Consider the following 90,601-nt stretch of genomic DNA (forward strand, 5'->3'; position numbering starts at 1 on the left):
AACTTACTAAATAATTATAAATGATGAATGATGAATGATGAATGATGAATGATGAATGATTCATTTGATAACTCCTATTTTTCATAGTGTTTTTTCCATTCTGTAACTATTTATTTACCACGTAATCTGATATTCAAAAGCCCGCATCTCGTAACCCGATCGCAGTTCATATATTTTTTGTAATTTTGCGGCTGAAATAAAGGGGTGCTTTAACAGGCTGAGATTATACCCAATGAACCTGGAACAGGTAATGCTGTTTAGGGAATTGAAAATGTACCAATGAAACAGTATAACAATATACCAATTGCTAGACTGTTAAATTAATAAAATTGTTACATTATTGCTCAACCCCTTTTATTCATTAAATGTTAAAGATTTATAGAATGAAAGGATTATTTTTTTTAGGGCTTAGTGTAGGCTCAGTGGCTTTTATACAGGCTCAGAATAAAGATTCCCTAAAGGTGAGGGAAATTGAAGCAGTCAACTTTACCAAGAGGCTTCCGGTAGCAAAGGAAATCATCAATGTACAGAAAGATCTGGACAGTAAGAATCTAGGACAGGATCTTCCTATTCTTTTGAAAAATCAAACTTCCATTATTTCGACGTCAGATGCCGGAAACGGAGTAGGATATACCGGTTTCAGAATCCGTGGTGTTTCAGGAAGTGCTATCAATGTCATGATGAACGGTGTTCCATACAACGACTCTGAAAGCCAGGGAACCTTTTTTGTCAACGTTCCGGATTTGACAAGTTCTGCTTCACAGATTGTCATTCAGAGGGGAGTAGGAACTTCCAATAACGGGGTTTCTGCCTTCGGAGCAAGTATTAACGTACTTTCTAAGGATCCTGAAGAGAAATTTTATTTTAAAACGGATGACAGCTACGGATCATTTAATACTTATAAATATTCAGCAGAAATAGGTTCCGGGAAATTCTGGAAAAACCGACTTTCCGTGATGGGAAGATATACTCATATTCATTCTGACGGCTATATCGACAGGGCTTCATCCAACTTACATTCTTATAATTTCACTGCTTTATTTGAAGAAGGGAATACAAAATTACGTTTAATGGCTTTTGGCGGAAAAGAGAAAACGTATCAGGCATGGAACGGGATTGATCGTAAAACCTGGGAGACCGATCCTAAATTCAATATTTCAGGAGCCATTTATGATGCCAACTGGGAGAATATTGTAAGTTTCTATGATAATGAAACGGATAACTACAGACAGAACCATTATCAGTTGCTTTGGGAACAGAAATTCAACGACCGCTGGAATCTGGAAACCACGTTCCACTATACAAAAGGAAAGGGATATTATGAAAACTACAAGCAGGGAGATCCTTTTTCAAGATATAACCTTCCCAATATAACAGAAGGAGGAGAAACGATAAAAGCTTCAGACTTTATCAGAAAAAAATGGCTGAACAACGATTTCTACGGAATGGTTTCTACATTGTACGGAAAGTTTGAAAATTTAGATTTGAACTTTGGTGCTGTGGTCAATCAGTATTACGGAAGACACTATGGAAATGTAACAGGAGTATTTTTTCCTCAGATTGATGAAAGCGAATATTACAGAAATCGCTCTGTAAAGAATGAGGTGTCTGGTTTTGCAAAAGCTTTATTAAGATTGAATAATTTTGAATTCTTTGGTGATTTGCAGCTCAGAAAAATCAATTACAACACAAAGATTCTGACGGCTGGTGATGGTGAAGGAGCAGATTTAAGTAAAAACTGGCTGTTTTTTAATCCAAAAGCCGGAGTAAATTACAGAATTGACGGAGGTAAAATATTCCTTTCCTACGCCCACGCCCATCGTGAACCTACCAGAGATGACCTGATGGCCAATAATGATGTAAAAGCAGAAAAGCTTCATGATATTGAAGCCGGTTTTGAAAAACAGTTCGGAATTGTTTCATTGACGGCCAATGTTTATTATATGTATTATGTCAATCAGTTGGTTCTGAACGGAGAGCTGAATAACGTAGGAGCATTTATCAGAACAAACTCAGGGAAGAGCTACAGAAGAGGTATTGAGATTGGTGCTTTGGCAAAATTATCCAAACAATGGGAGGTTTCCGGTAACGTAACATTAAGCCAGAACAGAAACCAGGATTTCAATATTCAGAATGGAGATGTGCCTAAGAGCCTTGGAAATACCCAGATTTCTTTTTCCCCGAATGTTATAGCCAATTTAGGCTTGAAATTTAATCCTACAAAAAATTTCCAGTTTGCGTTAATGAATCAGTATGTTGGAAAACAATATCTGGACAATACCGAAGATGCCAATCTTCAGCTTAAAGATTATTTCCTGACAGATTTCAATGCGCAGTACCAGTTTAAAATTGCCAATAATGAAATTGCATTAAAGCTATTGGTGAATAACCTGTTCAATAAGAAATATGTGAACAATGGATCTGTTTATGATGGGCAGCCTTATTATTTTTCACAGGCAGGAACGAACTTTATGTTTGGAGTAAGCTGGAAAATTCAGTAATTGACAAATCGGTGTTTGCTTTTTAGTAGATTTACCATTTTTAAACTTAAAAAAAGCAGTTTAAATAACAGTATATCTGTTTTAATACAGAATAATCAAAAGACTGTTCCGGCAGTCTTTTTTATATCCATTAAATATTACAAAAAGTCCCGAAAAAGTTATAAATTTGCTGCCAAATGAATATTTCAGCATATATTTTAGAATACTTAAAACAATTTGGAACTGCCACAGTTCCAGGCTTTGGGGTGTTTTCACTGAAAAATTCTAAGGCAATTATCAATTCTGAAAACGGAAGCATCTTACCTCCGGCCAGCCAGATTGAATTTGCCATAGACTATGAAGTCCGGGCTGAAGACCTTACTGCTTTTATTGCAGAACAAAAACAGATGTCTCTGGAAGCTTCAAGAAGTGATCTTAAAATTCAGACTGATTTTTGGAAGAAAAAACTTCAGGCCGAACAGGTTCTTGACATTCAGAATCTTGGAACCGTTTTCATTGAAGAAGGACATACCCATTTCAAGGGAAAAAGAATAGAATCCGGACGTCCGGACTTTTACGGATTGGAAGAAATCAGATTTTCAGATATCAATAACGGGGAAAAAGTAAATGCTTCTGTGAATCGTGAAAAGGATTTTAAATTCAAAAAAACAATTCTTTGGCTTTTCCTTCTGATTATCCCGGTTCTTGGAATTGTATACCTGGCGTTTACCCAGCAGGAACTTCTTTTCGGAAAAAAATCTTTCAATAATGTTTCAGTACAGACCTCTACCCATAGAATCGTAAAAGATACGGTGAAGATGAAAGTACATACTCTGGAAACACCCGTTACAGATTCTTTGAAAAAAGATTCATTAGTAAAACCCGCCGGAAAAGAAAAACAATCTGCTCCGGTTGTCCCAAACAACACTAAGACTAGATGGCAAAAATAAAAAAAGCGTCAGAATCTCTGACCATTATGACCAATATCGTTCTTCCGAACGAAACCAATTCTTTAAGAAACCTTTTCGGTGGTGAGCTTTTAGCAAAAATGGACCGTTGTGCGTCTATTTCAGCAGCAAGACACTGCGAAAGAAGAGTAGTAACAGCTTCAGTAAACCACGTATCTTTCAACCATCCGATCCCGGAAGGCGGTGTTGTGGTGTTGGAATCTAAAGTTTCCAGAGCATTTTCTACTTCCATGGAAGTGTATGTAGATGTATGGTTGGATGATCCAATCAACCAGAAGAAAGTTCATACGAATGCCGGGATTTATACTTTTGTTGCAGTAGATGAATTCAACCGTCCGATTCCTATTCCGGAAATGATTCCTGAAACAGATGAGGAGAAAGAAAGATTTGCAGCGGCATTCCGTAGAAAAGAACTTTCATTGATCCTTTCCGGAAGAATGAAACCTTTGGAGTCTGTAGAACTTAAAAAACTATTCCAGGAGCCGCAGGAGTCTAAGAAAGATAAAAAGTAACCTTATATACTTTATCAATAAAAATGCTTTTAAACTTTGCTGAGTGCTAACGACTTTGCGAGCTTAAAAGCATTTGTTTTTTCAGAAATTTGCGAACTTTGCGGTAGAATAAAATTGTAATCATTTAGGAATCTGTTCCTATCTCTAAAATCATTTATAAAAAATGAAAATACTTCTTTTAGATAAAAACCATCCTCTCATCACTGAACAGCTTTTGGCTAAGAATTTTATCCTGGAAGAGGATTTTACATCGTCTTATGATGAGGTTTGCTATAAAATTGAGAACTACGACGGAATTATCATCAGAAGCCGTATTCCATTAGACCGGAATTTTCTGGAGAAAGGGAAGAATCTGAAGTTCATTGCAAGAGTAGGGGCCGGAATGGAAAATATTGATATTCCTATTGCAGAAAAACTGGGAATTCAATTGATCAATTCTCCTGAAGGAAACAGAGATTCCGTGGCAGAACACGTTGTGGGAATGCTTCTGGTGATCTTGAACAGACTTTTTATTGCTTCCCAGGAAGTGAAAAACGGGATCTGGAAGCGTGAAGAAAACAGAGGAGATGAGCTGTTGGGAAAAACAGTGGGATTGATTGGCTATGGTAACATGGGAAAAGCTACTGCAAAAAGACTTTCAGGGTTCGGATGTAAGGTGATTTTCCATGATATTCTTCCTGATCTTTCAGATGAATATGCAACACAGGTTTCACTGGAAGAACTGAAACAGTCTGCAGAGGTCGTAAGCCTGCATATTCCTTTAACTTCAGAAACCCACTATCTTATTAACGAAGCTTTCATTGCAGAGATGAAAAACGATTTTTATTTTGTCAATACTGCAAGAGGAAAAAATGTGGAAACTAAAAGTTTAGTAGAAGCATTGAAGTCAGGGAAAGTAAAAGGTGCATGTCTGGATGTTTTGGAATATGAAAAATCTTCTTTCGAGAACATTGAATCGGAAAATGAAGACCTGAAATATCTTCTTGAATCAGAAAAAGCCATTGTTACACCTCATATTGCAGGATGGACCCACCAGAGTAAAGAAAAACTGGCTCAGTTTATTGTAGATAAAATTGTAGCTTCACACTGTTAAGTTGTTTAAAAAATAAAATATAAAGGCGGATTTACAAAAAGTAAATCCGCCTTTTATGATGATTTTGCCCTTCCATATTTTACTTTTCCATCCATTTATGTTAAATAATTCATAATATCCCCATCATACTTATTATTTATTTCGAGTTTTATTAAATTGCCGCTCATTTTTGAATCTCATGACGACGCGTAATTTTGTACTTATTTTAACTGTTCTATTATCAATATTTTCCTGTAAAAAAAAGTCTGAAGCCAAAGAAGTTTCGGCTGAAAATACAACCAATCTGCCCAACTATGGAAATGTAGATCTGAGTGATATTTTTACAAAGGGTGACGGACAGCTTTTGAATAGACAAACTACCGTAAGTTATATAGATCAGTATTACAAAAAGATATGGGAAGGAGGAGACCTTAGTGGTGGAATTCTTGTTGCCAAAGGTGATGAAATCCTGTATGAAAATTACAGAGGTTTCGGAAGAGAAGGAAATCAGATGCCGATCGACAAAAATACACCATTGCATGTCGCTTCAGTTTCAAAGACTCTAACGGCAATGGCTATGATGAAACTTATAGAGGCCGGAAAAATAAAATTAACGGATCATCTTACTCAGTTTTTTCCGGGGTTTCCATACCCGAATGTTACTGTTCAGACTTTGCTGGATCAAAGAAGCGGTCTTCCGAAATACGAATATTTTATTACCAAAATACAGCCTGTCCCGGCAGAACTGTCAAAACCTTTCATTACCAATGAAGATGTTTTGAATATGATTATTAAGTATAAACCAGATCTGGCAAGAGATACGGATACAGGATTCATGTATTGCAATACGAATTTTGCTTTATTGGCTTTATTAATTGAGAAAGTGACTAAAACTCCTTTCCCTCAGGCGATGAAAGAAATGGTTTTCACACCATTGAAAATGAATAACACGTACATCTTCCAGGAAAAAGATATCCCTACAGCTTCGCAGTCTTTCTATTATGGAGGAAATAAGTTGTATCCTTTAGACAGACTTGATCTGATTTACGGAGATAAAAATGTGTACACGACACCAAGAGATTTATACAACTTCTCAAAAGCAATGTTTTCGAAAAATTTCCTGAAACCGGAACTGATGCAGATGGTATTCACTCCTTACAGCAATGAAAAAGCAGGAATGAATAATTATGGATTAGGATTCAGAATGAAAATATTCGATAATGGCGAGAAGCTGACCTATCACAACGGATGGTGGCATGGCACCAACTCGGTATTTGCCCATCTTTTAAAATCTAAGGTTACCATTGTAGCTATTGGAAATAAATATTCAAACAAAGTATATACGGCTCTTGCATTGTCTGGTTTATTCGAAGATTTCCCTTTGCAGAAGGAAAAGCTGCATACCGTTATGCACGACAATAAAGATACTTTGAATTCCGGACAGGAAGTTTTTGGAGAATAATGTTTACTTTTGCCTAAACATTTTCATGAAAAGGTTTCTTTTATTACTCATTATCTGTTTTCTTGTACATTCATGTGCAAGAGTAGGATCTCCTGTCGGAGGGCCTAAAGATACTCTGGCACCAAAGTTTTTAAGCTCAAACATTGATACAACAAGAATCAATGTCAAAAGAGATATTCGTGAACTCCGTCTGGATTTTGATGAATATGTGACATTGAAGGATATCAATAAAAACCTGATTATTTCACCTCCTATTAAAGGAATAACGAGAATACTTCCATCGAATATTGCCAACAAATTTGTTCTGATTCAGTGGACAGATACCCTTCAGGCCAATACCACCTATAATTTCAATTTTGGAAATTCAATTGTTGATAATAACGAATCTAATATACTAAGGTATTTCAATTTTGCTTTTTCCACAGGAGACAAATTGGATGATTTGTATATCAGTGGTGAAGTAAAGGATGCCCTCGATACTAAAAAGAAAACCGGAACTACAACAGAAAATAAGCTAGTGGTAGGATTGTATCAGGTAAAAGATACCATGGATTACAAGAAAAAGCCTTACTATATCACTAAGGTAGATGAAGATGGATATTACGAATTAAATTATCTGACTCCCGGAAAATACAAAATTATTGCTTTTGAAGATGAGAACGGAAATTCAATGTATGATCCTGGAAAAGAAAAAGTTGGATTCCAGAAAGATCCGGTGAATGTTGAGAAATCCATTTCAGGATTAAACTTAAAGGTATACCCTTCCAAAAAACCGGTGAAGTATGTAGAAATGAAAGAGATAGCCGGAGGAGTTCTGATGACCTTTGAAGGAAATCCTGATGAAGTAAAAGTACAGTCGCTGAACGAGAAATTAAAGGATGTCAAGATAACACACAATCCGAAATCAGACTCGGTGAGAATCTGGTTTGATGCTGTAAAGGATAATGTGGGGCAGGAAGCAAATGAAAAGCTGATCTTCACCCATAATAAAGGTCCGAAAAAAGACAGTGCCTACAGTGTTTCTTTATTTTACAGATATAATAAGAAGAATGCTATGGATGTCATTAGTGATAACGACGGAACCTCTATCGCTCCAAAGGCAGATTTAAAAATTGCATCAAACTATATTGTTGATAAAATTGATCCTTCAAAATGGACTTTAAGAGCCAAAGGAGACAGTTTAACAACTTTACCGTTCACTGCTAAAATCTCCGAAACAAATCCTTACCAGATTCATATTCAATCCGACTTTGTGATGGGCAAAAGCTATGAACTTACAGTTCCTAAGGAAACCGTATCTTCATTTTATGCCAAAAACACCCAATCAAAGCGTTTTGACTTTGATGTCGCCAAAGTAGATCAGTTTGGAAGTGTTGAGTTCTCTGTTTCCAATGCGCCGGAAGCAAATTATTGGATTCAGTTAATGGATTCTGACAAGGTAGCTTATCAGAAATATACTAAAGGAGATAAGGTAAAGTTTGATATACTCAGACCTGGAGAATATATTGTAAGGATTCTGGTGGATAATAATGGAAACAAATATTGGGACGAAGCAGATTTCGCGAATGATATTTTTGCTGAAGATGCTTATATTTTCTATAAAAAAGTTATTGTCAGAGCCTTATGGGAAACAAGAGAGGATTGGGATCTGAAAGATACCAGAACACTTGATAGTCCGAAATCACCAACTGTAACAACGCCAGCTCCGGCACCTGCCACTCCATCTCCGTCAGAAACTCCGGTGTCTGCAGAACCTGCAGCAACGAAGCAAGTGCAGAAAAAAGAATTTAAATCCGGCAATGCTGTTTTAACTCCAGCTAAGTAAGCAGATGAAGACGGCTAAGAAAATAGTATTCTGGACATTGGTGGCGTTTGCCCTGATTCAGTTTTTCCCTGTTGACAGGGTGAATAAACCCGTTGATTCTGCGGTTAACTTTGTTGATTCAAGGAAATCACCGGAAAAAGTAAGAGCGTTGCTTAAAAACGCCTGTTATGACTGCCATTCCAATGAAACGGTTTATCCGAAATATGCTTTTATCGCACCCATTTCATGGTCTGTAAAAAGCCATGTGAATGAAGGCAGGGAACACCTTAATTTTTCTACCTGGGGAACTTATAATAAGGATTTGAAGGAGAATATGCTGACTAAGTCTATTCAGACCATTCAGAATAAAACAATGCCGATGCCCGGTTATATTGTTTATCATAAAGAAGCCAATCTTTCAGAAGCTGAAAGAGCATTGCTGATTCAGTATTTTGAAGAAATGCTGAAGACTAAAACCTATTAGTTTCCACCATAAAAAAACTCCCGCAGATTTTACAAACAAGCATATTGTTTAAACAATAATCTGCCTGATCTGTAAAATCTACGGGAGAATATTTTACAAAAATTATTTCTTTATATAGCTCTCGAAAAATCTCTTCTGAGAATCGAAAGCGATATCTTCAAGATCCAGATCCTGTAAAGGAATCCAGACTGCTTCTGAGATTTCAGAGAGTTCAAGACTTACCTCAAATTTTTCCGGAACATTGTATTCATAAAAGAGATCGATTGTATTATAGTCAATTTCCTTATATTGATAAATGTTGGGAAGGCTGGTAATGTATTTCAGGTTAGAAATATTGATATCAAGCTGAAGTTCTTCAAAAAGTTCTCTTTTACAGGTTTCCTCTGCACTTTCTTTTGGATCAACAAATCCTCCGGCCAGGTCAAGTTTTCCTTTTTTAGGATCTCTGTTTCTTCTGGTAAGATAAATTTGGTCTCCACATCTGATGACAACTGCTACAGCACCTGCCACATTATTATACAAAGTAAAACCACATTCCGGGCAGCTCCATTTCTTTTCACCATCCCAGTGTAAGGACTCTTTGCCGCAGCTTGGGCAATATTTCAATAGTTTCATTGAGCAATATTAATATTTCTCGGGTGATAACTCAAAATAACATCCCTTAATTCTTCTGTTTTCAGGTGCGTGTAGATCTCCGTTGTTGTAATACTGGAATGTCCCAGCATTTCCTGAATATAACGTAAATCTGCTCCATTCTGTAATAAATGGGTTGCAAATGAGTGTCTGAATGTGTGTGGAGATATTTTTTTGTTAACCCCTGCTTTATCTGTAAGTTCTTTAATAATAAGAAATACAATTACCCTGGACATGGAAGTCCCGCGGCTGTTTAAAAACAGAGTATCTTCATATTTCTTATTGATTTTACCTTTAGAACGAACCTCTTTGATATAACTTTCAAGCAGATCAGCCGTATAATCAGCTAAAGGAACAAAACGGGTTTTGTTTCCTTTTCCGTGTACCTTGATATATTGCTCTTTGAAGTTGATATTGGATATCTTCAGATCGATCAGTTCGGAAACACGAAGTCCGCATCCATATAGTACCTCTATGATGCATTGGTTTCTTTTTCCAAGATCTGTATTGACCTCAATAGCAGCAATAATTTTGTTGATATCAGGCAGGCTTAAAGTATCAGGTAGATATAATCCCAGTTTAGGGCCTTCAAGTAACGCCGCAGGATTGTCTTCACGATATTCATCCTCCAGCAGAAATTTGAAGAAAGCTTTGATGGAAGATATCCATCTTGCCTGTGATCTCTCACTGAATTTCTGTTTGGAAAGATTGAAAATGTATTCCTGCAGGTTTTCGTAACCGATGGAGTCTGGACCGACGTTTTCCAGATCCTCTTCTGCGTAATCTTTTAATTTTTTAATGTCCCGAACATAGGCGTCGAGCGTGTTTTCTGAAAAATTTCTTTCGAAACGAAGAAATATTTCAAAATCTTTGATCTTTTCATCCCAAGTCATTTGTGCTTATTTTTTTAGTTCACAGTCCGATATTTGTTCTATTTCAATGTTATGGTTTCTCAGGAACGATATTCCATCGTCATCCGAATACTCATTAATATACACCAGTCTCGTAATCCCCGCCTGCAGAATCAGCTTGCTGCATTCTTTGCAGGGAGACAGCGTTAAATATAACGTTGCTCCTTTTGCAGATTGGGTAGAGGCCGCCAGCTTTAATATAGCGTTGGCTTCCGCATGCAATACGTACCAGTGTGTTTTCCCGTCTTCATCTTCACAGCAGTTTTCGAATCCCGAAGGAGTCCCGTTGTAACCATCTGAAATAATCATCCTATCTTTTACGATAAGAGCTCCCACCTGTTTTCTCTTACAGTAGGAGAGTTTTGCCCATTCCTGAGCCATTTTTAGATAAGCTTTATCAAACTTATTCATACCGCAGCATTGTTTTTTTTTCGAAATAATTTGGATTAAAATCTTTTAGAAAGATTTAGAAGTTAGGTTTTCTCTTCTCTAGAAACGCAGTAACTCCTTCTTTCTTATCTTCCATTTCAAAAAGTTCTCCGAAATATTTAATTTCAGTTTCAAAACCTTTCTCCGTATCAGATAAATTCACGGCGTTTATAGCCTTCGATATTGCCATTGGTGAATTGTAGGCAATCGTGTTTGCTAATTCTCTCGTTTTGGTTAATAATTCTTCAATAGGGTAAACTTCGTTCACCAGTCCGATCTCTTTTGCTTTTTGAGCAGGGATCATTTTGGCAGAGAAGATCATTTCGTTGGCAATACCTTTTCCTACAAGCTTGGGAAGCCTCTGAGTTCCTCCATATCCCGGAATCAATCCAAGTGTTACTTCAGGAAGTCCTAATCTGGCGTTTTCCGATGCATATCTGATGTGGCATGCCATAGCAAGCTCCAAACCTCCTCCTAATGCAAAACCGTTTACGGCTGCAATGACAGGTTTAGACATGTTTTCAATTTTGTTGAACAATGTATTTTGTCCGTTTCTTGCCAATTCTTCAGCTTTTTCCTGTCCGAATTCACTGAATTCCTTGATGTCAGCTCCCGCTACAAAAGATTTTTCTCCACTCCCTGTAAGGATAATTACTCTGCATGAAGTATCAGCATTAAGCTCATCCAGTGCGGTACTGATTTCCTGAATCGTTTTTGCATTTAAAGCATTTAAACTTTCAGGTCTGTTTATGGTAATGATAGATAATTTATCTTCTTTTTTTAATAATATGTTCTCGTAACTCATTTTTCCACTTTAAAATATCATCCTTTGCAAATTATGAATTTTTTACAAAAAAAAGGAAAAAATATTATTTTTTTTTCCTTTTTTTTAATTTATCATTCAATATGATTATTTGGAATGATTCATCATATTTGCATCAATATTGACATTTAGTTGAGAAGCCACTTTCATGCCAAGCTCAATGTTGGCGCGGAAAAAGTGACATAACTGCCGGTTGATAATCTCATCTCTTTTCGGCCCTGTGATACCACTCATGCTGCCTACAATATTTTTGATCAAATGATCTCTGTCCTCAGCATTCATTGCTTTTGAATACAAAAGCCCCGGTTGGGTATAGTGATCACTGTCATTGTCATTTCTGTTGTAGCTGGCAACATGGGCACTGTCCAGCTCGTATTCGTAGTTTTTATATGATGAATCCGGCTTGATGTCATCAAAACTGTTCGGGTGATAATTCGGTTTATCCTGATAGTGGCTTGAATCTGCCATAAAACCGTCTCTTTGGTAATTGTTGACAGCAAAAGGACATCTATTCACTTCCAGCTGATGAGCGTTAACTCCCACTCTGTAACGGTGAGCATCAGGATAGGAGAATAATCTTCCCTGCAGCATTTTGTCTGGTGAGAAGCTAATTCCGTTAATTAAGCTGCTAGGTGAAAAAGTAGACTGTTCCACATGGGCGAAATAATTAACAGGTATTTCGTTAAGCTCCATTTCGCCTACTTCAATCAGAGGGAAATCATCGTGGAACCATACTTTGGTTACATCAAACGGATTCCATCTGAAATCTTTTGCCTGTTCTTCTGTCATTACCTGAATGTACATCGTCCATTTAGGGAAATCCCCGTTTTCAATAGCATTGCAAAGATCTTCCTGAGCAAAATCAGGGTTTTCTCCGGCCATTTTTACAGCTTCTTCATCTGTGAAATTTTTGACACCCTGTTTTGTTTTAAAATGAAATTTCACCCACACCCTTTCATTTTTATCATTGATCATGGAAAACGTATGAGATCCGAAACCATGCATATGTCTGTAACCATATGGAGTTCCTCTGTCTGACATTAAGATCAGAACCTGATGAAGCGATTCCGGATTTAAGCTCCAGAAATCCCACATCATTGTGGCGCTTTTTAAATTGGTTTTCGGAACTCTTTTCTGAGTATGAATAAAATCCGGGAATTTTTTTGCATCCTTAATAAAGAATACCGGTGTATTGTTTCCTACAAGATCCCAGTTCCCGTCTTCAGTATAAAATTTTAAGGCGAAACCTCTTGGATCCCTTGCGGTGTCTGCACTTCCTTTTTCACCTCCCACCGTGGAAAATCTTGCGAACATTCTGCACGAGTTTCCTACTTTTGAAAACAGTTTTGCTTTCGTGTACTGGCTGATATCATGCGTTACGGTGAAAGTTCCGTACGCTCCGCTTCCTTTGGCATGCACAATCCTTTCAGGAATTCTTTCCCTAACGAAATGCGCAAGATTCTCCTGAAGAATAAAGTCCTGCAGCAATACCGGGCCTCTTGGTCCTACCGTCTGTGAATCCTGATGTTCAAAATAAGGTGCGCCGTTACTTAAGGTTAATTTTTTAGAATCCATATAATTGATGATTTGAATAATTGTTTCTTTTTCCTAAATCCAGTGTAAAGGTAATGAATATCAAATTTACTTGAATTTTTAATTGCTAATAGCAAAAACGTTATATCTTTGTAATAGATAATATTAATCAAATGAACATTCAGCAACTGGAGTATCTTATCGCTGTAGATAAGTATAAACATTTTGGTAAGGCCGCTCAGGCGTGTTTTATTACCCAACCTACGTTAAGTGCCATGATACAGAAATTTGAGGATGAACTGGATGTAAAGGTTTTCGACAGAACTACCCACCCGATCCGTACCACGGATGTAGGTCTTCAGATTATTGATCAGGCAAAGGTAATTATCGAGTCTGTCAATGAGCTGAAAAACAAAGCCAACCTTTTGAACAATATTTTAGGAGGTACCATCAATCTGGGAATCATTCCTACCGTTTCTTCTTTCATCCTGCCAACGGAAATTTTCAAATTCCTTGAAGATAATCCGAAAATTCAGATGAATGTAAAAGAAATGACAACTGATAATATTATTAAAGCTCTGAAAGCAGGAGAACTGGATGCGGGAATTATCTCTACTCCTTACGATACGGCTGATGAGTTTTATCAGGATTTCCTGTTCAACGAGGAGCTCATGATTTACAGCTCCAATACAGAGGCTAATAAAAAGAATTCTTACATCATTCCGGAAGATCTGAATGTGGAGAAAGTATGGCTGCTTGAAGAAGGAAACTGCCTGAGAAATCAGTTTGAAAATATCTGCCACCTGAAAGAAAATACCCTGAAGCCTAAAAATTTGGATTTCCTGGCTTCCAATATCCAGACTCTGGTACACATGGTTGATAAAGTAGGAGGAATAAGTATTCTTCCGGAACTGGCATTGAGCCAGCTTTCAGAAGAGCAGAAGAAAAATGTCTTCAGATTCAAAAAGCCTTTCCCTTACAGAGAAATCAGTATTATTTATTATAAGCCTACATTTAAGCAAAAGATTATTGATGAATTGTCACATTCTATCAAAACTTCTTTAGAGCTTAAGCTGAATTACCACGAAAGTCCGAAAGAATTTGTAAGCATTAAGCCTCAGTAATCGAAATGCTTTAAAGTGATAGAAATCATCAATTTAAATAAAATTGTAATTAGTAAACAAAATTTTTGAGTATTAGGAAAATAGTACTTAAATTTGCTGACGTTTATTACGAGGAAAAATTTGACCTGATTGCAACCTCTATAAAAAAATGCTAAAACAGTATTCTTTTTTCTGGGCAATTTCATTCATATTTTTCGCAAACACTATTTTAAATCTTTAAAAACAAAAGAATTATATGTCTTATTTATTTACATCTGAATCAGTTTCAGAAGGACATCCGGATAAAATTGCCGACCAAATTTCCGATGCATTAATCGACCATTTCTTAGCCTATGATAAAGATTCAAAAGTAGCATGTGAAACTCTTGTAACTACCGGACAGGTGGTATTGGCAGGAGAAGTAAAATCAGATGCTTACCTTGATGTACAGACTATTGCCAGAGAAGTAATCAACGGTATCGGATATACAAAAGGAGAATATATGTTCAATGGAGACTCGTGTGGAGTTATTTCTGCAATCCATGAACAGTCGCCAGATATCAACCAGGGTGTTGACAGAGCAGTAAATGATGAGTCTTTTGAAGCTAAAGCAAATGCACAGGGCGCCGGAGACCAGGGAATGATGTTCGGGTATGCCACTAATGAAACGGCTAATTATATGCCGCTTGCACTGGATCTTGCCCACACGATCCTTAAAGAACTTTCTGCTATCAGAAGAGAAAATAAGGAGATCACTTATCTTCGTCCGGATGCAAAAAGCCAGGTAACGATTGAGTATTCTGATGATCATAAGCCTATCAAAATTGATTCTATTGTAGTTTCTACTCAGCACGATGATTTTGGTACGGAAGAAGAAATGTTGAACAAGATTCGTGAGGATATTAAAAATATTCTGGTTCCAAGAGTTGTTGCACAGCAAACTGAAGAAATCAAAGCTTTATTCAACGATCAGATCAAATATCACATCAATCCTACAGGGAAATTTGTAATCGGAGGACCTCACGGAGATACCGGCCTTACAGGTAGAAAAATCATCGTAGATACTTACGGTGGTAAAGGAGCTCACGGTGGTGGTGCTTTCTCTGGAAAAGATCCTTCTAAAGTAGACAGAAGTGCTGCGTATGCAACAAGGCATATTGCTAAAAACCTGGTGGCGGCAGGAGTAGCGGATGAAGTTCTGGTACAGGTTTCTTATGCCATTGGAGTAGCTGAGCCTTGTGGTTTATATATCAATACTTACGGAACTGCAAAAGTGGACCTTCATGATGGGGAAATCGCGAAAAAAGTTTCTGCTATTTTCGATTTAAGACCTTATGCTATTGAGCAGAACTTAAAATTAAGGAACCCTATTTATCAGGAAACAGCTTCTTACGGGCACATGGGTAAAGAGCATTATGTAGCTGATAAAACTTTTAATAAAGGTCATAAGAATGAGATTACGTTAAAAGATCTTGAGTTCTTTACCTGGGAGAAACTTGACAAAGTAGAGGAAATTAAAGCCGCTTTTGGAATTTAATTTCTCTTTAAAGAATAATAATGAACTGCTTTATCTTTGGATAAGGCAGTTTTTTTTAATTTTACACCTTAATAATATAGAAAGATGATGAATTTTAGAACTGTAGTTGCCGCCCTGTCTCTGTTTTTGCTAAGTACATTAGTAAAAGCTCAATATACCATGCATAAAATGATCAGTGTCGGGTATACTTACCAGAATCAAAGTTTTGGTGAAGTAGGAGGGAAATTACTTTTTCTTAAAAATGATGATGTAATTTACAGATTGGGAGGTTCTGCCATGATGGGATCTGTGGATTCCAAATTTGCTATTATGCCGAAACTGCAGGCAGATGTACTTCTTAATTTTGAAAAGAATGTAGACTTCTATCACTCTTATTATTTTTTAGCAGGCGTTGAAGGGACCAATAAATACATTGCTCCTAAAATAGGAGTTACCTTATTCGGGATGCTGGATCTCACCGGAGGATATGCTTTTCCTGTTGGAGATACCCGTCTGAACGGAAAAGAGATGAAAGGGCTTAATATTAATTTTACATTAAATATTCCTACCGTATTCATTCATGATATATTTAAATGATTTTTTTTAGATTTTTCTCTATAAAATTTAATAATAGGTTAACAGTTATTAAAAAATTATTATATTTACATCATAATAATTTGTACCGCCTATAGAAGAGACTCTACTCTAGAACTGTTTTGTTTACACAGCAAAGGCCAGAAGAAATATCTGGAGGAATACCTGTCTGCAAATATTTATATTGAGAAGAGTTATGAAATCAAAATCGGATAGTTTACTAATTTCCCTTTACCAGAAAGGTGATGAGGCGGCCTTGTCAACCCTCATACACCGACATCAGAGAGAGCTTTTTACATTCATTTTTTACAAAATTAATGATGAAGATTTGGCCAATGATATCTTTCAGGATACATTCATGAAAATCATTGTGATGCTAAAAGAAGGACGCTATAATGAAGAAGGTAAATTTATTCTTTGGGCGAAAAGAATTTCTCACAATTTAATCATCGATCATTTCAGATCAAAAGCAAAGAATATCAAAGTTTCGGAAACTACTTTTGAAACTGATGAATATTCTATTTTTGATTTAATCAGAGAACCGTCAGAAAATATTGAAGATCAGCTGGTAACCAATCAGATTCAGGAGGATCTTCTGAGGATGCTGCAGTTTTTGCCGCAAAATCAACAGGAAGTAATCAAACTGAGGTTTTTCGATGGTTTAAGCTTCAAAGAAATTGCAGATCATACAGAGATGAGTATTAATACAACTTTAGGAAGAGTACGATATGCACTGATCAACCTGAGAAAAATCATGGACGAAAATAATATAATATTAACGAGATAAATAATATTTCAGAAAATTTCACGTTTTAAAGAAAACATACTTCGCCTATGAAAAAAAATGATTCTTTAAAAGTGAAAACTTTGAAACCTAAGAAACAAACAATTGATTTTTTGCTGAATTTTTCTAAAAGCCTTGAGATTGTGAAAAGCAAGAGCAAAAATTATCCTATTACAAAAAATTAAAATTATTAACTTTGTGCTGTATGAAAATGCAGCACGTTTTTTTTGACCTGGATAATACACTCTGGGATCATCGCAGAAATGCCTATCTCACCATCAAAGATCTTTTTGAAAAACAGGAAATTACTTTAAAGTATCATATTAACTTTGAAGAGTTTCATTCTGTGTATCACGACATCAACGAAGAGTTGTGGGAAAAGATCAGGGACGGGATTATTGGCAAAGAGTATCTGAGAGAACACCGTTTTTATGATTCATTCAAACATTTCGGAATAGATAATAAAGAGCTTGCCCTTTATTTTGAAGAACATTTCCTGGATAATATTGTGAGCCATAACGAACTGGTAGAAGGAGCAGAGGATGTTCTGGAATATTTGAAAGCTAAAAACTATACATTACACATTATTTCCAATGGGTTTCAGGAAGTGACGGAAAGAAAATGTACGCTTTCCGGAATCGCTCCTTATTTTACAACAATTACCAGTGCAGATGCCGTGGGAGTGAGAAAGCCTAATCCATGGATTTTTGAATACTCGCTGGGACTTTCTGAAGCCAGAAAAGAAGAAAGTATCCTGATTGGTGACGACTGGATTGCAGATGCCATGGGAGCAACAGACTTCGGAATGGATGCTATTTTCTTTGATGTCTATAAAGAAGATAAACAGAAGGAAGGTTTAAAAGCCATTACCCATCTTCAGCAGATTAAGGAATACTTATAAAAAATGAAAGACATTAAAGTCTATACTGTAAAAGCCATTAAGATCATCTTAGTGGTTTTTTTTTTGCTTTTTAAATATTTTCTAAAAATTAATGCAGACATCTGTAATCATCTGTGGTCAAATTTAAACTTTACCGTATTTATTTTTTACCGAAATCATTTTCCCAATTCTTTCCCAAATTGATTAGGAAATTTGCTCCATAATACTAACAGAAAAAATTAAATCGTATGAAAAATGTAAAGAAAATCACCGGAGTATTAATGATTGTTTTTTTATTAATCGGAGGCTTAGTTTCCGCACAAGACAGAGCAATCACAGCAAACCAGTTACCCAAAACAGCTAAAAACTTTCTTGCAATTCATTTTAAAGGCATCCCTGTAAACTCTGCAATAGAAGACAGAGAAATTTATGGAGTAGATGAATACAAAGTATATCTGACTAATGGAATGAAAATGGAGTTCGACAGCAGCGGAAACTGGAAAGAAGTGGATGGTAAACACCAGAAAATCCCATATGGTTTCATCCCTGCATCGATCAGAAATTACAGCACAAAGAATTTTCCCAATACCTACATCATCAAGATCGAAAAGAAAAGATGGTCTTATAAGGCAGAACTTTCCAATGGACTGGAGCTTGAATTCGACCGAAACGGGAATTTTAAAAAAATCGATGATTAACATTTAACCGAATACAAACACTCAATATTAATTACTATGGTCAACTGGAATGTAATAAACAGCAACGGAAGAAAGATTTCTTCTGCTCAGATTAGAAAGAATATGGTTTCATTTATGACAAGGAATCATCCTTGCAGCATCATTGACTCTATTGAAAAAAAATACAGTGCCTATAAAATTCATTTAATGAATGGTCTGTGTCTTGTTTTTGATGCAGACGGCCGGCATGTGAAATCAAATTAGATGATTCATGAAAAAGAACCTGAAGGAAGGAGGTAGAGAGAATTTCCATTTTGTAGATTTCTTATCGGTAATTTACCATATCACCCTTATATTGATGATATTATCGTAGACTTTCAGATGTGTATCTCTATCTAAGGCTTCCTCCTTATAATTTCCTATATTTGATATAAGTAAACCATGCAGCAGAGCATATAGATCCGGAATATGAAGATTTTAATAGTAGAAGATGAACCCGAACTGAAAGATACCGTACAGAAATTTCTGGAGGCAGAACACTTCATTGTAGAGTATGCAGAAAATTACAGTGGCGGACTGGAGAAAATTATTTCTTACGAATACGACTGTATTTTACTGGATATCATGCTGCCTGATGGAAACGGAATCGATCTGCTGAAAGAGATCAAAAAAATGCACAAGAAAGATCCTGTGATCATCCTTTCTGCCAAAGACTCAGTAGATGATAAGGTGGCCGGGCTGGAAATAGGAGCGGATGACTATCTTGCAAAACCTTTCCACCTTGCGGAGCTCATGGCCAGAATCAGGTCTGTGATCAGAAGGAAAAATCAGGATGGAGAAAATATCATCCGCTACAAAAATATCAGCATTGACCCGGAGAACAGAACGGTGAAAGTAGGTGATGAAGAGCTTGTTCTTAACCGTAAAGAATATGACCTTTTGTATTATTTTGTTATTCATCCGGAGAAGACCTTACAGAAAACAACACTGGCGGAAGCCATCTGGGGAGATTATATCGATCAGGCAGACAGTCTGGATTTCATTTATTCCCAGATTAAAAATCTTCGTAAAAAGCTGAAAACCCTACATGCAGAGGCCGATTTCCAGGCGGTGTACGGAATAGGATATAAATTGATCTGATGAAAACTTCATTAAAATATTACACGATAAAGTACCTGATCATGATCCTGCTGCTGATTATAGCAGTGTGGGCAGGTCTTTTTTATGCCTACATTCTGGATGAAGTACACGATAATGTAGATGATGGCTTAAGAGATAGAAAAATACAGATTATTAAAGCTGTTTATCTTAATCCTCAGCTTTTGAAGAATAATGAATTTGGATTCAATGAATTTAAAATCAATCCGATCAAAGCCGGAGATTATCAGAATAAAAGCAGGTTGTACAATAAGATGTATTATATGGAATATGATGATAAAGATCAGCCTTACAGGGTTCTGGAAGCCGACTTTATTGATCAGTTCAAAGGGCATCAGCGGCTTGTTATCAGGACTTCAACGGTAGAAGAAGACGAATTGATATACGATCTCACAACAGCCTTAATAGTACTTTACATTCTTTTGGTGATAAGTATCGTAGCTGTTAACGGATATCTTCTTAATAAGGCGATGAGACCGTTCTATCAGATATTGGATAAACTTAAAAAATATCAGTTTGGAATTCCTTTTTCCCAGGAAAAACAGAGCTATAAGATCACCGAGTTTGAAGAATTAAATGTAGAAATCAATGAAATGATTGAACGTAATGAACTGGTTTTCTATCAGCAGAAACAGTTTATTGAAAACGCTTCCCATGAACTTCAGACCCCTTTGGCTATCGTGATCAATAAAATTGATCTTATGATTCAGAATGATGATTTAGATAAAAAGAATCTCAATTTTCTTACTGAAGTGAAAAACGACCTGAGAAGAATGGTTGGACTTAATAAATCCTTACTCATGCTTTCCAGGATTGAAAACAGCCAGTTTAATAAAACTTCAGACGTTGATTTTAACAGAAGGATCACCCAGCTTGTTCAGAATTATGAAGACTTTATTGCCTTCAAAAAAGTAGAGGTCAGCATTATTGAGAAAGGAAAATTTGTTGCTGATTTTAATCAGGATCTGGCAGATATTCTTTTATCCAACCTTCTTAAAAATGCAGTTAAATATAACCATCAGGAAGGAATTTTAAACATTATCGTAGAAAATAACCGGATAACATTTCAAAACAGCGGAAGTGCTGAACCTTTAGATAAATCCAGAATCTTTAACCGTTTCTATAAACAGGGTTCAGATCATACTTCTACAGGATTAGGGCTGTCTATCATCAAAACCATTATTAAACAATATCCAGGCTGGGATATTAATTATGAATATGGAGATCAGATGCATTACTTTATTCTGACAAAGAATAATGTCCATTAATAATACTTTATATCAATAGAAAAAGCCTTTCAAACGAAAGGCTTTCTTATGTTTAAAACTCAGATTAAAATCCTAAGCTTGTTCTTACTCTTTTCAGCGTTTCCAGCGCTATAGGTCTGGTTTTCTCTGCTCCCTGTTGAAGTTTTGCTTCGAGCTCATCGAGATTGTTCATATAATAAGTGAACGTTTCTCTTTCCTTCTCAAAACGTACCAGAATAAGATCCAGAAGTTCTTTCTTAGCATGTCCGTATCCGAAGTTTCCGGCAAGATATTTTGCTCTTAATTCTTCAGTCTGTTCAGGCGTAGCAATCAGCTGATAAATCTGGAATGTTTTGTCCGTATCAGGATCCTTAGGTTCTTCTAAAGACTTAGAATCTGATTCAATGCTCATCACCTGTTTTTTCAGCTCCTTTTCAGGTAAGAAAATGTTGATGATATTTCCTCTTGATTTTGACATTTTCTGTCCGTCTGTCCCGGGAACATATTTAGTGTCCTCCTGAAGTTCAGATTGTGGAAGAACAAGAATTTCACCCATCTGGTTGTTGAATCTTGAAGCTACATCTCTTGCAAATTCCAGGTGCTGAAGCTGATCTTTTCCTACAGGTACAATTTCAGCATCATACAATAAAATATCTGCAGCCATCAGAATAGGGTAAGTAAACAAACCTGCATTTACATCCTGAAGCCTGTCTGCTTTATCCTTAAATGAATGAGCTAATGTTAATCTTTGATAAGGAAAAAAACATGATAAATGCCAAGAAAGTTCACAGGTTTCAGCGATATCACTTTGTCTGTAGAAATATGTTTTTTCAGTATCTAATCCACAAGCAAGCCAAGCCGCAGCAATCTCGTAGGTATTTTGTCTTAAAGTCTGCGCATCTTTTATCTGGGTAAGTGTGTGAAGATTCGCAATAAATAAAAATGATTCATTTCCTTCCTGCTTGGATAGTTCGATAGCAGGAATAATGGCCCCTAATAAATTTCCAAGATGAGGTGTTCCGGTGGCTTGAATGCCGGTAAGAATTCTTGACATTTGTTTACAATTTATATTAAAAATTAATGAACAGCAAATTTACGAGGTTTGCCGGGAATAATGAAAGATAAAAGATAAAAGATAAAAGATAAAAGATAAAAGATAAAAGATCTTGTCATTTAAAATTCAATAGGGGGGATAACTCTGAGCGGAGCCGAAGAAAGCCCAGCCATCTTAAAATACAATATCCATTGGCTTTGCCAAGATCTACCAATCCGGATAATCTATCTATCTTTCCCCAATCATCTGAAAGCTCTTCGCAATCCGTGGAAAAATATTAAGGAATAACAATTTTTTCCCCTCCAAATTTCGGTTCTACTCCAAAAAGAAGATCCCAATAGGCTTTAGCTTTTGCCAGATACTCTCTCAAATTGGTTTTTAAGCCCGCATACTTATTCACATCCTCTGCGTTATATCCAAAGGCATCCATTCCATTTTTTCTGGCCAGAAAAACAGCTCTTTCATTATGGAATTTCTGGGAGATAATGACCAGTTTCGTTTGACCGAAAATGTCTTTTGCTCTTATTACAGAATCCAGTGTTCTGAATCCGGCATGGTCTAAAATAATTTTATCATGATGAACTCCTTGCTGCATCAATGCCAGCTGCATATCTTCGGGCTCATTATAATCTTTGGTGCTATTGTCACCACTAACGATGATGTATTGTATTTTTCCGCTTTTGTATAAATCGGCAGCAGCCTTAATTCTGTTGTAGAAATAAGCATTTGGGGTTCCGTTGTTCAGAAGTTTTCCGGTTCCCAGTAATAAGCCGGTTTTTGATTCCGGTACATCAGCAATATTGTTGGAAAAAAATGGTGCACTGTCTTTTTTGATACTGTAATTTGCCCAGGCAACAAAAATAATTCCTGCAACCATAAGAAGCAGGAAAAATTTAATAATATTTTTGATTATTTTATTCATCTGAAAATAGATCTTTTAAAATTCCAAACCGTTTGGAAAAGCTTTTTTTCTGAATATTAATAAGAACGCAGCCCCTACCGTAATAGCAGAATCGGCAACATTGAAAATATATTTGAAGAACTCAATATGTTTTCCTCCGATCAAAGGCCAGCTGTCAGGAACGTACCAGTCTACTACAGGAAAATGAAGCATATCCACCACACATCCTTTCATAAAGGTGGAATATCCGTGCCCGAAAGGAACGATTTTAGAAATGCCGCCATAGCCAATCCATCGGTCAGTGCTGGCATCATAAACAGTTCCGCTGTCGAAGATCATTCCGTAGAACATTCCATCAATAAGATTTCCGATAGCTCCTGCAAAAATAATCGCCATTGGAACTAAAAGATAATTGGATGCTCCTTCTTTCAGCCATTTTCTGAACATATAGATCATCCCTCCGATCAGGAATACTCTTAAGATAACCAGAAAATATTTTCCGATAATTCCTCCGAAATGAAATCCGTACGCCATTCCAGGATTTTCAACAAAAGTTTTGTTAAAGAAACCATTGATGACAGGAATACTCTCATTCAGTTCAAAATGAGTTTTGATATAAATTTTTGAAGCTTGGTCAATGAACAACACTAAAAATGTTATTGCTAAGATCTTTTTCATTACTGTCCTTTAGGTTTTGAAGGCTTTGATGCCGGCTTTACATTTTTATTATCGCTTGCTTTCCTGACTACTTTCTGTCCATTGAATGAGCTCTTAACATGAGCTTTTTCAAATTTAATCCCCATTTCCTTCAGAACACTTTTCAGTGCACTCAGCTCCATAGAATTTTTAGGATGTACTATGATAGATTCCATTTCTTATATTTATTTTTTTACATTTTGGACAATTCATCCAGCCTTTTTCTGTCTTTCTCAGACAAATCATTCACTCCGTTTTTGCCCATCTTACTCAAAAGTCTGTCGATTTCTTTCTCCCGCTCGCGTTTATCAGAATTGAATTGATCATCAATGGTATAATTATAATTTTTTTTCTGATCAGGGAAGAATCTGCTTCTGATCCATTCTCTGTTGAAAAATAATATAACTGCGGTAATGATCACTCCCAAAATTAATAATTCGTTCATGGGTATACATTAAAAATTAGGTTTATAAAGTATCCGTAAATACGTTATAAACCCAATGTTATTTTACAAACCTTACGGTTATTTTTGCATGTTTTTCGCTTCGATGCTCAGCGTAGCGTGAGGAACGGCTAAAAGTCTTTCCTTAGGAATCAGCTTTCCTGTTACTCTGCAAACACCATACGTTTTATTTTCGATTCTGATCAAAGCATTTTTAAGATCACGCACGAATTTTTCCTGTCTTCCTGCCAAAATAGAATTCTGTTCTTTGCTCAACGTTTCTGCTCCTTCCTCAAAAGCTTTGAAAGTAGGAGACGTATCATCAGTACCATTATTCTGGTCATTGATAAAACTTTCTCTGATAAGCTGAAGATCCTTTTCTGCTTTTTCTATTTTTTCTTTAATGATCGCTTTAAATTCCTGTAAATCAGCATCGCTGTATCTAACTCTTTCGTCTGACATATTCTTTCTCTTTTTTAATAAAATTATGAAATGGAATTTGAAATATAATAACTACAGGTTAATTTTTTTCAACATTTATCTTAAAATTAACCTCATCTATTTCGATTTCGTTAAAATTTAAAAGTGAAGATACAATTTCTATTTTATTTGACAAGACTTCGGAAGAAATATATTCCTCATTTTTCTTAATCTCATTCAGGAAAGGAGAACTTTCTTCCAATGTGATCGAAATTCTGTCTGTCAGTTCAAAGTCTTTATCTTTTCGCAGGTTCTGAATTCTGTTGATGAATTCTCTTGCGATCCCTTCAGATTTTAACTCATCGGTTAACGTCAAATCTAATGCCACAGTTGTTTTTCCATCGGAAGTTACTGTCCATCCCGGGATATCTTTTGTAGAGATTTCCACATCATCAAGAGTGATCTCATATCCCTGAACGTCTATTCTTCCTTCTTTTTCAAGACCGGCAATCTGTTCTGCACTAAGATTAGCAATCTCTGCACCTACCACCTTCATATCTTTTCCTAATTTAGGACCAAGCGCTTTGAAGTTCGGTTTTATCTGTTTTACAATTAAATGGGATGCTTCTTCAGCATTGATTAACTGTAATTCTTTCACGTTCACTTCCTGCTTGATCAGATCTGCAACTGCAAGAATCTGCTCTTCTGTTTTAGAATCCAGTACAGGAACCAATACTTTTTGTAAAGGCTGACGAACTTTTACATTTTCTTTCTTTCTCAATGAGAAAACCATACTTGTAATGTTCTGTGCCAAATGAGTCTTTTCAACCAGATCCTGATCGATTAAACTTTCATCAGCCACCGGGAAGTCTGTAAGGTGTACAGATTCACAGTTTTCCTTACCTGTTACTTTATTTAAATCCTGATACAACTGATCCATGAAGAACGGTGCAATAGGAGCGGATAATTTTGCTACTACTTCAAGACAGGTGTATAGAGTCTGGTAAGCGGAGATTTTGTCATCAGAATAGTCTCCTTTCCAGAAACGTCTTCTGCATAATCTTACATACCAGTTACTCAGGTTATCGTTCACAAAAGTACTGATCGCTCTTGCTACTCTTGTCGGCTCATAATCTTCGTAGAATGCTTTCACCTCCTTGATCAGAAGATTAAGCTCAGAGAGGATCCATCTGTCGATTTCCGGACGGTTTTCCACTTCTTTTTCCGAATAGTTGAAGCCATCCACATTCGCATACAAAGCGAAGAATGAATAGGTATTGTAAAGGGTTCCGAAGAACTTTCTTCTTACTTCGTCGATTCCTTCAATGTCAAACTTCAGGTTTTCCCATGGGTTGGCATTGGAGATCATATACCAACGCGTAGCATCCGGTCCGTATACAGCAAGTGTTTCAAACGGATCTACTGCATTTCCTAAACGTTTTGACATCTTCTGTCCGTTCTTGTCCAGAACAAGACCGTTACTCATTACATTTTTATAAGCAACTGAATCAAATACAGCCGTTCCGATTGCGTGAAGCGTATAGAACCATCCACGCGTCTGGTCAACACCTTCTGCGATAAAATCAGCCGGGAATGCTTTATTATTGTCGATTAATTCTTTGTTTTCGAAAGGATAATGCAACTGGGCATAAGGCATAGACCCTGAATCGAACCAAACGTCGATCAGGTCGCTTTCACGCTTCATTGCTTTTCCTGAATCAGAAACCAATACCACTTTGTCAACCACGTTTTTGTGAAGATCCACAAGCTCATAGTTAGACTCTGCCATATTTCCGATGATGAAACCTTTGAACGGGTTTTCAGTCATCAGCCCTGCTGCAATTGATTTCTCGATTTCGTTATAAAGTTCTTCTACAGAACCTATGATTTTTTCTTCTTTCAGATCATCTGTTCTCCAGATCGGCAATGGAATACCCCAATATCTTGAACGGGATAAGTTCCAGTCGTTTACATTTTCCAGCCAGTTAGCAAAACGTCCTTCACCCGTAGCTTTTGGCTTCCAGTTGATGTCTTTGTTTAAATTAACCAGTCTGTCTTTTACAGCAGTCATTTTCACAAACCATGAATCCAACGGGTAATACAATACCGGTTTATCTGTTCTCCAGCAGTGTGGATAGGAGTGAACATATTTCTCTACTTTGAAAGCCTTGTTCTCCGTTTTCAATAAGATGGCAAGTTCTACATCCCATGATTTCTCAGGAGCAGTTCCTTCGTCGTAATATTCGTTTTTGATATAAGTTCCGGAGAATACCTCAGGAACATTTTCTCCTTTGATGAATTTCCCTTGTAAATCTACCAATGGTACAAGATTATCATTTTCATCTTTTACCAACATCGGTGGAACCTCAGGCTGAGCCATTTTAGCAACTCTCGCATCATCGGCACCAAAAGTAGGTGCTGTGTGAACGATACCTGTACCATCCTCAGTTGTTACGAAATCTCCCAGGATTACTCTGAATGCATTCTCAGGGTTGTCATTAGGTGTAAACCACGGAACTAATTGCTCATATCTTGTATCAACAAGCTTTTCTCCTGTAAATTCTTTTAGTATTCTAAAAGGGATTACTTTCGTTTCCGGAGTATAGTTGGCAAAATCTTCATCTGTACCTTCTGCGTATTTTTTACCGAAAACTTTAGGTAAAAGAACGCTGGATAAAACTACTGTTACAGGTTCAAATGTATATTGATTGAAAGTTTTAACTAAAACATATTCAATATCTCTCCCTACGGTAAGAGCTGTATTGGATGGAAGTGTCCATGGCGTGGTCGTCCATGCAAGGATATGAACATCTCCGTCAACATCATTGAATAATGCTGAAGAGTCTTTTTTCACTTTAAACTGAGCCACAACCGTTGTGTCCGAAACATCACGATAGGTTCCGGGCTGATTTAGCTCGTGAGAAGAAAGTCCTGTTCCTGCTTTTGGAGAGTAAGGCTGGATGGTGTAGCCTTTGTACAACAAATCTTTGCTATACAACTGCTTCAACAACCACCAAACGGTTTCCATATATTTTGACTTGTACGTGATGTACGGATCATCAAGGTCTACCCAATATCCGATTTTCTCCGTAAGGTTATTCCATACATCGGTATAACGCATTACTGCTTCACGACATGCTTTGTTATAGTCTTCAATAGAGATTTTTTTGCCAATATCTTCTTTCGTGATTCCTAACTCTTTTTCTACACCCAGTTCCACAGGAAGACCATGCGTATCCCAGCCTGCTTTACGGAAAACCTGCTTTCCGTTCTGAGTCTGGTAACGGCAGAAAATATCTTTCAATGCTCTTGCCATTACGTGGTGAATTCCAGGCATACCGTTTGCTGAAGGCGGACCTTCGTAAAAAACAAACTCAGGATTTCCCTGACGAATCTCAACACTCTTATTGAAGGTTTTATTTTGTTTCCAAAATTCCGCTACATTCTCTGCTACGTCAATAAGGTTGAGGTTTTTGTATTCTTTAAATTGGCTCATTGTAAATATCTCAATATCGTTGATTAATTAAGTCTGCAAATTTACTAAAATTTGTCGGTTTATAATATATGTTTTATTTAGGTAATTTCTATTAAAAAGTTCAATTTCAGAAATATAAATGGAGAAAGTGAGAAAAAGTGAATGGTGAATGGTCAATAAGTGAATTTTTCGGGTTGTATTTGATGTGAAATTTAATACAATTTATTCAATAGGAGCGGACAATTATCCTGAGCATAGTCGAAGGAACCCCCCTTAAATAATAAAAACAAATCCACCGGCTTTAGCCAACACCTACAACATAATCATCTGTGAAAATCTGTGAAATCTGCGGTCAAAAAAATAAGCATAACTTAAAAATTCGTATATTTAATTAGACGTATAAACCCAAATGCTGTATGAAAATCTTTTATTACCTGATGCTTTTGGTTTGTTTTATCAACACAGGCATTGTACAAGCTCAAAATAATTATCCACAAAATTATTTCAGAAACCCACTAAATATTCCCATGCAGCTTGCTGCCAATTTTGGTGCTGTGCGGACCAATCACTTTCACATGGGATTGGATCTGAGAACCAACAGCCAGGAAAATCTTCCGGTTCTTGCAGCCGCAGAAGGTTATGTGAGCAGAATAAAAGTAGAGCGGTACGGATTTGGAAATGCAGTGTACATCACTCATCCCAACGGCTATACCACGGTATATGCCCACCTGAATAAATACTTCAGTAAACTGGATGAATACGTAAAGAAAAAACAATATAAAGAGGAAAAGTGGGAACAGGATATTACTTTTCAGCCCGGACAGTTTCCTATGGAGAAAGGACAACAGATTGCTTTGAGTGGAAATACCGGAGGTTCGGCGGGTCCGCATCTGCACTTTGAAATAAGAGATACCAAAACAGAGGAATGCTTAAATCCGTTACTTTTTGGGTTTGCCATTCCTGACAATATTGCCCCGATTATTAGCGGATTGTATTGGTATGACAGACGTTTCAGTACTTATGAACCCGGTGCAAATAGTATTGCCGTAAAAAAAGCGGGAAATGCTTATACGGCTAATCTTGTTCAGGTGAGTTCTCCGGAGATAAGTTTTGCCATTAAAGCTGTAGATAAAGCCAATAAAGGATTTAATCTTGGTATTTATCAGACAGAACTGTTTATGGATGGCAATCTGATGTACAGTTTTAAAATTGATAAAATACATTACGACGATACCCGGTATATCAACGGCTGTATAGACTATACAAAATTCATCAGGGATAAAATGGGAATTCAGCACCTGTCTGATTTACCGGGAATGAAACTGCAGAATTATAGCCTTTCAGACTTAAGTGGGGTTATCAAACTTCAGGATGAGAATGTTCACACCATTGAAATCGTTCTGAAAGATGCCAAAGGAAATACAAGCCGCTTAACAACAAAAGTTCAGTTAAGTAAAACTTCAGAGAAAGTATCTCCAACAGGAAAAACGGTGATGCCTGATGAAGGGAAAACAATTGCAACCGGAAATGCGGAAATCAGCTTCAGTAAAAATGCCATCTATGATGTCGTAAATTTCAATGCTTATGAAAAACCGGATACAGATCCGGATGCTGTTTCAAATACCATTGTTTTGCATAGTCCATACATTCCCGTTCAGGATGAATATACTTTAAAGATAAAACCGAAAAGAAAATTAACCAATACAGAAAAAGACAAAGCTGTTATCCTCCTTGATTATGGCAGTGATAAAACCGTTGTCAAGGTAAAATGGAATGGTGACTGGGCAGAAGGGAAATTCAACAGATTGGGTACGGCGAAATTAGTGATTGACAATAATCTTCCATCCGTTTCATCAGGCTGGGCAGAAGGAGCGTTGGTTAATAGCAGTTCATTACTTTTAAAGGGAACAACGAAAGTGGGTGATATTGTATCATTTCGTGCCGAACTGGATGGTAAATGGCTGAGGTTTGCAAGAGTAAAAGATAATTTTGTCTACATTTTTGATGAAAAATGCCCGAAAGGAAGTGGTTCTCATAGTTTAAAAGTAACAACTATCAATACTGCCGGGAATACCAATACACAAACTTTTACGTTTAGGAGATAATTCATCTTTTAATACTTGAATCTTTAAATCTTTTAATTTTAATTAGATAAATTTGCCTTTTAAAAAATTAAAATCATTGGAATTTCATCCGTCAATCGAGAAAGCAGGGATTCAGGAAATCAAAATATTTCAGGAAGAAAAACTTCATGAGCTTTTGGCTTATCTTGAAGCTCATTCGCCGTTTTATCAGAAACTGTTCAAAGAAAATAATATTACTATAGAGGATATTCGTACTTTGGAAGATCTTCAGAAGATTCCTACCACCACAAAGAATGATCTCCAGCAGTATAATCATGATTTTTTCTGCATAACACCGGATAAAATTGTGGATTACAGCACCACTTCCGGAACATTGGGAGATCCGGTGACTTTCGGATTGTCCGACAGTGATCTGGAAAGGCTTGCATACAATGAAGCGATATCTTTCGCATGTGCAGGAATTCAGAAAGGAGATGTTGTGCAGATGATCACCACCATAGATAAAAGATTTATGGCTGGACTTGCCTACTTTTTGGGCTTACGGAAAATGGGTGCCAGCGTAGTAAGAATGGGACCGGGAATTCCTGAACTGCAATGGGATTCTATCTTCAGATACAAACCCAGATATCTGATCACTGTTCCTTCTTTTCTGTTGAAAATGATTGATTATGCGGAAAAACATGGATTGGATTATAAAAATTCCGGTGTTTACGGTGCTGTTTGTATTGGAGAAAGTATCAAAAATCAGGATTTTACAGATAATATTCTTTCACAGAAAATCAAAGAAAAATGGGACATCAAACTCTTTTCCACCTATGCCTCTACGGAAATGAGTACTGCCTTTACAGAATGTGAATTCCAGATCGGAGGACATCACCATCCGGAACTGATTATTACAGAAATTCTGGATGACGATGGCAATCCTGTGAAAGAAGGAGAAAGCGGAGAACTTACGATTACGACTTTGGGAGTGGAGGCCATTCCTTTGTTGAGGTTTAAAACCGGAGATCTTGTAAAAGCCCATTATGAACCATGTCAGTGCGGAAGAAATACAATGAGATTAGGACCTGTTGTAGGAAGAAAGCAGCAGATGATCAAATATAAGGGAACAACATTGTATCCTCCTGCCATGAATGATATTTTGAATGATTTTAATAATATCTTATGCTACCAGATTGTGATTCAGGCCAACGAAATCGGACTTGATGAGATTATCATTAAACTGAGTACAGAAGCAGATCATGAAGGGTTTGTCAATGAAGTAAGAGACCACTTCCGTGCAAAACTGAGAGTAAGTCCTAAAATTGAAATCATAGACTTTGATATTCTTTCTAAAGCAGTTTTTAATCCAAACAGCAGAAAACCGATTAATTTTATTGATTTACGTTGATCTGCTTTTCTTAAAAATTAATATTATTCTTTTTATTTTACACTTATTCCGGCTTAAATTAGCCGGATTTTTTCTTACTAGATCAATAAAATGTCTTTTTTACGAAAATCCGTTATTTAGAGTCTTATTGAGTAATTTTACGGGAATTAAACATAAAAAAATGGAAAAAAAATTAATTCTGATGGCTGGCTTAACTATAGGCCTTGCATTCGTATCATGTAAAAAACAAGGTAATGAACTTGAAAAAGAACTCTCGGCAGCACATGCTAAATTGAAATCTGATCATAGCAAATTAGAAACAGCTCATTCGGTAATGGAAAAAGAACATGCTGCTTTTACCAGTATTCATCACCTGCAGAATGAACCTGCTACCAGTGAGCATAACAAAATTGAAGCTTTGCATAAGAATATTCTGCAGCAGCATGCAGACCTGCTTTCCAGGCATTCTGAAATTATAAAAAAGCATGATGAATTGGAGAGAAAGCATGCAACTGAAAATTTTGACATCAATCAATTGAAAGCTGATCATGATCAAATGATGAAAGAGGATGAAGAACTGATAAGGGAGCATACAAAAATGACAGAAGATCATACAAAAATGATGGCAGAAGATGCTAAGATAAAAAAAGAAGATAAATTGAAATAATTTTGTACAAAAACGGTCTGAACTTTCAGGCTGTTTTTTTACGGTTACTTATCAATAAAAGTAAATATCTTTGGGCGCTTAAATAAAAACTAATTTAAAAAATATGAGAAAATTATTGTTATTGCTGTTCATGGCAATTGGAGTGGTAGCTTTTGCCCAAAATCAAATTAAAGTTGAGTCCGGAAATTTTGATTTTTTAAAAGATCAAAACGAAGTGAATGTTCAGTTGGTGTTTGATAATGCAGCCTATCAGGAGAAGAACATGACGGAAGCTCAATACCTGGAAAACAGGAAAGCGGATATTACAGCCAAAAAAAGCGAAGCTGTATGGAAAAACTGGATTTATCAGTGGGGACAGTTTAAAAATTCTGAGTATTTGGACTATTTCCTTAAAGGCATAAATGGGAAATCCAAAAAAGTAGTTTTCAAAAAGGATGCAAAGACAAAATACACGCTGATTATTGATGCAAAATGGATTTATGCCGGCTGGTATGGCGGAATGATAGGTTCTCAGGAAGCAAAATTAACAGCAGATATGAAGTTTGTGGAAACTGATGATCCTTCGAAAGTAGTGATGAGATTACAAGCAGATAAAATAGGAGGCAAGCAAATGAATAAAGAATTTGCATGGGAATACGGAAGAATAGCTGCAGCCTATGAAGTTACCGGAAAAAAATTGGGAAAGGAAATCAAAGAAGTTATAAAATAAACAAAAACGGTCTGAATTTTTCAGACCGTTTTTATTATGCTTGATTTTGCTGCTCCTGTTTTTCCAGCTTGATCAGGTTCGCAAGGTTTTTAATTACCGTATCGTGCTTTCTCACAAAAGGATTGTCTTTATTCCAGACATAGCCTGCTAAAACAGCACAGATCTTTTTCTTTACATCCGGATTTTCTGGCTGATGGAAGAATAGCTCCTGCAGATTTCCGGTATACCATTCTTTTACATAGGTGGTGAAAACATCCACTCCGTATAAAATGTAGTCTGTGTATTCCCTTTGCCAGTCGATTTTTTCTCCGTTTAATTGTCTTAGCGCCAGTTTTGCGGCCAGCATTCCGGATTCTGTGGCAAAAGCCATTCCGGAAGAAAATACCGGATCAAGGAATTCAGAGGCATTTCCTGTTAAGGCAAATCCGTCTCCAAATAAACTTTTAACCGAACAGGAATAATCTTTCAGATGTTTAGGTTCAAAAAGGAAATCTACGTTTCCAAAACGTTTTACATAATATTCAGAAAGAGAAATCGCTTTTCTTAAAGCTTCCATTGTATCTCCGTTTTCAGACAATTTGTCGATATATTCAGTAGGCCCTACAATTCCTAAACTTGTGTTTCCGTTGGAAAAAGGAATTACCCAAAGCCATACTTCAGTTTCAATGATGTCAAAAGAAATTAAAGTTCCTTCTTCTCCCGGTTCTCTGTTGATATCATTTACATGAGAGAAAATCGCAGAGTGAGGTGATAATTTTGAAGGTTTTTCAAGATCAAGCAGGCGAGGCAGTACTCTTCCGTATCCGCTGGAATCGATAACAAACTTAGCGTGGATCTCTTTTGTTTCTCCATCCTTGTTTCTTACCGTAGTTATAGAATCTGTCCCGTCAAATTTGATATCTATCACTTCAGTTTCAAACTCAAGATCAATTCCTTTGTTAATGACTTCCTGAGCAAGTGTATTATCAAAATCAGCTCTTGGAACCTGCCAGGTCCAGTCCCAGCCTTCCCCGAATTTGTTGCTGAAATCAAAAATGCAGACTTCCTCACCACGAAGGAAACGAGCCCCAAGCTTTTTTTCAAAGCCCATTTTGTCTAATGCAGGGAAAAGTCCGGCCTCCTCAAAGTGGTCCATTACCCTTGGAATTAAGCTTTCTCCAACTACGAGTCTGGGGAATTTTGTTTTTTCAACTACTTTTACGCTGACGTTATTGTTCTTCAGGTACGAAGAAGACACGCATCCGGAGGGTCCGGCTCCGATTACAAGAACGTCAACAAATTCTTTGCTCATCTTTGATTTTTTATTTTAATAATAACTTTTATCTTTGCCGCAAAATTAGTGACAAATAATTAATATTTTACAAAATTATCAACTATTACTTTTAATTGATGAAAATAAATAACTTTTTAGAACTGAAAGACTTTCAAAAAATTATCATTGAGAATGAAAAAATAGAACTGGATGAATCACTTTTATCAAGAGTGGATAAAAGTTTTCAGTTTTTAAAAGAGTTTTCAAAAAATAAAGTAATATATGGTGTGAACACCGGTTTTGGGCCCATGGCTCAGTTTAAAATCAGTGATGAAGACACCCACCAGCTTCAGTATAACCTGATCAGAAGCCATTCTTCAGGAATTGGAAATCCTTTACCTGCGGAAGAAGTAAAAGCGTGTATGCTGGCAAGATTGAATACCTTATCTTTAGGGAATTCAGGAGTGCACCAGTCTGTTATTTATCTGCTTCAGGAGCTGATCAACAGAGATATTACCCCATTGATCTTTGAACATGGAGGCGTAGGAGCAAGCGGAGACCTTGTTCAGCTGGCTCACCTGGCTTTGGTATTGATTGGAGAAGGAGAAGTTTTTTACAATGGAGAAAGAAAATCTACCAAAGAAGTTTTTGAAACAGAAGGCTTAGAACCGATCAAAGTAGAGATCCGTGAAGGACTTGCTTTAATGAACGGAACTTCCGTAATGTCAGGAATTGGTATTGTGAATGCTTATAAAGCGAATCAGCTTGTTGATATTTCCCTTAGGCTTTCCTGTGCGATCAATGAGATTGTACAGGCTTATGATGATCACCTGTCAGAAGCGTTGAACGGAACCAAAAGACATTATGGGCAGCAAAAAGTGGCAGAAAGAATGCGTTCTCATCTGGCAGACAGTAAGTTGATCAGAAAAAGAGAAGAGCATCTTTATACTCATTTTGAAGAGCAGGAAAAAGTATTCAAGGAGAAAGTTCAGGAATATTATTCTTTACGATGTGTTCCTCAGATTTTAGGTCCGGTATTGGATACATTGGAATATACAGAGAAAGTTCTTGAAAATGAGATTAATTCAGCGAATGATAATCCGATTATCAATGTTGAAGACCAGCATGTTTACCATGGAGGAAACTTCCATGGAGATTATATTTCTCTGGAAATGGACAAGCTTAAAATCGTGGTGACAAAACTGACCATGCTTGCAGAAAGACAGTTAAACTACCTTCTGAATGCGAAAATCAATGAAATTTTGCCTCCTTTTGTCAATTTAGGTAAATTAGGTTTCAATTTCGGGATGCAGGGAGTACAGTTTACGGCAACTTCTACTACGGCAGAAAGCCAGATGCTGTCAAATTCTATGTATGTTCACAGTATTCCAAACAATAACGATAATCAGGATATCGTTAGTATGGGAACAAACGCTGCGGTAATTTGCAGAAAAGTCATTGAAAATGCTTTTGAAGTATTGGCGATTGAAGCGATTACCATTATTCAGGCTGTGGAATATCTTGGATTCCAGGATAAGGTTTCATCCTCTACAAAAGAACTGTATGATGATATCAGAAAAATTATTCCTGCTTTCTCAGACGATATGGTCATGTATCCGTATCTGGAGGAAGTAAAGAAATACCTGAAAGGAATGTAACTACTGGTTGCCATCAATTGTCTTTTAAAAAAGGCTTCCAGCATCAACTTAAAAAACTAAAAACGATATAAACACTAACGCATGAAATGTGCAATTGTAACAGGTGGCTCCAGAGGAATCGGGAGGGCAATCTGTATAAAACTGGCAGAAGAGAAAAACTATCACATCCTTATCAACTACGCTTCAAATGAAACGGCAGCCAAAGAAACATTGGCTAAAGTGGAAGAATTGGGTTCTACCGGAGAAATTCTTAAATTTGATGTAGGAAACACCGAAGAAACACAAGCTGTTTTAACGGAGTGGCAGGAGAAAAACCCTGATGCAGTGGTGGAAGTGATTGTCAATAATGCCGGAATCACAAGAGACGGCCTTTTTATGTGGATGCAGAAAGAAGACTGGAATAATGTGATCAATACAAGTCTTGATGGTTTCTTCAATGTGACCAATTTCTTTATTCAAAAGCTTCTTCGTAACAAATACGGAAGAATCATCAATATGGTTTCTGTATCCGGAGTAAAAGGAACAGCCGGCCAGACGAATTATTCCGCTGCGAAAGGAGCTTTGGTAGGAGCTACAAAGGCTCTTGCTCAGGAAGTTGCCAAAAGAAATGTTACGGTAAATGCAGTTGCGCCGGGTTTCATCAAAACGGATATGACCCAGGAGTTTAATGAAGATGAGCTTAAAGCAATGATTCCTGCCAACAGATTCGGAGAAGCAGAAGAAGTGGCAGATCTTGTCGCATTTTTAGCATCTAAAAAATCTTCCTACATAACAGGTGAAGTGATTAATATTAACGGAGGAATTTACTCATAAATAATCTAACAATATACCAATGTACCGGTGTACCAATGTTGATTGATATCAATGAAAAGATTGTTACATTACTAGACTGATACATTGTTAAATTCAATATAAACAAATGGAAAATAGGGTTGTAATTACCGGAATGGGAATTTATTCCTGCATCGGGACGTCTTTAGAAGAGGTCAGGGAATCCCTATATCAAGGAAAATCCGGTATTGTTTTAGATCAGGACAGAAAAGAATTTGGTTTCAGGTCTGGCCTCACAGGAGTAGTTCCGAAGCCTGATCTTAAAAATCTTTTAAACAGACGCCAGCGTATCAGTATGGGAGAAGAAAGCGAATATGCTTATCTTGCTACCCTGGATGCTTTAAAACAGGCGAATCTGGATGAAGAATTCTTAGAGGCTCATGAAGTGGGGATCTTGTACGGAAATGACAGTGTTTCCCAGGCAGTCGTAGAATCTATCGATATTGCAAGGGAAAAGAAAGATACAACATTGATGGGATCGGGAGCGATTTTCAAATCAATGAACTCAACAGTAACGATGAACCTTTCAACGATTTTTAAGCTGAAAGGGATTAATCTTACCATCAGTGCAGCATGTGCAAGCGGTTCTCATTCTTTAGGGCTGGCTTATATGATGATTAAAAATGGTTTCCAGGATATGATTATCTGCGGCGGAGCTCAGGAAACCAACAAATATTCCATGGCGAGCTTTGACGGATTGGGAGTGTTCTCAGCCAGAGAAGATGAGCCTGCAAAAGCATCAAGACCTTTCGATGCAGAAAGAGACGGATTGATTCCAAGTGGCGGAGCAGCCAGTCTGATTGTTGAAAGTTTGGAATCTGCCCAAAGAAGAGGCGCTCCGATTATTGCTGAAATTATCGGATATGGTTTTTCTTCCAACGGAGGTCATATTTCAACTCCTAATGTAGATGGGCCGGCTTTGGCAATGGACAGAGCCTTAAAACAGTCAGGATTAAAAGCTTCAGACATCGATTATATCAATGCTCACGCAACTTCTACTCCAATTGGTGATGCGAACGAAGCGAAAGCCATTTATGAGATTTTCGGCAGTGAAGTTCCGGTAAGTTCTACCAAATCTATGACCGGACACGAGTGCTGGATGGCAGGTGCAAGTGAAGTTATCTACTCCATTCTGATGATGCAGAACGATTTTGTTGCTCCCAATATCAATCTGGAAAACCCTGATAATGAAGCACAAAAGATAAATTTAGTTGCAAAAACAAAAAATCAAAAAATTGATGTATTTTTGTCGAATTCTTTTGGGTTTGGGGGAACCAATTCTGCACTAATAGTTAAAAAATTTGATTAAAAACATGGAAAGGGAAAAAATTGTTGCTATTGTTAATGATTTTCTGGTAAACGAATTCGAGGTAGACGGAGACGAAATCAGTAACGATGCCAACCTTAAAAATACACTGGGCTTAGACAGCTTAGATTATATCGACATGGTAGTCGTGATCGAATCCAATTTCGGCGTGAAATTAGGAGAAGCAGATTTCAAAAAAATGGTGACATTTGATGATTTCTATACAACGATTGAACATAAGATTGCTGAAAAAAACGTGTAGTTATTGAGTCAATCTTTATTCTATAAAATGTGCCAATGTAACAATATCACAGTGATCCGGTAACGGACACTTCAAAAAGGTATTATTACATTGGCTCTCTGTTATATTAAATTCTAGATATGAACAAGTGGAAAGGTAAATCTAAAGGAACAGTACTCGGATACAGAATATTTGTCTGGTGTATTAGAAATATCGGGATCAGAAGTTCATATGGGGTGCTGTATTTTGTAGCCGCTTATTATTCCCTGTTTCAGAAGAAAAGCAATCAATACATTCTTTATTATTTTCAGAAAAGATTGAACTATGGATACTGGAAATCCAAAGCTTCCATCTTTAAAAGCTATTTTACCTTCGGAAAAGTTCTGATTGATAAAACAGCTATTTCAGCAGGACTCAGAGAAAAATATACCTATGAATTTGACGGTATTGAAAACCTCAGAAATCTTTTAGCTGCTAAAAAAGGAGGTGTGCTCATCAGTGCCCATATCGGTAATTTTGAAATTGCAGAACACTTTTTTGCAGATATCGACTTCGACTGCCAGATCAATCTGGTAACCACAGATCAGGAAGTGACCGTGATCAAGGAATATCTGGAAAGTGTTGCGGTAAAAAAGAGTAATATTAAGTTTATTTACGTGAAGGAGGACATGTCTCATATCTTTGAGATCAATCAGGCTTTGTCTAATAATGAACTCATCTGCTTTACCGGAGACCGTTATTTTGAAGGTTCCAAATATCTGGAAACAGAACTGCTGGGTAAAAGTGCAAAATTTCCGGCCGGCCCGTTTTTGATCGCCTCAAGGTTAGGCGTTCCCGTAGTATATGTCTATGTGATGAAGGAGAATAATCTTCATTACCATCTGTACGCAAGAGTGGCACAGAATATCAAAAACCGTGATTCACAGGGACTTTTACAGTCTTATGTTCAGAATCTTGAAACCATGGTGAAAAAATACCCGCTTCAATGGTTTAATTATTTTGATTTTTGGGATGATGTTGATTAATTTTTCTATTTTTATCCCGAAAAACGAATAAAAACTAAAAAACCATTAAGATTTACCGAGATTTAAGAGAACCCATAAAATTTCTATGCTTACTTTACCAAAGTAAACTTTAAATATCTTAAATTCCCTGTTTCTTAATTATTAAAAGCACATTCTCTTTTGAAGAAAGCATACGACATACTTGTAATCGGCAGTGGATTGGGAGGTCTTGTTTCGGCTCTTATTTTGGCGAAAGAAGGTCTGAAAGTATGTGTTCTCGAGAAAAATAACCAATATGGCGGAAATCTTCAGACTTTTTCAAGGAATAAGCTTATTTTCGATACAGGAGTCCACTATCTGGGAGGTTTATCCAAAGGGCAAAACCTGAATCAGTTTTTTTCCTATCTGGAAATCATGGATGACCTTGAACTTCAGTTGATGGATGAAGATGGCTATGACAGAATCAGTTTCGGTGATGATGAAATAGAATATCCTCATGCACAGGGCTATCAGAATTTTGTTGAACAGCTTTCAAAATATTTCCCCGAAGAAAAAGAAAACCTTGAAAACTACTGTGAAGAAATTCAATATGTATGCAGCCAGTTTCCAAGATATCATGTAGTAGGAAAGGACAGTTACAACGAAGAAATCCTGCACCTCAATACTAAAAGATTCATTGAGTCTGTTACCCAGAATAAAAAATTGCAGTCAGTTTTACTGGGTTCCAACTTTTTATATGCCGGAGACTCGGAGAATGTTCCCTTTTATGTACATGCTCTGACGGTAAATTCTTACATTCAAAGTGCTTACAAATGTGTGAAAGGAGGAAGTCAGATTTCTAAACTTTTAATCAGAAAACTCCGGGAATATGGAGCCGAAGTACACAAGCACTCGGAAGTTTCAGAATTTGTTTTTAATGAAAATAATACACTGACTTCTGTAAAGACGAAAGCAGGAAAAGAATACGAGGCAAAACAATTTATATCAAATATAGAAATACGCTCCACCATCAAACTGATAGGCGAGGAAAGACTGAAAAAATCCTTTCTGAACAGGGTTTTAAGCTGGAAGCCTGTTTCTTCGTGTTTTAGTATTTATCTGGTTTTAAAACCTCACAGTCTTCCGAATTTCAATTACAACAGATACCACTATTCATCGGAAGATCAGGTCTGGAATGCATCCCAATACCAAAAAGAGTCGTGGCCGGAAACTTATATGCTTTCATCTACCCCTTCAAAACATCATCCTGAATTTGCAGAAAGTCTTACCGCGATTTCTTATATGGATTTTGATGAGGTTAAAGAATGGGAAAATACATTCAATACAGTTGCGGATGAGCATGAAAGAGGAGAAACTTATGAAAGGTTTAAGCTTGAAAAGACTGAGAAAATGCTTGATGCCCTGGAAAAGAAGATTCCCAATATAAGACACGCTGTTAAAACACTCTATACTTCTTCTCCCTTGTCTTACAGGGACTATATTGGTAATTTTGAAGGAAATATGTACGGATATATGAAAAGTTCAGAGAACCCTCTTAAAACAATGGTTTCCCCACGTACGAAAATTGACAATCTTTTTTTGACGGGACAATCCGTGAATATGCATGGCATCTTAGGTGTTACGATCGGAGCCTTTAATACCTGTGCCGAGATTATTGGAAAAGAAACGATAGACATGCGGTTGACACAAATGATTAATAAAAACTAAAGTGAAAAAAACTAAAACCATTTATACATCCGTTCAAAGAACCTTTCTTTATCTCACTCTTTGTTTTTTCTTCATATCCTGCGGAATATCAAAATCTATCCGGCATATTCCTGAGGTAAAACAATATGCTCTGGAGGTTCCAAAAATTACCAGAATCAACGACAGCACTTTCAGCTATAATCAGAATTATCTTACCAAAAATAAACAACAGCTCTGGGAACTTTATATTAAAGGAAATCCTTTACAATTAGGATATAATAATGGAGCATTGACACAAAGCCTAATGCAGAAGCAGGAAAGCATTTTCTTTTCAAAAGTGGAAAGTTTTGTCCCTTCAAAATTCAGACAAAGGATATTAAGGGGCTTTTTAAAATGGTATAACAGAAAAATGTACCTCAATGTAAGAGAAGATTATCAGGCAGAATTATATGGTTTGTCACAATATTCCTCGGATCAGTATGATTTTATTGCTCCCAAATATTTAAGAAGCCTTTATCTGCACGGAGCTCATGATATAGGACATGCGATGCAGGATCTGGCCATGGTGGGCTGTACTTCTCTTGCCGTATGGAACGAAAACACCGAAGATGGGGATTTGCTGATCGGAAGAAATTTTGATTTTTATGTAGGCGATGATTTTTCAAGGAACAAGCTGGTAGAATTTGTTCAGCCAGATGAAGGAATTCCTTACATGTCGGTAAGCTGGCCGGGAATGATTGGTGTGGTTTCAGGAATGAATAAGGAAGGAATTACAGTAACCATTAATGCGGGGAAATCAAAAATTCCTTTAACAGCCAAAACCCCGATTTCCCTTGTTACAAGAGAAATTCTGCAGTATGCTAAAAATATAGAAGAAGCCATTGCGATTGCTAAAAAAAGAAAAGTATTTGTTTCGGAATCTATTCTGGTGGGAAGCGCTGCAGACAAAAATGCGGTAATCATTGAAGTTTCGCCTAAGAATTTCGGTGTATATAGCGTGCAGAATACCAGCAGAGTTCTTTGTACCAATCATTTTCAGTCGGAAGCTTATAAAGATGACAAAAGAAATCAGAAACATATTGAGGAAAGCCATTCTGAATACCGTTATGAAAGGCTTCAGGAGCTTTTGCAGGAAGAAAAGAAAATAACACCGGAAAAGATGGCTTCCATTTTAAGGAACAGATCCGGTTTAAAAGATGAAAGCATCGGTTACGGTAATGAAAAAGCACTCAATCAGCTGCTAGCTCACCATGCTGTTATATTTTCGCCACAGAAAAAACTGGTTTGGGTTTCTTCCAATCCGTATCAGCTGGGAGAATTTGTTTGCTATGATCTGAACAAAATCTTTTCAGACAAAGGATTGCAGCCTGATGACCTTTCAAAATCAGGTTTAAATATTCCAAGAGATCCATTTGCGGATTCTGAAGAATTTCAAAACTATGAGTTGTCTAAAATGTACGGGAAAGAAATCAGTGAGGCTGCTGGCAATAAAAATACACTGCTGACGGATGATGTTATTCATTCCTATCAGGCTATGAACCCCGATTTCTGGCTGATCTATTATCAATCCGGAAAATACTATTTTAGCAAAAAAGAATATTCAAAGGCAAAAATGGAGTTTGAAAAAGCGCTGACTAAAGTAATTACGACGGTTCCGGATAGAAAGAATGTAGAAAAATACCTGAAGAAAACTTTAAAGAAACTGAAATGATCCCCAAATATATAAAACTGCTGTTCTGTATTCCTTTTGTTATTATCATCTGTTATTCTGTGTATTTGTGCACCGTGTACAGCTCAATACCTGAAACCATCATTATTCACGGTTACGGAAGTATGAAAGACAGCTATGGGAGTAAAATATTTCTTGTGTTTCCCATACTGATGAATCTGGCTGTTCTTGTGTTTATCTGGTTGATTATCAGAAGACCTGATAAAATAAAATTTACCTTTGAAATGAAGGAAGAGGAAAGGGAAAAAACATATCATATCACCCAGCTCGCTTTGGTTATTATTTCGATATTTGTTACCATCATGATGACGCCACTTTCATTTTCTGATGTGGTTTTTAAATAATTAATTATGAAAAAACTTTTAACCTTATTCTTTATCGTATATTTTCTGCCAGCTTTTTCTCAGGATAGAAAAGAGATTGGAAATATTTTCATTAAAGCTCTGCTGGTTGATCAAAATATAGAAAAAGCACATTCTTATTTTGATTCTTCCGTAGCGGGACAAATTCCGGTGGAACAGCTCAAAGCGATTCCGCAACAGCTCCTGGGCCAGATTGGAGGATTGAAAAAGATCCTTGAAGTAAATAACGAAGGAAACACCTATTATTACTATTCTGAATTTGAAAAGGAAAAACTGGATATTCAGCTTACTTTCAGTGAGAATAATAAATTGCTGGGTTTCTTCCTGGTTCCTCACAAAACATTTGAAAAAAGAGATGAGAAAACCACATTGAAAATAAAAAGTGATGCTATTGAGCTGAACGGAACATTATTAATTCCACCTTCCAACAATAAAAAGAGGTTGGTTATTTTCGTTCACGGCTCCGGACCTCATGACAGAGATGAAACTATTGGAGAAAACAAGCCGTTTAAAGACATTGCAGAATATCTTTTAAACAACGGAATTGCTTCCTATCGATATGATAAAAGAACATATTCTTCCCCTGAAGCATTCACTGAAAAGTCTACTGTAGAAGAAGAGACCGTCAATGATGCCGTAAACGCAGCTCTTTATTTTAAAAACAGTTCTGATTATAAAGGATATGAGATCGTTATTCTGGGTCATAGCCAGGGAGCGTATATGATTCCAAAAATTGCAGAAAAGGCACAGGTTTCAAAATATGTTTTTATGGCTGGGAATGCAAGAGCGCTGCAGGATCTTCTTGTTGAGCAATATGAATATCTTCATACGATGGATCCGGCTAAAGTTACAGTCGAAGCTGTTCAGGAAATTAAAAAGCAGGTTGCTTTTTTAAACTCATCCCAATTTAACTTACATTCTCCTGCATCAGAGCTTCCTTTGGGCCAGTCTGCCGCATATTGGAAGTATTTGAAGGATTATAATCAGCTTAACGAAGTTAAAAAAATCAAAGCTCCGATGTTTTTCGCACAGGGAGGAAGAGATTATCAGGTGACTGAAAAAGATTTTAATCTTTGGAAAGAAACATTGAAAAATGATAAAACAGCTGTTTTTAAATTTTATCCTGCATTAAGTCACTTATTTATTGAAGGTTCCGGAAAACCATCTCCAAAAGATTATGAAATAAAAGGAAAAGTGGATGAACAGTTTTTGAAAGACATTACAGATTTTATTCTGAAATAAATACAATAAGATTATTGCTATAATGAGCCTGGAACTTTGTTCCGGGCTTTTTTAATTGTTTTCCGGGCTTACCTTATTCAGAAACAGAAAAGAGGTTATTCCTGCAATGACCGAAAGTGTTGTGCTTAAGATAAAGCTGCCAATCACATATTGCAGAAGATTGTTCTTGATCAGTTCGAAATTTAAATCCTGACTTAGAATATCGCTGTTTCCACTTACAAAGGGAGCTCCCAGAAACAGAGAAGCGGCAATAATAAAAGGGATAAAAGGAGGAAGGCTCACATTGGAGGCTACAAATGCAAGGACTTTATTAAGCTTAAAAAGTACAGATAAACTGATCACCAGAAGAGTCTGGAATCCCCAGAAAGGAGAAAGTCCTATAAACACTCCCAAAGCTATGGAAAATGCTTTTGTTCGGTTACTTCCGTCACTTTCTAAGACATCTTCCTGGATGAATCTTTTAAAGCTTTTTTTTTTGAAATTATTCACGAAATTTCTCGGAATAATATAAAGTAGAGTAATCGTTACCAGTATGGTGTTCAGAATACTGATTCTTGTAAAATCTTTGAAAGGTCTGAAATGCGAAACCCGCTCTGCCGGATCATACAAAACTTTGATCGGAACATTTTTTACCGGAACATGTCGCCAGGCAGTTCTTACAATGATTTCAATTTCAAATTCAAACTTAGGGGTAAAATATTTCTTTGGAATTTTATGCAAAGGATAAAGTCTGTAGCCGGACTGTGTATCTTCCAGCCTGATACCGGTTTCAAACCAAAACCAGAAATTGGAAAAACGGTTTCCGAAACTGCTTTTCTTAGGAATGCCATCCTGAGACATATTTCTGTTTCCGATCAGAAGAACGTCTTCTTTTTCCTGAAGAAGAGCTTCTACAAATACCGGAATATCATCCGGATAATGCTGCCCATCCGAATCAATGGTGATGGCGTAATCATATCCTGATTTCTTTGCTGCTCTGAAACCTGTTTTTAGGCCGTTTCCTTTCCCTTTATTCTCCGGTAAGGAAATTACAGTGATCTGAGGATATTGAGCAAGGATCTGAGGCGTGGAATCTGTAGAACCATCATCAACCACAATAATACTTCCGGTGTAGTTGAGAACACCGTCAATAACCCTCTTCAGGGTTTTTTCATTATTGTAGGTAGGGATTAAAACGCATATCTTCTTTTCAGAAATGGCGTCCTGTACTTCAGCAAGCAGCATTTTTTTATTTTAAAGTGGCTCTTTCCGCCTCTGTCATGGTTTTAGATTGCATTGCAAACCTTTTGATATAGCCCTTCAGAGCTGTATTCTGTTTGCTGTAATTATTCAGCAGGAAAGCTTTATCATCCTTCAGGCTCCCGCGGTATCCTACGATCTTAGGAATATTTTCCTGAACACTCATTCTGATCAGACGAAGTTCTGCATTATTAGGATTACTTTTAATAATGCCTTCAAGACTTGTAGCGCCTGTCTTTACCAGAGCTTTTCTGTTGCTTTTAGCAATTTTCGCCTCCATAATCTTTGCTGCTGCTTTATATCCGACAGTTACAGCATCAGAACCTGATTGTTTTTCCGCAGTTTCAATAAAGCTCGCAGTATTGGTAGTGGATTCGTTCGCCTTAGCATAGCTGTTTCTCAGCGTTTCAAGGTCAGATTGAAAGAAAAAAACAAATGCTGCTATGAATGATAAGATTAGTTTCATGATGATATTTTTTTATAGCTTACAGACAATTTCAATGCAATAGTCTCGCCAAAAGAAGTGGTGTTTTTTACTTTAACATCGTCTTCATTTTCAGTAATATCAAGCTGAAGTACCAGATCAGGGGTTTCAAAGGGATTGATAATTGCCATGAACTTTACATTCGAAGCGGTTTTCAGGAATAATTTTGAACCCGTCAGTTCCTCAGTAAGTTCTTTAATGATCTGCATCATACAAACACCGGGAGTCACCGGATTTCCAGGGAAGTGTCCTTTGAAAATATCGTGGTCTTTATTAAGATGAATATGAGCAGTAAACTTTCCGTCTTCTGCTTTATCGTATGATGTTAAAGTATAAAAGTCTGTAAGAATCGTTTGCATGATCTTATTTTTTTAAGATTAAAGTATAATCAATTTCTTTCCAAAAAATAGATATATCCATAGATTTGAGGGCAGAAATTACTCTGTTTCGGTTATTTGAAATAGTTTTATGTTGATCTTAAAGTCCTTGTGCTGCAGGTTTAAGCTGTCTGCGAAGATAGGTTTTTTTGCATCAAAAGTAAAATCGATTTTCTCTTTGTTGTTTTTCGTATAGATAATCTGCTTCAGCAAATTACTTTCTTTGTTGAAAAACAGATAATAGCTTTTATTTTCGATTTTTGAAAGGTAGATTTTAGCATTTTCGTTTTCAAAACTTTCACTGACCGGATATTTCCTTTTCAGAAGCTGTTGAAAGTCGTTTTTCAGGAAATTGATGACTATTTTTTTATCCAGGTCAGGAAGCACATAATTCAGTCTGAAATCATTATCAGAGACTTCAAAATCTATCAGTTTATTCCCGAAATCAGAAGTTAAGGCAACACGATGCGTTGTTTCATTCAGTTTTTTGATGATCAGAATACCGCTTACATGGTTTTTATAAATATCCATCTGGCATTTGTAAACATAATCTTCACCGGAAGAGAAATATAAGTTTTCCACCATCTTTTCAGAAGAAGAGACAGGTTTTGCTTCTGTTAACTTATAGGTTTTACAGGAAACAGCCAGGATCAGAATCAGGCTATAAAGTAAACTCTGACGCAGGAATTGAAGCATTGATCTTGGTATTTTTGAAAACAATATTCGTAGTATCTCCGGAAGCCTCCGTCATATTGACCTGTGAAACTGTCGACTGGTTCTTAGGGAAAAACAGTTCGATCTGTTTAATATATTTCAGCAGCTGAGAAGTTTTTGGGATAAACTTCGCCACATTGTAATTTCCGTTCTTAAAATAGGTAACGGTGAACTCAGGATCATTGAACATGGTTCCGTTCGAACTTCCTACAATAAGTTTATTGATTTTTTCAAATGTTTTGCTCTTGGCATCTACAGAAGATTTTTTCCCCTGATCGTTGATGAAGATTTTATTGCTTTTAAAAACAATGCTGTACTGATAAGGTTTTGTATATTTCCAGCTCAGCATATTGGGTGTTTGCAAAGACATTTTCCCATAAGTAACAATGCTTTTATCCAGAAAATCCATTTTTTTGGTCTGGGTAAAATCACTCTGCAACGTTTTAATTCCTTTTGTATCAGAAGAAACTTTCGATACAAATGCTTTGGCTTCAGCTCCTGACATTGCTGTGTTTTGAGCAAAAAAGAAACCGGAAACCAGTAAGAATGCTCCGAAAGCAATATTTTTAATCATTTCTATTTGAATTTATCACTGTATCAACAGTAAAGGTTGAATATTTTTTATCCTTCAAAAATACTAATAAATTGGCCAGCACGCGAAATGTCTTTTCCGAAGTGTCATGAAGCAGAATAATACTCCCATTTTTCAGGCCTTTTGTCACTCTGTTGTAGATTTTCTTTTCGTCATCAATGATGGTGTCCAATGACCGGACATTCCAACCGATGCTTACTTTATTCGTTTTTTTAATTGCTTTCGCAATATTGGGATTCGTTACCCCGAACGGTGGTCTGTAGAGGCTGGTGCTGATATTTCCCACATTTTTTATGACTTCATCACATTTTTCAATCTCTGTAATCATTTTTGAAGTCGATAAAAACCCTGTAGAATTGGAATGTGATAACGTATGATTTCCTATAGTATGTCCCTCTGCAATGATTCTCTGAAACGTCTCAGGGTATTTTTCAATCTGTTTTCCGATACAGAAGAAAGTTGCTTTTATCTGATGTTCTTTAAACAGGTCTAAAAACTTTGGGGTAAATTCAGTAGGTCCGTCATCAAATGTAAGGGCCACTTCTTTTATTCTGGTACGCTTATGAGTAATACTGTTCACAAAATATCCCAGTTCAATGTCAAAAGAACCCCAGACAACTACTGCAGAAAAAGCAAAAAAACAAAACAGATATACCCAAATACTTCCGTGGAACGCATAAATAAAAACGTTACAGAAAAGGTAGAACAGGATGAAGGGATAATGTTTCATTGCTGATTGTTTTATTACAAGTTTTATAGTCGTAATATTTATTGTATACCATTGTCACTCCATAGGAGTCCAGACTAATTTCTAATTTAGATTCCACGCTTCACTGCGTTTCGCTCTGAAGGACAAATAGACCGTATAATTTTCAATTTCAACAATTATGCCTTTTCCAATAACACCAGGCTGTGATCATCACCCGCCAGATGGTTGTAAAGAAGTATATTCTTTATACTTTCCTTTTTTTCTGCATTGATCATCATTACTTCCGGAATCTGCTGTTCCTTCAGGATATGACAGGCCATAAAGGTGGAAAACCCGCTTGCCGTATTAAATTCTCCACTCAGATGTTTATAATACAGCTGTGCTGAATCAGGAAACAGTTCCATTGCTTTTGTATAATACATATCTGATTGTGCATCTCCACTGAATCCTAAAATAACCGCATCAATATCATGAGTGGAAAGATTGTTTTGAACCAGGAAATTCTGGATAAAATCCTTTACTTCATTCAATTCAACCTTGTTGCTGATCTGGATATTCTTAAGCTTAGCGTAAGAGTTTTCGGTCTTATCTTTTCCAATTACAAAAAAGCTGGCTCCTTCGCCCCAGATTACGCCATTGGTATTAGAATTCAAATAATCTGCAGGAAGATCTGCTTCTTTTTTGATCGTATTATTTAAGCAGTAAAGTTCCATGGTTCTGTCCGTCTGTTCGTCTGTAGAACCTACCAGAACATTTTCTGCTTCTCCGTCATTGATCTGAAGCTGAGCGTCCAGTAACGAAAACTCCAGTGAAGAAGAAGTATTTACATACGTGAAGTTGTAAGCATGACACTGTAATCCCAGAGCAATCTGTCCTGCTACCGTATTATGGGTAGACTGGATGAAAAAGGTAGGCGTAAGAAACTCTTCATGATTATCAATCACATTTTTTAGGAACTTTTCAGAATCCTGAGAGCAGCCCATTCCGGTTCCTACAATGATAGCATCCGGTTTTTCAATTTCAGCTTCCTTCAATGCGTAGTGAGATGCTACGGAGCTCATTTTTACGGTTTTAGACATTCTTCTGATCATCGCAGGCGGAATGAACTCTTTGTAATTAGGTTCTATCGCTTTAATGATGTTTGAAGAATTTTTAACAGTAAGGTTCTGAAGAATATTGTCGTTTAAAGTGTCCTGAACCGAGATACAGGATGCACTGTTGATGTATACTGCACTCATGATTTTGAGAAAATTAAGGTGGAACAGTTTCCTCCAAATCCAAATGAATTGGAAAGCACATGATTGATGTTTTTCTCTTTCAATTCGGTAACAGGAGTAAGGTCAAACTCTTCCATTTTTGTTTTAAAATTCAGGTTCGGGAAAATCACACTGTTTTGCATGGTTAGAATTGAAAATACGGCTTCAATTCCTGCTGCTGCGGCCAAAGTATGTCCTGTAAATGCTTTTGTGGAGCTGAATTCAGGCACCTGGTTTTCTCCGAAGATTCTTATCATGGCAATTCCCTCAGATAGATCGTTATTAGGAGTAGCCGTTCCGTGAACGTTGATATAATCTATATGCTCTTTTTCCACGCCGGAAATTTTCAGAGCCTGCTGCATCGCTAAAAATGCACCCTGCCCATTTTCTGAAGAGGCAGTCTGATGGTGGGCATCATTAGCATTTCCATATCCGGAAAGATAAGCGAGAACCTTTTTGTTTTCTTTTTTGACCATTTCTTCAGATTCAAGGACTAAGAAAGCCGCAGCTTCCCCAAGATTCAGCCCTTTTCTGTTGTTGTCAAAAGGAGTGTTGTAGGAATCCGTAAGAATCATCAGGGTATTGAATCCGTTCAAAGTAAATTTTGAAAGAGAATCTGTTCCTCCTACAATCACACGGTCCAAAACCCCGTTTTTGATGAGCTTTGCGCCCATCATAATAGCATTGGCTGCTGATGAGCAGGCTGTACTAATGGTAGAAACCATCCCTTTTAATCCCAGATAACCGGCAATCGCCAATGAGGAATTTCCGGCATCGTGTGCGTCAATATACTTTTGCTTTTCAGGGAAGTCTTCGTAAGAGTAGAAGTATTTTTCAGTGATATCCATTCCGCCTACACTGGTAGAAGAAATCAAGCCGGTTCTATAACCATTGATATCTGAAATTCCTGCACTTTCTACAGCTTCCTTTGCAGCGATCATTCCCAATAAAGAAGTTCTTGTTACGTTATTGTCTTCATCAAGCTGAAGCTGTTGTACAAGTTCTTCATTGGATAATTTTATTTCACCCGTTTTAATGGCTCCGGCGTGGCGGGTTTCAAACATTTCAATATCTGAAATTCCATGTTTTCCGGTTTGCAATGAAATAAAATTTTCCTCCACATTGTTTCCGATGGAGGAAATGATGCCCATTCCCGTTATGGCAATTTTTTGACTCATGGTATTCAATAATGTAACAATGTAACAATCGGATAATTTACCAATAATTGATACATTGTTACACTGTTAGATTTTTATATTAATTTATTTTGTTCTGTTGTCCTCGATGAATTTTGCCATCGTATCGATAGATTGGAAAATCTCTTTTCCTTTTTTAGGATCTGCTAATTTTATTCCATAGTCTTTATCAAGAAGAACGATAAGTTCCAGAGCGTCGATAGAATCTAATCCTAATCCACCTCCGAACAATGGATCAGTATCTTTGATTTCTTCTACAGATACATCTTCAAGGTTAAGAACTTCGATAATTTTGTGTTTCAATTCTGTTTTTAAGTTTTCCATAAATAGTATTTTAATGTAACAATATATCAATGTACCAGTTGACCAATGGTTGTTATTGCCTTTAGCATTGGTACATTATCAGATTGGTACATTGTTAAATTATAATGTGAGCAAATATACAAAAGCTTTGTAATTTTCCTGATACAATTCCACCCAGCCGCACAATACTTTGTCGGCTTTTCCGGATAGAAGAATCTGTTCAGAATAGTCATTCAAAAATTCTTCATCAAAATCATCCAGTACGAAAAAAGCATTTTCTGTCTGCATTTTGTGTTTAATGCTGATTTCTCCTACACAGATGTTGGGTAAAGTATACACAAAAACGGCAGGACTTGGATAGAAATTATCCTGATCGTTGATGCTTTCCTGATATTTGAAATCCGTATCCAGACTGGAAGATCTGTTGGCAAAAACAATGGCTGTTCTGCTGTGATCATCATCTTTCAAAATGGTTTCGGCGGAAAGAAAAGCCAGCTTGCTCAGGTTATCCATTTTATGAAACTTTGGATAGCTGAGGTCTAAACTTTTATAAGCTTCTTTGGCAAATTCCTGAAAGGTTTTGCTTGGGCTTTCAAAAATAAGATTTCCGTCAACGGTTATTTTTGAATGTCCTATGGTACAGGTATTTATTTTCTTCATCACTTTCAGTTTAACATTTTTCCAGTACAACAGCTGCATTACAACCTCCAAAGCCAGAAGCGGTCTTTAGAATGTATTTAATTTCTGCAGTTTGGTTTTCTCTGATGATATTCAAAGGTTGGGTTACTCCCATTTCTTTAAAATTCTTTGAGGGGATCAAAGTATTGTGAAGAGCTCCTTCCATAGAAATAATACTTTCCAAAAGACCGGAAGCACCCAGGCAATGTCCGTAATAGCCTTTCATACTGTTGAGCGGAATATGTTGGAGATCCATTCTGTTGAAGGCAATAGCTTCCATTTCGTCGTTATATAAAGTTGCCGTTCCGTGGGCAGAGATAAAATCAATCTGTTCCGGAAAAACCTTTGCTTCAGTCATCGCATTTTTGATACTGGCATATAAACCATCCCCGGTTCTTGAAGGTCCGGAAATGTGATTGGCATCATTCACTGCTGAATCTCCAAGGACTTTAAACCTGGGTTTTTCGTTTTGTGAGATTGCTTCGTCACTTTGTTCCTCGCAATGACATGAGGTGATATAAATTGCGGCTGCTGCTTCACCAATATTAATTCCGTCTCTGTTTTTATCATAAGGTTGGCAAGGCCCTGATCCTATTGCCTGAAATGAATTGAATCCTGAGATAACAAATTCAGAAAGCTCATCACCTGCAATCACAAAGGCATCTTTATATTTTCCTGCCTGAATCATATTTTTAGCCACAGACATTGCCATTACTCCTGAAACACAGGCGTTAGAAACGATGATCGGTTTGGTTTTAAATCCAAAGAAATAAGCAATTTTTTCTGCTAATTTTGATAAATAAACACCTTCCGGTAATTCCGGCTGGTTTTTTAACAGACTGATATTTCCTTTTGTTGTGGAAAGGATGAAAGCCGTATTTTCCGAAACGGTATGTTTTTCAACAAGAGGTTGTAAGCTTAAAAGAAGCATCTTCTCCAGTCTTGTGAAATCAGTTGTATGCTGAGCGAAGAATCTGTTGAATTCTTCATTCAGTTTTTCAGAATCAATCATAGAAGCATAAAAAGCCTCCTGATTGTTTATGATTGTATGTGAAGCGACTCCCGATTTTCCTTCCAAAAGAGCGTTCCAGTTGGACTCAACATTGAAGCCCAGCGGAGTTACACAATTGTAATCTGTGATATAAATTTCCTTCTTCATGATAATCCCATTTTATCTTTCCAGTTTTGAAAAAATTCCGGATTATACAGGCATAAGCTTCCATTGCTGTCGAGGAATACCTGAATGGTTTCTCCGCTGCATACCAGTTGATCTTCCTGATTGAAAAGCTCATATCTGTAAATAAGTTTGGCAGATACAGAATTAATAAAAGTGGTCACAATTCTGAATGTTTCTCCATACTTTAAAGGAAGAAAATGCTCACAGGTACTTTTTACGATCGGTGTTACAAATCCTGCATTCTGAATATCAAGATAGGTAAGACCATGCAGACGACCGAAAGCTTCTCTTCCGTCTTCAAAATACACGATATAATGCCCATGCCAGACAATGCCCAGCGGATCTGTTTCATTGAAGCGTACTCTTACTTCTTCGGTACAGGTTAATATATTTTCTTTAGACTGCATTTTGTTTTTTTTCGTAAAAAATAGAAATAGCTACGGTGGCAATATAGAATAAGAAGAGGAAAACCAGTTCTTTGGCAATCCCACCAATTCCGCTGTTCCTTAAAATAATATCATAATAAGCATTCAGTCCCCAGTTCATAGGAGAGAATTTCGCTACGGTCTGCATGAATTCCGGCATCAGAAATACAGGTACCCAGATTCCGCCAATGGCTGCCAGAACCACTACAGAAGTCGCCCCAAATGGAGCAGATTGTTCCTGTGTATCGGCTATAGTTCCCAATAAAACTCCAAATCCAATAGCTGCCAGTCCTGCAAACAGTGTTACTGTCAGAAGCTGGAACATTTTTCCGGATACATCAAAAGCCGGAAGATCCATATAAGGGAAAAGGTAAATTCCTACGGCAACCATCAGTAAAAACTGAATAAGGCAGATGATAAGATAGGTAAATGTTTTTCCTAAAATATGGACAAAATAAGGAGTAGGGCTTATTCTTGCTCTTACACTTGTTCCCTGGCTTTTTTCTTTTACCAGATTGATGGATAAAGGGACAACAATAAAGAAGATCGCAAAAAGTGTCCATGCAGGAACGTTGTGTTGAACGGAATTTGGCATGACATCCATTGCTCCTTTTTTGGGAGTGATTTCTTTAAAGCTGATCAGGTTTTTATTTTCGTCAAGATTTTCCGTTGTTCCCAGCTGATCCTGGAAGGCTTTGTAAATCTTTTTATTTTCAATTTCAAAAACCATTTTGTTGACAGAATTCATCACCGAATTTTTGAAGCCCACATTGGTAGCAGGGTCAAAGTACAAATGAATTTCTTTGGCTTTGGGAACTGCTGTTTTTACTTTTGCAGAATCTCCTTCCAGCCCGAATGAACTTACAATGGTCTGAACTTTCGAATCAATATTGGAATTTAAATCTTTCGTTAAATTTTCAGGAATGACAATCGCCATCTGATAATCTCCGGAAAAAACAGCCTCCTGAGCAGATTTTTCATTGAAGTTGGTCAGCAGCTGGAATGTTTTGCTGTTTTCCAGTTCTGCTTTTATATTTTTTGAAACTTCAGATTTGTCCTGATCAATAAAGATAATAGGAATCTTTGATCCTTCAAGGTTTTTAAAGGTAGAATCCTGAATAAGGGTAATGGTGACAATCAAAAGCAAAGGCATCACAAAGATGATGACAATTCCTCCGATGTCTCTTTTCAGCAGAAGAATTTCCTTAATAAAACTTCTCCACAGTTTATACAACAACATCTCTTAATTCTTTTCCGGTTAATGAAATGAAAACGTCTTCAAGGTTTTCGGCATTGGCAATCTGTGAAACAAGTTCTTCAGGGGTTCCTACAGCATGAATTTTTCCATGATCGATGATGGCAATTTTTGTACAGAATTCTTCAGCCTCAGAAAGGTGATGGGAAGTATAAATAATGCACGTTCCCTGTTTATTTAAATCTAAAAGATAATCAATAATTGCTTTTTTAGACTGAACATCTACTCCTACCGTAGGTTCGTCCAGGAATAAAACTTTAGGATTGTGAAGCGTTCCGGCGATGAGGTTGCAGCGGCGTTTCATCCCTCCTGAAAACTGGCCTACCTGCTTGTTGGCAAATTTTGAAAGCCCCATGATTTCAAGGGATTCGTCAATGGCTTTTTTAAGCTGGTTGTGCTTTAAACCATAAAGACTTCCGAAAAACATAAGATTTTCTTTGGCGGTAAGCGTAGGATATAAGGCATATTCCTGGGGAACAATTCCGATAATCTGTCTTATTTTGAACCCATCCTTCTGGGGAGATAAACCGTTAATGGTGAAATGTCCTGAAGTAGGTTTGATTAATCCTGAAAGCATGGAAATCAGCGTTGTTTTCCCGGCTCCGTTGGGCCCGAGAATTCCATAGATTTCATTTTTACTGATGCTCAAAGAAATATCATTTACAGAAAACTCATCAGAATTTTTGTATTTTTTGTATAAGTTTTTAATTTCAATCATATTTTCCGCCATATCAGATCGCTTTTCTCAGTTTTTTATAGAAAGCTTCTTCCAGGTCTGCAATATGCAGCATTGTTTTTGAAAGTTCATTGTAAATATTGCTTTTCGAGTTTCTGTTTTTATACACTCTGGCAATATCAACGGCAAAATCTCTCCAAAGGTCACCGATAGAGGTTATTTCTTTTGATAATTCCTTTAGCTCATCATTTTTAAGAATAACAGCCGCTTCCTGAAGAAATGCACCATAGATAAACCTGAAGCCTCCGCCTCCGGTTCCAATTTCTTCCTGCATTCTGATCAGCTGTCCCAAATAATGGTTGGTCACTTTTGTACCTTTCTTTTCTGCCCATTTCGGGATGCTTCTGGCTACCCATCTCATGGCTTTTACCCCAATAAGTGGTACAGGCGCCAGCATATTTTTACAGGTATCTTTGATTCCTTTTTTGATGGCCTCTTCAAGATTCACATTTTCCGGAACATAAACAGGGTAGTACATGTGTCCTTTCGGAGGAAGTGCCCCTTTTGCGTATCTTACTTTTTCCAGTTCTGCTTCAGAAAGGGAAGTGGTATAATCCATTACAGGATCACTGATCAGGAATTTTCCGTCTTCTTTTCCATACACTACAAGGTTGTGAGCATTGAAGTGAAATTTGTATTCTTCAGGAAAATAAGTAAGGTTGAAAACGCCCACCTGAAGTCCTGTAGGGATATTTTGTTCCAGATTTCTTTCAAGCGCTTTTTGGGCATCCTGAGGATTTGAGAATTTTTCTCTTTTGATTTTAATTCCTAATCTTTTGGCTGCTTTACTGAAAATAGCACCCGGCATCGGACGATAGCTGAAGCCCGGAGCAAAATTCACCTTCAGAAAAGGGAGATAGACAAAAAAAAGTCCTGAACCGATCCCGAAGATCATAGGTTCGCTTAGTTTCAGTCCTTTGTTAAGCAGTAGATTAGAAGCAACACCGTTTTCGCAATGCGCAGTCTGATGGTGTTCAAAGTTTAATTTCATTTGCTGATTGTATCTTTTCATTGGTCAAATGATACCAGGCATTATATTTAGCCTTGTTTCATTTATTTCCCGTTGAAGTTTTTTAATTCATCCACTGAAATTCCGAACGCATCGGCATATTTTTTCAGTGCATTTTCGCTTAGTGTTTTGAATATTTTTGGTTTAAAATGTCTTTTTACCCTCCATTGCCACATTCCTACATATGAAGCCAGAACGCCAATATCCATTTTGTTCAGTTCCATAAAATAAACAATGGGACTTGCTGTATTATTGGCCACATTTTGTTTTGCTTCCTCAATTCTTTCATAAATAAGTTCCATCGATTCATCCAGAGCAGCTTTTTTGGCATCCCAGCCGGTGCTGTTTGCTGTCGTGTAGTTGTCGTTCTCATCCGTCACATACAATACTTCAGTCATATTGGCGGATTTCAGGTTACTTTCGTCTTGAGGCAGGTCTTGTTTTTTCATCTAAATAATGTTTATATTTTTAGATTCCAGATGAAATATGCTCACCTGTTTTTGATTCTTTTAATCAGGTGGCTAAAATAGTGAAAATACATTATATGTAAATCATATTAAATCTGAGGAGTTACTACTTCAAAACTGAGGCCGTATTAAAAAAATTATAGACTAAATTTTTGTGGTTAAAAACTGTTTCTCTCTAAGGATCAGAGTTTCACGGATTTTGTGAATGTTTCACGTGAAATAATTCATCTGATGATGAGATCTTAATGGTTGTATCAAGCTGATTATTAGTTGATTTATAAAGAAGTAGTGAATGTGTAAATAAACAAAAACGGAGTTTTTATCTAGGGTTTTTATAATCAATTCAATAGGAGTGGGCTTTAGCTCGCTTAAAAAAAGAGAAAAATTAATTGACTGTAGCCAAAACCTATATTTTAAACACGAATAAAACAAATGAATGCACAAATGTTCACCAATCTATTAGAGAATATAAAATTGATTTAAAAGAGAAAAGCTGTACAAAAACGTACAGCTTTTCTATGTCTATGTTGAATTGACTTTACGACTTTACTTCCTGAATAAACAGGTTGATTTCCGCTCTGATTAACAATTCATCATTATGAAATGTTTCACAAAATATGTGGCAGATATTCTCAAACTGTGATATAAGTGATGCCCTGGAGATAATTTTGTCATTCACCTTCGGAAGACCGAAAACCTCAATCTTCTTGATATTGGTAATGAACCCGATCACTTTTGTATCTGCTTCAGGATTTTCAAAGAAGCTTTGCCCAAGGATAGAAGAGCAGGTCTGAGCCAGATTTTCGATCAAGCCGGCTTCCGCAAACTCATTGTTGTGAACAAATATATTATCTTCTTTGATTTCAAAGGAAGTCACTACTTTTTCTTTGGTCAGTTCCAGGATATAGTCTGCCATGAGCATCGGTTCACGATGCGGTAAAAAGTTGTGTATATTGATGATATTTTCTTCCTTTATTTCCATTTCCAGTTTATTTTACAGCGGTTTTCATTTGAGATTTTGCAATCACTTCACCGTTCAGTTTCGTAATGATATCTACCAGGGTTACTCCCATTACTTCATTAAGGATGGTTACTTCAGATTTCAGCTGATCTCCCACTTTAGGCAGTATTTCAGCTTCAAAAGATTTGATGGCTCCGATATATCCGGTTGGAGCATCTTTTCCCAGCAGATAATATTTATATCCGGTATGAAGGGCAACGCTCTGCGCCTGATGCTCAATCAGTCCTGAAGCCTGGAATAATCCGTCCTGGATAAAAAGGTTGTCTTCCTTTATCTCAAAACCGGATAAAAGATGGCTTTCCGAATATTCTGACAATTCATGCACCATCACAAAAGGAAACCTTTGGGGAATAAGACTTTCTACAAAATCTTTATCGGATGTTGGCAGTCTGTTTTCCATTAGCAAACCGTTAATAAAGCACAAGAATAAGCAAATCTTCCACTTTCAGGAACACAAAGAAGTACTTTTTCTCCTTTTTTCAATGTTCCGGAATTCATCAGTTCTTCAAGGGCGATAAATATAGATCCTGCTCCGATGTTTCCAACTTCAGAAAGATTATAGAACCATTTTTCTGCGGGGAAATCCATTCCTTTTTTGGCAAATTCTTCTTTAAGTCCGTCTTTAAAGTATCCGGAAGAAATATGAGCCAGTACGTGGTCAATTTTTTCCGGATCCAGGTTATGTTTGTCAAAAGATGATCTTAAACTTTCTGCTCCTTTTACAAGGATGTATTTATCAAGGATTTTAGTATCCTGTTTAATCGCAAAAATAGATTGTTTCAACCATTCGTCAGAAGGGTAGTCTGCCCATGATTTCAGGCTTCCGTCTTCCAGCTTATCACATCCTGCATACATACAAGCTTCAATTTCGTGGGCATAAGAATAGAAATCAATGAATTCTATTTTTAGGGAAGTGCTGTTTTCTCTCGGTTTATTTTCTAAAAGGAAAGCGCCTGCTCCATCAGAAAGCATCCATCTCAGGAATTCTCTTTTGAAAGCAATGATAGGTCTTTCTTCCAGTAGTTTTAAATTTTCAGCCTCATGATTGAACTTGTCAGCAGTCATCCATGCAGACATTCTTTCAGAACCTGCGCATACTGCGTTGTCCTGTACACCGGCTTTTACAGAAAGGAATCCATAATTCAGGGCATTCATTCCTGAGTTGCAAAGACCTGTTGAAGTATTAATTTCAATAGATTTTCCGATGTTCAGTTCGCCATGTACCATGGATGCGTGAGAAGGCTGGATCTGATCCGGTGAAGTGGTTCCTACAGATAATAATTTCATATCTTCCTTTTTGAAGTTTTCGTCAAAAAGTCCTTCGATAGCTTTTGCAGTAAGCTGTGCATTAGAGTGGGTAGGGTTTCCTTCTTTATCTAAAGCGTAGTATCTTGTTGTGATCTTATTATTTCTTAGGATAAGTGATTTTGCTTTAGATGGCGCATCATTGATAAGTCCAAGATAAGTCTCCATTTCATCATTCGCTACCGGCTCATTGGGTAAGTATGTTGATGCTTTTGTTATAAATACGTCGTACATTCTATTTTAAATTAATTCCTTGTAAATATCTTTTTTGTTTTTGTCTTTTAAACCAAAATATAGGGGTTGTAAGCAGGTGTAATACCAAAACGACAGGTGAGATAATCCATATCGCTGCCATCAAATATACCTTAAAGAATTTTATCAGCAATGGACGTTTCTCTTTTTTCTTGATAATCAGGTTAGACCATACTGTGAAAATTTTATTTCCAACCTTTTCTACCCGTACTAAAAAAGCACGGATTTCAATCGCTCCGTTTTTCACAAGATCCGGTTGTAAACTATTAAGGTCATTATTATTAAAATGTCTTTCAATAATCTCGCCATACTTTACAGAACCTGCAATTTCTTCATCTGAAACTCCTGCAGCGGGAAGCATTCCTGATTTTTCTTTCTGACCTGTGGTAAGCCATCGGAGAATCGTTAATACGCTGGTGTAATTGTCATGTCTGTCTACCAAAGCAATATTTCCTACGAGTTTAGCCTGCAGATCTCTTAGGTAGACCTTTAATTTTTCCTGGGAAAGCATCCACATATTTCTGGTTCCTGAAATGGTTACTACAGGAGTGTCTTTAAGGATTCGCTCTGCATAATCACTCTTTAAGAAAGAAATAATAGGAATGGATGGTGTGAGATACCACACCTGATACCCAAACAGGATAAGATCATACTTTTTGTTCAGAATTTCTTCCGAAGGAGGAAGGATTTCTTTTGGAATCTGTAGATAAGATTCAGGAAAAGTGTTGAAAAAAACATCACCTGGCCAGGGAAAAGGAAAATCTTCCTTTAGCTGAATGTTGTAATACGTAACATCATAAGCCTCCTTTTTCGCTTCAAAAGGCTGGGCTATATTTTTCACGATATCTTCGAGTTGTCCGGTTTGTGAATAATATATGACAAGTATATTTTTCTTCATTAGTTTTCTTTAGCGTTTACAAAAGTATGTTTTTCATATTTATTATTTAGTTTTAAATACTTTTAATGATTCAGAACTAAATTTTAGTGCATAATTATCTCTTTCAAACGAAGTGTTTTTTGTATTTACAAAAATGATTGTTTCAGAGAGATCCTGAATTTCATTCATGGAAAAGTGTTCATCCGAAATCAAAAGAACATCAATTTTTTTGTTTACTTCAGAAAGGTCTTTAATATACTGTATTTTTCTTCTTTTTACCAGATAGTTATGGGCTGCCACTGCTCTTTTTTCATCATTCTGAATCAGAGAAAAAATTCTTCGGCTTGCCTGATATAGAGTTAATAAAGCATCTTTCTGTCCAAAATCCGTAGCGATATGAAGAATGTTGGCATCATGAGGAATATGTTTATTCAGTTCGAAATATACTGATTTATTGGTATTAAAGTCTTCTTTTACTTCTTTTACCACTTCACTGTCTTTATACAGGTAGCTCAGGAATAATTTCTTTTTAAAATAATTCTCATTCTCAATCTCTTCGCGCAGTCTGGCAAACTCTTCTCTGAAATAAGCATTGATCTTCTTTGTTCTCTCAGAATAGTTCTGTCCAAAACTCATGTCATCTTTGCTGATTCTGTTGCCTACTTTTACGGTAATACTTCCGTCATAGATAATGAAATCTCCTTTCGGCAGCACCTCAGAATTTCCATGGATATAGAGTGGAAGAATATCCAGCCCGAACTGTTCAGCGAGATAAAAAGCTCCTTTATGGAATCTTTTCACATCGTTGGTGTAAGAACGTTCTGCCTCAGGGAACACAACGAGTGAATATCCCTGGTCAACTTTTTCTTTCAGTTTGTCCATTCCATTCTCGATTCCCTGTGAAACGGGATAAAAGCCCAGTGCTCTTACCAGTTTTCCGAAAACAGGAGACTGATATACCCAGTCATTCACCAGATAAATGATTTTATGGGTAGCCATTGCAATAGCCAGCGTATCGAGGAAAGAAGTATGATTGGCAATGATAACTGCAGGTTTGCTGAAGTCTTCAGATGTATTTTTAATGACCTTCTTCTTTACAAAAGGATTAGAATAAAGAACGGAAGTTAAAAATCTGGCTAAAATAAGTTTGATGATATTCAGGGTCTGCCCTTTGGAATTTTTAACAAAAAAACTTCCGAAGGCAGAAAACAGCAGTCCACCTAATCCGTAATAAAGGAATGAGAATACTGACCATACAAACAATCTGAATGTGATTGGAGAAAGTCCTTTTTTCGCCCTGTTGGTAATGAATAATCTGAACCAGAAAGGATATAGGGTAGAGGTGATAATAATAACGGAGAACATTCCGATCAGGGCTACTAATGCCAGAGAATGCAATGCCGGATGTTTGGCGAATATCAAAGATCCGATGGAAAGAATTGTCGTGAAAACAGCAAGAATAATAGAAATTCTGTACGTAGGTAATTCATTCTTTCCGGTAGTATGCTCTTTTTGCATAGCTTGTGTCAGGAAGATGCTGAAGTCATCTCCCACTCCAAATACCAATGTACACACTACAGTACTGAAAATATTTAATTCCAATCCCAGAAAATAAAGGATTCCGGCTGTAACAACTCCCGTTAAAACAATCGGGAACATGGTGAGAACTGTTAATTCAAAATTCCTGAAGAAAACGATGATCGTTAAAATAATGGCAAGAAGAGAATAACTGATCAGTGTATTGAAGTCCCTTTTCAGCAAACCAAGGAAATTTTCATTCATCTGCTGCCGGTCTATAGCAATGGCATCATGCTGTTTATCAATATCTTTGATGAAAGTGTCTCTTTTGTTTTCGTCTACTTTTACTACATTGGAAACGGTGTAGAAACCATTTTCGCTGCTCATGAATTCTGAAATCTGAAGCGCTTTCACTTGTTGATAATCCTTCAGGCTCAATGCAGAATAATTTTTACGCAAAGCTTCATCAAAACTGTCAAACGCGGAACTGTTGAAGCCGAATTTATTCCCGTTACTGATCAGTTCGGAAATGGCTAGGCTTTTCTTCTGGTCATTCCAGAAACGGTTCCACTGGTCAATTTTTTTCTGCTGATCCTTTTCTGAAAGAACAACGCTTCCGATAGAATTATAGCTTAAGATCTTTCCTTCTTTTTTCTCTTTGTCCAGGAAACTGCTCAATTCGGAATTTCTGGACAGTGCTTCTTCTTCAGAATTTCCATAAGAAATAGTATAAATTGATTTTGACGTAATATCAGAAAGTTTCTGCAGTTTTGCCTCACTGATTTTTAATTCTTTCGGAATATAATTCAGATCCCCGATATCTTCATTGAAACCTACATGTCTGAATCCAAACAGACAGGCAAGAATAATAATGGAACACCCAATAATCAAAGGCTTATTTTTTTCGTACGGATAAGAGCCGATCTTGTCAATGAAATTTGTGTTCAGGTGTTCTCCCTTTTCTTTTGGTTTATAAAGTTGAGGAACAATAATCAATGCTGTGATTGAAGAAAGAATCACAGTAATGGCAGCAAAAAGACCTAAGTCCTTTAATGCTTCAGAACGAACAAAAACGAGACACAAAAAGGAAACGGCTGTTGTTGCACTGCTTAATATAACAGGCTGCGTGATTTCCTTGTAAAGCTCCTCAATATTGTTGTTATGCTTATAATGGGTAAGGATGTGCAGGGCATAATCAATCGTAATTCCAATAAGAATCGCTCCTACACTGAGTGAAATAGCTGAAATCTTATCTTTAATAAAATAAAGGATTAAGAGAGCGAGCAGTACTGAAAATACGGTGGGTAGAAATACAATGATGGGAGTGAAAATATTTCTGAAATAATAGATCAGAAGGATTAAAAGAACCGTCATGGAAATGGCCACTGTATTCTGAATATCTTTTTTGATCTGCTTTGCGTTGGCTACAGCAATTACCGGAGAACCGAAATAGCTGATCTCTGTTTTTCCTTTGAATTGTTTGTTAATACCATCTTTGATGGTGTTGAGCTGATCCACAAATGCCTCATTGGCTTTCGTATCATTGCTTTTGTTTTTAGGATCAATGAAAAGCAAAAGATTTTTTCCGTCTTTGGTAACAATATAGCTGTCTTCGAGTTTGAAGTCTTTGCTGATGTTTAAAGCATTTAATTTTTTGATTCCCAGAAAAGTAAATCCAAGAGGGTCTTTTTTAATAAATTCTTTGGTTACAAGGCTTGTTGGAGAAACCAAGGAGATGTAATTATTTTCTACCTGTTTTGCAATACTGTCTTTCTGGAGTTTCTGATCAATTTCCTTATAATCATTCTCATTAAGGAATAATGGTAGATTCTGATGAACGAAATCAAAGGTTTCAGAGATTTCATTATCGTTCACTTTACCCTGAACAGAACCAATATATTTCTGTAAGGGCTCAATTTTTTTCAGGAAAGTATCTGCCGTTTCAGAAAGCTGGAAGCTGTCTTCGCCGGATCTGTTCTCGATAATAACAATAATCTTATCCGAAAAATTAAGCTGTTTAAGAACTTTTGCAGTAAGATCCGACTTTTCATTTTTGGGTATAATCTGATTGATGTCTTCCTCAAAATTGATCTTCGACGCAAAGAAAATGCATAAAGCGGCAATTCCAAGAGCTGTCAGTACAGATAGAATTTTATTTTTGGAAATCAGATAATATAAAAATATAAAAAGGCGATGCATTGCATTTAAATCAAGTCTGCAAATTTAATTTTTTAAGTATTAGTTCAAAATAGTTAGCGATAAGTTTTAACTGAAAATCAATAAAATATTCTAGGAAGAATGAAAAAATATTCTACTTTTGCAAAAGTTCCCTTTTGAAAAAATGTATTTTAAACCACCATTATTATTAAAAAAATAAGAATCTGTTTTAGATATGTTGAAAAGAAATGATGAAAAAATAAACGGATTTCTATTGGTAATAGTTCTTCCGCTTCTGTTGTTTGCCATGTCTTATTATGGATTTGAATCATCCTACACAAGACTGAAAACATCAGAGAAAACCCCTGATTTTTTATTTTCCTCCGTATATGCTTACAGAGTGATTCCCAATTATCTGAGTGTACAGATGACGGATTTGATGTACAATCTGATCAATGGCCCGCTTTCTTTCTTCAAAGATTTTTTGTCCAAAAACGGAACCCCTTTTTATCATGGGCTTTTCCTTATGAACAGTGTGTTCTTCGTTTTATGTTCTTTGATTTTGAATGCTGTTTTCCGGATGAAATCTACGGGACTTCTTTTGAATGTTAATGCCAGAAGGATTATTCATCTCTTATCTGTATTTTTCATTGTGATCACGCAGTATGCGCCGACAAATTGTGATACCATCGCACTCTTTTGTTATCTGTCAGGTGTATTTCTGACTCTTAAATATCTGGAAACCAGAAAAAATATTTTCTTCTTTACCCTCATTGGACTTATCGGGATCTCTACTTTAGTAAGAGAAACAGCCTGTCTGAATATAGCCTTTTTTGCAGCCGTATTTTTCAATATTGATGAGCTGAAGAAAGGGAATTATGAGGTAATCTGGAAAATTATACCGCTGGTTGCTGCTTTCCTTATTCCCTATCTGGGATTAAGAGCTATACTTGTTCAGGATGAAACGACTTTTGTGGAAGGCTTTTATATCAACAGAAACTTTTCCAGCCCTTTCAATCTTGCAGGGTTGATCTTTGCATTAATAGTGATTTATTTTATATATGGCCTTTGTACAGAGGAAAACAAGAGTGTTTTTGGAAAATATTTTTTCTTTTCCATTCCTTATCTTCTTATGATTACTTTAGTAGGGCTTTTCTGGGAAGTGAGGCTTTTCCTGCCTTTAATTCTGACCGGACTCATCACAGCATATCATCAGTTTAAAAAAACATCAGAAAGTTAGCATGAGTTTACTACATCCATATTATATAATTGCCATCGTCTATATGCTGTTCTTCAGTGTTCAGGAGGTGTATGGAAAGAAGGTTGATAAAAAGTGGTTCTGGTTCCTTGCTGTTTACTTTATTATTATTGTTGGTTTCAGAGACAGTGTAGGCCCGGATTACGGAAGTTATAAAGGAATCTATATTTACTCCGATACCAAAAGCTATTACAGTATCTTTATGAAGATGCTCCATATGGAAGGACCGGAAACGCTGGACGTGGAATGGCTGTATACTTTGATTAATAAGATCCTTCTCAATTTTTTTGATGCACCTTTTTATATGGTAACATTGGTTATTGCTATTTTTGCGATGATCTTTAAAGTAGAATATACTGAGGATAATACTTTTTATCCCTTTACTTTTACCCTTTTCATGTTTATTCCCAATTTCTTTATCGGGGAAAGTGGGCAGATCAGACAAAACCTCGGGACTTTTATCGTGTATTTTGCAATACGGTATATTAAAGAGCGGAAACTCTGGCATTACCTGTTTTTTATATTCATAGGGTCGGGTATACACAGTGTTTGTTACTTATTCCTCCCGATGTATTGGCTGGCCCGCGTTCCGTTAAACAAAACGGTAATGCTGATTATGATTATCGGTTCTGTTTTTCTGTCCCCATTTGAAATATATAGAAGTTTCGGTGGTTTCTTAGATGGGATGGCCTCTAATAGTACACTTGTTGAAGGGTTTAATGGATATATGGATGAAACGGTACAACGACTTAATGGTGGTATCGGAATTCCAGAGGTGATGATGGCAATCCTTACTTTCTTCCTTTTCGTTTTTGATAATAAAATGAAAGAACTTTATCCTTACTATGAATACCATAGAAACTATGCTGTAATCGGGATATGCCTTTATTTTATTTTCAGAAATAACCCTATCTTCTCTTCCAGGCTGGCAGGAGCGTTTATCGGATTCTCATACATTATTATTCCGAATGCCATGTATGTGGTTTCAGGAAGAGTTAAGAATATGATCTATGCATTTATAATCGCACTGGTCGTCTTCAATTTTGTTGTCTTTTCTATATTTAATAATATCACGGCCGGGCGATTTTCGATTGACCGGTATCAAAACCATATTCTTCCTTAGAATTTTGAATCTTAAAATATAAAGACAGCTTAGGGCTGTTTTTTTTTATGTAAATACCTTGTTGGTTTTTATACTGTTTATCGCGTTTTATTTTACATTATTAATAACATAATTCAAATATGTGTGTTTTTATTTGTATAATAAATCACTTTTAATAGAAATGGGCTTAATAATTGTATTCTGCTAAAGACACTAAAACCTAAGGTATGAAAAGATTAGCTGGAAAATTAGCGGCAGTCATATGCCTGATATTATTTGGAATCACTTCCAAAGGTAATATCGGAGGGAATCTTCCCTCGATTGGACATGTAAAAGCAATATGGCTTAGTGAGAATACAGACTCATTGAAACCGGTTCATGAGCCGATGAGATTATTGCTTCCAGACTGGAAAAAAGCACCTAACAGTTACATTTTTGATCCCACTCAGAACAGCGGAGGATTGCTGGTTCCCGTAAAAAAAGCTTATGCGATGTGGGAGGGTGGCGGATATCTTAACGGGAGTGGTATACCGGCAGGGACGGTAACTGCTGATGTTTTATGGGAAGATGTTCATGGACTTATAAAATCCGGATCGAATTACGCCCTTGAAATAATAGGAACAGGGCAGGATGCTAAGATTAAAGTGCCTGTTAATAAGACAAAAAAAGGAAATGCTGTGGTTGTTTTCAGGGTAGATGGTGAGATTTATTGGAGCTGGCATATCTGGGTAACGGATGATCCCACCAATGGAGTTTCCTATAAAAGTTTCAGCAACATAAAAAGAATGAGATGGGATGGAACAACGGAAATTATTCCGGACTCCGACTGGAAATGGATGGACAGAAATCTGGGAGCAATCACAAATTCTATCACGGCATCAGACTGGAACCGGAGTAACGGACTTCTTTATCAATGGGGACGAAAAGATCCAATTCCACCCCTGGTTACAAGAGGAAATGATTTTTATGAAGCTTCCGGATCGATAGGCAGAGTAAGACATAGAGGAGCCAAAAATATGACCAATGCAGTGAGTATTGATGATCTCAGAAAGTTTGTTCTGCTTTCCGCTGCAGAGGTTACCAATAATATAAGGCTTTCTGTAAAAAATCCTATGAGCCTTATTTATGTCAATAAAGATGATAACTCAGGACAGGCTTATTATAACAATAACCTCAATCTTCCGGTCAACTGGTTTGGAAAATCTACAGCGTTGCCCAATAACAGGCTTTCAGAACTCAATCTTTGGTCTGATAATGCACAAGGGAAAATTGAAACCGTTTACAATACCAATGATAAAACAAAACCTTATAGAGATAAATCTCCTTATGATCCTTGTCCCAATGGATGGCGTATCCCTTCAATGCTGGTGGCAAATCTGGCTTCTCCCTCTTATGTGGATGATATCAGAATAGACTTTTCGCCTTTCGGAGTAAAAACCAGTATGGCAAAAAATGTTTTTGAGACCAATAAATATCATATCATAAAGCCTACTGATACAGGAGTTCCCACCTTCATGACAGGATTTAGAATTTACCCTAATCTTGGCTTTGATCTTTCGGTAGTCGGCGGATTTAATATGGGGATTTTTCCCGGAAACGGACAACTTATCAGAGGGGCTCATTCAGGACAGTATAGTGATCAGCATCATATTGCATTGTGGACTGCAACTTTAGCCCGGTTGTTTGATACTTCTCCTGCTGTTACTGTAAGGGGGCTTTCTATGATTCCGGATAAAACACAGCCTGATATTCCGGACCCTAATTATCCCAATATTAAAGGACGGTATTATTATTTTCCTATGGCCGGAATGTATACTTCAGATGCAAACGGCTGCAGATGTATAAAAGATCCGCTCTACACCATTAATGATTATGATTTTCCAACAGAATATCTGCCTGCAACTGCAGAATATAACGAAGGTTTGAATAATCCGAATACCTATCAGGTTGTTAAAAGCGAAACAGGTACAACTATCGAAATTCCGGTCAGTAAAGCATTTTCTGTGCAAAGTCAGTTGCTGGATAATATTGAGATATTGAACCCTTCCAATTTTAATAATTTAAAAACTAATGTTCTCTGGACTACCAATACAGCTTTAATCAGCAGGATCTCAATAGTAAATCCTTCACCTTTATCACTACAGGATATCAGCAATTCTAAAATATCTGTAGAAATTGCTCCCAATGAAAGTGGAAATGCTGTAGTTACATTGCATAACGGCAGTGCATCTTCCCCGGTATATTGGAGCTGGCATATCTGGGTTACGGATTCTCCTGTGGGATCTTATTCTTATACTACAGAAACTCCTGCAGCAGTTACAAATTATGTGAATTATGTCAATAAAGCTGATGTTGCATTACAGACCGTTTTTATGGATCGTAATCTGGGGGCAACAGATGTTTTTCCCAACGTTGTCAATCCTCAGGCTCCAACTGCTGATGAACTGTTAAAAATCCGTGCCTCTACAGGAATGCACTATCAGTGGGGAAGGAAAGACCCTATCCCCCCATTCCAGTATGCAGATAACAGGAGTTTTTATAATGTATTTCTGGGAACTCCTGCTCCCAAGGGAGCAGTTTCGTACAGTACGCTTGATCAGTCTGACTATAATAATCTTTCAGGAAACTATATTGTACCTTACAGTACTTATGCCTCACTGTCAAATGTACAGGTAACCGATAAACCGTCAGAAAAAATCTCCAAGATCATATCCTATTCTGTGAAGAATCCTCTGGTATATATGATTCCAAGTACTTTTGCTCCTTACAACAGTACAACACCCAATTATACCAACGGTACAGACTGGCTGGCACAGGAACCCAATTTAGCTCCTGACAGATGGGGAAGAGGGGGTAAAAAATCACCTTTTGATCCTTGTCCTGAAGGTTGGAGAATTCCGGACCTTACAAATGTCGCGTTGGTTTCCGGAGCAGATTTCGGACAGACACCATGGTACAAAAAAGATAAGAATATAGCAACCTCATACAGTATTGCCACAGATTATTCAGGTATAAGAGTAAGAAATTCTGCCAATGCTACAGTAGGATATATCTTTAATAATCCGGCATATTCCATAGGAAATTATCCTGATTCCGGATCAAGAGGATTCAGAAGTGTGATGGCTAATCAAAGTGCTCAGGGAACATTTAATATGCTAAACTTTCAGTATCCTGCTGTATGGACGGCTGCTTTAAATTCAAATTATATCGGAAGATCTATTAATCTGTTGTTTGATGCAGCTTCTACCACTAACAGAATGATTGTCTTTCATGACAATAATGACCCCTACTTCGGAACAGGATGCCGATGTGTGAAAATAAAATATGATGCTAATGGTAATGAAGAGGGTCCTGCATCAGGAATTTCAGTTATACCCAATAGCTATAAATTGATTAAAGAAAATGCAAAATCTACGGTGATTAATAACAAGATCTCACTCTATCCGAGTCCTTTTTCTAATATTCTTTACATCAGGGCTGCAGAAAATAAAGAGTACAAATTTGAGATTTTTAATATGCTGGGACAACTTGTAAGGTCTGGGCATTTTATCAATAATCAGACAGATCTTTCATCTTTAAACGCAGGAGTGTATTTAATAAGAATAAATAATTCTGAAGCGAATGTAAAAATTGTAAAACAATAAATAAAATAAGATACTAAAAAGCAGAATAAGACTTCTTGTTCTGCTTTTGTATGAGCCGGCATATTTCTTACATCTATTATGGCTGATGAAAAATTCTATATCAATGAATGCTGATTGTTGTATAACAGTCTAAAACCTATACTACAAAGGATTTGTTTATTCAAAAAATGAGTATTGAAAGAGAGTATAAAGCGCCCTGATTATTAAATTAAACCCTTTTAACAAAAAGTATATAATAAAAAAGCTTTACTTTTGCAAAAATTTTTAGTTAGAATGTCGAAAAATTTAGTAATCGTAGAGTCCCCGGCAAAAGCAAAAACTATTCAAAAATATCTAGGAAAGGATTTTGAAGTGAAATCCAGTTTCGGACATATCCGGGATCTTCCTAAAAAAGGAATGGGGATAGACCTTGCTACATTCAGTCCTGATTACGAAGTTTCAGCAGACAAAAAGAAACTGGTAACCGAATTAAAGGCTGCCGTAAAGAAAGCCGATATGGTATGGCTCGCTTCCGATGAGGACCGCGAAGGAGAAGCTATTGCATGGCATCTTGCGGATGAATTGAAGCTGAAGCCTGAAAACAGAAAAAGAATTGTTTTCCACGAGATTACCAAAAACGCCATTCTAAAAGCAATCGACAACCCAAGAGATATTGATCAGAACTTAGTAAATGCCCAGCAGGCAAGAAGAGTGCTGGACAGAATCGTAGGTTTTGAAATGTCTCCCGTTTTATGGAAAAAAGTAAAACCGGGGCTGTCTGCAGGCAGAGTACAATCTGTAGCAGTAAGGTTAATTGTTGAAAGAGAAAAAGAAATCCGTGAATTTACGCCAAAAGCAAGCTTTAAGCTGGACGGAATCTTTTTAAATAAAACAGAGCAGGAAATTGCTGCTAAGCTTAAAAAAGATTTTGAAAAGGAAGAAGAGGCTGAAAAATTTCTGGAACAGGCTAAAACTACAGAATTTAAAGTTCTCAATGTTGAAACCAGACCAGGTACACGTTCCGCGTCAGCTCCGTTTACAACTTCCACTTTACAGCAGGAAGCTTCGTCAAGACTTGGATATAATGTGACCAATACCATGCGGCTGGCACAGAGATTATACGAAGAAGGGTTTATTACCTATATGAGAACAGACTCTGTAAATCTATCCCAGGAAGCTATTGAAGGAGCTAAGAAACAAATTATCTCAGAATATGGAGCAGAATATTCTTCTCCAAGAAACTATACCACAAAATCAGCTTCAGCACAGGAAGCCCACGAAGCGATCCGTCCTACGGATTTTGGAGTGAAAAGCATAGGAGATGCACAGCTGAACAAACTTTATCAATTAATATACAGAAGAACACTTGCTTCTCAGATGGCTAATGCCAAAATTGAAAAGACAGTGATCGAAATAGGAAATACATCATTACCGCATCATTTTGAGGCACAAGGAGAAGTTATCATCTTCGACGGTTTCCTGAAAGCCTACGGAATTGTAAAAACAGAGGACGATGATGATGAAAACAACGATAAGCTGCTGCCAAAAGTAAGCGTGGGAGAAGTTTTGAGCTATAAAACCATTACTGCTACTGAAAAGTTCACAAGACCAAGTGCAAGATATACTGAAGCCGGGCTGGTGAGAAAACTTGAAGAATTAGGGATTGGTAGACCTTCTACTTATGCGCCTACCATTCAGACTATTCAAAACAGAGAGTATGTGGATAAAAGAGAAATCGAACCACACACCCGTGAAGTGATCAAAATGTCTCTGACAAAAGATAAGATCAAAAAAGTAGTTCTTGAGGAGAAGTTTGGCGGTGATAAAAATAAATTCGTTCCTACAGATATAGGTGAAGTTGTTAATGACTTCCTTACAGATAACTTCAGGGAAATCCTTGATTACGGTTTCACGGCACGAGTTGAAGAAAGCTTTGACGAAATTGCAAGTGGTGATCAGAAGTGGAAAGAAATGATGACGAATTTCTACTCAAAATTCCACCCGAGAATTGAAGATGTAGAAGAAAATGCAGATCGTGCAACAGGAGACAGACTTTTAGGAGTAGATCCTAAGACCGGTAAAAATGTACATGCAAGAATCGGAAGATTCGGAGCAATGATTCAGATCGGAGAAACGGATGATGAGGAAAAACCAATCTTTGCTTCATTAATGACAGGGCAGAATATTGCAACCATTACTTTTGAAGAAGCGCTGGAACTGTTTAAACTGCCGTTTGACTTAAGCGAAGTTGACGGACAGCCGGTTTCTGTAGGAGTAGGAAGATTCGGGCCTTATGTGAAATGGGGTGAAACGTATATCAGTATTCCGAAAGGTGAAGATCCGCTTTCTGTAGATCAGAAACGTGCTGAGGAGATTATCAATGAAAAGAAGATTGCTGATGCTCCTATTGCAACCTATAAAGGTGAACCTGTCACGAAAGGATCCGGAAGATTCGGACCATTTATCAAGTACAAAGATATCTTTGTGAATGTTCCTAAAAGATATGATTTCGAAAACCTTTCACAAAGTGATATCAATGAACTGATTGACGCTAAATTGGAGAAAGAAGCCAACCGATATATCCAGCAATGGGAAAAAGAAAAAATCTCCATTGAAAACGGAAGATGGGGACCTTTCATCAAGTTCGGAAAAGCCATGTTCAAAATTCCAAAAAAAGCAGACGATACAAAATATGAAGCTGAGGAACTGAAAGAACTTTCTCTTGATGAGGTTAAAAAATGGATTACAGATCAGGATCCGAAAGCTTTTGCAGAAAAGAAAAAACCTGCAGCAAAAAAGGCAGCCACAGTTAAGAAGACTACTGCAACAGCGAAAAAAACTGCAACTAAGAAACCTGCAGCTAAAAAATAAATAATCCTTATGGTTACAATACAAGCCGTCAACTCCTGTTGACGGCTTTTTTTATGAACAAAGAGAAACATGTCTTCTCAGTTCCTGTGTTTTTTGTATGTTTGTTATATCAAGCAATTAATCAATTATTACATTTTAAATTAAAATATGGATTTCGAAGACTTTATCATTTCACCAAGAAATTTTAAAACAGAGAGCTGGCAGATAGGAAATCGGATTACAAAAGATATCAGAGAAGACAGTATTGTTCTTTTGTTTGTATCAGACTACAGAGGTGCGGGCGGCGATGCGGAAGTGCAGGATTTTACGGCGGTAAGAAAAGAATTTTACAAGCTTTCACAGATGGATTTCGAAATTCCTGTTGTAGACCTTGGTGATCTGGTATCCGGGAAATCTGTTCAGGATACTCACTATATCTTACAGGAAGTCCTGTCGGCATGTCATTATAAAAGAGCTATTCCGGTAATTATCGGGGGCTCCAATGACTTTGCTTTCTCATTATTTTCAGCATTGAATTTCCATAAGAAAAGCATCAACTATACCCAGATCAGTAATATTATTTCCCTTCAGCAAGGTGAAACCATCAATGAAAATACTTTTTTGAGCAAAATTTTCGGAGCCAAAAATTTCTCCATTAAAAACTACCATCATCTGGGCTACCAGAAGCATTTGAATGAATTGGATTCTGTAAGGCTGATCAAAGAAGTAGAATTTGATATTATCCGGCTGGCTGAAATGATGAATTCTACAGAAAAAACAGAACCGTTCTTCAGAAAAGCAGATCTGGTGACCGTAAACTGTGATGCTATTGAAAGCTTTAGTGAGCCCTTTTCAATGAATCCACAGGTAAATGGTTTGAACAGAAGAGAGATCTGTGCCTATATGAAGGAAATCGGATTGAGTGAAAACCTGAAATCTGTCGGAATTTTTAATTATAATATTTATTCTGAAAACCAGTTGAACCATCAGCTCTTAGCACAGATGCTGTGGTACCTGATCGAAGGAATCAATATCCAGCATTCCCATCCGAAAGAAAGGCATTATGAGCTGTTCTACGTTTTGATAGATGACAGACAATATGCATTCAGACGTGATACTTTCAGTAATTTGTGGTATTTTGGTGATGATGAAAATATAGAAAACTGTATTCCCTGCTCCAGAAAAGATTTTGATGAAGCTAAAAAGGGCTGGCTGAATGCAAGACTGACGAAAATTTAATGTATGACAAATGTTCCCTCAAGAGTATCCATTATTGTTCCCGTTTATAATGTCGAAAACTATTTGGCAAAATGCCTCGATTCTCTGGTAAAGCAGAGCCTTTCTAATATCGAGATTATTGTAGTAAACGACGGAAGCAAAGATAACTCTGAAAAAATAATTAAAGAATTTGCACAAAGATATCCTGATAAAATAAAAGCCTTTACCAAAGAAAACGGTGGACTGAGTGATGCCCGTAATTTTGGAATCGACAGGGCTGCCGGAGATTATATAGGTTTTGTAGACAGTGATGATTATGTTACTGAAAACATGTTTGAAGAAATGTTTCTTTTAGCGGAAAAGCATCATGCGAAAATGGTCATCTGTAATATTCAGAAAGTGGATGAGAACGGAAAAATTGTACAAAAATTGACACAGCTTCCCGATATGCCGGAGAAAATAGCCCTTGAACATAACTTTTCTGTATTTTCTGATATCAGCTATTTTGCATGCAATAAGCTGTTTAAAAAAGAACTTTTTAATCAGAAAAGATTTAAAAAAGGAGTTCACTTTGAAGATATTCAGCTGATTCCTCAGCTTTTGCTGGAATGTGAAACCATTGCGCAGACTCAGAATTTTCATTATCAGTATCTTGAACGTACTGATTCTATTACAAAAACCCACACAGAAAAAGGGCTTGATATGTTAAAGGCAGTTTCTGATGTAGAGCAGGTATTCGGTAAATCTTCCTATTCCAATAAAAGCAAGGAATTGAAAAATTTCCAGATTTTTGAGGGAGTTTACTCGTTTTTGGCCTACCTGGCGTATGTGAAAAAAGACGAAATATTTTACAGTATGTCTGATCAGTTAGACCTTTTTATGAAGGAAAGACAAATAAAAATTCAAGATATATTGAAGTATAGTCGTTTTGGTAAGAATTATCTTTTATCTTTGCCTTTGAAGAAAAAGATTTTTTATCTGTTGTTTTTTGGAGGACAAAAAAAATTGATAAGAAAGTTGATTTAGTAAACACAAATGTAAGTACTATTGTTTCGGTCAATAGAAAATGATAATAAAGTTCCTGTTATGATTTTTTATTTTGGAGATACAAGTGCTGAATTAGAAAAGAATGAAAAACTTTGAATTGTTCTTAAGCGGATCGGGGATACCTATTTTCTATATAAAAATAGGATTAGGCTTCGTATTCTCCTTTTTAATTACATTTTTCTCTATTCCTACCATTGTCAAGATTTCAAGAAGAAAGAATCTGATGGATGAGCCTGGAATAAGAAGCTCGCATCTTAGAGAAATTCCCAATCTTGGTGGAATCGCCATCTTTTATTCAATAGGAATCTGTGCCTCTATTTTTGCCTATGAATTGTTTGATCTCTACAAATTTTTATTTGCTTCATTAATTATCCTGCTCTATGTGGGGGTAATGGACGATATTGTTGTAATGAGAGCTTACAAAAAACTTGTTGCACAAATTGTTGTGTCTTCCCTGATTGTTATTGGTTCGGATATCAGAATAAGAAGTTTATTCGGAATCTTCGGCGTATACGAACTGGAGTATTTCGTAAGTGTGATATTCAGTATCGTAACATTTATTATTCTGATTAATGCGTTCAATCTGATTGACGGGATCGATGGGCTGGCAGGAGGTTATTCCGTTATCTGTAGTGCTTTATTTGGAATAAGCTATTACCGTCTGGGGGAATATAATTATCCGCTGGTAATACTGTCTGTTGTTATTATTGGAACTGTGCTGGCATTTTTGTATTATAATCTGTCAAACTACCGTACCCGCAAAATATTTATGGGAGATACCGGTTCTATGCTCCTTGGCTTTTTATTGGCTTTTACATCCATCTGTTTTATCGATATTTTTATAGATAAAAAACTGATCGATGTTCCCAGATATCACCTTCAGTCTGCTCCTGTAGTAGCGGTAGCTATTCTGATTCTTCCGATTGTAGATACTCTGAATGTCATTATGATCAGGCTTTACAACAAAAAGTCACCATTTGATGCTGATAAAAACCATATTCATCACAAACTGCTGAAATTGAATCTTACCCATAGGAGATCAACTTTTTATATTATTCTTTACTATCTGATGATTGTTGGAGTGGCTTATTATTTAAGACATATTAATGTCAATCTTTTATTATTGGTGATTGTTTCACTGGGTTTTTTTGGTGCATATTTGCCAGATTTACTATATCGAGTAAGAAATAACAAAAATTAACAATTAAATATTACTTTTGTAAACAATATTATATATATATGATGAAAAACTTTAAATATTTATTTTTAATATTCCCTCTTTTAGTTACCTCATGTATTACAACAAAGGATGTAAGATACTTACAACCAAGTGAGAGTCTCGTAATTAATGAAGAAGGTCTTGTTCCCTACAATATCCCTGTATACAGGATTACCAAAAATGATATCCTCAATCTTAACATTGTAACAACTCCCAAAGGAGATGCTGCACAGTTTTATTCTTCTTACAATTCCTCAGGAGGGACCGGAACCGGAGCTGTAACAAGTCCGGCCATGTCTGGCGGTGGTTCTGTAGGGGGAGGAGTTGGTACTACTTCCGGGATGAGCAGAGGAGGAAATACGAATTTCTATTTTAACGGACTCAAGGTAGATTCCAATGGTGATATCAATGTTTTTGGAATTGGCTATGTAAAAGCTGAGGGAAGAACATTAGAGGATATCAGAAAAGAAATTCAGGAAAAGGTAAATGAAAATTTCCAGGAAGGTAAATCTGAAGTAAGACTCAATACAGACGGTATCACTTATTATATTCTTGGTGATGTTGAAACTACAGGTCTTTCAGGAGAGAAAGTAGTTCATAAAAATACACTTACCATTACTGAAGCTTTAGCCATTAATGGCGGGCTAAACAGGACGATTGATAAGAAAGAGATCGTTATCCACAGAAAACTTCCGGAAGGAATCAAAATTGCCAAAATAGATCTTACCAGAGAAGATCTTATGAACTCTCCTTTCTATTATGTGCAGAATGGAGATGAAATCTATCTGAGCACAAGAGCAAAAAGCTTGAACGGATTCGGAAAAGATCCTATTCAGACTTTAACAACAGGAGTTTCGGTAATTACTACGGCATTGTCTATTTATTTACTTCTTAAAAATCTTTAGTCATGATTCCAGAAAGAGTAACCGCTGCAGAGAAGAATAATTCTCAGAAAGAAAAGTATGGGTCGTTTGCGTTATTTGATTTAGAACACTTTTTAAGAAGAGTCCTTAAAAACTGGTACTGGTTTGTATTGATGTTTTTTATCGGCTATGCCGTTGCATGGGTATACAGTAAATACTATGCACAAAATATTTATGCATCAGACTTATCATTAAGTACCTCCAGTAAAGGTTCTGAGTTCTTACCAACACAGTCTAACCAATCCATCAACTTCATCTGGGGTGATACCGGAAATCAGGATGGGCTTTATCTGAAAAAAATGCTTTTATCAAGATCACACAATGAATTTTTGGTAAAAGAACTGGATCTTTTTGTTAATTATTCTACCAAAGGACTGATAAAATCCACCTACCTGGATAAAGATGATTCACCGGTTTTTCTTCAGATTGATAAAAAACATCTTCAGCAGATTGATTATCCTATTACCCTGATCCCCAAAGGCGATGGAGCATATCAGGTAGTTTTACCAGAAGAAGGAGAATCCACTAACCTGTATAATTATGAAGTGGAAGGTTTTCAGACTATCAATCATTATAGCAGACCCGCTGATAAAATCATTAAAATCAACGAATGGTACAATGCTCCGAACCTGAGGTTCAGATTACTTAAAAATCCTGTTCCTTCTAAAATTAAGTTGGATAATATTATTGTAAACCTGAAATCGGTCAATGAAAGTGTAAACGAAATTGTTTCTACTACAGGTGTTGACTTTGATAAAGAAATCAGGTCCATTATGATTATTACTAAAAAAGGATATAATCTCAACAGCACAGTAAATTTCCTTAATAAATCTGTTGCAGAGTTACAAAAAAAGAGACTGGCTGATAAAAATGTAGTCAATAAGAATACCGATATCTTTCTAAAGGATAATCTGGATAACATCCGTAAAAAACTTGATTCAAGTGCGAGTGTGCTCAATTATTTAAAAACTTCGGAAAAACTTTATAATATTAAAGACAGAGACGAAAAATCTCTTGAAAAAATAAAAGAACTCGAGGCTAAAAAAGCAGATATCATAAGCAAAATCAATTCTCTTAACAATATAAAAAACACGCTGCAGTCTCAGAATTTTGATAAAATGATTGGAACCAATGCTGCAGGTTTTGAAGATGGAGTATTCTCAGCAACAGTTACTGAACTTAAAGCTCTGTATACCAAAAGAGCAGAAATGGCTTCTATTTACAAACCTTCATCAGAGCCTATGAGAGAAATCAACAGGCTTATTGATGAGGCAAGAATGGGATCATCGAACAGTTTAAGAGGATACTATAACAGATATTATGAGGAGATCAACAAAATTGATCGTGATATTTCAGGAGCCAACTCGGACTTAGCTTCTTACCCTGAAAAAGAAAGAAGATATCTGGATGCAGAAAGAGGATATAATATGATTGAGGCGACTTATAATAGTCTTCTGGGAAGACAGAGTGATACTAAAATGAGAATGGCGACCAATCAATCTGATATTACAGTGATTGACCCAGCCAAAAATCTGGGACAAAGACCTATTGCACCTAATGTCAAGTTAGCGAAAACTGCCATTATCTCAGGATTGCTGCTGCTTCCGTTACTTTTTATCTTTGTAGGTGAAGTATTAGATAGTAAAATCAGAAATATTAAAGAACTTTTAAGTGCAACGAAAATTCCGCTTCTTGGAGTCATTGGAAATAACAGCAATGAAAATATGCTTACCGTTCTGGAGCAGCCAAAATCATCTGTATCAGAAGCCTTCAGGGGAATAAGAGCCAATATGAGATTTCTGATGGACAATGAAGGTGAAAAGGGAAAAGTTATTTTGATTACTTCATCCATTGGAGGAGAAGGAAAAACTTATATTTCCATCAATTTAGCATCCGTAATAGGATTAAGTGATAAAAAAACAATCTTGTTAGGAATGGACCTTAGAAAACCGAAAATCTTTGGAGACTTTAAGATTGATAATAAATATGGGATCTCCAATTATCTTACAGGAGAAGTAGATATTGACAAGATAATTAACAAGACCAAGATCCCTAATCTGGATGTTGCTACTTCAGGTCCTATTCCGCCAAACCCATCTGAGCTTTTAATGAGTCAGAGAAATATCAGATTTATAGAAGAACTCAAAGAAAAATACGATTTCATTATTATAGATTCACCACCTGTAGGTCTGGTGGCAGACTCGTATGAACTGATGAAGTATTCTGATGCTAATATATATGTTGTACGCCATGAATACACAGAAAAATATATGCTGAAAATGATTACTGAAAAGTATCATAACGATGAAGTCAATAATCTGGGACTTGTCTATAATGACTATAATACCAAACAAGGCTACGGCTATGGCTATGGTTACGGCTATGGCTATGGTTATGGTTATTTCGATGAAGATAAAAATTATAAAGAGCCGTTACTGATAAGGATCAGAAATAAAGTACAGGTATTATTTAATAAAAAATAAAGCATTAAACCCTCATTTAATGGGGGTTTTTTCATATGTAAAGTATTTTCATTCTATGAAAAAAAGAATATTTTTGCCACTTTGCCGTTTACTTTATAACAAATTATGTTTTTTTGTTTATTTTTAACTAAACATTAAGATTATCATTAATATAAAAATGTTTTATATTTGCAAAAATTAAATTTTAAAATAACCATAAATCCATATTCTTTTATGAATAAAAAATTATTGTTTAGCTTCCTTGCCTTCCTTGGAGTGGTAAGTGTTAAAGCACAAAGAAACGAATTGGGAGTTCGTCTAGGTATGAGTAACCTAGTGGGAGATGTAGGAAGGACAAATTATATTTTACAGAAGCCGTTGGATTTAAGCAGAACGTCAGATTGGGGGGTCCCGTTTTATGGTGGTTTATTATATAGATTTAATTTTAACCCGCATCAGACTATCAGATTGGATTTAGGATACAACCAGATCCAGTTCAGTGATAAAGCGGCAAAAGAAGATTATAGAAGAAATAGAAACTCATACGGAAAAAATAATGTGTATGAGGCGAGTTTAATGTTTGAATATAACTTTTTCCCGGTAAATAATGAGCAGATAAGCATGCTGAGCCCTTATATCTTCGGAGGTGTCGGTGCTTTGATGTTTGATGCTCCTAAAGCTACTCTTGTGAATGACTTCAGAAGAGATGCTGATGGTGTGGCACAGGCTCCGGTCAATGAATTGGATTTTACAACCACCACAGATTATTCCTTGGGCAAAAAAGTAACAATGCATATCCCTTTTGGTGTTGGTTTAAAGTATAAATTCAACCATTCCTGGGCTATATTTGCAGAAGCTACATTCAGATATACATTGACGGATCAGTTGGATCACAGCAAGATCCTTTCCAAAGATGTAAAAACTTCTTATAATGCTGATATTTTGGATCCTGCCACAGGCGGTTCATTATTACAGTCAGGAAATTATTATGCGGTTTCTAAAGAAAGAGAAGCAGAGTTTATTAAAAAGAGAAATATTGGAGATGACAGATCCAGAGACTGGATAAATACTTTCAGTTTAGGACTGACATATTCGTTCGGAAGACCTCCATGTTATTGTGAATAATATGTCGTTGATTAAAGAAAAAATAAATTCTGAGAATTTACCAAAACACGTAGCCATCATTATGGATGGTAATGGAAGATGGGCAAAATCTCGTGGCGAAGAAAGAACTTTCGGTCACAAAAATGCCATTAATGCAGTAAGAAATGCTATTAATGCTTGTAATGAGATTAATATTCCTTACTTAACATTGTATACATTCTCTTCAGAGAATTGGAATCGTCCAAGCGAAGAAGTGAATACCCTTATGAATCTGTTGGTAGAAACCTTACTGCTGGAAGCAGAAGAGATTTTCAGCAAAGGATTGAGAATGCATGTTATAGGGAATCTTGAGAAGTTGCCTGCATTAGTAAGAGAGCAGTTGGAACGTGTGGTAGAACTCACAAAAGAAAACACAAAAGGAAACCTTGTATTGGCTATTAGCTATGGCTCACAAAATGAAATACTGGAAGCCGTAAAAAACATAAGTTCTGATGTAAAAGAAGGAAAAGTAGAGATAGAAAATATAAACGAAAGTTTATTTGAAAATTATCTTTATACAAAAGATTTTCCTCCTGTAGATTTACTGATCAGAACCAGCGGCGAAATAAGAATAAGCAACTTCCTGCTTTGGCAGATTGCTTATGCTGAATTACAGTTTTTAAATGTTCTGTGGCCGGATTTCACCAAAGATATTTTCTTCCAGTGTATTGTGGATTATCAAAACAAAGAAAGAAGATATGGTTTAACCGGTGAACAGGTAAAAGGCCAATAAATTTTTAAGAAAAGAAAGACTCGATAAAATGAAGTTTAGACTATTACCCATCATTATGTTTGCTGCTTCTGCACATTTTTATGGACAAGTAACTCCACAAGACAGCACAAAAGTAAATAATGCTGTACATGCAGAAAATGAGGCAGGAACTTATACTCTTAAAGACATCGTTGTAGATGGGGTAAAAAAATATACACCAGCTCAGATCTTAAGATTTACGGGCCTTACAAAAGGAGAAAGTGTAGACATTCCGGGACAGAAAATCAGCAACGCTGTAAAAAAACTTTGGGATACCCAATCTTTTTCTGAAGTGGAAGTTTATGTTCAAAGCATTGAAGGACAGACGATCGTTCTGAAATTTTATCTGCAGGATCTGAAAGAACTTGGAGAAGTGAAATTTACAGGAAAAGGAATCGGTAAATCTAAAAGTGAAAAACTGGCAAAGGATAACAACCTTAAACCAGGAACTAAGATCACTCAGAACTTGGTTTCAAGCCTTAAAACCAATGTCCCTAAAGACTACATCAAAAAAGGTTTTGCAGATGCCAAAATTACTATCCAGGATAAAGTAAATGCAGGAGATCCTGCTTTGGTAGACTGGACAATCAATGTAGATAAGGGTAAAAGAATTAAAATTGACCATATCGAATTTGAAGGAAACGATAATGTAACCGATAGCAAACTTAGAAATAAAGCTTTCAAAGAAACCAAACAAAAGCGTTTCGGAATCGGTGGTATTTTGAAATCCTCAAAATTCATTGAAGATAAATACCAGGAAGATAAACAAAGCCTTATCAGTTATTACAACTCCCTGGGATACAGAGACGCTAAAATCGTTTCAGATTCAGTATGGAGAAACAAAAGAAATAACTACGAAATCAATGTAAAACTTAGCGAGGGTAAAAAATATTACATCGGGGATATTACATTCACGGGTAATACCGTATACGCAACAGAATATTTGCAGAGATTATTAGGATATAAGAAAGGGGATATTTACGATGCAGTAGGTTTCAACAAAAAAGTTGGGGAAGACGGAGGTAAAGAAGATGATTCAGATATTAAATCTGTTTACATGAATAACGGTTACCTTTTCTCAAATGTAACGCCGGTTGAAAAATCAGTTTCAGGAGATGCCGTAAATCTTGAAGTAAGAATTAATGAAGGAGAACAGGCTACCTGGAATAAAGTAACATGGCAGGGAAATACAACAACCCATGACCACGTAATTCTTAGAGCACTAAGAACAAAACCGGGAGAGCTATTCAAAAAAACAGAAATTAAAAGAACCTATTTCGATTTAGCGGGAATGTCATTCTTTGATCCTCAGCAGGTCGGACAGGATATCCAGCCAAACCAGGTGGATAATACTGTAGATATCAACTGGAAGCTTGTAGAAAAAGGATCTTCACAGGTTCAGTTACAGGCAGGTTACGGAGGTAACAGTTTTATCGGTACTTTAGGATTAACATTTAATAACTTCTCATTAAAGAATTTCCTTAAGTTTAAAGATTTCAAACCGGTACCTCAGGGAGACGGACAAACGTTCTCTATTCAGGTACAGGCAGGACAGTATTTCCAGAACTATGGAGTATCATTCTCAGAGCCTTGGCTATTTGGTACTAGACCAACAGCACTTTCTGTAAGTTTAAATAACTCAAGAGTAAGATACACAGATCAATATGGAGAAGCCCAGAAATTGAACATCTTCTCTGCTTCAGTAGGTCTGAACAGACTATTGAACTGGCCGGATGACTACTTCTCTCTTTATACAGGTTTACAGTTCCAGAAGTATGACTTCAAGAACTATCCATTCCAGTTTGGGGATACCACAGAAAATAACGGTACTGCCAATAACTTCAGTGTCAATTTAGGACTGAGCAGAAACTCAGCAGGTATTGACCCGATTTTCCCAACAATGGGATCCAATATTGAGCTTTCAGCAAAACTGACTCCTCCATACTCATTGTTTAAGAAGAAAGATTACTCCACAATGTCACCTATTGACAAATATAAGTGGATGGAATTCTATAAGATTAAATTCAAAGCAGATGTTTACAATGAGATCATTGGAAAACTTGTGCTAAGGTCTTCTGCTGAAATGGGATTCATGGATGGATATAACAGCCAGCTGGGAGCGCCGCCGTTTGAAAGATTCTATATGGGAGGTACAGGTCTTTTCGGAGGTCGATATGACGGTAGAGAATTGATCCCTTTAAGAGGGTATGAAAATGCCAGTACAGAAGGAGGTCAGGCTGATGATATTACTCAAAGAGGAGGAGGTACAATTTATAACAGATTTACTTTAGAATTAAGATACCCGATCTCAATGAGCCAGACTGCAAAAATCTATGCCCTGACATTCGCAGAGGGTGGTAACGTATGGAACTCATGGAGTTCTTACAGCCCATTTCAGTTGAAAAGATCAGTCGGAGTTGGTGTAAGAGTTTATATGGGAGCATTTGGATTGATCGGATTCGACTTCGCACTAGGTCTTGATAAGACATTATCAGGTGACAAGTCCGGATGGAGAAACCACTTCTTGATGAACCAAACATTATAATTATTAAATATGAAGCACTTTAAAATAATTTTCACATTCGCATTACTCTTGCTTTTCGGGTTGAACAATGCCCAGAAAATCGGAGTAGTGGATACTAATGAAATTTTAAATAAATTACCTCAGTATAAAGAAGCCGAAGCAAGATTAAATTCTCAGATCGATACCTGGGAGTCTGAACTTCAAAATCTTCAGTCTGAATATGAAAGAAAAAAAGCTGCTTTTGAAAGTGAAAAAGTTTTATTGATAGGTGATCAGCTTAAACTTAGAGAAAAAGAAGTTACAGACCTAGATAAAAATATTAAAACGACAACAAGCTTACGTTTTGGAGCGAATGGTGAAATTACAAAACTGAGAACAAATCTGGTTCAGCCTTTTCAGGATCAGATCTGGGGAGCCATCAAAACAATGTCCGAAAAAAATGGCTTGGGCATAGTTCTTGATAAAAGCAATAACATTAGTGTTATTTTCCTTCAGTCAAAATATGATTACACCGAAAAAGTATTGTCTATCTTATTAAAAGGAACAGACAAGAAGGAAAAAACAAATAGTAAAGGCAAAAAATAATAAAAGAATTAACTTTTGCTATATTTTAAAATCTAAAAACAAATTAAATTATTTATTTACCAGTTATGAAAAAATTAAGTGTATTATTTGCAGCAGTAATGATGGTTGTATCTGTAGGTATGGCAAAAGCTCAAAAAATTGCTACTTTAGATGTAATGGGAGTTCTTAACGCGATGCCGGAGAAAAAGAAAGCAGATGCTGATCTTAAAACATTCTTAGATACTAAACAAGCTGAGATCAAGAAGAAAGCTGACGCAGCTCAAACTAAATATCAGCAATACCAAACTGAAGCTCCTAAGAAAACAGCTGACGAAAACAATGCTAGAGAAGCAGAAATGAAAAAATTAGCTGAAGAAATCCAGCAAATGCAGGAAAAAGCTCAAAAAGATCTACAAGCTAAGCAAGATGTAGCTTTTGGTCCTATTGAGAAAAAACTAAACGATGCAGTAGAAAAAGTAGCTAAAGCTGGCGGATACGATTATATTATGGATGCAAACTCAACAGCATTCCTTTATAAAGGAGGACCAGACGCAACTCCAGCTGTGAAGAAAGAATTAGGAATTCAATAATTTCAGCAAATTAACAAAGATTTATAAAACCAACCGCCTCTTTTAGAGGTGGTTTTTTTATTTTTGCGGAATGGAAAAAGAAGTATCAACTACGGTCAAAGTTAGGTTTAGTGACTGTGATCCGATTGGACATTTGAATAATGTAAAATATCTTGAGTATATGTTCAATGCCAGAGAAGATCATGTGGAAACATTTTATGGATTCACTTATGAAGAATATACCAAGAAAACCGGCTGTACCTGGATTGCTATTCAGAACGAAATAGCCTATCTCAAAGAAGTAAGATATAATACACAGGTAGTGATCAGCAGCAAGACCATCGATGTACAGGATAGAACGGCAAAAGTGGAAATTCTCATGAAGAGTTTGGATGAAAAAACAATTCATGCTGTACTTTGGGTGACTGTTATTTATTTTAATGTTAAAACAAGAAAATCTGAAGTTCATCCAGAAGATATCAAAGAAATTTTTGATCAGTTTTATGTAGATCTTATCCAAAAAGACTTCCAGTCAAGAGTGAAGTTCTTAAGATCTCAGAATGCCAAGAACTCTTAACTCCATTTCTTATTGAAGGTTCCAATTTAAAATTAATAATAAACAAATGAAAAAAATAGCAGTAATAGGTAGTAACGGACAATTGGGAAACTGCATAAAAAAGATTGCCCCGGATTTTGAACATCTATATGAGTTCCTGTTTACGGACTCATCTACTTTAGATGTTACCAATGAAGAGCAGGTGAACGATTTCTTTTATGATAACAAACCTGATTATTGCATCAATGCCTCCGCATACACTGCAGTTGATCTGGCAGAAAAGGAACAAGAAAAAGCCTTTGCAGTAAATGCCGGCGGAGTAGCCCACCTTGCTCAGGCATGTGCAGATTATAAATCTGTTCTGATTCATGTTTCTACAGACTATGTTTTTGATGGAACCACAAATCTTCCATACGCTGAAGATGATTTTACCAATCCCATAGGTGTATACGGAACATCAAAAAAAGAAGGAGAGGAGCTTGCTCTGGAAATCAACCCAAAAACAATCATTATAAGAACATCTTGGCTGTATTCCGAGTTTAATAAGAACTTTGTGAAAACAATGTTGAATCTTTTCTCTCAGAAAGAAGAATTGGGTATCGTTGCTGACCAGTTTGGACAACCAACCAATGCCAACGATCTGGCAGAAGCTATTATGAGAATTATCGAAGCACCACAGAAAACCTACGGCATTTTTCACTTCTCAAACTATCCGGAGACAACCTGGTTTGAATTTGCCAAAAAAATTGCTGAATTTTCAAAATCATCAGTAAAATTAAATCCATTGACAACCGAAGAGTACCCAACTCCTGCCAAAAGACCAGTCAGAAGTACCATGTCTCTGGATAAAATAGAAGAAGTTTATAAAATAGAACCCAAACATTGGGAAAACAGTCTTGAAGAATGTGTTGAAATCCTTTCACACGAATAATGTATATATGAAGAATATTACAATCCTCTTTTCCGTATTATGTATCCAGCTGTGGAGCGCACAGAATGTTTATATGACCAGAGTTGAAAAAACAAATGACAATGCAGATAAATTCTTCTACAGAAAAGATACTGCCGCTGCAGAGGCTGTTTATTTAGGAGAAGTAGAAGTACAGGGGGGTTCAAAAGATGACGCACTCGTATTTTCCATGGTATATAAAAAAGCAAAAGAGATTGGTGCCAATACATTTGAATTAAAACCTTTCGAAAATGTTGATGGTACTCCGCAGACATTCAATGCTGCCAATTATAAAATTGCTTTATATTACACACCTAAAGAAAAATTGGCGGCTAAAAATGGGGAGATGTATATATTTGCATCTTCTGAAAAAGATCAGAAAATAAATGTTAACCGTAAAGACTATATTATTTCTCCCAGATCATTTTTAAAATTAAAAGTGGTTCCGGGAGAAATCTATACGATTTCAACCAAAAAGCTTTTAGGCTCTACAGTGAAAGTTCAGCCAAAAGCCAATGATGACAATCTTTATTTTCAGGTTTCCTCCCTGAAAGTAAAATCAGACAACTCAGGAGTGGGTGGTTTGAATCTGAAATCCGGGGATATTATTGGTCTGGAGAAATCCTACGCTGAGTTTTTGAGCGTAATATATAAGGAAATCAAACCTTAGAAACATTCTATACTAAACAATTGTAGGTTTTTGGCCTATATAAATCAACAATAGGAACGGGCTGAAGCCCGTTCTTTTATATAATCTTTGTATTGAGTTTTAGCTCAAATGTTTTTCCAGTCACATTTTTTACAGGCTTTATTGAAAATCTTCCCTTAACTTATTATATATGTCAATAGGGAACGGGCTAAAATCCTGAGCTTAGTCTAATGAATCCCATTTAATAAAGATACTCCCTCCATCTGAATTCAATTCAAACCTGCACCTTATTATAGATACCTTATTTGATGTTCCAAACCCCAAAATCCCACATCTCACGCTCTCTCACCCTCAAACCCTCCCACACTCCCACGCTCTCACCCCGATCTTCCAAACAAATGTTTAAAATTTTTCTCCCTGCCTTCCAGTCCTTTAGGAATAAATATCACTGTAATGTAAAATTTATGTTAAATAAACTTGTTTTGCGTTGTAGGAAGTTACTATCTTTGCCCCACTGAAAACGAGAGTAGAACAGTAGCGCAGAAGAACCTTTAGATGGGCAGAGACAATATTACTTCAAAAAAGAGACGGACGAAAAAAAACTTTAAATTTTTTTGTAAAAAAAGTTGCCAGTTTAAAAAGAGTTTGTATCTTTGCAGTCCCAATTAGAGGGAGCGCGGGAGTATAGAGATTGAGGTTTTGAGAAGGGTTAAGGTTACTTAAAAAACTTTAAAATTTTCTTCAAAAACATTTGGTCATTAAAAAATAAAGTTTTACTTTTGCACTCGCAAATACGGAGCGACACTGACAGAGAGATTGCTTCGTTGAAAAGCGAAAGATATAAAGATCATTGACATACAATATAACAACCAAGTAAGGAAAAACTAAAGCGTTAAAAACTTTGAGTGAGTCAGACAAACATACAATGGAGAGTTTGATCCTGGCTCAGGATGAACGCTAGCGGGAGGCCTAACACATGCAAGCCGAGCGGTAGAGATCTTTCGGGATCTTGAGAGCGGCGTACGGGTGCGGAACACGTGTGCAACCTGCCTTTATCTGGGGGATAGCCTTTCGAAAGGAAGATTAATACCCCATAATATACTGAATGGCATCATTCGGTATTGAAAACTCCGGTGGATAGAGATGGGCACGCGCAAGATTAGATAGTTGGTGAGGTAACGGCTCACCAAGTCTGCGATCTTTAGGGGGCCTGAGAGGGTGATCCCCCACACTGGTACTGAGACACGGACCAGACTCCTACGGGAGGCAGCAGTGAGGAATATTGGACAATGGGTGAGAGCCTGATCCAGCCATCCCGCGTGAAGGACGACGGCCCTATGGGTTGTAAACTTCTTTTGTATAGGGATAAACCTACCCTCGTGAGGGTAGCTGAAGGTACTATACGAATAAGCACCGGCTAACTCCGTGCCAGCAGCCGCGGTAATACGGAGGGTGCAAGCGTTATCCGGATTTATTGGGTTTAAAGGGTCCGTAGGCGGATCTGTAAGTCAGTGGTGAAATCTCACAGCTTAACTGTGAAACTGCCATTGATACTGCAGGTCTTGAGTGTTGTTGAAGTAGCTGGAATAAGTAGTGTAGCGGTGAAATGCATAGATATTACTTAGAACACCAATTGCGAAGGCAGGTTACTAAGCAACAACTGACGCTGATGGACGAAAGCGTGGGGAGCGAACAGGATTAGATACCCTGGTAGTCCACGCCGTAAACGATGCTAACTCGTTTTTGGAATGTAAGTTTCAGAGACTAAGCGAAAGTGATAAGTTAGCCACCTGGGGAGTACGAACGCAAGTTTGAAACTCAAAGGAATTGACGGGGGCCCGCACAAGCGGTGGATTATGTGGTTTAATTCGATGATACGCGAGGAACCTTACCAAGGCTTAAATGGGAAATGACAGGTTTAGAAATAGACTTTTCTTCGGACATTTTTCAAGGTGCTGCATGGTTGTCGTCAGCTCGTGCCGTGAGGTGTTAGGTTAAGTCCTGCAACGAGCGCAACCCCTGTCACTAGTTGCCATCATTAAGTTGGGGACTCTAGTGAGACTGCCTACGCAAGTAGAGAGGAAGGTGGGGATGACGTCAAATCATCACGGCCCTTACGCCTTGGGCCACACACGTAATACAATGGCCGGTACAGAGGGCAGCTACACTGCGAAGTGATGCAAATCTCGAAAGCCGGTCTCAGTTCGGATTGGAGTCTGCAACTCGACTCTATGAAGCTGGAATCGCTAGTAATCGCGCATCAGCCATGGCGCGGTGAATACGTTCCCGGGCCTTGTACACACCGCCCGTCAAGCCATGGAAGTCTGGGGTACCTGAAGTCGGTGACCGTAACAGGAGCTGCCTAGGGTAAAACAGGTAACTAGGGCTAAGTCGTAACAAGGTAGCCGTACCGGAAGGTGCGGCTGGAACATCTCATTTTAGAGCGTCTTAGGACGTTAAACAAAATCAGTATCGTAAGATACAAAATACTTACTTAAAGCATAGCTTTAGTTTTTTGTTTGGTTGATTTATATTAAAAATACAAAACCCACTAGAAATTAGTAAAGGGATTGAGAGAGGCAAAGAAGATAAAAGCAGAGAGAGAAAGACGAAGAAATTAGTCTATTATCTATCAGTCTATCATCTTTTACGTCTAAAAGACAGTCTCGTAGCTCAGCTGGTTAGAGCGCTACACTGATAATGTAGAGGTCGGCAGTTCGAGCCTGCCCGAGACTACTAATTAAAGCGGTAAGCATTAAGCTGGAAGCAGTAGGCGATACGCCTAAAGCTTATAGCGTAAAGCCTGCAGCACCTAGAGGGGGAATTAGCTCAGCTGGCTAGAGCGCCTGCCTTGCACGCAGGAGGTCAAGGGTTCGACTCCCTTATTCTCCACCATCATAGATGGTTTAGTTTTAAAAAAGCAAATAGAGCCAAAAACAATATTTGCGAATTAAATCAGAAATAGATTTAAGATCATTGACATTAACGGTAAAGACATCACAAAGAGAAAACCGAGCGCATAAAGCGCTTGAGTAACCAATAGGAAAGAAATCGTTAAGGGCGTATGGCGGATGCCTAGGCTTTCAGAGGCGACGAAGGACGTGGTAAGCTGCGAAAAGCTGCGGGGATTGGCACACACGAATTGATCCGCAGATATCCGAATGGGGCAACCCGGCATATTGAAGATATGTCACCTCGCAAGAGGAGCAAACCCGGAGAACTGAAACATCTAAGTACCCGGAGGAAAAG

At 36.8% G+C, this 90,601-nt stretch carries 81 protein-coding genes, 2 tRNA genes and 2 rRNA genes (2 of these 85 running past the window's edge); 51 read left to right on the forward strand and 34 right to left on the reverse strand.

Going from position 1 to position 90,601, the window contains the following annotated elements; translation table 11 throughout:
* The 8 genes from AB1278_RS02485 to AB1278_RS02520 all read left to right on the forward strand — a co-directional run.
* Positions 1-10 carry the 3' end of a WG repeat-containing protein gene (locus tag AB1278_RS02485; RefSeq protein ID WP_228406499.1) on the forward strand. It extends 761 nt beyond the left edge of the window, so only the last 10 of its 771 coding nucleotides appear in the window; its start codon lies beyond the left edge, outside the window; its stop codon occupies positions 8-10.
* A gap of 373 nt (positions 11-383) precedes the next feature.
* Positions 384-2,501: a TonB-dependent receptor gene (locus AB1278_RS02490; protein WP_429812219.1), complete on the forward strand. Its 2,118-nt coding sequence runs from the start codon at positions 384-386 to the stop codon at positions 2,499-2,501.
* Positions 2,502-2,677: 176 nt separating this feature from the next.
* Positions 2,678-3,430, forward strand: a complete 753-nt coding sequence (locus AB1278_RS02495; RefSeq protein WP_429812223.1) for a hypothetical protein — start codon at positions 2,678-2,680, stop codon at positions 3,428-3,430.
* The gene (locus tag AB1278_RS02500) at positions 3,418-3,960 is read left to right on the forward strand and encodes an acyl-CoA thioesterase (protein WP_002983813.1); all 543 of its coding nucleotides are present in this window, start codon (positions 3,418-3,420) and stop codon (positions 3,958-3,960) included. The genes AB1278_RS02495 and AB1278_RS02500 overlap by 13 nt, the downstream gene beginning before the upstream one ends.
* Before the next feature lie 163 nt (positions 3,961-4,123).
* Positions 4,124-5,053: a 2-hydroxyacid dehydrogenase gene (locus tag AB1278_RS02505; protein ID WP_429812226.1), complete on the forward strand. Its 930-nt coding sequence runs from the start codon at positions 4,124-4,126 to the stop codon at positions 5,051-5,053.
* A 178-nt stretch (positions 5,054-5,231) separates the two neighbouring features.
* Positions 5,232-6,494, forward strand: coding sequence for a serine hydrolase domain-containing protein (locus tag AB1278_RS02510; RefSeq protein WP_429812229.1), 1,263 nt, complete (start codon positions 5,232-5,234; stop codon positions 6,492-6,494).
* A 25-nt stretch (positions 6,495-6,519) separates the two neighbouring features.
* A complete protein-coding gene (locus AB1278_RS02515; RefSeq protein WP_429812232.1) occupies positions 6,520-8,319 on the forward strand; it encodes an Ig-like domain-containing protein in 1,800 nt (599 codons plus the stop codon).
* A 4-nt stretch (positions 8,320-8,323) separates the two neighbouring features.
* Complete coding sequence (locus tag AB1278_RS02520; RefSeq protein WP_202839934.1) at positions 8,324-8,782, forward strand: heme-binding domain-containing protein; 459 nt, start codon at positions 8,324-8,326, stop codon at positions 8,780-8,782.
* Positions 8,783-8,884: 102 nt separating this feature from the next.
* On the opposite strand, the gene AB1278_RS02525 is transcribed toward AB1278_RS02520, so the two are convergent.
* The 5 genes from AB1278_RS02525 to AB1278_RS02545 form a co-directional block, all read right to left on the reverse strand.
* Positions 8,885-9,397 (reverse strand): NUDIX hydrolase, encoded by a 513-nt coding sequence (locus AB1278_RS02525; protein WP_202839932.1) that lies wholly within the window; start codon positions 9,395-9,397, stop codon positions 8,885-8,887.
* Positions 9,394-10,308: a site-specific tyrosine recombinase XerD gene (xerD, locus tag AB1278_RS02530; RefSeq protein WP_110009878.1), complete on the reverse strand. Its 915-nt coding sequence runs from the start codon at positions 10,306-10,308 to the stop codon at positions 9,394-9,396. The genes AB1278_RS02525 and xerD overlap by 4 nt, the downstream gene beginning before the upstream one ends.
* A 6-nt stretch (positions 10,309-10,314) precedes the next feature.
* The gene (locus tag AB1278_RS02535) at positions 10,315-10,737 is read right to left on the reverse strand and encodes a deoxycytidylate deaminase (RefSeq protein ID WP_007844123.1); all 423 of its coding nucleotides are present in this window, start codon (positions 10,735-10,737) and stop codon (positions 10,315-10,317) included.
* A 55-nt stretch (positions 10,738-10,792) separates the two neighbouring features.
* Positions 10,793-11,560 carry an enoyl-CoA hydratase/isomerase family protein gene (locus tag AB1278_RS02540; RefSeq protein ID WP_343639429.1) on the reverse strand — a complete coding sequence of 256 codons (768 nt, stop codon included), beginning with the start codon at positions 11,558-11,560 and terminating at the stop codon, positions 10,793-10,795.
* 105 nt (positions 11,561-11,665) lie between these two features.
* Complete coding sequence (locus tag AB1278_RS02545) at positions 11,666-13,153, reverse strand: catalase (protein ID WP_343639431.1); 1,488 nt, start codon at positions 13,151-13,153, stop codon at positions 11,666-11,668.
* Positions 13,154-13,284: 131 nt separating this feature from the next.
* Between AB1278_RS02545 and AB1278_RS02550 the strand changes: the two genes are divergently transcribed.
* From AB1278_RS02550 to AB1278_RS02590, 9 genes are all read left to right on the forward strand, one after another.
* Complete coding sequence (locus AB1278_RS02550) at positions 13,285-14,235, forward strand: LysR substrate-binding domain-containing protein (protein ID WP_047428937.1); 951 nt, start codon at positions 13,285-13,287, stop codon at positions 14,233-14,235.
* Positions 14,236-14,470: 235 nt separating this feature from the next.
* On the forward strand, positions 14,471-15,751 hold the full coding sequence (gene metK / locus AB1278_RS02555; protein ID WP_429812238.1) for a methionine adenosyltransferase: 1,281 nt from the start codon (positions 14,471-14,473) through the stop codon (positions 15,749-15,751).
* A gap of 84 nt (positions 15,752-15,835) precedes the next feature.
* Complete coding sequence (locus AB1278_RS02560; RefSeq protein WP_429812241.1) at positions 15,836-16,327, forward strand: hypothetical protein; 492 nt, start codon at positions 15,836-15,838, stop codon at positions 16,325-16,327.
* A gap of 193 nt (positions 16,328-16,520) precedes the next feature.
* Complete coding sequence (locus AB1278_RS02565) at positions 16,521-17,111, forward strand: RNA polymerase sigma factor (RefSeq protein WP_110009874.1); 591 nt, start codon at positions 16,521-16,523, stop codon at positions 17,109-17,111.
* A 47-nt stretch (positions 17,112-17,158) separates the two neighbouring features.
* Entirely contained in the window at positions 17,159-17,293 is a 135-nt protein-coding gene (locus AB1278_RS02570) for a hypothetical protein (RefSeq protein WP_262510398.1), read from the forward strand.
* Between the two features lie 20 nt (positions 17,294-17,313).
* Positions 17,314-18,009, forward strand: coding sequence for a YjjG family noncanonical pyrimidine nucleotidase (locus AB1278_RS02575; protein WP_411414504.1), 696 nt, complete (start codon positions 17,314-17,316; stop codon positions 18,007-18,009).
* Between the two features lie 227 nt (positions 18,010-18,236).
* Positions 18,237-18,686, forward strand: coding sequence for a PepSY-like domain-containing protein (locus AB1278_RS02580; protein ID WP_330744214.1), 450 nt, complete (start codon positions 18,237-18,239; stop codon positions 18,684-18,686).
* A gap of 447 nt (positions 18,687-19,133) precedes the next feature.
* Positions 19,134-19,805, forward strand: a complete 672-nt coding sequence (locus tag AB1278_RS02585) for a response regulator transcription factor (protein ID WP_110009870.1) — start codon at positions 19,134-19,136, stop codon at positions 19,803-19,805.
* Complete coding sequence (locus AB1278_RS02590) at positions 19,805-21,091, forward strand: sensor histidine kinase (RefSeq protein ID WP_411414505.1); 1,287 nt, start codon at positions 19,805-19,807, stop codon at positions 21,089-21,091. Before AB1278_RS02585 ends, AB1278_RS02590 begins: the two co-directional genes overlap by 1 nt.
* A gap of 64 nt (positions 21,092-21,155) precedes the next feature.
* On the opposite strand, the gene trpS is transcribed toward AB1278_RS02590, so the two are convergent.
* The 7 genes from trpS to ileS form a co-directional block, all read right to left on the reverse strand.
* Entirely contained in the window at positions 21,156-22,124 is a 969-nt protein-coding gene (gene trpS / locus AB1278_RS02595; protein ID WP_343639444.1) for a tryptophan--tRNA ligase, read from the reverse strand.
* A 277-nt stretch (positions 22,125-22,401) separates the two neighbouring features.
* Complete coding sequence (locus AB1278_RS02600; RefSeq protein WP_411414506.1) at positions 22,402-23,046, reverse strand: SanA/YdcF family protein; 645 nt, start codon at positions 23,044-23,046, stop codon at positions 22,402-22,404.
* A 15-nt stretch (positions 23,047-23,061) separates the two neighbouring features.
* Complete coding sequence (locus AB1278_RS02605) at positions 23,062-23,703, reverse strand: lipoprotein signal peptidase (protein WP_110009867.1); 642 nt, start codon at positions 23,701-23,703, stop codon at positions 23,062-23,064.
* The gene (locus AB1278_RS02610) at positions 23,703-23,897 is read right to left on the reverse strand and encodes a DUF2683 family protein (RefSeq protein ID WP_110009866.1); all 195 of its coding nucleotides are present in this window, start codon (positions 23,895-23,897) and stop codon (positions 23,703-23,705) included. The genes AB1278_RS02605 and AB1278_RS02610 overlap by 1 nt, the downstream gene beginning before the upstream one ends.
* Positions 23,898-23,914: 17 nt before the next feature.
* Positions 23,915-24,166 (reverse strand): DUF6576 domain-containing protein, encoded by a 252-nt coding sequence (locus AB1278_RS02615; protein ID WP_343639452.1) that lies wholly within the window; start codon positions 24,164-24,166, stop codon positions 23,915-23,917.
* Positions 24,167-24,244: 78 nt separating this feature from the next.
* The gene (locus AB1278_RS02620) at positions 24,245-24,625 is read right to left on the reverse strand and encodes a TraR/DksA family transcriptional regulator (protein ID WP_002983772.1); all 381 of its coding nucleotides are present in this window, start codon (positions 24,623-24,625) and stop codon (positions 24,245-24,247) included.
* Positions 24,626-24,683: 58 nt separating this feature from the next.
* A complete protein-coding gene (gene ileS, locus AB1278_RS02625) occupies positions 24,684-28,079 on the reverse strand; it encodes an isoleucine--tRNA ligase (protein ID WP_429812251.1) in 3,396 nt (1,131 codons plus the stop codon).
* A 395-nt stretch (positions 28,080-28,474) separates the two neighbouring features.
* Between ileS and AB1278_RS02630 the strand changes: the two genes are divergently transcribed.
* The 4 genes from AB1278_RS02630 (at position 28,475) to AB1278_RS02645 (ending at position 32,887) form a co-directional block, all read left to right on the forward strand.
* Entirely contained in the window at positions 28,475-30,163 is a 1,689-nt protein-coding gene (locus AB1278_RS02630) for a M23 family metallopeptidase (protein ID WP_429812254.1), read from the forward strand.
* A gap of 76 nt (positions 30,164-30,239) precedes the next feature.
* Entirely contained in the window at positions 30,240-31,532 is a 1,293-nt protein-coding gene (locus AB1278_RS02635; protein ID WP_202839909.1) for a phenylacetate--CoA ligase family protein, read from the forward strand.
* A gap of 160 nt (positions 31,533-31,692) precedes the next feature.
* A complete protein-coding gene (locus tag AB1278_RS02640; RefSeq protein ID WP_395971883.1) occupies positions 31,693-32,178 on the forward strand; it encodes a hypothetical protein in 486 nt (161 codons plus the stop codon).
* A 103-nt stretch (positions 32,179-32,281) separates the two neighbouring features.
* Positions 32,282-32,887 carry a hypothetical protein gene (locus AB1278_RS02645; RefSeq protein WP_202839905.1) on the forward strand — a complete coding sequence of 202 codons (606 nt, stop codon included), beginning with the start codon at positions 32,282-32,284 and terminating at the stop codon, positions 32,885-32,887.
* Between the two features lie 34 nt (positions 32,888-32,921).
* Here the strand turns inward: AB1278_RS02645 and AB1278_RS02650 are convergent, their stop codons facing one another.
* Positions 32,922-34,178: an NAD(P)/FAD-dependent oxidoreductase gene (locus AB1278_RS02650; RefSeq protein ID WP_202839903.1), complete on the reverse strand. Its 1,257-nt coding sequence runs from the start codon at positions 34,176-34,178 to the stop codon at positions 32,922-32,924.
* Positions 34,179-34,276: 98 nt separating this feature from the next.
* On the opposite strand from AB1278_RS02650, the gene AB1278_RS02655 reads away from it, so the two are divergent.
* From AB1278_RS02655 to AB1278_RS02695, 9 genes are all read left to right on the forward strand, one after another.
* Positions 34,277-35,797: an HAL/PAL/TAL family ammonia-lyase gene (locus AB1278_RS02655; RefSeq protein WP_429812260.1), complete on the forward strand. Its 1,521-nt coding sequence runs from the start codon at positions 34,277-34,279 to the stop codon at positions 35,795-35,797.
* An 81-nt stretch (positions 35,798-35,878) separates the two neighbouring features.
* The gene (gene fabG, locus AB1278_RS02660) at positions 35,879-36,610 is read left to right on the forward strand and encodes a 3-oxoacyl-ACP reductase FabG (protein WP_202839899.1); all 732 of its coding nucleotides are present in this window, start codon (positions 35,879-35,881) and stop codon (positions 36,608-36,610) included.
* Between the two features lie 106 nt (positions 36,611-36,716).
* Positions 36,717-37,937 (forward strand): beta-ketoacyl-[acyl-carrier-protein] synthase family protein, encoded by a 1,221-nt coding sequence (locus tag AB1278_RS02665; RefSeq protein WP_202839897.1) that lies wholly within the window; start codon positions 36,717-36,719, stop codon positions 37,935-37,937.
* Between the two features lie 4 nt (positions 37,938-37,941).
* Positions 37,942-38,196, forward strand: coding sequence for an acyl carrier protein (locus AB1278_RS02670; protein WP_202839895.1), 255 nt, complete (start codon positions 37,942-37,944; stop codon positions 38,194-38,196).
* Positions 38,197-38,315: 119 nt separating this feature from the next.
* Positions 38,316-39,200: a lipid A biosynthesis acyltransferase gene (locus tag AB1278_RS02675; protein WP_202839893.1), complete on the forward strand. Its 885-nt coding sequence runs from the start codon at positions 38,316-38,318 to the stop codon at positions 39,198-39,200.
* A 159-nt stretch (positions 39,201-39,359) separates the two neighbouring features.
* Positions 39,360-40,886 carry a phytoene desaturase family protein gene (locus AB1278_RS02680; protein WP_202839892.1) on the forward strand — a complete coding sequence of 509 codons (1,527 nt, stop codon included), beginning with the start codon at positions 39,360-39,362 and terminating at the stop codon, positions 40,884-40,886.
* A 1-nt stretch (position 40,887) separates the two neighbouring features.
* The gene (locus AB1278_RS02685; protein ID WP_202839890.1) at positions 40,888-42,576 is read left to right on the forward strand and encodes a C45 family autoproteolytic acyltransferase/hydolase; all 1,689 of its coding nucleotides are present in this window, start codon (positions 40,888-40,890) and stop codon (positions 42,574-42,576) included.
* Positions 42,573-42,938 carry a hypothetical protein gene (locus AB1278_RS02690; RefSeq protein ID WP_202839888.1) on the forward strand — a complete coding sequence of 122 codons (366 nt, stop codon included), beginning with the start codon at positions 42,573-42,575 and terminating at the stop codon, positions 42,936-42,938. The genes AB1278_RS02685 and AB1278_RS02690 overlap by 4 nt, the downstream gene beginning before the upstream one ends.
* Positions 42,939-42,944: 6 nt before the next feature.
* Complete coding sequence (locus AB1278_RS02695) at positions 42,945-44,198, forward strand: alpha/beta hydrolase (RefSeq protein WP_395971878.1); 1,254 nt, start codon at positions 42,945-42,947, stop codon at positions 44,196-44,198.
* A gap of 51 nt (positions 44,199-44,249) precedes the next feature.
* Here AB1278_RS02695 and AB1278_RS02700 read toward each other — a convergent pair whose 3' ends face one another.
* The 21 genes from AB1278_RS02700 to AB1278_RS02800 all read right to left on the reverse strand — a co-directional run bounded on the left by AB1278_RS02700 (position 44,250) and on the right by AB1278_RS02800 (position 63,987).
* Entirely contained in the window at positions 44,250-45,422 is a 1,173-nt protein-coding gene (locus AB1278_RS02700; RefSeq protein ID WP_202839884.1) for a DUF2062 domain-containing protein, read from the reverse strand.
* Between the two features lie 4 nt (positions 45,423-45,426).
* Entirely contained in the window at positions 45,427-45,903 is a 477-nt protein-coding gene (locus AB1278_RS02705) for a hypothetical protein (RefSeq protein WP_202839882.1), read from the reverse strand.
* Complete coding sequence (locus AB1278_RS02710; RefSeq protein WP_202839881.1) at positions 45,900-46,280, reverse strand: 3-hydroxyacyl-ACP dehydratase; 381 nt, start codon at positions 46,278-46,280, stop codon at positions 45,900-45,902. The genes AB1278_RS02705 and AB1278_RS02710 overlap by 4 nt, the downstream gene beginning before the upstream one ends.
* A 78-nt stretch (positions 46,281-46,358) precedes the next feature.
* Positions 46,359-46,994, reverse strand: a complete 636-nt coding sequence (locus AB1278_RS02715) for a hypothetical protein (RefSeq protein ID WP_202839880.1) — start codon at positions 46,992-46,994, stop codon at positions 46,359-46,361.
* A complete protein-coding gene (locus AB1278_RS02720) occupies positions 46,960-47,586 on the reverse strand; it encodes a LolA family protein (RefSeq protein WP_110009847.1) in 627 nt (208 codons plus the stop codon). Before AB1278_RS02720 ends, AB1278_RS02715 begins: the two co-directional genes overlap by 35 nt.
* On the reverse strand, positions 47,579-48,334 hold the full coding sequence (locus AB1278_RS02725) for a polysaccharide deacetylase family protein (RefSeq protein ID WP_429812269.1): 756 nt from the start codon (positions 48,332-48,334) through the stop codon (positions 47,579-47,581). The genes AB1278_RS02720 and AB1278_RS02725 overlap by 8 nt, the downstream gene beginning before the upstream one ends.
* A gap of 155 nt (positions 48,335-48,489) precedes the next feature.
* Positions 48,490-49,551, reverse strand: coding sequence for a beta-ketoacyl synthase N-terminal-like domain-containing protein (locus AB1278_RS02730; protein WP_429812272.1), 1,062 nt, complete (start codon positions 49,549-49,551; stop codon positions 48,490-48,492).
* Positions 49,548-50,747 (reverse strand): beta-ketoacyl-[acyl-carrier-protein] synthase family protein, encoded by a 1,200-nt coding sequence (locus AB1278_RS02735; RefSeq protein WP_429812274.1) that lies wholly within the window; start codon positions 50,745-50,747, stop codon positions 49,548-49,550. The genes AB1278_RS02730 and AB1278_RS02735 overlap by 4 nt, the downstream gene beginning before the upstream one ends.
* Before the next feature lie 84 nt (positions 50,748-50,831).
* On the reverse strand, positions 50,832-51,089 hold the full coding sequence (locus AB1278_RS02740; protein WP_034692439.1) for a phosphopantetheine-binding protein: 258 nt from the start codon (positions 51,087-51,089) through the stop codon (positions 50,832-50,834).
* A 99-nt stretch (positions 51,090-51,188) separates the two neighbouring features.
* Entirely contained in the window at positions 51,189-51,728 is a 540-nt protein-coding gene (locus AB1278_RS02745) for a 3-oxoacyl-ACP synthase (RefSeq protein WP_429812277.1), read from the reverse strand.
* A gap of 10 nt (positions 51,729-51,738) precedes the next feature.
* On the reverse strand, positions 51,739-52,905 hold the full coding sequence (locus tag AB1278_RS02750) for a beta-ketoacyl synthase N-terminal-like domain-containing protein (RefSeq protein WP_429812280.1): 1,167 nt from the start codon (positions 52,903-52,905) through the stop codon (positions 51,739-51,741).
* Entirely contained in the window at positions 52,902-53,330 is a 429-nt protein-coding gene (locus tag AB1278_RS02755; protein WP_105684190.1) for an acyl-CoA thioesterase, read from the reverse strand. Before AB1278_RS02755 ends, AB1278_RS02750 begins: the two co-directional genes overlap by 4 nt.
* Entirely contained in the window at positions 53,320-54,588 is a 1,269-nt protein-coding gene (locus tag AB1278_RS02760; RefSeq protein ID WP_202839867.1) for an ABC transporter permease, read from the reverse strand. Before AB1278_RS02760 ends, AB1278_RS02755 begins: the two co-directional genes overlap by 11 nt.
* Positions 54,575-55,321: an ABC transporter ATP-binding protein gene (locus AB1278_RS02765; protein ID WP_238349611.1), complete on the reverse strand. Its 747-nt coding sequence runs from the start codon at positions 55,319-55,321 to the stop codon at positions 54,575-54,577. Before AB1278_RS02765 ends, AB1278_RS02760 begins: the two co-directional genes overlap by 14 nt.
* A gap of 13 nt (positions 55,322-55,334) precedes the next feature.
* Positions 55,335-56,330 (reverse strand): BtrH N-terminal domain-containing protein, encoded by a 996-nt coding sequence (locus tag AB1278_RS02770; protein ID WP_202839865.1) that lies wholly within the window; start codon positions 56,328-56,330, stop codon positions 55,335-55,337.
* A 62-nt stretch (positions 56,331-56,392) separates the two neighbouring features.
* On the reverse strand, positions 56,393-56,797 hold the full coding sequence (locus AB1278_RS02775; RefSeq protein ID WP_227942587.1) for a hypothetical protein: 405 nt from the start codon (positions 56,795-56,797) through the stop codon (positions 56,393-56,395).
* A 556-nt stretch (positions 56,798-57,353) separates the two neighbouring features.
* A complete protein-coding gene (locus AB1278_RS02780) occupies positions 57,354-57,797 on the reverse strand; it encodes an ABC transporter permease (RefSeq protein WP_202839863.1) in 444 nt (147 codons plus the stop codon).
* Positions 57,798-57,804: 7 nt separating this feature from the next.
* Positions 57,805-58,236 (reverse strand): hypothetical protein, encoded by a 432-nt coding sequence (locus tag AB1278_RS02785; protein ID WP_202839862.1) that lies wholly within the window; start codon positions 58,234-58,236, stop codon positions 57,805-57,807.
* Positions 58,236-59,375, reverse strand: coding sequence for a beta-ketoacyl-ACP synthase III (locus tag AB1278_RS02790; RefSeq protein WP_110009837.1), 1,140 nt, complete (start codon positions 59,373-59,375; stop codon positions 58,236-58,238). Before AB1278_RS02790 ends, AB1278_RS02785 begins: the two co-directional genes overlap by 1 nt.
* 1 nt (position 59,376) lies before the next feature.
* The gene (locus tag AB1278_RS02795) at positions 59,377-60,291 is read right to left on the reverse strand and encodes a dialkylrecorsinol condensing enzyme DarA (protein ID WP_202839861.1); all 915 of its coding nucleotides are present in this window, start codon (positions 60,289-60,291) and stop codon (positions 59,377-59,379) included.
* Between the two features lie 42 nt (positions 60,292-60,333).
* The gene (locus tag AB1278_RS02800; protein ID WP_429812288.1) at positions 60,334-63,987 is read right to left on the reverse strand and encodes an MMPL family transporter; all 3,654 of its coding nucleotides are present in this window, start codon (positions 63,985-63,987) and stop codon (positions 60,334-60,336) included.
* A 193-nt stretch (positions 63,988-64,180) separates the two neighbouring features.
* On the opposite strand from AB1278_RS02800, the gene AB1278_RS02805 reads away from it, so the two are divergent.
* The 21 genes from AB1278_RS02805 to AB1278_RS02905 all read left to right on the forward strand — a co-directional run.
* On the forward strand, positions 64,181-65,185 hold the full coding sequence (locus AB1278_RS02805) for a hypothetical protein (protein ID WP_202839858.1): 1,005 nt from the start codon (positions 64,181-64,183) through the stop codon (positions 65,183-65,185).
* A 1-nt stretch (position 65,186) separates the two neighbouring features.
* On the forward strand, positions 65,187-66,326 hold the full coding sequence (locus AB1278_RS02810; protein ID WP_228406498.1) for an EpsG family protein: 1,140 nt from the start codon (positions 65,187-65,189) through the stop codon (positions 66,324-66,326).
* A 206-nt stretch (positions 66,327-66,532) separates the two neighbouring features.
* On the forward strand, positions 66,533-69,949 hold the full coding sequence (locus tag AB1278_RS02815) for a T9SS type A sorting domain-containing protein (RefSeq protein WP_429812292.1): 3,417 nt from the start codon (positions 66,533-66,535) through the stop codon (positions 69,947-69,949).
* 273 nt (positions 69,950-70,222) lie between these two features.
* Positions 70,223-72,799 carry a type I DNA topoisomerase gene (topA, locus tag AB1278_RS02820; protein ID WP_429812295.1) on the forward strand — a complete coding sequence of 859 codons (2,577 nt, stop codon included), beginning with the start codon at positions 70,223-70,225 and terminating at the stop codon, positions 72,797-72,799.
* Between the two features lie 147 nt (positions 72,800-72,946).
* On the forward strand, positions 72,947-74,017 hold the full coding sequence (locus AB1278_RS02825; RefSeq protein WP_429812298.1) for a formimidoylglutamase: 1,071 nt from the start codon (positions 72,947-72,949) through the stop codon (positions 74,015-74,017).
* 3 nt (positions 74,018-74,020) lie between these two features.
* Complete coding sequence (locus tag AB1278_RS02830; RefSeq protein WP_202839851.1) at positions 74,021-75,022, forward strand: glycosyltransferase family 2 protein; 1,002 nt, start codon at positions 74,021-74,023, stop codon at positions 75,020-75,022.
* A 103-nt stretch (positions 75,023-75,125) separates the two neighbouring features.
* Positions 75,126-76,244: a glycosyltransferase family 4 protein gene (locus tag AB1278_RS02835; protein ID WP_202839848.1), complete on the forward strand. Its 1,119-nt coding sequence runs from the start codon at positions 75,126-75,128 to the stop codon at positions 76,242-76,244.
* Positions 76,245-76,282: 38 nt separating this feature from the next.
* The gene (locus AB1278_RS02840; protein WP_110009827.1) at positions 76,283-77,167 is read left to right on the forward strand and encodes a polysaccharide biosynthesis/export family protein; all 885 of its coding nucleotides are present in this window, start codon (positions 76,283-76,285) and stop codon (positions 77,165-77,167) included.
* A gap of 2 nt (positions 77,168-77,169) precedes the next feature.
* Positions 77,170-79,668, forward strand: a complete 2,499-nt coding sequence (locus AB1278_RS02845) for a polysaccharide biosynthesis tyrosine autokinase (RefSeq protein WP_202839846.1) — start codon at positions 77,170-77,172, stop codon at positions 79,666-79,668.
* Between the two features lie 213 nt (positions 79,669-79,881).
* Complete coding sequence (locus tag AB1278_RS02850) at positions 79,882-80,772, forward strand: DUF6089 family protein (protein ID WP_202839844.1); 891 nt, start codon at positions 79,882-79,884, stop codon at positions 80,770-80,772.
* Between the two features lies 1 nt (position 80,773).
* Positions 80,774-81,523 (forward strand): isoprenyl transferase, encoded by a 750-nt coding sequence (locus AB1278_RS02855; protein ID WP_110009824.1) that lies wholly within the window; start codon positions 80,774-80,776, stop codon positions 81,521-81,523.
* Positions 81,524-81,551: 28 nt separating this feature from the next.
* Entirely contained in the window at positions 81,552-84,086 is a 2,535-nt protein-coding gene (gene bamA, locus AB1278_RS02860; protein WP_110009823.1) for an outer membrane protein assembly factor BamA, read from the forward strand.
* A 9-nt stretch (positions 84,087-84,095) separates the two neighbouring features.
* A complete protein-coding gene (locus AB1278_RS02865; RefSeq protein WP_110009822.1) occupies positions 84,096-84,650 on the forward strand; it encodes an OmpH family outer membrane protein in 555 nt (184 codons plus the stop codon).
* Positions 84,651-84,715: 65 nt separating this feature from the next.
* Entirely contained in the window at positions 84,716-85,219 is a 504-nt protein-coding gene (locus AB1278_RS02870) for an OmpH family outer membrane protein (RefSeq protein WP_110009821.1), read from the forward strand.
* A 70-nt stretch (positions 85,220-85,289) separates the two neighbouring features.
* On the forward strand, positions 85,290-85,775 hold the full coding sequence (locus tag AB1278_RS02875; protein ID WP_110009820.1) for an acyl-CoA thioesterase: 486 nt from the start codon (positions 85,290-85,292) through the stop codon (positions 85,773-85,775).
* 46 nt (positions 85,776-85,821) lie between these two features.
* On the forward strand, positions 85,822-86,685 hold the full coding sequence (gene rfbD, locus AB1278_RS02880) for a dTDP-4-dehydrorhamnose reductase (protein WP_202839840.1): 864 nt from the start codon (positions 85,822-85,824) through the stop codon (positions 86,683-86,685).
* A 7-nt stretch (positions 86,686-86,692) separates the two neighbouring features.
* Positions 86,693-87,373: a hypothetical protein gene (locus tag AB1278_RS02885; protein ID WP_429812308.1), complete on the forward strand. Its 681-nt coding sequence runs from the start codon at positions 86,693-86,695 to the stop codon at positions 87,371-87,373.
* A gap of 901 nt (positions 87,374-88,274) precedes the next feature.
* Positions 88,275-89,791, forward strand: a 16S ribosomal RNA gene (locus AB1278_RS02890).
* A 223-nt stretch (positions 89,792-90,014) separates the two neighbouring features.
* Positions 90,015-90,088, forward strand: a tRNA-Ile gene (locus AB1278_RS02895).
* An 82-nt stretch (positions 90,089-90,170) separates the two neighbouring features.
* Positions 90,171-90,247 (forward strand) — tRNA-Ala (locus tag AB1278_RS02900).
* 149 nt (positions 90,248-90,396) lie between these two features.
* Positions 90,397-90,601, forward strand: a 23S ribosomal RNA gene (locus AB1278_RS02905) (it continues 2,550 nt past the right edge of the window).
* Together the 16S and 23S rRNA genes with 2 tRNA genes alongside form the textbook arrangement of a ribosomal RNA operon.

Origin of the sequence: Chryseobacterium sp. NRRL B-14798 (assembly GCF_050470705.1) — a bacterium.
Classification (GTDB): domain Bacteria; phylum Bacteroidota; class Bacteroidia; order Flavobacteriales; family Weeksellaceae; genus Chryseobacterium; species Chryseobacterium cupriresistens.

Coding starts and splice junctions, on each gene's coding strand:
- AB1278_RS02490 (WP_429812219.1), top strand. CDS start 384: ATGAAAGGATTATTTTTTTTAGGGCTTAGTGTAGGCTCAGTGGCTTTT.
- AB1278_RS02495 (WP_429812223.1), top strand. CDS start 2,678: ATGAATATTTCAGCATATATTTTAGAATACTTAAAACAATTTGGAACT.
- AB1278_RS02500 (WP_002983813.1), top strand. CDS start 3,418: ATGGCAAAAATAAAAAAAGCGTCAGAATCTCTGACCATTATGACCAAT.
- AB1278_RS02505 (WP_429812226.1), top strand. CDS start 4,124: ATGAAAATACTTCTTTTAGATAAAAACCATCCTCTCATCACTGAACAG.
- AB1278_RS02510 (WP_429812229.1), top strand. CDS start 5,232: ATGACGACGCGTAATTTTGTACTTATTTTAACTGTTCTATTATCAATA.
- AB1278_RS02515 (WP_429812232.1), top strand. CDS start 6,520: ATGAAAAGGTTTCTTTTATTACTCATTATCTGTTTTCTTGTACATTCA.
- AB1278_RS02520 (WP_202839934.1), top strand. CDS start 8,324: ATGAAGACGGCTAAGAAAATAGTATTCTGGACATTGGTGGCGTTTGCC.
- AB1278_RS02525 (WP_202839932.1), bottom strand. CDS start 9,397: ATGAAACTATTGAAATATTGCCCAAGCTGCGGCAAAGAGTCCTTACAC.
- xerD (WP_110009878.1), bottom strand. CDS start 10,308: ATGACTTGGGATGAAAAGATCAAAGATTTTGAAATATTTCTTCGTTTC.
- AB1278_RS02535 (WP_007844123.1), bottom strand. CDS start 10,737: ATGAATAAGTTTGATAAAGCTTATCTAAAAATGGCTCAGGAATGGGCA.
- AB1278_RS02540 (WP_343639429.1), bottom strand. CDS start 11,560: ATGAGTTACGAGAACATATTATTAAAAAAAGAAGATAAATTATCTATC.
- AB1278_RS02545 (WP_343639431.1), bottom strand. CDS start 13,153: ATGGATTCTAAAAAATTAACCTTAAGTAACGGCGCACCTTATTTTGAA.
- AB1278_RS02550 (WP_047428937.1), top strand. CDS start 13,285: ATGAACATTCAGCAACTGGAGTATCTTATCGCTGTAGATAAGTATAAA.
- metK (WP_429812238.1), top strand. CDS start 14,471: ATGTCTTATTTATTTACATCTGAATCAGTTTCAGAAGGACATCCGGAT.
- AB1278_RS02560 (WP_429812241.1), top strand. CDS start 15,836: ATGATGAATTTTAGAACTGTAGTTGCCGCCCTGTCTCTGTTTTTGCTA.
- AB1278_RS02565 (WP_110009874.1), top strand. CDS start 16,521: ATGAAATCAAAATCGGATAGTTTACTAATTTCCCTTTACCAGAAAGGT.
- AB1278_RS02570 (WP_262510398.1), top strand. CDS start 17,159: ATGAAAAAAAATGATTCTTTAAAAGTGAAAACTTTGAAACCTAAGAAA.
- AB1278_RS02575 (WP_411414504.1), top strand. CDS start 17,314: ATGAAAATGCAGCACGTTTTTTTTGACCTGGATAATACACTCTGGGAT.
- AB1278_RS02580 (WP_330744214.1), top strand. CDS start 18,237: ATGAAAAATGTAAAGAAAATCACCGGAGTATTAATGATTGTTTTTTTA.
- AB1278_RS02585 (WP_110009870.1), top strand. CDS start 19,134: ATGAAGATTTTAATAGTAGAAGATGAACCCGAACTGAAAGATACCGTA.
- AB1278_RS02590 (WP_411414505.1), top strand. CDS start 19,805: ATGAAAACTTCATTAAAATATTACACGATAAAGTACCTGATCATGATC.
- trpS (WP_343639444.1), bottom strand. CDS start 22,124: ATGTCAAGAATTCTTACCGGCATTCAAGCCACCGGAACACCTCATCTT.
- AB1278_RS02600 (WP_411414506.1), bottom strand. CDS start 23,046: ATGAATAAAATAATCAAAAATATTATTAAATTTTTCCTGCTTCTTATG.
- AB1278_RS02605 (WP_110009867.1), bottom strand. CDS start 23,703: ATGAAAAAGATCTTAGCAATAACATTTTTAGTGTTGTTCATTGACCAA.
- AB1278_RS02610 (WP_110009866.1), bottom strand. CDS start 23,897: ATGGAATCTATCATAGTACATCCTAAAAATTCTATGGAGCTGAGTGCA.
- AB1278_RS02615 (WP_343639452.1), bottom strand. CDS start 24,166: ATGAACGAATTATTAATTTTGGGAGTGATCATTACCGCAGTTATATTA.
- AB1278_RS02620 (WP_002983772.1), bottom strand. CDS start 24,625: ATGTCAGACGAAAGAGTTAGATACAGCGATGCTGATTTACAGGAATTT.
- ileS (WP_429812251.1), bottom strand. CDS start 28,079: ATGAGCCAATTTAAAGAATACAAAAACCTCAACCTTATTGACGTAGCA.
- AB1278_RS02630 (WP_429812254.1), top strand. CDS start 28,475: ATGAAAATCTTTTATTACCTGATGCTTTTGGTTTGTTTTATCAACACA.
- AB1278_RS02640 (WP_395971883.1), top strand. CDS start 31,693: ATGGAAAAAAAATTAATTCTGATGGCTGGCTTAACTATAGGCCTTGCA.
- AB1278_RS02645 (WP_202839905.1), top strand. CDS start 32,282: ATGAGAAAATTATTGTTATTGCTGTTCATGGCAATTGGAGTGGTAGCT.
- AB1278_RS02650 (WP_202839903.1), bottom strand. CDS start 34,178: ATGAGCAAAGAATTTGTTGACGTTCTTGTAATCGGAGCCGGACCCTCC.
- AB1278_RS02655 (WP_429812260.1), top strand. CDS start 34,277: ATGAAAATAAATAACTTTTTAGAACTGAAAGACTTTCAAAAAATTATC.
- fabG (WP_202839899.1), top strand. CDS start 35,879: ATGAAATGTGCAATTGTAACAGGTGGCTCCAGAGGAATCGGGAGGGCA.
- AB1278_RS02665 (WP_202839897.1), top strand. CDS start 36,717: ATGGAAAATAGGGTTGTAATTACCGGAATGGGAATTTATTCCTGCATC.
- AB1278_RS02670 (WP_202839895.1), top strand. CDS start 37,942: ATGGAAAGGGAAAAAATTGTTGCTATTGTTAATGATTTTCTGGTAAAC.
- AB1278_RS02675 (WP_202839893.1), top strand. CDS start 38,316: ATGAACAAGTGGAAAGGTAAATCTAAAGGAACAGTACTCGGATACAGA.
- AB1278_RS02690 (WP_202839888.1), top strand. CDS start 42,573: ATGATCCCCAAATATATAAAACTGCTGTTCTGTATTCCTTTTGTTATT.
- AB1278_RS02695 (WP_395971878.1), top strand. CDS start 42,945: ATGAAAAAACTTTTAACCTTATTCTTTATCGTATATTTTCTGCCAGCT.
- AB1278_RS02700 (WP_202839884.1), bottom strand. CDS start 45,422: ATGCTGCTTGCTGAAGTACAGGACGCCATTTCTGAAAAGAAGATATGC.
- AB1278_RS02705 (WP_202839882.1), bottom strand. CDS start 45,903: ATGAAACTAATCTTATCATTCATAGCAGCATTTGTTTTTTTCTTTCAA.
- AB1278_RS02710 (WP_202839881.1), bottom strand. CDS start 46,280: ATGCAAACGATTCTTACAGACTTTTATACTTTAACATCATACGATAAA.
- AB1278_RS02715 (WP_202839880.1), bottom strand. CDS start 46,994: ATGCTTCAATTCCTGCGTCAGAGTTTACTTTATAGCCTGATTCTGATC.
- AB1278_RS02720 (WP_110009847.1), bottom strand. CDS start 47,586: ATGATTAAAAATATTGCTTTCGGAGCATTCTTACTGGTTTCCGGTTTC.
- AB1278_RS02725 (WP_429812269.1), bottom strand. CDS start 48,334: ATGAAACATTATCCCTTCATCCTGTTCTACCTTTTCTGTAACGTTTTT.
- AB1278_RS02730 (WP_429812272.1), bottom strand. CDS start 49,551: ATGAGTGCAGTATACATCAACAGTGCATCCTGTATCTCGGTTCAGGAC.
- AB1278_RS02735 (WP_429812274.1), bottom strand. CDS start 50,747: ATGAGTCAAAAAATTGCCATAACGGGAATGGGCATCATTTCCTCCATC.
- AB1278_RS02740 (WP_034692439.1), bottom strand. CDS start 51,089: ATGGAAAACTTAAAAACAGAATTGAAACACAAAATTATCGAAGTTCTT.
- AB1278_RS02745 (WP_429812277.1), bottom strand. CDS start 51,728: ATGAAGAAAATAAATACCTGTACCATAGGACATTCAAAAATAACCGTT.
- AB1278_RS02750 (WP_429812280.1), bottom strand. CDS start 52,905: ATGAAGAAGGAAATTTATATCACAGATTACAATTGTGTAACTCCGCTG.
- AB1278_RS02755 (WP_105684190.1), bottom strand. CDS start 53,330: ATGCAGTCTAAAGAAAATATATTAACCTGTACCGAAGAAGTAAGAGTA.
- AB1278_RS02760 (WP_202839867.1), bottom strand. CDS start 54,588: ATGTTGTTGTATAAACTGTGGAGAAGTTTTATTAAGGAAATTCTTCTG.
- AB1278_RS02765 (WP_238349611.1), bottom strand. CDS start 55,321: ATGATTGAAATTAAAAACTTATACAAAAAATACAAAAATTCTGATGAG.
- AB1278_RS02770 (WP_202839865.1), bottom strand. CDS start 56,330: ATGAAATTAAACTTTGAACACCATCAGACTGCGCATTGCGAAAACGGT.
- AB1278_RS02775 (WP_227942587.1), bottom strand. CDS start 56,797: ATGAAAAAACAAGACCTGCCTCAAGACGAAAGTAACCTGAAATCCGCC.
- AB1278_RS02780 (WP_202839863.1), bottom strand. CDS start 57,797: ATGGAAATAAAGGAAGAAAATATCATCAATATACACAACTTTTTACCG.
- AB1278_RS02785 (WP_202839862.1), bottom strand. CDS start 58,236: ATGGAAAACAGACTGCCAACATCCGATAAAGATTTTGTAGAAAGTCTT.
- AB1278_RS02790 (WP_110009837.1), bottom strand. CDS start 59,375: ATGTACGACGTATTTATAACAAAAGCATCAACATACTTACCCAATGAG.
- AB1278_RS02795 (WP_202839861.1), bottom strand. CDS start 60,291: ATGAAGAAAAATATACTTGTCATATATTATTCACAAACCGGACAACTC.
- AB1278_RS02800 (WP_429812288.1), bottom strand. CDS start 63,987: ATGCATCGCCTTTTTATATTTTTATATTATCTGATTTCCAAAAATAAA.
- AB1278_RS02805 (WP_202839858.1), top strand. CDS start 64,181: ATGTTGAAAAGAAATGATGAAAAAATAAACGGATTTCTATTGGTAATA.
- AB1278_RS02810 (WP_228406498.1), top strand. CDS start 65,187: ATGAGTTTACTACATCCATATTATATAATTGCCATCGTCTATATGCTG.
- AB1278_RS02815 (WP_429812292.1), top strand. CDS start 66,533: ATGAAAAGATTAGCTGGAAAATTAGCGGCAGTCATATGCCTGATATTA.
- topA (WP_429812295.1), top strand. CDS start 70,223: ATGTCGAAAAATTTAGTAATCGTAGAGTCCCCGGCAAAAGCAAAAACT.
- AB1278_RS02825 (WP_429812298.1), top strand. CDS start 72,947: ATGGATTTCGAAGACTTTATCATTTCACCAAGAAATTTTAAAACAGAG.
- AB1278_RS02830 (WP_202839851.1), top strand. CDS start 74,021: ATGACAAATGTTCCCTCAAGAGTATCCATTATTGTTCCCGTTTATAAT.
- AB1278_RS02835 (WP_202839848.1), top strand. CDS start 75,126: ATGAAAAACTTTGAATTGTTCTTAAGCGGATCGGGGATACCTATTTTC.
- AB1278_RS02840 (WP_110009827.1), top strand. CDS start 76,283: ATGATGAAAAACTTTAAATATTTATTTTTAATATTCCCTCTTTTAGTT.
- AB1278_RS02845 (WP_202839846.1), top strand. CDS start 77,170: ATGATTCCAGAAAGAGTAACCGCTGCAGAGAAGAATAATTCTCAGAAA.
- AB1278_RS02850 (WP_202839844.1), top strand. CDS start 79,882: ATGAATAAAAAATTATTGTTTAGCTTCCTTGCCTTCCTTGGAGTGGTA.
- AB1278_RS02855 (WP_110009824.1), top strand. CDS start 80,774: ATGTCGTTGATTAAAGAAAAAATAAATTCTGAGAATTTACCAAAACAC.
- bamA (WP_110009823.1), top strand. CDS start 81,552: ATGAAGTTTAGACTATTACCCATCATTATGTTTGCTGCTTCTGCACAT.
- AB1278_RS02865 (WP_110009822.1), top strand. CDS start 84,096: ATGAAGCACTTTAAAATAATTTTCACATTCGCATTACTCTTGCTTTTC.
- AB1278_RS02870 (WP_110009821.1), top strand. CDS start 84,716: ATGAAAAAATTAAGTGTATTATTTGCAGCAGTAATGATGGTTGTATCT.
- AB1278_RS02875 (WP_110009820.1), top strand. CDS start 85,290: ATGGAAAAAGAAGTATCAACTACGGTCAAAGTTAGGTTTAGTGACTGT.
- rfbD (WP_202839840.1), top strand. CDS start 85,822: ATGAAAAAAATAGCAGTAATAGGTAGTAACGGACAATTGGGAAACTGC.
- AB1278_RS02885 (WP_429812308.1), top strand. CDS start 86,693: ATGAAGAATATTACAATCCTCTTTTCCGTATTATGTATCCAGCTGTGG.